The organism is Roseomonas gilardii (assembly GCF_001941945.1).
Taxonomy (GTDB): Bacteria; Pseudomonadota; Alphaproteobacteria; order Acetobacterales; family Acetobacteraceae; genus Roseomonas.
In genome coordinates, this window is sequence record NZ_CP015583.1 from 795196 (window position 1) to 908470 (window position 113275).

90 protein-coding genes, 1 tRNA gene and 1 pseudogene (1 of these 92 cut by a window edge) are annotated in these 113275 nt (G+C 70.6%); 46 read left to right on the forward strand and 46 right to left on the reverse strand.

What is annotated here, in order from left to right; translation table 11 throughout:
• Positions 1–135: 135 nt before the first annotated feature.
• Entirely contained in the window at positions 136–1194 is a 1059-nt protein-coding gene (locus RGI145_RS03515; RefSeq protein WP_075797256.1) for an alkene reductase, read from the reverse strand.
• A gap of 322 nt (positions 1195–1516) precedes the next feature.
• On the opposite strand from RGI145_RS03515, the gene RGI145_RS03520 reads away from it, so the two are divergent.
• The 6 genes from RGI145_RS03520 to RGI145_RS03545 all read left to right on the forward strand — a co-directional run bounded on the left by RGI145_RS03520 (position 1517) and on the right by RGI145_RS03545 (position 6720).
• On the forward strand, positions 1517–2449 hold the full coding sequence (locus tag RGI145_RS03520; RefSeq protein WP_027281105.1) for a ribose-phosphate pyrophosphokinase: 933 nt from the start codon (positions 1517–1519) through the stop codon (positions 2447–2449).
• A 239-nt stretch (positions 2450–2688) separates the two neighbouring features.
• Positions 2689–3600 (forward strand): retroviral-like aspartic protease family protein, encoded by a 912-nt coding sequence (locus RGI145_RS03525; RefSeq protein ID WP_075797257.1) that lies wholly within the window; start codon positions 2689–2691, stop codon positions 3598–3600.
• Positions 3601–3698: 98 nt separating this feature from the next.
• Positions 3699–4574: an SDR family oxidoreductase gene (locus RGI145_RS03530; RefSeq protein ID WP_075797258.1), complete on the forward strand. Its 876-nt coding sequence runs from the start codon at positions 3699–3701 to the stop codon at positions 4572–4574.
• 261 nt (positions 4575–4835) lie between these two features.
• Entirely contained in the window at positions 4836–5459 is a 624-nt protein-coding gene (locus RGI145_RS03535; RefSeq protein ID WP_075799798.1) for a glutathione S-transferase family protein, read from the forward strand.
• A gap of 32 nt (positions 5460–5491) precedes the next feature.
• Positions 5492–6121: a glutathione S-transferase family protein gene (locus RGI145_RS03540; protein WP_167668225.1), complete on the forward strand. Its 630-nt coding sequence runs from the start codon at positions 5492–5494 to the stop codon at positions 6119–6121.
• On the forward strand, positions 6118–6720 hold the full coding sequence (locus RGI145_RS03545; protein WP_075797260.1) for a histidine phosphatase family protein: 603 nt from the start codon (positions 6118–6120) through the stop codon (positions 6718–6720). Before RGI145_RS03540 ends, RGI145_RS03545 begins: the two co-directional genes overlap by 4 nt.
• A 49-nt stretch (positions 6721–6769) precedes the next feature.
• Here the strand turns inward: RGI145_RS03545 and RGI145_RS03550 are convergent, their stop codons facing one another.
• The 3 genes from RGI145_RS03550 to RGI145_RS03560 all read right to left on the reverse strand — a co-directional run bounded on the left by RGI145_RS03550 (position 6770) and on the right by RGI145_RS03560 (position 8383).
• On the reverse strand, positions 6770–7378 hold the full coding sequence (locus RGI145_RS03550) for a DNA-3-methyladenine glycosylase I (protein ID WP_075797261.1): 609 nt from the start codon (positions 7376–7378) through the stop codon (positions 6770–6772).
• A gap of 55 nt (positions 7379–7433) precedes the next feature.
• Positions 7434–7847, reverse strand: a complete 414-nt coding sequence (locus tag RGI145_RS03555) for a hypothetical protein (protein WP_156878421.1) — start codon at positions 7845–7847, stop codon at positions 7434–7436.
• A 113-nt stretch (positions 7848–7960) separates the two neighbouring features.
• Positions 7961–8383: an OsmC family protein gene (locus tag RGI145_RS03560; RefSeq protein ID WP_027281101.1), complete on the reverse strand. Its 423-nt coding sequence runs from the start codon at positions 8381–8383 to the stop codon at positions 7961–7963.
• A gap of 229 nt (positions 8384–8612) precedes the next feature.
• On the opposite strand from RGI145_RS03560, the gene RGI145_RS03565 reads away from it, so the two are divergent.
• The 4 genes from RGI145_RS03565 to arsC all read left to right on the forward strand — a co-directional run bounded on the left by RGI145_RS03565 (position 8613) and on the right by arsC (position 11669).
• Positions 8613–9248, forward strand: a complete 636-nt coding sequence (locus tag RGI145_RS03565) for a 50S ribosomal protein L25/general stress protein Ctc (RefSeq protein ID WP_075797263.1) — start codon at positions 8613–8615, stop codon at positions 9246–9248.
• Between the two features lie 12 nt (positions 9249–9260).
• A complete protein-coding gene (gene pth, locus RGI145_RS03570) occupies positions 9261–9845 on the forward strand; it encodes an aminoacyl-tRNA hydrolase (RefSeq protein ID WP_075797264.1) in 585 nt (194 codons plus the stop codon).
• A gap of 221 nt (positions 9846–10066) precedes the next feature.
• Positions 10067–11077, forward strand: coding sequence for a sterol desaturase family protein (locus RGI145_RS03575; protein WP_075797265.1), 1011 nt, complete (start codon positions 10067–10069; stop codon positions 11075–11077).
• A gap of 199 nt (positions 11078–11276) precedes the next feature.
• Positions 11277–11669, forward strand: coding sequence for an arsenate reductase (glutaredoxin) (gene arsC / locus RGI145_RS03580; RefSeq protein WP_037225139.1), 393 nt, complete (start codon positions 11277–11279; stop codon positions 11667–11669).
• A 145-nt stretch (positions 11670–11814) separates the two neighbouring features.
• On the opposite strand, the gene RGI145_RS03585 is transcribed toward arsC, so the two are convergent.
• Positions 11815–13020 (reverse strand): pyridoxal phosphate-dependent aminotransferase, encoded by a 1206-nt coding sequence (locus tag RGI145_RS03585; protein WP_075797266.1) that lies wholly within the window; start codon positions 13018–13020, stop codon positions 11815–11817.
• A 5-nt stretch (positions 13021–13025) separates the two neighbouring features.
• The gene (locus RGI145_RS03590; protein ID WP_167668227.1) at positions 13026–14615 is read right to left on the reverse strand and encodes a gamma-glutamyltransferase; all 1590 of its coding nucleotides are present in this window, start codon (positions 14613–14615) and stop codon (positions 13026–13028) included.
• 446 nt (positions 14616–15061) lie between these two features.
• Here RGI145_RS03590 and RGI145_RS03595 point away from each other — a divergent pair, with 446 nt between their 5' ends.
• Positions 15062–15847 carry a DsbA family protein gene (locus tag RGI145_RS03595; RefSeq protein ID WP_083670357.1) on the forward strand — a complete coding sequence of 262 codons (786 nt, stop codon included), beginning with the start codon at positions 15062–15064 and terminating at the stop codon, positions 15845–15847.
• A gap of 36 nt (positions 15848–15883) precedes the next feature.
• A complete protein-coding gene (locus RGI145_RS03600; protein ID WP_075797267.1) occupies positions 15884–16846 on the forward strand; it encodes a M14 family metallopeptidase in 963 nt (320 codons plus the stop codon).
• Positions 16847–16925: 79 nt separating this feature from the next.
• On the opposite strand, the gene RGI145_RS03605 is transcribed toward RGI145_RS03600, so the two are convergent.
• From RGI145_RS03605 to RGI145_RS03620, 4 genes are all read right to left on the reverse strand, one after another.
• Entirely contained in the window at positions 16926–17891 is a 966-nt protein-coding gene (locus RGI145_RS03605) for a tetratricopeptide repeat protein (protein WP_075797268.1), read from the reverse strand.
• A 281-nt stretch (positions 17892–18172) separates the two neighbouring features.
• Positions 18173–18934, reverse strand: a complete 762-nt coding sequence (locus RGI145_RS03610) for a competence/damage-inducible protein A (protein ID WP_075797269.1) — start codon at positions 18932–18934, stop codon at positions 18173–18175.
• Between the two features lie 142 nt (positions 18935–19076).
• Entirely contained in the window at positions 19077–20123 is a 1047-nt protein-coding gene (locus RGI145_RS26105) for a bifunctional GNAT family N-acetyltransferase/(deoxy)nucleoside triphosphate pyrophosphohydrolase (RefSeq protein ID WP_269466556.1), read from the reverse strand.
• On the reverse strand, positions 20120–23365 hold the full coding sequence (locus RGI145_RS03620; RefSeq protein WP_075797270.1) for an Rne/Rng family ribonuclease: 3246 nt from the start codon (positions 23363–23365) through the stop codon (positions 20120–20122). The genes RGI145_RS26105 and RGI145_RS03620 overlap by 4 nt, the downstream gene beginning before the upstream one ends.
• A 703-nt stretch (positions 23366–24068) precedes the next feature.
• On the opposite strand from RGI145_RS03620, the gene RGI145_RS03625 reads away from it, so the two are divergent.
• The 3 genes from RGI145_RS03625 (at position 24069) to RGI145_RS03635 (ending at position 26795) form a co-directional block, all read left to right on the forward strand.
• Positions 24069–25343 (forward strand): multidrug effflux MFS transporter, encoded by a 1275-nt coding sequence (locus RGI145_RS03625; protein WP_237183194.1) that lies wholly within the window; start codon positions 24069–24071, stop codon positions 25341–25343.
• A 34-nt stretch (positions 25344–25377) separates the two neighbouring features.
• Positions 25378–25617, forward strand: a complete 240-nt coding sequence (locus RGI145_RS03630; protein ID WP_075797271.1) for a DUF2171 domain-containing protein — start codon at positions 25378–25380, stop codon at positions 25615–25617.
• A 236-nt stretch (positions 25618–25853) separates the two neighbouring features.
• A complete protein-coding gene (locus RGI145_RS03635) occupies positions 25854–26795 on the forward strand; it encodes a YihY/virulence factor BrkB family protein (protein WP_156878422.1) in 942 nt (313 codons plus the stop codon).
• Here RGI145_RS03635 and RGI145_RS03640 read toward each other — a convergent pair.
• Entirely contained in the window at positions 26774–28621 is a 1848-nt protein-coding gene (locus RGI145_RS03640) for a carbohydrate-binding domain-containing protein (protein ID WP_075797273.1), read from the reverse strand. The genes RGI145_RS03635 and RGI145_RS03640 overlap by 22 nt on opposite strands.
• Before the next feature lie 351 nt (positions 28622–28972).
• Positions 28973–30616, reverse strand: coding sequence for a peptide chain release factor 3 (locus RGI145_RS03645; protein ID WP_083670359.1), 1644 nt, complete (start codon positions 30614–30616; stop codon positions 28973–28975).
• A gap of 125 nt (positions 30617–30741) precedes the next feature.
• Here RGI145_RS03645 and RGI145_RS03650 point away from each other — a divergent pair, with 125 nt between their 5' ends.
• Positions 30742–31650, forward strand: coding sequence for a hypothetical protein (locus RGI145_RS03650; RefSeq protein ID WP_075797274.1), 909 nt, complete (start codon positions 30742–30744; stop codon positions 31648–31650).
• A 79-nt stretch (positions 31651–31729) separates the two neighbouring features.
• Here the strand turns inward: RGI145_RS03650 and RGI145_RS03655 are convergent, their stop codons facing one another.
• Positions 31730–32971, reverse strand: a complete 1242-nt coding sequence (locus RGI145_RS03655) for an aminopeptidase (protein ID WP_075797275.1) — start codon at positions 32969–32971, stop codon at positions 31730–31732.
• A 609-nt stretch (positions 32972–33580) separates the two neighbouring features.
• On the opposite strand from RGI145_RS03655, the gene RGI145_RS03660 reads away from it, so the two are divergent.
• The 3 genes from RGI145_RS03660 to RGI145_RS03670 are packed head-to-tail and all read left to right on the forward strand — an operon-like array spanning position 33581 to position 38396.
• Positions 33581–35527, forward strand: a complete 1947-nt coding sequence (locus RGI145_RS03660; RefSeq protein WP_075797276.1) for a PrkA family serine protein kinase — start codon at positions 33581–33583, stop codon at positions 35525–35527.
• A gap of 26 nt (positions 35528–35553) precedes the next feature.
• Positions 35554–36852, forward strand: coding sequence for a YeaH/YhbH family protein (locus tag RGI145_RS03665; RefSeq protein ID WP_075797277.1), 1299 nt, complete (start codon positions 35554–35556; stop codon positions 36850–36852).
• A gap of 20 nt (positions 36853–36872) precedes the next feature.
• On the forward strand, positions 36873–38396 hold the full coding sequence (locus tag RGI145_RS03670; RefSeq protein ID WP_075797278.1) for a SpoVR family protein: 1524 nt from the start codon (positions 36873–36875) through the stop codon (positions 38394–38396).
• A 24-nt stretch (positions 38397–38420) separates the two neighbouring features.
• Here RGI145_RS03670 and RGI145_RS03675 read toward each other — a convergent pair whose 3' ends face one another.
• The 3 genes from RGI145_RS03675 to RGI145_RS03685 all read right to left on the reverse strand — a co-directional run bounded on the left by RGI145_RS03675 (position 38421) and on the right by RGI145_RS03685 (position 42733).
• Positions 38421–38624 (reverse strand): 4-oxalocrotonate tautomerase, encoded by a 204-nt coding sequence (locus RGI145_RS03675; protein WP_075797279.1) that lies wholly within the window; start codon positions 38622–38624, stop codon positions 38421–38423.
• A 112-nt stretch (positions 38625–38736) separates the two neighbouring features.
• Complete coding sequence (locus RGI145_RS03680; protein ID WP_075799804.1) at positions 38737–40566, reverse strand: ABC-F family ATP-binding cassette domain-containing protein; 1830 nt, start codon at positions 40564–40566, stop codon at positions 38737–38739.
• Between the two features lie 142 nt (positions 40567–40708).
• Positions 40709–42733, reverse strand: a complete 2025-nt coding sequence (locus tag RGI145_RS03685) for a putative bifunctional diguanylate cyclase/phosphodiesterase (RefSeq protein WP_208863922.1) — start codon at positions 42731–42733, stop codon at positions 40709–40711.
• 435 nt (positions 42734–43168) lie between these two features.
• Between RGI145_RS03685 and RGI145_RS03690 the strand changes: the two genes are divergently transcribed.
• The 3 genes from RGI145_RS03690 to RGI145_RS03705 all read left to right on the forward strand — a co-directional run bounded on the left by RGI145_RS03690 (position 43169) and on the right by RGI145_RS03705 (position 47253).
• Positions 43169–44905 carry a DEAD/DEAH box helicase gene (locus RGI145_RS03690; RefSeq protein WP_075797281.1) on the forward strand — a complete coding sequence of 579 codons (1737 nt, stop codon included), beginning with the start codon at positions 43169–43171 and terminating at the stop codon, positions 44903–44905.
• Between the two features lie 588 nt (positions 44906–45493).
• Entirely contained in the window at positions 45494–46192 is a 699-nt protein-coding gene (locus RGI145_RS03700) for a class I SAM-dependent methyltransferase (RefSeq protein WP_075797283.1), read from the forward strand.
• 179 nt (positions 46193–46371) lie between these two features.
• Positions 46372–47253: an alpha/beta fold hydrolase gene (locus tag RGI145_RS03705; RefSeq protein WP_075797284.1), complete on the forward strand. Its 882-nt coding sequence runs from the start codon at positions 46372–46374 to the stop codon at positions 47251–47253.
• 81 nt (positions 47254–47334) lie between these two features.
• Here RGI145_RS03705 and RGI145_RS03710 read toward each other — a convergent pair whose 3' ends face one another.
• Complete coding sequence (locus tag RGI145_RS03710) at positions 47335–48105, reverse strand: hypothetical protein (protein ID WP_237183195.1); 771 nt, start codon at positions 48103–48105, stop codon at positions 47335–47337.
• Positions 48106–48335: 230 nt separating this feature from the next.
• On the opposite strand from RGI145_RS03710, the gene pip reads away from it, so the two are divergent.
• The 3 genes from pip to RGI145_RS03725 all read left to right on the forward strand — a co-directional run bounded on the left by pip (position 48336) and on the right by RGI145_RS03725 (position 51119).
• Positions 48336–49310 (forward strand): prolyl aminopeptidase, encoded by a 975-nt coding sequence (gene pip, locus RGI145_RS03715; RefSeq protein WP_075799805.1) that lies wholly within the window; start codon positions 48336–48338, stop codon positions 49308–49310.
• 71 nt (positions 49311–49381) lie between these two features.
• Positions 49382–49455, forward strand: a tRNA-Arg gene (locus tag RGI145_RS03720).
• 731 nt (positions 49456–50186) lie between these two features.
• Complete coding sequence (locus RGI145_RS03725; protein WP_208863923.1) at positions 50187–51119, forward strand: glycosyltransferase; 933 nt, start codon at positions 50187–50189, stop codon at positions 51117–51119.
• A gap of 129 nt (positions 51120–51248) precedes the next feature.
• Here RGI145_RS03725 and RGI145_RS03730 read toward each other — a convergent pair whose 3' ends face one another.
• The gene (locus RGI145_RS03730) at positions 51249–51515 is read right to left on the reverse strand and encodes a hypothetical protein (protein ID WP_237183196.1); all 267 of its coding nucleotides are present in this window, start codon (positions 51513–51515) and stop codon (positions 51249–51251) included.
• Between the two features lie 65 nt (positions 51516–51580).
• A complete protein-coding gene (locus RGI145_RS03735; protein ID WP_083670361.1) occupies positions 51581–52708 on the reverse strand; it encodes an ROK family protein in 1128 nt (375 codons plus the stop codon).
• 290 nt (positions 52709–52998) lie between these two features.
• Between RGI145_RS03735 and RGI145_RS03740 the strand changes: the two genes are divergently transcribed.
• The 3 genes from RGI145_RS03740 to RGI145_RS03750 are packed head-to-tail and all read left to right on the forward strand — an operon-like array spanning position 52999 to position 56293.
• Positions 52999–54159: a glycosyltransferase family 4 protein gene (locus tag RGI145_RS03740; RefSeq protein WP_075797286.1), complete on the forward strand. Its 1161-nt coding sequence runs from the start codon at positions 52999–53001 to the stop codon at positions 54157–54159.
• Positions 54156–55250 (forward strand): glycosyltransferase family 2 protein, encoded by a 1095-nt coding sequence (locus tag RGI145_RS03745; protein ID WP_156878423.1) that lies wholly within the window; start codon positions 54156–54158, stop codon positions 55248–55250. The genes RGI145_RS03740 and RGI145_RS03745 overlap by 4 nt, the downstream gene beginning before the upstream one ends.
• On the forward strand, positions 55247–56293 hold the full coding sequence (locus RGI145_RS03750) for a glycosyltransferase (RefSeq protein WP_075797287.1): 1047 nt from the start codon (positions 55247–55249) through the stop codon (positions 56291–56293). The genes RGI145_RS03745 and RGI145_RS03750 overlap by 4 nt, the downstream gene beginning before the upstream one ends.
• On the opposite strand, the gene RGI145_RS03755 is transcribed toward RGI145_RS03750, so the two are convergent.
• On the reverse strand, positions 56284–58410 hold the full coding sequence (locus RGI145_RS03755; protein WP_083670363.1) for an FUSC family protein: 2127 nt from the start codon (positions 58408–58410) through the stop codon (positions 56284–56286). The genes RGI145_RS03750 and RGI145_RS03755 overlap by 10 nt on opposite strands.
• Before the next feature lie 442 nt (positions 58411–58852).
• Positions 58853–59947: an NAD(P)/FAD-dependent oxidoreductase gene (locus tag RGI145_RS03760; protein ID WP_418314505.1), complete on the reverse strand. Its 1095-nt coding sequence runs from the start codon at positions 59945–59947 to the stop codon at positions 58853–58855.
• Positions 59948–60098: 151 nt separating this feature from the next.
• Between RGI145_RS03760 and RGI145_RS03765 the strand changes: the two genes are divergently transcribed.
• On the forward strand, positions 60099–60380 hold the full coding sequence (locus RGI145_RS03765) for a hypothetical protein (RefSeq protein ID WP_075797289.1): 282 nt from the start codon (positions 60099–60101) through the stop codon (positions 60378–60380).
• A 58-nt stretch (positions 60381–60438) separates the two neighbouring features.
• Here the strand turns inward: RGI145_RS03765 and addA are convergent, their stop codons facing one another.
• From addA to RGI145_RS03780, 3 genes are all read right to left on the reverse strand, one after another.
• Positions 60439–63918: a double-strand break repair helicase AddA gene (gene addA / locus RGI145_RS03770; RefSeq protein ID WP_075797290.1), complete on the reverse strand. Its 3480-nt coding sequence runs from the start codon at positions 63916–63918 to the stop codon at positions 60439–60441.
• 385 nt (positions 63919–64303) lie between these two features.
• Positions 64304–67375: a double-strand break repair protein AddB gene (addB, locus tag RGI145_RS03775; protein ID WP_075797291.1), complete on the reverse strand. Its 3072-nt coding sequence runs from the start codon at positions 67373–67375 to the stop codon at positions 64304–64306.
• 78 nt (positions 67376–67453) lie between these two features.
• Positions 67454–67699: a DUF3297 family protein gene (locus RGI145_RS03780; protein WP_075797292.1), complete on the reverse strand. Its 246-nt coding sequence runs from the start codon at positions 67697–67699 to the stop codon at positions 67454–67456.
• A gap of 233 nt (positions 67700–67932) precedes the next feature.
• On the opposite strand from RGI145_RS03780, the gene RGI145_RS03785 reads away from it, so the two are divergent.
• On the forward strand, positions 67933–68928 hold the full coding sequence (locus tag RGI145_RS03785; protein WP_083670365.1) for a GGDEF domain-containing protein: 996 nt from the start codon (positions 67933–67935) through the stop codon (positions 68926–68928).
• A 77-nt stretch (positions 68929–69005) separates the two neighbouring features.
• Positions 69006–69644, forward strand: coding sequence for a NeuD/PglB/VioB family sugar acetyltransferase (locus tag RGI145_RS03790; protein ID WP_083670367.1), 639 nt, complete (start codon positions 69006–69008; stop codon positions 69642–69644).
• Positions 69645–69681: 37 nt separating this feature from the next.
• On the opposite strand, the gene RGI145_RS03795 is transcribed toward RGI145_RS03790, so the two are convergent.
• From RGI145_RS03795 to RGI145_RS24920, 4 genes are all read right to left on the reverse strand, one after another.
• A complete protein-coding gene (locus RGI145_RS03795) occupies positions 69682–71451 on the reverse strand; it encodes a DUF4214 domain-containing protein (protein WP_075797294.1) in 1770 nt (589 codons plus the stop codon).
• A gap of 383 nt (positions 71452–71834) precedes the next feature.
• Entirely contained in the window at positions 71835–73145 is a 1311-nt protein-coding gene (locus RGI145_RS03800; RefSeq protein WP_075797295.1) for an NtaA/DmoA family FMN-dependent monooxygenase, read from the reverse strand.
• 56 nt (positions 73146–73201) lie between these two features.
• The gene (locus RGI145_RS03805; RefSeq protein WP_075797296.1) at positions 73202–74359 is read right to left on the reverse strand and encodes a benzoate/H(+) symporter BenE family transporter; all 1158 of its coding nucleotides are present in this window, start codon (positions 74357–74359) and stop codon (positions 73202–73204) included.
• 425 nt (positions 74360–74784) lie between these two features.
• Positions 74785–74982, reverse strand: coding sequence for a hypothetical protein (locus RGI145_RS24920; RefSeq protein ID WP_156878424.1), 198 nt, complete (start codon positions 74980–74982; stop codon positions 74785–74787).
• A gap of 711 nt (positions 74983–75693) precedes the next feature.
• Here RGI145_RS24920 and RGI145_RS24925 point away from each other — a divergent pair.
• Entirely contained in the window at positions 75694–75894 is a 201-nt protein-coding gene (locus RGI145_RS24925; protein ID WP_156878425.1) for a hypothetical protein, read from the forward strand.
• A gap of 44 nt (positions 75895–75938) precedes the next feature.
• Here RGI145_RS24925 and RGI145_RS24930 read toward each other — a convergent pair whose 3' ends face one another.
• The 4 genes from RGI145_RS24930 to RGI145_RS03820 form a co-directional block, all read right to left on the reverse strand.
• Positions 75939–76184: a hypothetical protein gene (locus RGI145_RS24930; RefSeq protein WP_156878426.1), complete on the reverse strand. Its 246-nt coding sequence runs from the start codon at positions 76182–76184 to the stop codon at positions 75939–75941.
• Between the two features lie 467 nt (positions 76185–76651).
• A complete protein-coding gene (locus tag RGI145_RS03810) occupies positions 76652–78403 on the reverse strand; it encodes an FAD-binding protein (protein ID WP_075797297.1) in 1752 nt (583 codons plus the stop codon).
• On the reverse strand, positions 78393–80153 hold the full coding sequence (locus tag RGI145_RS03815) for an FAD-dependent oxidoreductase (protein ID WP_208863924.1): 1761 nt from the start codon (positions 80151–80153) through the stop codon (positions 78393–78395). Before RGI145_RS03815 ends, RGI145_RS03810 begins: the two co-directional genes overlap by 11 nt.
• Entirely contained in the window at positions 80153–81091 is a 939-nt protein-coding gene (locus tag RGI145_RS03820) for an IclR family transcriptional regulator (RefSeq protein WP_083670369.1), read from the reverse strand. Before RGI145_RS03820 ends, RGI145_RS03815 begins: the two co-directional genes overlap by 1 nt.
• A gap of 188 nt (positions 81092–81279) precedes the next feature.
• Between RGI145_RS03820 and RGI145_RS03825 the strand changes: the two genes are divergently transcribed.
• Positions 81280–82074, forward strand: coding sequence for a shikimate dehydrogenase family protein (locus RGI145_RS03825; protein WP_075799814.1), 795 nt, complete (start codon positions 81280–81282; stop codon positions 82072–82074).
• Between the two features lie 41 nt (positions 82075–82115).
• Positions 82116–83447, forward strand: a complete 1332-nt coding sequence (locus RGI145_RS03830; RefSeq protein ID WP_075797298.1) for an MFS transporter — start codon at positions 82116–82118, stop codon at positions 83445–83447.
• Positions 83448–83528: 81 nt separating this feature from the next.
• Here the strand turns inward: RGI145_RS03830 and phnD are convergent, their stop codons facing one another.
• Positions 83529–84533: a phosphate/phosphite/phosphonate ABC transporter substrate-binding protein gene (gene phnD, locus RGI145_RS03835; protein WP_075797299.1), complete on the reverse strand. Its 1005-nt coding sequence runs from the start codon at positions 84531–84533 to the stop codon at positions 83529–83531.
• Between the two features lie 173 nt (positions 84534–84706).
• Between phnD and RGI145_RS03840 the strand changes: the two genes are divergently transcribed.
• From RGI145_RS03840 to RGI145_RS03850, 3 genes are all read left to right on the forward strand, one after another.
• On the forward strand, positions 84707–85435 hold the full coding sequence (locus tag RGI145_RS03840) for a JAB domain-containing protein (RefSeq protein ID WP_075797300.1): 729 nt from the start codon (positions 84707–84709) through the stop codon (positions 85433–85435).
• Between the two features lie 158 nt (positions 85436–85593).
• Complete coding sequence (gene radC / locus RGI145_RS03845; protein WP_418314493.1) at positions 85594–86238, forward strand: RadC family protein; 645 nt, start codon at positions 85594–85596, stop codon at positions 86236–86238.
• 132 nt (positions 86239–86370) lie between these two features.
• A complete protein-coding gene (locus tag RGI145_RS03850; RefSeq protein ID WP_075797302.1) occupies positions 86371–87993 on the forward strand; it encodes an ABC-F family ATP-binding cassette domain-containing protein in 1623 nt (540 codons plus the stop codon).
• Between the two features lie 37 nt (positions 87994–88030).
• Here RGI145_RS03850 and rsmA read toward each other — a convergent pair whose 3' ends face one another.
• The 7 genes from rsmA to RGI145_RS03885 form a co-directional block, all read right to left on the reverse strand.
• Positions 88031–88906 (reverse strand): 16S rRNA (adenine(1518)-N(6)/adenine(1519)-N(6))-dimethyltransferase RsmA, encoded by an 876-nt coding sequence (gene rsmA / locus RGI145_RS03855; RefSeq protein ID WP_208863925.1) that lies wholly within the window; start codon positions 88904–88906, stop codon positions 88031–88033.
• A complete protein-coding gene (locus tag RGI145_RS03860; protein ID WP_083670371.1) occupies positions 88906–90300 on the reverse strand; it encodes a peptidylprolyl isomerase in 1395 nt (464 codons plus the stop codon). The genes rsmA and RGI145_RS03860 overlap by 1 nt, the downstream gene beginning before the upstream one ends.
• 125 nt (positions 90301–90425) lie before the next feature.
• On the reverse strand, positions 90426–92822 hold the full coding sequence (locus RGI145_RS03865) for an LPS-assembly protein LptD (RefSeq protein WP_237183197.1): 2397 nt from the start codon (positions 92820–92822) through the stop codon (positions 90426–90428).
• Complete coding sequence (lptG, locus tag RGI145_RS03870) at positions 92822–93958, reverse strand: LPS export ABC transporter permease LptG (RefSeq protein WP_075797303.1); 1137 nt, start codon at positions 93956–93958, stop codon at positions 92822–92824. Before lptG ends, RGI145_RS03865 begins: the two co-directional genes overlap by 1 nt.
• A complete protein-coding gene (lptF, locus tag RGI145_RS03875) occupies positions 93955–95109 on the reverse strand; it encodes an LPS export ABC transporter permease LptF (RefSeq protein WP_075797304.1) in 1155 nt (384 codons plus the stop codon). The genes lptG and lptF overlap by 4 nt, the downstream gene beginning before the upstream one ends.
• Before the next feature lie 170 nt (positions 95110–95279).
• The gene (locus RGI145_RS03880; protein ID WP_075797305.1) at positions 95280–96716 is read right to left on the reverse strand and encodes an FAD-binding oxidoreductase; all 1437 of its coding nucleotides are present in this window, start codon (positions 96714–96716) and stop codon (positions 95280–95282) included.
• A gap of 96 nt (positions 96717–96812) precedes the next feature.
• Complete coding sequence (locus RGI145_RS03885; protein ID WP_075797306.1) at positions 96813–97112, reverse strand: hypothetical protein; 300 nt, start codon at positions 97110–97112, stop codon at positions 96813–96815.
• Between the two features lie 172 nt (positions 97113–97284).
• Here RGI145_RS03885 and RGI145_RS03890 point away from each other — a divergent pair, with 172 nt between their 5' ends.
• A complete protein-coding gene (locus RGI145_RS03890) occupies positions 97285–97728 on the forward strand; it encodes a DUF3775 domain-containing protein (RefSeq protein WP_075797307.1) in 444 nt (147 codons plus the stop codon).
• 107 nt (positions 97729–97835) lie between these two features.
• Here RGI145_RS03890 and RGI145_RS03895 read toward each other — a convergent pair whose 3' ends face one another.
• Both RGI145_RS03895 and RGI145_RS03900 read right to left on the reverse strand, forming a co-directional pair.
• Positions 97836–98564, reverse strand: a complete 729-nt coding sequence (locus tag RGI145_RS03895; RefSeq protein ID WP_075797308.1) for a DUF1194 domain-containing protein — start codon at positions 98562–98564, stop codon at positions 97836–97838.
• A gap of 124 nt (positions 98565–98688) precedes the next feature.
• Complete coding sequence (locus tag RGI145_RS03900; protein ID WP_075797309.1) at positions 98689–99441, reverse strand: phosphoribosyltransferase; 753 nt, start codon at positions 99439–99441, stop codon at positions 98689–98691.
• Between the two features lie 119 nt (positions 99442–99560).
• On the opposite strand from RGI145_RS03900, the gene RGI145_RS03905 reads away from it, so the two are divergent.
• Positions 99561–101159 (forward strand): ABC transporter substrate-binding protein, encoded by a 1599-nt coding sequence (locus RGI145_RS03905; protein WP_083670373.1) that lies wholly within the window; start codon positions 99561–99563, stop codon positions 101157–101159.
• A 47-nt stretch (positions 101160–101206) separates the two neighbouring features.
• On the opposite strand, the gene RGI145_RS03910 is transcribed toward RGI145_RS03905, so the two are convergent.
• Positions 101207–102217 carry a calcium-binding protein gene (locus RGI145_RS03910; RefSeq protein WP_075797310.1) on the reverse strand — a complete coding sequence of 337 codons (1011 nt, stop codon included), beginning with the start codon at positions 102215–102217 and terminating at the stop codon, positions 101207–101209.
• Positions 102218–102477: 260 nt separating this feature from the next.
• Between RGI145_RS03910 and RGI145_RS03915 the strand changes: the two genes are divergently transcribed.
• From RGI145_RS03915 to RGI145_RS03925, 3 genes are read left to right on the forward strand one after another with little or no spacing between them, the layout of a single operon-like run.
• Positions 102478–104067 (forward strand): ABC transporter substrate-binding protein, encoded by a 1590-nt coding sequence (locus RGI145_RS03915; RefSeq protein ID WP_075797311.1) that lies wholly within the window; start codon positions 102478–102480, stop codon positions 104065–104067.
• Positions 104068–104098: 31 nt separating this feature from the next.
• The gene (locus RGI145_RS03920; protein ID WP_075797312.1) at positions 104099–105121 is read left to right on the forward strand and encodes an ABC transporter permease; all 1023 of its coding nucleotides are present in this window, start codon (positions 104099–104101) and stop codon (positions 105119–105121) included.
• Positions 105118–106023 (forward strand): ABC transporter permease, encoded by a 906-nt coding sequence (locus RGI145_RS03925; protein WP_027281042.1) that lies wholly within the window; start codon positions 105118–105120, stop codon positions 106021–106023. Before RGI145_RS03920 ends, RGI145_RS03925 begins: the two co-directional genes overlap by 4 nt.
• A 58-nt stretch (positions 106024–106081) precedes the next feature.
• On the opposite strand, the pseudogene RGI145_RS03935 reads toward RGI145_RS03925, so the two are convergent.
• A pseudogene (locus RGI145_RS03935) lies at positions 106082–107148 on the reverse strand (sensor domain-containing diguanylate cyclase).
• A 213-nt stretch (positions 107149–107361) separates the two neighbouring features.
• Between RGI145_RS03935 and RGI145_RS03940 the strand changes: the two are divergent.
• From RGI145_RS03940 to RGI145_RS03955, 4 genes are all read left to right on the forward strand, one after another.
• The gene (locus RGI145_RS03940) at positions 107362–109098 is read left to right on the forward strand and encodes an ABC transporter ATP-binding protein (RefSeq protein WP_075797315.1); all 1737 of its coding nucleotides are present in this window, start codon (positions 107362–107364) and stop codon (positions 109096–109098) included.
• A gap of 37 nt (positions 109099–109135) precedes the next feature.
• Positions 109136–110008 (forward strand): ABC transporter ATP-binding protein, encoded by an 873-nt coding sequence (locus tag RGI145_RS03945; RefSeq protein WP_075797316.1) that lies wholly within the window; start codon positions 109136–109138, stop codon positions 110006–110008.
• Entirely contained in the window at positions 110005–110742 is a 738-nt protein-coding gene (locus RGI145_RS03950; RefSeq protein ID WP_075797317.1) for an ABC transporter ATP-binding protein, read from the forward strand. The genes RGI145_RS03945 and RGI145_RS03950 overlap by 4 nt, the downstream gene beginning before the upstream one ends.
• Before the next feature lie 131 nt (positions 110743–110873).
• A complete protein-coding gene (locus tag RGI145_RS03955) occupies positions 110874–111743 on the forward strand; it encodes a GntR family transcriptional regulator (RefSeq protein WP_083670375.1) in 870 nt (289 codons plus the stop codon).
• Between the two features lie 26 nt (positions 111744–111769).
• Here the strand turns inward: RGI145_RS03955 and uvsE are convergent, their stop codons facing one another.
• Together uvsE and cysK are read right to left on the reverse strand one after the other, a co-directional pair.
• Positions 111770–112822 carry a UV DNA damage repair endonuclease UvsE gene (gene uvsE, locus RGI145_RS03960; protein WP_075797318.1) on the reverse strand — a complete coding sequence of 351 codons (1053 nt, stop codon included), beginning with the start codon at positions 112820–112822 and terminating at the stop codon, positions 111770–111772.
• Between the two features lie 91 nt (positions 112823–112913).
• On the reverse strand, positions 112914–113275 hold the final stretch of the coding sequence (gene cysK / locus RGI145_RS03965; protein WP_075797319.1) for a cysteine synthase A. Its footprint extends 640 nt past the window's final position; the window shows 362 of its 1002 coding nt (coding positions 641–1002); its start codon lies off the right edge, out of view; the stop codon is at positions 112914–112916.

The following is a 113275-nucleotide window of genomic DNA, read 5'->3' on the forward strand; positions in this document are numbered from 1 at the left end:
CGATCTCGGTCCAGATGGTGTGGCGGAGGTGCAGGGCGCGGTGAGGCATGGAGGCCAAGAAGCGATCACGGCGGCCCTGGCAGCAGGCCCGGGACACAGCCGGGAAAGGCGCGAGGCCTTTCCCGGTGGAGTGCTTCAGGCGGCCTCGGCCAAGGCCGGGTAGTCCGTGTAGCCGTGCGGGCCGGGGGCATAAAAGGTGGCCGGGTCCGGCGTGTTCAGCGGCAGGCTGCGGGCGAGGCGTTCCGGCAGGTCGGGGTTGGCGATGAAGAGCTTGCCGAAAGCCACGGCATCGGCGTCGCCGCTGGCGAGGATGGCCTCGGCGCTGTCCTTCGTGAATCCCTCGTTGGCGATGTAGGCACCGCCGAAGGCGCGCTTGAGCTGCGGGCCGAGGCTGTCGGGACCCTGGGATTCCCGGGCGCAGAGGAAGGCGATCCGGCGCTCGCCGAGGGCCTGGGCGACATGGGTGAAGAGGGCCGCCGGGTCGCTGTCGCCCATGTCGTGCGTGTCGCAGCGCGGGGCGAGGTGGACGCCGACGCGGCCCGGGCCGAAGACGGAGGCGGCGGCGTCGGTCGCCTCCAGCAGCAGGCGGGCGCGGTTCTCGATGGAGCCGCCGTAGCGGTCGGTGCGGCGGTTGGTGCTGTCCTGCAGGAACTGGTCGAGCAGGTAGCCGTTGGCGCCGTGCAACTCCACGCCGTCGAAGCCGGCGCGCTGGGCATTGGCGGCAGCCTGGCGGAACTGCTCGACGATGGAGGCGACCTCCTCCGTTTCCAGGGCGCGGGGCGTGACATAGGGACGCTGCGGGCGGAGCAGGCTGACATGGCCCTTCGCGGCGATGGCACTGGGGGCGACGGGCGTCTGGCCGCCGAGGAAGGACGGGTCGGAGATGCGGCCGACATGCCAGATCTGGGCGAGGATGCGGCCGCCGGCCTCGTGCACGGCGCGGGTGACGGGCTTCCAGCCCTCGACCTGCTCCTCGCTCCAGAGGCCGGGGACATCGGCATAGCCGACCGCCATGGGGGAGACGGGGATGCCCTCGCTGATGATCAGGCCGGCGGAGGCGCGCTGGCGGTAGTATTCGGCCACCAGGGGGCCGGGCACATGGCCGGGCGAGCGGGCGCGGGTGAGGGGCGCCATGATGACGCGGTTGGGCAGGGCGAGGTCGCCCAGGCGGATCGGGTCGAAGAGATTCGGCATCGGCCGGTTCCCATGCTGGCCCGTGGCGTGATTGCCGCGGACGTATGGGAATTGGGCTGTCTGCTGCGGCGCAAAAGGCGGCGGGACGGATGGGTGCCATGTGCAGCCCGCATACTCGCCCGTGGGTCCGGACATGGCGTCCGGCGCGAGGGTGGCGGGCGGGCCGTTGCCCTTGGGTTGCGGGTGCGGGCGAGAGCGTCCTCCATGCGGCTTTGCAGCATCACGGGGAGTCTAAATTTCCTGCCCTGCATCTCGTGCATGGACACGCTTCGGTGAGGTTGCTATCCCGCAGCGCGCCTCCCCCCTCCAAGGCTGCCCCCACATGAAGATCATCGCCTGCAACAGCAACCGCCCTCTCGCAGAGGCCGTTGCTGCATCCCTGAACCTGCCGCTGACCCAGGCCTCGGTCCGCCGCTTCGCCGACATGGAGATCTTCGTCGAGATCCATGAGAACGTGCGTGGCGAGGACGTGTTCGTGGTGCAGTCCACCTGCTTTCCCACGAACGACAACCTGATGGAGCTGCTGATCACGCTGGACGCGCTGCGGCGCGGCTCGGCGCGGCGCATCACGGCGGTGATCCCGTATTTCGGCTATGCCCGGCAGGACCGGAAGTCCGGCCCCCGCACGCCGATCTCGGCCAAGCTGGTGGCGAACCTGATCACCGAGGCGGGCGCCGACCGCGTGCTGACGCTGGACCTGCATGCCGGGCAGATCCAGGGCTTCTTCGACATCCCGGTGGACAACCTCTTCGCCGCGCCGCTCTTCGCCCGGGACATCCTGGAGCGCTACAAGGGCCGCGACCTGATGGTCGTTTCCCCCGATGTGGGCGGCGTGGTGCGCGCGCGGGCGATCGCGACGCGGCTGCACACGGACCTCGCCATCATCGACAAGCGCCGGCCGCAGGCGGGCGTGTCCGAGGTGATGAACGTGATCGGCGACGTGCAGGGCCGTGACTGCATCCTGGTGGACGACATCGTGGATTCCGGCGGGACGCTGTGCAACGCGGCCGAGGCGCTGCTGAAGAACGGTGCGAATTCGGCCAGCGTCTATGTGACGCATGGCGTGCTGTCCGGCGGGGCCGTGGCGCGCATCGGCGCGGCGCCGATCGAGAAGATGGTGATCACCGACAGCATCCAGGCCACCGAGGCGGTACGGGTGTCGAGCAACATCCGGCAACTGACCGTGGCGCCGCTGCTGGCCGAGGCGATGCGGCGGATCAGCGAGGAAAGCTCGGTTTCCACGCTGTTCAACTGAGGGCCGGACACGACTGCGACGGAATGGTCCGCGCCGGGTTCGGGCGCGGACCGACGGGCCGGGGGGCTGGCCTGATGGGGTATGGCGCGGGTTGCGGAACCCGAGGTGACGGTTCCGTAACCCGCGGTTTATAGGTTTCCGCAGCGATAACGCGCGGAAGGGGTTTTTCCCTGATTCTCCGAGGATGGACACCGGGTGGATTCCGCCCGGCGATATGGCTCCTTGGCCGGATATGGGCGTTGCTATGGCTCGCCCTGCTGGGCGCCTGTGCCGCCACGCCCTGCCAGCCGGAGGCCGGGGACGTGCTGCCGTTGGTGATGCGGAGCGGACATCCGCTGGTGCCGGTTGGGGTGAACGGGCGCGCGGTGCCGTTCCTTCTGGACACGGGGGCCTCGCATACGAGCCTGGTCTCCGCGGGCATGGCGGCGCTGGGGCTGCAACAGGACACGCTGCGCAAGAGCCGGGCCGTGGGCATTGGCGGGGAGAGCGAGGCGCAGAATGCGCTGATGGCGCGGTTCCAGGTCGGGCGGCGGGAGTTGCGCGGCCTGACGCTGCCGGTCACGCAACTGCGGGGGCGTGGATTTGCGGGCATCCTCGGCATGGATTTTCTGCGAGTGTCCGAAATCGAGCTCGATTTCCCGGCGCGCCGGATCGTGCTGCACGATGCCCGGGATTGCATCGGCCCTTCCATCGCCTGGACGGCAGAGTACGGGACATTGCCCCTGACGATGACGCCGCAGGGGCTGCTGGTGGTGCGGGTGGTGGCCAATGGGCAGCCGATGCGGGCGCTGTTCGACACGGGGGCTGGCATTTCGGTGATGCGGCAGGGGGTGGCGCCCCTGGCCGGGGTGTCGGAAGTGGTGCTGGCCCGGCCCGCGGATGGGCGGGTGGGCGGCATCGGTCCGGCGACGCCAGCGGTGAGGCGACATGTCCTGCCGGAACTGCGGATCGGCGAGGAGGTGTTGCGCGACGTGCCACTGGGCATCGCCGAGACCTCCTGGAGTCTGCCCTTCGATCTGGTGCTGGGCATGGACTACATGGCGCCGCGGCGCTTCTGGATTTCCTATGCCCGGCAGCGGATCCATGTGCAGCGGAGCGGGGCGGAGCCCTGGGTGCCGGTGATGGACATGGTGCCGGCCGCGCCGCCCTGAAGCAGGACGGCGCGCCGCTTCGTGATCCGCGCCTGTCCTGATCCGGGGGCCCGCCGCCGCCAACTGCCAGCCTGGTTCCGGATGGAAAGGGCGAGGGCATGACGATCCTGGTGACGGGCAGCACGGGCACGATCGGGGCGCGGATCGTGGAGGTCCTCCAGGGCGCGGGGGCCCCGGTGCGGGCCATGGCGCGCGATCCCGCCAAGGGGAAGTTCCCCGCCGGGGTGGAGACGGCGGCGGGGGACCTCGGCGATCCGGAGGCGGTGCGGGCGGCGCTGCGAGGGGTGCGGACGCTCTTCCTGCTGAACGCGGTGGTGCCGGACGAGCTGACCCAGGCGCTGATGGTGCTGGGGCTGGCGCGGGAGGCCGGGATCGGGCGGATCGTTTATTTCTCGGTGCTGAAGGCGGAAAGCAGCAGCGACGTGCCGCATTTCGCGGGCAAGTTCGCGGCGGAGCGGATGCTGGCCGAGTGCGACATGACGGCGACGATCCTGCGCCCGGCCTATTTCATGCAGAACGACGCGCATCTGCGGCAGCCGATCGCGGAGCAGGGGGTCTATCCCATGCCCGTGGGCGCGCGCGGGGTGGCGATGGTGGATGCGGAAGACATCGCGGGCGTCGCCGCCGCCGAGCTGCGCCGACGGGATGCGGCGGAGGAGCCGCTGCCGCGCGAGGTCGTGGAGATCCCGGGGCCGGAGGCGCTGACCGGGGCAGGGATCGCGGCGGTCTGGGCGGAGGCGCTGGGGCGAGAGGTGCGCTATGCGGGCGACGACCTCGATGCCTATGAGCGGAGTCTGGCGGGGCGGATGCCGGGCTGGATGGCCTATGACATGCGGCGGATGTTCGAGCGCTTCCAGGAGGACGGGATGACCGCGGCGGCGGGCGCCGGGGAGAAGGTGGAGGCGATCCTCGGGCGGAAGCGGCGGTCCTATCGCGACTTCGCGGCGGAGATGGCGGCGCGCTGGAAGGGGTGAGGGGCGGACGGCGTTCCCGGCCTGCCTCCTTCGCAGCCCCGGTTGCGGCTTCCTGCGCCCGGGTGTTGCGGGGGCGTGAAGGTGCGGTTTTCGTGCCGGCCGGGGCCTTGCGCGGGCTGGCGGCGGCGCCGATGCTCCGCGCCACGGGCCGTGGGGGCGGCCGGCGGGGCCTGGGGCCGCGCGGGTCCTCCCCGGCCGAAGGGGAGGTGGCCGTGGCGCGCCGCTGGCGCGTGAGGGCCGCCCGGGAAGATGGAGCCCGACATGAAGTTCTACTATTCGCCCGGCGCCTGCAGCCTCGGCATCCACGTGATCCTGGAAGAGATCGGCAAGCCCTATGAGGGCGTGGTGGTGTCGCTGAAGGAACAGGCGCAGATGAAGCCCGAGTTCCTGGCGGTGAACCCGAAGCACAAGGTGCCGACGCTGCAGCGGGACGACGGTTCCGTGCTGACGGAATGGCCGGCGATCGCGCTTTGGCTGGCCGGGTCCAACCCGGAAAAGGCGCTGTGGCCGACGGAGCTGGAGGCGCAGGTCCGGACGCTGGAGCTGGTGGACTATGTCTGCGGCACGGTGCATCCGCAGGCCTTCTCGCGCCTCTTCGGCCCGGCGCGCTTCGCGCCCAGCGAAGCGGACCACCCCAAGGTGCTGGAGACCGGCAAGGCGAATGCCGAGAAGTACTTCGCCACGCTGGAGAAGGGCTGGAAGGGCGGCGAGTGGGTGATGCCGTCGGGCTATTCCATCGCCGACGCGGCTCTGTTCTTCGTCGAGTACTGGTGGGCGAAGCGGGTGGGCGAGACGCTGCCGCCGAAGCTCGCCGCGCATCTGGAGCGGATGCTGGCGCGTCCTGCGGTGAAGCGGGCGCTGGAGGCCGAGGGCCTGTCGGCGTGATGCTGGCGGACAGCCGGAACGGAGCGGGCGTGGTGCCGCGGGTGGTCCTTTGGGGCTCCCGGGGGACCACCTCCACCATCCCGCATCTGCTGCTGGCGGAGGCGGGGGCGGCGTTCGAGGTCCGGTTCCTGAGCCTGAAGGACGGGGAGCAGCGGCGGCCGGAATACCTGGCGGTGAACCCCAAGGGGGAGGTGCCGGCCCTGGTGGTGGGGGGCAGGGTGGTGACGGAGATCCCGGCCATCTGCGTCTTCATCGCCGAGACGCATCCCGCCTCGGGATTGCTGCCGGCCGATCCGCTGGAGAAGGCGCTGGCGCTGTCCTGGCTGCAATGGTGCTCCTTCCGGCAGGCGCAGAGCTTCTTTCCCGGCTTCATGCCGCAGCGCTTCATCGAGGGCGAGGCCGAGGCGGCGAAGCTGCGGGCGGCTTCGGTCGGGCGCGTGGCGGAGGCGATGCGGCAGGCGGGGGAGGCGCTGTCGCGGAACGGCGGCTTCCTGGGCGGCGAGCGGCCGGGGCTGGCGGACTACTACCTGTTCATGCAGGAGCGCTGGGCGGCGAGGGCCTTCAGGCTGGAACTGCCGGAGGCCTGCGCGGCGCATCGCGCCCGGATGGCGGCGCGGCCGGCGGTGGCGCGGGTGATGGAGACGGAGGGGCTGGAGCCATGACGGAGGTGTCGGGTGCGGTGCCGGAGCGGCGGGTGCCCTTCTGGTTCCTGCGCCATGGCGAGACGGATTGGAACGCGCGCGGGCTGAGCCAGGGCAATGTGGACATCCCGCTGAACGCCGTGGGCGTGGAGCAGGCGCGGCGCGCGGCGCTGGCACTGACCGAGCCGGGCGAGGGGCGGCGGATCGTTTCCATCGTGGCCTCCCCGCTGGGGCGGGCGCAGCACACGGCGCGGGTCGTGGCCGAGGCGCTGGGGCTGGACTTCTCCACCGACGAGGAGCTGCGCGAGGTGGGCTTCGGCGTGCAGGAAGGCCAGCCCATGGCGGAGTGGTTCGACGACTGGGTCGAGGGGCGCTTCACCCCGGAAGGGGGCGAGAGTTTCGCGGCGCTGCGGACGCGCACGGTGCGGGCGATCGACCGGGCGCTGGCCCTGCCGGGGCCGGTGCTGGTCGTGGCGCATGGGGCGTTGTGGCGCGCCTTCCGCCAGTCGGCCGGGCTGCCGGCGAATGTGCGGACGCCGAATGCGCTGCCGCTCTGGGTGGAGCCGCCCTTGGGCGGGGGCGATGCCTGGCGGTTCACCCCGGCGGAGCTGGCTGGGTAGGGCACGGCGACCCCGGCCCGGTGGGCCGGGGGGCGCGCCACCGGCCGGATCAGGCGGATGGCGGGTGGAAGGCGGCCCGGGCGCGGGCGGCGCGTTCGCGAACCACGCAGCCTTCCGCATGGTCGTTGATCAGGCCCATGGCCTGAAGGAAGGCATGGATGGTGGTCGGGCCGACGAAGGTCCAGCCTCGTTTCCGGAGGTCCTTCGACAAGGCGATCGACGCGGCCGAGGTCGATTGCGCCTGTGGCGGCGGAAGGGTGCCCGGGTCCGGCTCGAAGCGCCAGACATAGGCGGCGAGCGAGGTTTCCCGCAGCATGTCGCGGGCCCGGCGGGCATTGTTGATCGTGGCCGCGATCTTGCCGCGATGGCGGACGATGCCGGGGTCTCGCAGCAGCCTGTCGGCATCGGTCTCGGTGAAGGCGGCGACCCGCTCGATGTCGAAGCCATGGAAGGCCGCGCGGAAATTCTCGCGCTTGGCCAGGATGGTCCGCCAGCTCAGGCCGGATTGGAAGCTCTCCAGGCAGAGCTTCTCGAAGAGCCGCCGGTCGTCGCCGACCGGAAAGCCCCATTCCGTATCGTGATAGGCAAGGTATTCCGGTGTCGCGCCGCACCAGTGACAGCGCGGCAGCCCGTCGGGGCCGGGAATCGTGGCGCTCATGGGACCAAGCCTCAGGCGAAGGGGTGTCGCGGAGATGTCCTGCCGACCTGGTGTGTCAGTCCAGCGAGATGGAGAGGCGGAAGGGCTCGGCATAGGCGCCGCGGGCGAGTTGCCCGACACGGATCTGGTAGGTGCGGCGCTCGGTGTGGAAGCTGATCTCGCGGCGGTCCTCGGCGATGCCGGGAATGTCCAGCACGATGTTCGGGGAGGCGGTGAGCCGGAGATTCGCCGTGCGGTTCGGGGCGGTGGTCAGGGTGTAGCAGAGCGTGTCGCGGGGTGGGGCCATGCCGGCGACCTCGGTGCCGTTCTGGCCACGCTCGAAGCGGACGACCTGACAGGAAGGGGCTGCCTGGGCGGAGTGCGGAGTGGCGAGAGGGAGCAGGGTCGCGGCGGCCAGGATGGCCATGACGGCGGCGGGCCGGCCGGAGTTGCGCTGAGGGGTCCGGACGGACGGGCTGGGGCGGAACAAGGGTGGGCGGCTCCCTCTGACGGTCTCCTGGGGTGGAGACAAAGAGAGCCACCCGGACCGGACGTCAACAGCCGGCGTGCCCTCGGGCGGCAGGGCCGGTCAGGCCCAACTGGTCAGGCCAAGCTGGCGTCGAGGCTGATCTCGGCCTTCAGCACCTTGGAAACGGGGCAGCCGGCCTTGGCCTTGGCGGCGAGTTCCTGGAACTTCGCCTCGTCGATGCCTGGGATCCTCGCCTTGAGGGTCAGGCGGATGGCGGTGATGGCGAAGCCGTCGGGCTGCTTGTCGAGCGTCACCTCGGCCTCGGTGGCGAGCTCGTCCGCCTTGAAGCCGGCCTCGCCCAGGATGTTGCTCAGCGCCATGGAGAAGCAGCCGGCATGGGCGGCGCCGATCAGCTCCTCCGGGTTGGTGCCGGGCGTGTCGCCGAAGCGGGTGTTGAAGCCGTAGGGCTGGTCCTTCAGCGCGCCGCTCTCGGTGGAGATGGTGCCCTTGCCGTCCTTGAGGCCGCCTTGCCAGACGGCGGAACCGTGCTTCTTCATGCGTCGCTCTCCTGTTCGGGGATCGGGCGGCCGGGCCGCCGCTGTCCTGGAAAGCGGGCCGGGGCGGGGGAGGTTTCCTTCCGGCGACAGGTCCTCCTGGTGCGGGGCGGCACCCATGCGGAGTGCGGCGTTGCGCGGGCGTGACGGCTGGGCTAGGAGGAGGCCGCACGCTGGCACCCCTGGAGGCCGGCGCGCGATCTGTTTTCACGACATTTTAAGGATTACGGCCATGGTCCAGACCATCCGGATCGAAGCCGAGGCGCGCGAGCAGGCAGGTAAGGGGGCGGCACGCGCGACCCGGCGGGCGGGACATGTTCCCGCGGTGATCTACGGCGCGAAGCAGGAGGCGACTCTGATCAGCCTCGACCCGCGCATCGTGGTGAAGGAGCTGCAGAAGGGCGGCTGGAAGTCGCACCTCTACGAGGTGGCGGTGGGCGGACAGACCGTTCGCACGCTGATGCGCGACGTGCAGTTCCATCCGGTGACGGACCAGCCGCTGCATGTGGACTTCCAGCGCCTCGCCCCGGGGCAGAAGATCCGCGTCATGGTGCCGGTGACCTTCCTCAACGAGGAGTCCGCGCCGGGCATCAAGGAAGGCGGCACGCTGAACGTCGTGCGCCGCGAACTCGAGGTGATGTCCGATCCGGACTCCGTGCCGGAGGCCTTCGAGATCGACGTGGCCGAGGGCACGATCGGTGACACCTTCCGCTGGTCCAACATCAAGGACAACTTCGGCATCGAGGCGGTGCTGGGCCGTGACTTCGTGGTGGCGACGCTCGCCCCGCCGACGGTCGAGGAAGAGGTGGTGATCGCGGCGCCCGCGCCGGCGGCCCCCGCCGCCCCGGCCAAGAAGGGCAAGAAGTAAGGAACCGTCGCGGTGCTGCTGTGGGTGGGCCTGGGCAATCCTGGCCGGGAACATGCGCGGCAGCGCCACAACATCGGTTTCATGGCGTTGGACGCCATCGCGCGCCGCCACGGCTTCGGGCCGTGGCGGAGCCGCTTCAAGGGCGAGATTGCCGAGGGCCATATCGCCGGGCAGCGGATCACGCTGCTGAAGCCGCAGACCTACATGAATGCGAGTGGCCAGTCGGTGCAGCCGGCGGCGGCCTTCCACAAGATCCCTCCTGCCGATGTCTGGGCCTTCCATGACGAGCTGGATCTCGCGCCGGGCAAGGTGCGGGTGAAGCGCGGCGGGGGTGCCGCCGGGCATAACGGGCTGCGCGACATGCAGCGGGCCTTCGGCAGCCCGGATTTCTGGCGGGTGCGGCTGGGCATCGGGCATCCGGGGATAAAGGAACGCGTGCACGGGCATGTGCTCGGCGATTTCGCCAAGGTCGATACCTGGGTGGAGCCGCTGCTGGACGCGGTGGCCGATGCGGCACCCCTGCTGGCGCAGGGCCGGCCCGAGGAGTTCATGACGAAGGTGGCGCTGCTGACCCAGGGGGCCGAGCAGAAGGGCTGACGGGGCGGGCTTCCGCCGGGAAGCGGGTCGCGAATGCCCGCTTTCCTCGTGCGGCCTTTTCGGTCCTGTCCCGGCTTGCCGGGCTCCCCATGCCGGGCGCGATAGCGGCAGCCTTGCTTCGTCTCAATAATGAAATGCAGTTTATTTCATCTCCCGCCTAGGCCGGTGCAATCAGCAATGCGCGACGGTGCGCCTTCGCAACTGCACAAAGGCCGCTGGCCATGGAGCCTGGGACGAACTGGCCGGCACTGGATTTCGTGCTGCGCCATGCGCTGACGGGCGGTGGGCTGCTGGTGCTGGTGAGCTGGGGCAGCATGGCCCTGGGGGCGGCGCTGGCCTATCTGTTCCAGACGCCCGGCGAGGCGCGGAAGTCGCCGCGGGGCTTCCTGCGCTTCTGCTTTCCGGCGGAGATGTTCCGGCACCGCTCGGTCCGCGTGGACGTGGTGTTCGTCGCCGTTGCCTGGGTGATCGACAAGCTGCTGATCGTGCCGGCGCTGCTGTCCAACGGCGCGGTGACCTTCGCCGTCTGGTCGGCGATGCAGAGCGTCTTCGGCGTGCGGGAGGGCGGGGCGCAGGGCTGGTGGAGCTGGGCGGCGCTGCTGGTGGGCTCGGTGGTGTTCCAGGACTTCGTGAACTTCTTCCGGCACTACCTGGAGCACAAGGTCCCGGCGCTCTGGGAATTCCACAAGGTGCACCACAGCGCCGAGTTCCTGGTGCCGTTGTCCAACCGGCGGCAGCATCCGGGCGAGCGCTTCATGGAGCTGATGAGCGGGGCCGTGGTGGTGGGCGCCTTTGTCGGCGTGGCCTGCTACCTGCTGGGCCTGCCGCCGACCGAGACGGTGCTGGTGGGGATGGACGCGTATTTCCTGTGCGACGTGCTGTCCTTCTACCAGCTCCGCCACTCGCATATCGCGCTCTCCTTCGGACGCTTCGAGCGGTTCGTGATGAGCCCGGCGCAGCATCACCTGCACCACAGCTGCGAGGTGCGGGACTGGGACGTCAATTTCGGCACCTTCCTGGCCGTCTGGGACCGGCTGTTCGGCACCTTCCGGCCGACCGACACGCAGTACTGCTTCCGCATGGGGCTGGGACCGGAGGAGCAGGGGCGGTACGACAGCGTGCCGAAGCTGCTGGCGGCGCCCTTCCTGGGGTTGTGGCGGATGTTCGGCGCGCGGAGACAGGCGGCGCCCGGGCTGGCGCCGATGGCCGGGCCCGCGGAGGGCGGGGACTGACCGGGGTGATTTGCCCTGGGACGGTTTGCCCTGGGGCGGTTTCCCCTGGGAACGGTTTTCCTGGGGGCGGTTCCGTGGGCGGGCGTTGCGGCCGGGCATCGCAAGGCTGCTCCATGGGGGCGTTCCGCCGGGGCGCGATCCGTCCTATCGGTGGGCGGGATGCCGGCCCGTCCGGCGATGTTTCCGGGAGAGACCTGCCTTGTCCGCCGCTGCCACCCCCGATGCCGTTACCATCTGGCACAACCCGGCCTGCGGCACCTCCCGCAAGGTGCTGGCGGCGATCCGCGCCGCCGGGGTGGAGCCGGTGGTGGTCGAGTACCTGAAGACGCCGCCTTCCGCCGCCGAGATCCGGGAGGCCTGCGCGCGGATGGGGATTTCCCCCCGCAGCCTGCTGCGCCGGAAGGCACCGGAATTCGCGATCCTGGAGCTGGACGATCCCGGGCTGTCGGCGAAGGTGGCGATCGAGGCCATGCTGAAGGCGCCGGGCCTGATCGAGCGGCCGGTGGTGCTGGCGCCGGGCGGGGCGAGGCTGTGCCGGCCGCCGGAGCTGGTGGCGGAGATCGTGCCGGGGGCGGTGGTGAAGCCGGGCTGAGGCGGAGGCGGCCTTTCCCGGCCGCCTTGCCGCCTGCCGCTCACCGCCATGCCGCCCGCCCGCCGTGGCGGGGCAGGCCCGTCCGGCGCCTGACGGAACGGATGCGGGAGGCGTTCCGGAGGCGGGGTGCCGCCGGAAGGGGGGATCAGCCGCCGCGCCCGAGCCAGCGGGCCAGGCGTTCCGGCGCCGCCGCCATGTCGGCTTCCGGCCCGCAATAGGAGAAGCGCAGGAAGCGGTGGCCGCGTGCCGGATCGAAATCCACGCCGGGCGTGGCGGCGATGCCGGCTTCCGCCAGCATGGCGGCACAGAAGGCCACGCTGTCGTTGGTCAGGTGGCCGATGTCGCACCAGAGGTAGAAGGCGCCGTCCGCCTGGGCGATGCGGTCGAAGCCGATGCCCGGCAGGGCGCGCAGCAGGATGTCGCGGCCGCGGGCATAGGTGGCACGGTTGGCCTCCAGCTCCTCCGTGCAGTCCAGCGCGGCCTGGGCGGCGAGCTGGGCGACGTGCGGGGCGGAGATGAACATGTTCTGCGCCAGGCATTCCACCGGGCGGAGCAGGTCCTCGGGCAGCACCATCCAGCCGATGCGCCAGCCGGTCATGGAGAAGTACTTGCTGAAGCTGTTCACCACCACGGCGCTGGGGCTGAAGGCCGCCGCCGTGGCTTCCTCCACCCCGTAGCTGAGGCCGTGGTAGATCTCGTCGGAGATCAGCCGCACGCCGTTGGCATGGCACCAGCGGGCGATGGCGGCGAGCTCGGCAGGGGCGAGCATCGTGCCGGCGGGGTTGCAGGGCGAGGCGACGATCAGCCCGGCGGGGCGCGGGTCCAGCTTCTCCAGCATCGCCACGGTGGGCTGGAAGCGGGTCGTGGCGTCGCAGGGCAGCGTCAGGGGCCGCATCCCCAGGGCCGTGAGGATATTGGCATAGGGCGGGTAGTAGGGCGCCGCCATGGCCACCGTGTCGCCCGGGTCGAAGGCGGCGAGGAAGGCCAGCGGAAAGGCGCCCGAGGCGCCCACCGTGACGGCGATGCGGTCCACCGGCACGGGCTGGCCGTAGTGGCGGGCGTAGCGGAGCGCGATGCCTTCGCGCAGGGGGCGGAGGCCGAAGGCCTCGGTGTAGCCCATGGGCTCGCCGGCCAGCAGGGCCTTCGCCGCCGCCTCGGCCGCGCCGCGCGGGGCACCGGTGCCGGGCTGGCCGACTTCCATGCGGAGCACGCCCGGGGCGCCCGGAGGCAGCGCGGCGGCGCGGGCATTGGCCGCCGCGATCACGTCCATCACCAGGAAGGGCGGCGCCTCGGCACCGCGCCCCACCTTGAGGCCGGGTCCCGGCCGTGGCTCCCGCCGCCCCTGGGCCATGGGGGTCAGTTCCCCCGGCCCATGAGGGCGAGGCCGCCGCCGCGCGGGTCCACCGCCGCCTGGCAGGTGGCGACATTGCCCGGCAGGTAGTCGGGGCAGCCGACCGCCGCGCCGCGCCCGGGTTCCGGCACCGATGCCAGGGCTTCGGCCAGGCTGACGCGGCGGGCGAGGGCCTGCGCCGCCGGCAGGGCGGCGGCCAGGGGCGCGCTGTCCTGTCCCGAGCCGGCGCCGGCATAGCGGAGGGCCTTGATGTTGACGTTGCTGACCAGCACGGGCGAGAGCAGCGGCGGCGTGATGCCGCCCGGCCTCGGCGCGGCGGCGAGCAGGAAGCCCAGGCCCGGCACCATGCGGCCGGTGCCGAAGAGGTTGTTCATGCTGAAGTTGCAGCTGACCGCGCCGCCGTCCCGGTCCACCACCACGAGCGAGGACGAGGCGGGCAGGGGCGCGGCGTTTCCGGCCAGGGGAGGCGGGTTGGCCAGAAGCGCGGCGGGGTCGGCGCCGCCGCGGGCTGCGCTGGCGGCGGCGAGGCCGCGGGCCTGGGCCGTGGCGGGCGCTTCCCCGTTCTGCAGGGCCTGGAAGGTGACGGCCGCCGCCACGCCGCCGGTGCTGGCGAGGGGGGCGAAGGCGGCGAGGTCGCTTCCGGTCCGCACCGTGAGCGGCTGTTGCAGGCGCGGGATGGCGTCGCGCAGGTCCTCCACGCGGAGGCCGCCGCCGGCGGGCCCGGAGCCGTCGGCGAGCTGGCGCGCCATGGCGCCGAGATAGAGGTCGCCGACGCCGGTGGTGCGGAGGCGGGACAGGGTGTTGGCCAGTTCCGGCTGCACGAGCTGCGAGCCCTCGGCGGTGACGCCCCGGAACACCGCGCCGGCACGGGGGTCGGCCAGCAGCGGAGCGCCCACCGTGGCGAAATCCGTGGCCAGCGGGCGGGAGACCTGGGCGCCGAAGCGGGCCAGGGTCTCGGCCGGGGCCACCAGCTCCTCGAAGGGGCGGCGGCCGGAGCGGGCCTGGAGCGCGTAGAGGCCGCGCGCCATCAGTGGCACCGCCGCCGGGCGGTCGGCGCCGGGGCTGGCATGGTTCGGCGCCTCGGCGGGGAAGGTGATGGCGTCGGTGGCGCCGCGGCGGGGGTCGAAGGACAGGCAGGCGCCGCCGCCACCGAGGCCGGCGCGGGAGGGCAGGGTGACGGTCATCACCAGCGCCGCCGCCGTGGCCGCGTCGGCGGCCGAGCCGCCGCGGGACAGGACGTCGCGCGCCACCAGCACCGCGCGCGGGTCGTCCGCCGCCGCGCCGCCGAGGAAGCCGGTGACGTAGCCCGGCTGCCCGGGCTGCACCCCGCCGGTCAGGCCCAGGCTCTGGCTGACCCGGTCGATGGTCGAGCAGCCGGACAGGGCCAGGCTGGCGGCGAGGCCCAGGCACAGCGCCCGGGCGGGGGAGGCGCCCCGTGGCGCATGGCTCCGGGGCCCGCCCGTGGAGCCCTGGCCCGGGCCGCGCATCCGCCGCGCGCCTTCCGGCCCGTGGGCCTGGACCCGGTGGGGCTGGGCATCGTCCGTCCGGCCCGTACCGGCCTCGTTCTGCACCGCCGTGACCATGCTGCTGTCCAATCTCCCTGACCGGTTCGGCCCGCCGGCTCGACGGGTGGCTGTGGCAATGGCGGAGGCCACCGGCATTCCCGCCTGGGAAAGCCGGTGGCCTCCTCCGGAAACCTTCTTCCGGGGAGCCCGCCGGACGATGCCGCCGGGGCCCCTTATGCCCGCGGAGGGCCGCCCTGCCCCTGGAACACGAATGGCGCCTTAAACGCCTTCCCATCCAGCGGCAACCGGGCAGGTCCCGTTGCGAAATCGACATGTCGCGCACGCGTGCGCTTGCCGTGCCCGCCGATTCCCCGGACGATGCGGCCGGGCCCGTGGGGCGAGCCACCGGGCTGGACCATCGGGCCGGGTGGCGGTCAGGGCCATGGGGCGGCGGGCCTGGCTTGCCGGGTGGGCCCCGGGGATGGCACCTGCCCGGATCGGAACCGCGCGACGCGCGTCTCGGAAGGACATGATTCATGCGGACACGGATCGCCGCCGGCCTGTTCCTGGCCCTTTCCGGCCTTGTGGCCGCGCCCCTGCCACCCTTTTTGCCCGGTGGGAGCGCACAGGGGAGCGCGCAGGCGGAGGAGGCGCCCTTCACCCCGGCGCAGCGCGAGGAGGTCGTGCGCATCCTGCGCGAGGCCCTGCGGACCGACCCGACCATCCTGCGCGATGCCGTTGCGGCCATGCAGCAGTCGCAGCAGGCGGAACAGGAGCAGGGCCGCCGCAACGCCATCCAGGCCCAGGCGGCGGCCCTGCTGCGCGATCCGGCCGATCCGGTGAAGGGCAACCCGGCCGGGGACCTGACGGTGGTGGAGTTCTTCGATCCCCGCTGCGGCTATTGCAAGGCGCTGGCGCCGACCATGCAGGAGCTGTTGTCGAAGGACGGCAAGCTGCGCGTGGTGATGAAGGCGATCCCGATCCTGGGGCCGAACAGCGTGCTCGCCTCCCGCGCCCTGCTGGCGGCGCAGAAGCAGGACAAGTTCGTGCCGCTCTATGACCGGCTGATGCAGCTTCGCGCCGAGCCGACCGAGGCGGTGCTGCAGTCGGAGGCGCAGAAGCTCGGCCTCGACTGGGCGCGGATGCGGCGCGACATGGACGATCCGGCGATCGAGGCGCGGCTGCAGCAGAATCTGCGGCTGGCCCAGGCCCTGTCGATCGAGGGCACGCCGGCGCTGGTGATCGGCGATACGCTGGTGCCGGGGGCAGTGGACCTGGCGACGCTGCAGCGCCTCGTGACGCAGGCGCGCGGACGGGGCTGAGGGAAGGGCCGGGGGGAAGGACGGGGGCGAGGGGGAATGCAGACCGGGCTGTCCAGCCTGCTTCCGCGTTTTCCGGTGCGGCTGCCGGTGCCGGACCTCGCCCCGTTCCTGGCGGGTAACCTGCTGCCGGGGGTCTGGTCCTTCCGGGCGGCGCGGCCGGGGCCGCATGTGGTGGTCACCGCCCTGGTCCATGGCAACGAGATCGCCGGGGCCATCGTGCTGGCGGACTGGCTGCGGCAGGGGCTGCGGCCCGAGGCCGGGCGGCTGAGCCTGGTCTTCGCCAATCTCGACGCCTTCGCCCGGTTCGATCCGGACGATCCCACCATGTCGCGCTTCGTGGAGGAGGACCTGAACCGGCTCTGGGCGCCGCATGTGCTGGACGGGCCGCGCTCCTCGCTGGAGCTCGCAAGGGCGCGGGAGCTACGGCCGCTGATGGAGGGCGCCGACGTGCTGCTCGACCTGCACTCGATGCTCTGGCCCTCCGATCCGCTGATGCTGGTGGGGCGTTCCGCACGGGCGCAGGCGCTGGCCCTGTCGCTGGGCACGCCGGCGGTGGTGGTGGCCGATGACGGTCATGCGGACGGGTTGCGGCTGATCGACTATCCGCGCTTCCGCGACGCTTCCTCCGCCGCCTGCGCGCTTCTGGTGGAAGGCGGTGCGCACTGGGAGCCTGGGACGCCGGAACTGCTGGACCGCTGCGGCCGCGCCCTGCTGCGGCACCTCGGCCTGCTGGGGCCGGCCATGCCCGGCACGGCGCTGCCCGGGCCGGCTCCGGGCGCCTCGCTCTGGCGCGTGACCCGCACGGTGACGGCGCGGCGGCACGGCTTCGCCTTCACCGAGAGCTTTCGTGGCGGCACGGTCATTCCGCGCCGGAACACGCTGATCGCCCTCGACGGGGAGGAGGAGATCCGCACCCCCCATGACGACTGCCTGCTGGTGATGCCCAGCCCCCGGGTGCTGCGGGGGCATACCGCCGTCAGGCTCGCGGCGCGGTGCTGACCTGAACGGCGAAGGGCGCCCGCGATGGGGCGCCCTTCCGGATCATGTCGGGTCGGGTGTGCGGGACCGCCCGTGCGCCTCAGCGGCGGCGCTTCTTCTTCTGATTCTGGTTCTGGGGCCGGGCCGGCTGCGGCACGGTGGGGGCCGGCGTGGGGGCGAGGGTTTCGGGTGCGAAGACCGCCTGCATCCGCGTCACCGCCTTCTGGGCGGCAGCGAAGTCCCGGCTGCGCAGGAGGATCTCCACCAGCCGCAGATGGGCGTTGGTGTCCTGTTCCGCCTGTTGCAGGACGCGTTCCATGTGGCTGCGGGCGGCGGCCATGTCGCCCTGGCGGATCGCGATGTCGCAGAGCCGGCGCAGGACGTTCAGGTCCTGCGGCGCCAGGGCCAGCGCCGCCTCGACCCGCTGCTTCGCGCCCTCCAGGTCCCCCTGCGCCTGCAGCACCTGGGCGAGCTTGAGGATCGTGCCGATATCCTCCGGCGCGGCGGCCACGGCGCGCTCCGCCCATTGCCGGGCCTCCGAGCGGCGGGACTGGCGCAGCGCCAGATCCGTGAGCTGGTGCAGGGCCGCGCGGTTGCCCGGCTCGCGGACCAGGATCTCCTCCAGCACCTGCTCGGCCTCGCCCGGGTCGTCCGCCTGGGTCGCGGCGCGGGCGAGGTTCAGGGCGGCGCCCAGATCCTGCGGCGCCAGGTCGCGGGCCTGGCGGGCGAGGCGATAGGCTTCCTCGACCCGGCCCTGCTGCATCAGCAACCCGCTGAGGCGCTGGGCGGGGGCCGGGTGCTTCGGATGGTGCGGCAGGAGAGCGCGGAAGACGGATTCGGCACCCGCCAGATCCTGCTGCCGGTGCATCACGGCGGCGAGGTGCAGGGAGGTGTGCAGGTCATGCTCGGGCGCCGCGGCGCGGGCCTGCTCGGCCCATTGCCGGGCCTCCTCCAGCCGGCCCGCCGTCAGGGCCTGCTGGCTCAGGGTGCGCAGGGCCTGCGGGTCCTGTGCGGGCTCCGTTGCGGCGGTATCCCCGTCGGTGTGGTGCAGGACGGCTTCTTGCATCGCGGCTTATCCCCTTCTGGAAGCCCTGCCTGCCCCGGAGGGCAGGCCCCGGCCCGGGCGCGCATCCCGCGGGAAGGACAGGTTCCGGCCGGTATCCCGGCTCCGGACAGGCCGGTGGGCTCCGTTCTCAGCCATGGGCCATTCCTCGTGGGTTCCACACGCGCGCGGGCTGGTGTGGTGGTGGTGACGAAGCATATGCAACGCAAAGTCGCCGGAACACAAGAAATACTCTCTTGGGTTGTTAATCTTCGCCTATGATCGAGGCATCGCTCACGGTTGCCTCAGCCGGGCTCCCCTTCGGCCGGCTCCTTCCCGACCTGCCGGATCAGGGCCGCCATCTCCGCTGCGGCGGCGGTGACCTCGGCCTCCTCCACCCCCTTGGCCACCAGGGCCACGCCGCTCCGGTCCGGGCGGTAATAGGGGTAGGAGCCGATATCCAGCGCGGGATGGCGCGCCTGGATGGCGCCCAGCCCCTCCGCGATCTGCCCTTCGTAGATCCCGTCCGCATGCACGCTGCGCGAGAGGACGGGGCGGCCGCCGGCCAGGCCGGGCGCCAGGGCCTCGAACATCGCCTGCATGATCCGGGGCACGCCGGCCATGACATGCACGTTGCCGATGGTGAAGCCCGGCGCCACGGAAACGGGGTTGGGAATCAGCGTGGCGCCGCGCGGGACGGTCGCCATGCGCTGCCGGGCCGCGTTGAACTCGGTGCCCTGCTTCTCGTAATGGGCGGTGAGCAGGGCCATGGCTTCCGGATGCTTCTCCCACGGCACGCCGAAGGCGCGGGCGATGCATTCGGCGGTGATGTCGTCATGGGTCGGCCCGATGCCGCCGGTGGTGAAGACATGGTCGAAGCGCGGGCGCACCGCGTTCACCGTCTCGACGATGACCTCCGGCACGTCGGGGATCACCCGCACCTCGCGCAGCGGGATGCCGATCTCCCCCAGCCGGGTGGCGAGGAACTGCAGGTTGGCGTCCCGGGTGCGGCCCGAAAGCACCTCGTTGCCGATGATCAGGAGGCAGGCGGTGGGGTTGGCGGACAAGGCGGGGCCCTCCGGGCGGCGGTTCGGGGACGCCAGAGTGCCAGCTTCCGCGCCGAGGGAAAGTGCCATGCGTGGAGGCGTGGTGCGCCCCGGGGGAGAGGGCCCTGCCTTCTCCCCCGGGGCGCACCACGGTGGACGGCAGTCAGAGGAAGTCGCGGAGCAGCGCGACCAGGGGCTTGTCCGCCGGGGGCATGGGATAGTCGGCCAGCTTCTGCGGCCGCACCCAGGCCAGGGCCTGACCCTCGCGGGATTCCGGCGTGCCCTCCCAGCGGCGGCACAGGTAGAGCGGCATCAGCAGGTGGAAGCCGTCATAGGCGTGGCTGGCGAAGGCAAAGGGGGCCAGGCAGGTTTCCGCGACGTCGATGCCCAGCTCCTCCCGCAACTCGCGGATCAGGGCCGCCTCCGGCGTTTCACCAGGGTCCACCTTGCCGCCGGGGAACTCCCAGAGCCCGGCCAGGGCCTTGCCCTCCGGGCGCCGGGCCAGCAGCACCCGCCCGTCCGGGTCGATCAGGGCACAGGCGGAGACCAGCAGCAGGCGCGAGCCACCGGGTGGGACGGGCTGTTCCGCCGGGGCCGGAGTGGGGGCGGGTTCGGCCGGCGTCGAAAGCTCTGCCCGGCCGGCGCGGAAAAGGCGGACGGGCAGGCGGGCGTTGCGGGCGGAGAATTCCTGCTCCCCGGTGCCCGTCTCGACGAAGCCGATCCGGCGCAGCACGGCGGCGGAGCGCTCGTTCTCCACCAGCGCACTGGCCTGCAGCGTGTCCAGTTCCAGGTTGGCCAGGGCCCAGCGGGCGAGGCGGCCGGCCGCCTCGCTGGCGATGCCTCGCCCCCAGTATCGCCGCCCGACCCAGTAGCCGAGGGCGGCGCCGCGCGGGGCGGCGGCATCGGGGCGGGTCAGGGCGACGCAGCCGACGAGCTGCTCGCGCCCCTGAAGTTCCTCCACGATGGCGAGGTGCCAGGCCTTTCCGGCGGCGATCTGCGACCGGGTGGAGCCGATCCAGTCATCCGCCAACTCGCGCGGATAGGGGAAGGGGACGCGCGCCAGCATGCGCGCGACCTCCCAGTCGTTCACCAGCCGGTGCAGGTCGGCGGCATCCGTGGGGCGCAGGGGCCGCAGCAGCAGCCTTTCCGTCCGCAGCGGCGGGAAGAGGGACGCATCCTCCTCCGCCGCCGCGGCCGAGGCCTCGCTCAACGCCGCCACCATCCCGCGCGGCGCGCCTGGGACGGCGAGGTCCCATCCAGGACCACGGGCTTCACCGGCTCACCCACCTGGGGTTCGGCCGTGTCCGGCGTGGCACCGCCGGCCTCCGGCTCCACCCCGGCAGGCTCGGTGGCCGGGGTTTCGGGGGTGGTTGCCACGGCCGGCATTGCCTCGGGCACCGTCACTTCGGGGGCCGTCGCTTCAGGGGCCGTCGCTTCAGGGGCCGTTGCTTCCGGGGTGGGTGCTTCCACGGGAGCGGGGGCTTCCACGACGGGTTCCGCAAGGTTTGCGACGACCACGGCCTCCACATCGGTCACCACCGCTGCCTCGGGGGCGGGCGGGAACTCGGAAGGCTGCGCCGGAGCGTCCTCGCCGCTCAGCACGGCCGGGACTTCCGGCGGCGGCCCGGCGGTGATCGACACGGAAAGCGGTGGCAACTCGCCGCTGGTCAGGCGGCGGGCGGCAGCCTCCGCGGCGGCCTCGGCGGCGGCCAGGGCATCCATCACCGGGTCATAGGCCCCGCCGAAGGGATCGGCCGGGGTCGGGCCGGTGTAGCGGCTGGCGACACGCTCGCCACGGCGCGGCGCGGCGGCCTCGGAGGATTCCTCCGTCTGCTCGCTGCCTTCCTCCTGGCGGCGGCGACCGCCGCGGCGGCCACGACGGCGGCCACGGTTTTCCTCGCCACGCTCGCCCGCCTGGGCCTCCGGGGACTTCTCACCGTCCGTGGCGGCGGTTTCCGCCTCGGCGGGGATGGACGGAGCCTCGTCGGAGGGCTGGTCGGGCGGGCCGGCCTCGTCCGCCGGGACCGGCTGCTCCTCGCCGGTGTCGCCTTCGCCCGCGGCCTCGGCCTCGGCCTCCGGGCGCTCGCCACCTTCGCGGCGGCCGCCACGGCGGCGGCGGCGGCGGCGGCGGCCGTTCTCGCCCTTCTCCTCCGCCTTGCCCTCGGACCGATCCTCGGCCTTGTCGTCGCCGGCCGGGGCGGCCTCGGCCTCCAGCTCTTCCTCGGCCTCCTCCGGCTCCTCGGCCACCGCCTCGGGCAGGTAGTCCATGCGCAGGGCGGGGGCGCGGTTCACCGGCTGCGGCGCCGGCATGGTCTGGGCCTTCAGGCGCTCGATGCGGAACTGGGCCTCGGACATCTCATGCTCGCCCGCCAGCATGACATGCATGTTGAAGCGCGACTCGATGTTGGCGAGCCATTCGCGCTTGTTGTTCAGGATGTGCATGGCCACCGGCTCGGCGGCATGGACCAGGATCTCGGAGGCGCGGCGCTTGGCGCCTTCCTCCTCGATCGCGCGGAGGACGTGCAGGGCGCTGCTTTCCAGCGAGCGCACGATGCCCCGGCCCTGGCAGTGCGGGCAGGTCATGAAGGCGTGCTCGGTCAGGCTGGGACGGAGCCGCTGGCGGCTCATCTCCAGCAGGCCGAAATGGCTGATGCGGCCGACCTGGATGCGGGCGCGGTCGGTGCGCAGCGATTCCTTCAGGCGGCGCTCGACCTGGGCGTCGTGCTTGCTCGACTCCATGTCGATGAAGTCGATGACGATGAGGCCGGCGAGGTCGCGCAGGCGGAGCTGCCGCGCGATCTCCTCCGACGCCTCCATGTTGGTGCGGAGGGCGGTATCCTCGATGTGCCGGTCGCGTGTGTTGCGGCCGGAGTTCACGTCGATGGCGACCAGCGCCTCGGTCTGGTTGATGACGATGTAGCCGCCCGAGCGGAGCTGGACGACGGGCGACATCATGGCGTCGAGCTGCTGCTCCACCCCCGCCTTGACGAAGAGGGGCACCACCGGGTCGCGGTAGAGGCGCACGCGCCGCTCATGCTGCGGCATGATCATGCGCATGAAGTCGCGGGCCTGCTTCCAGGCGGCCTCGCCCTCGACCTCCACGTCGTCGATGTCGCGGCCGTAGCTGTCGCGCAGCGACCGCTTGATGAGGTCCGCCTCCTCGTAGATCAGGGCCGGGGCGGTGGAGCCCATGGTCCGCTCGCGGATGTCGTCCCAGAGGCGGAGCAGGTACTCGCCGTCGCGCCGGATCTCGGGCTTGGGGCGCTGGGCGCCGGCGGTGCGGACGATGATGCTCATGCCCTTGGGCAGGCTCATCTCCTCCACCGCCTCGCGCAGGCGCTTGCGGTCGGCGACCTGGGTGATCTTGCGGGAAACGCCGCCGCCGCGCGGCGAGTTCGGCATCAGGACCGAGAAGCGGCCGGCCAGCGAGATGTAGGTGGTCAGCGCCGCGCCCTTGTTGCCGCGCTCCTCCTTCACGACCTGCACCAGCATGATCTGCCGGCGGCGGATCACCTCCTGGATCTTGTAGTGGCGCAGGAAGCGGGGGGGGATGCGGCGCTCGCGGCTGCGGTCCTCCTCGCCGTTGCCCTCGGCATCGCCGCCCAGGGTCTCGGGGGGGATCTCAGGCGCGTCGTCGAGCACCAGGGCATCGCCCGCCTCGCGCACCGGGTCGCCCTCGGAGACCTGGTCCACATGCATGGACATGGGCTGGGCGCGGCCGGGGCGGGGGGCGTCGTCGGAGTCGTTTTCGGCGCCATCCCGGGCCTCGGCGGATTGGGGCGGTTCGGGGAGCGTGGCGTCGGCGGGGGCGGTTTGCGCGGCCTCCGGGGCGGCGGGGAGGGGGGCGGTTTCCTCGCCCGCCTCGCGCGGCGCCTCGGGGATGGCTTCGCCGAAGACCTGGTGCGGGCCTTGGTTCGCGGCCCCGGTCTCCGTGGTCACGGCCTCCGGGACGGTGTCCTCCGGCGCGGCGGGGGCGTCCCCGGCGGGCGGGGCGGTGTCCACCGCCGGTTCCTCCTGGGTGGAGGGGCTGGCGGAACGCTGGCGTCCGGAGCGGGAGCCACGGGACTCCCGGGCTTCCCGGCGGCGCAGGTCGCGGTCGTCCTCGGGGGCGGGGCGCTCGGCGGCGGTGTCGAGCTCCGCCTCGTCCTCGTCCTCCTCCTCGGCCTCCTGCGCCTGCATCTCCAGCAGGCGCTGCCGGTCGGCGACGGGGATCTGGTAGTAGTCGGGGTGGATCTCGCTGAAAGCCAGGAAGCCGTGGCGGTTGCCGCCATACTCGACGAAGGCCGCCTGGAGGCTCGGCTCCACGCGGACCACCTTCGCCAGGTAGATGTTGCCCTTGAGGGGGAGGCGGTCAGCCGCCTCGACGTCGAAGTCCTCGATCCGGTTGCCATCCATCACCACCAGCCGGGTCTCTTCCGGGTGGGAGGCGTCGATCAGCATGCGCTTGGTCATGGAAGCGTGTGCTCCGCGACAGCCGCCTGCCTCTGGGGGCGGCGGCGTCGGCTCGGTTGTGGGATGCGGAGCGGAAGCCGGCGCAAGGCGACGTGGCGATTCGCGATAGGCGCGTCGTCGCGGCCATGCCGGTCCCGTCCTCACTCTCGCAGGGCGCGGCCCGGGAAAGGGCCGGCCCGATGGTTGGGCGCACCGCGCGCAGGCCCCGCGCGCATCGCGGAATCGCGGCGCAAGCGGGCCGGCGGCAGGCGCGCGGAGGGCTGACAGGTTCCAGGGTTGCCTGGCAAAGAGCGCCCATGCGCGCCGCGGGACGCACCGGCCGGGGGATCGGGACCCGTACCTTCCCGGAGGAACGGCCGCCTGTCATGGCGGGCGCGATCGGCCAGCCACCGGCGCCAGTCCGGGCGCACGGGTCGTCGCGTCAGGGCCGATCCATCCAGGCCGGCCGAGGCGCATCGTCCCCCCACCGGCGACTTGCCGCCGGGGCAAGCCACCATAGGCAGGGCGGGAGTCCACCACAAGGCTGCTTTTTTCAGGACATTGGGGTGGGCCTGGCACGGTTCGTTGCGCCGGGGGCGGGCCCGGAGGCAGGCAGGGTGTGGCGCCGGATGCGGCAGGGCGGCGGGCTGGCCCGCGGCATGGCGCGGGAAAGGGCGGCCGGGCCGGGGTGACAGGCGGGGGCGCCGGGGACATGCTCGGGGGCATGGTATCCCTGACGAAGGCGGCGGAGAACCGCCCCCCTTTGCCTGCCGCCGTGCCGCTGGAGCCGGGGGAGGCGATCCCAAGGCCGCATCCTCCGCTCTGGCTGCTGGCGCTGGTGACGTTTTCCGGCACGCTGGCCATGCACATCTTCGTGCCGGCCCTGCCGAGCGCGGCCCGCAGCCTCGGGGTCAGCGCCGGGGCCATGCAGGGGGCGATCACCTTCTACCTGATCGGGCTGGCCTGTGGGCAGCTCTTCTACGGCCCGCTCGCCGACCGCTTCGGGCGGCGGCCGGTGCTGATCTCGGGGCTGATCCTCTATACCGCCGCGGGGCTGGTGGCACTTTTCGCCCCGGGGATCGGCAGCCTGTCCGTGGCGCGCTTCTTCCAGGCGCTGGGCGGCTGTGCCGGGCTCGCCCTGGGGCGGGCCATGGTGCGCGACACGGCGGAGCCGCAGACCGCGGCCTCCCGGCTGGCGCTGCTGAACCTGATGGTTTCCGCCGGGCCGGGCCTGGCGCCGGCGGTGGGCGGTGCGCTGGTGGCGCTGTTCGACTGGCGCGCGATCTTCGGCCTGCTGGCCGCCGTCGGGCTGGGACTGCTGCTGCTGTGCTGGCGGCGCCTGCCGGAGACGGGGCAGATGCGGGCCGGCATCCGGGCGGGCCATGTGGCGCGCGACTACCTGCGGCTGCTGCGCTCGCCTGCCTTCCTGGGCTACACGCTGGGCGGGGCCTGCACCACGACCAGCATGTACGGCTTCATCTCCGCCTCGCCCTTCATCTTCGTGAACGAGCTGCACCGGCCTGTGCAGGAGGTGGGCCTCTACCTCGCGGTCATGGTGCTGGGCCTGTCCGCCGGCAGCCTGGTGGCCAGTCGGCTGGTGCGGCGCTCGGGGATCGACCGGGTGATGCTGGGCTCCAGCCTGGCGGGGCTGCTCGGCGCCTGCCTGTTCCTCGCCGTGGTGCTGTCGGGGCGGATGAGCGTCGCGCTGATCATGCCGCCGCTGATCCTCTTCACCTTCGGCAGCGGCATGGCGAGCCCCATGGCGCTGACCCGGGCCATCAGCGTGAACCCGGCCGTGATCGGATCGGCGGCCGGGCTCTATGGCTGCGCGCAGATGGGCTGGGGAGCGCTGTGTTCCGCCCTGGTCGCCATCGGCGGCGATCCGGCGCTGGGCGCGGCGCTGGTGCTGGTGGGCGGCTGCGCCATCGGGCAGTTCGGGTTCTGGATCGCCGGACGCTCGCGACGGGCCGCCGCATCCCGGGAGGCGGATGCGCGTTAAGCCGGTGCCTTTGTCAGCAAGAGGAGCACGGACCATGGCGGATGTGAGCGCGATCAAGGAGCACATGGAGATCATCGGCGCGGATGGCGGCCATATCGGTACGGTCGATCACGTCATCGGCGGCCGCATCAAGCTCACCAAGTCCGACCGTGGCGCGGCCGGGAAGCACCATTACCTGCCGCTCGGCCTGATCGAGGACGTGGATGGCGGCAAGGCCCGTGCCTCCTTCAAGGCAGAGCTGGTGGAAGATTTCTGGGAGACCGAGGACGCCTGAGCGGCGCGCGCCCCGGCTTTCCGGGGCGTTTCCGGCCTGATGTCAGGCCGCCTGCCGCCGGTTGATGCGGGCTCGCGGGTGCGAAGCGGCTGGCCTTACGAGGCCAGCCGATGCTGGCGGGTGGCCCACCGCCGTTCATGGCGGAATTGCCACAGGGTCCGACGCTGATGTGACTTTCGTGCCATCGGCTTTGCCGCCAAGAGTGTTGGCTCCCGACAGTGCAAGGAACGGGCGGATTGCGGCGTTTGTGGCGAGTGCTGAAGGAGAGCGTCCTTCTTTTCTTCGAGGACGACGCGATGACGCGGGGTGCCGCCATCGCTTATTATGCGATCTTCTCGGTGGCGCCGATCCTGGTGATCGCGGTGGCGATCGCGGGCTATGTCTTCGGCGCCGAGGCGGCGCAGAAGGCCGTCGAGGTGCAGCTGAACGAGATCGTGGGGCCGCAGGCGACGGAATTCGTGCTGTCCCTGCTGCGCAGCGCCAGCCATTTCGGCTCCGGCCTGACTGCCACGCTGATCAGCCTCGTCGGCATCCTGGTCACCGCCAGCGGGCTGTTCAGCGCTCTCGAAGCCTCGCTGAACGCCATCCTGGACGTGCCGCCGCCCCGTTCCACGGTCTGGGCGCTGGTGCGCACGCGGCTGCTCGGCGTGGGGCTGGTGATCAGCGTCGGCTTCATGCTGATCGTACTGCTGCTGGCCAATACGGTCGTGTCCGCCTTCCAGGTCTATCTGAACCTGCTGCCCTGGACGCAGATCCTGCTGCAGCTGCTGAACACCGCCGTGTCCTTCCTGCTGCTGAGTCTGGCCATCGGCGTCCTGTACCGGACCCTGCCGAACCGCTGGCTGACCTGGCGCGAGGTGATGGTCGGGGCGGTGGTGACCGCCGTGCTGCTGCTGTTCGGCCGCTTCGGGATCAGCCTGTATCTGAGCCAGGCCAGCGTCGCCTCCACCTATGGCGCGGCGGGTACGCTCTTCGTGATGCTGCTCTGGATCTACTATTCCACGCTGATCTTCCTGTTCGGCGCGGAATGCGTGAAGTGCTATGCCCGCCATTACGGCAACAGCCGTATCCGGCGGAAGGAGAAGGGCGACGAGGCTTCGCTCACCGCCCATCCCGCGGAGGGGGCCGGGATGATCCCGGCCCGCCCCATCCCGCCTCAGGCGAAGGCCAGGTCGTAGCTGACCGAGTGGTTCCAGGTGAGGCTGGCGGCCGCCTCGGCATGGAAGGTGCCGTTCACGTCGATGCCCTGCAGGTACAGGTTGCGGTCGGCGCTGGCGCTGCCGTCATAGAGGTCGTTGATGAAGGCCACCTCGACCTTGTGGGTGCCGGTGGTGAAGTCGCCGGTCAGGGTGATGTCCTGCGTCTTCCCGGCGGCATGCGAGGCGGTGACCGTATAGGCCGAGTCGCCCACCTGCTTCCCGTCCACCTTCACCACCATCTGGGCATCGCCCTTGTAGGCATCCTCCGACACCCGCAGCGTGATGGTGTCCGTGCTGCTGGCGTTGGCCGTGCTGACGTTGCTGGTGGAGGAGGACGTGGCGGTGCTGGCCGTCGAGCTGGAGGTGCTGCTGCTCGACGAGGCGGTGCTGGAGGCGTTGAAGTTCAGGTTGAAGTCGGCCGTGTAGTTGTAGGTCATGTTGGCCTTGGCGCTGGAATACAACGTGCCGTCCACCGTGATGCCGTTCACGTAGAGGTTCCGGTCGCCGGCGGAGCCGCCGTTGAGGTCGTTCAGGTAGGTGACCGAGACCTTGTGAGTGCCGCTGCCGAAGTCGCCGGTGACGGTGATGTCCTGGGTCTGGCCGGCGGCGTGGGAGGCCGTGGCGGTCAGCACGTCGCTCGCCACCTTGTCGTCCACGCGGACGACGAACTGCGCGTCGCCCTGGTAGGCGTCCTCGGAGACATGCAGGACGATCTTGTTCGTCCCGGTGGTGGTGGTGTCCGTGGTCACCGTGGTGGTCGCGGCGGTGCCGACCTCGACCACCAGCGGGTGGTCGGACAGCGCGACCTGGACGCTCTTGGCGTTGGAGAAGGTGGCGATCGCCGTGCTGCCCAGGAGCGGGTCGTAGACCGTGCCGGACTGGGCACTGTCGAAGGTGATGGTGACCGTCTGGCTGGCGATGGAATAGGCGCTGTGGGTGGTCGTGTTCCAGATGGTCGGCTCGTTCCACAGCACCAGGTCGTAGTTGCCCGAGCTCTTCTGCAGCAGCATGTCCTGACCCTCGGTCGGCATGCCCTGGAGGGTGTAGCCGAGATTGGTCAGCGAGACGCCCTTCGTGTCCGCGGCCGGGTCGGACAGGATGCTGTTCAGGTTGTGCAGGGCGGTGGCGGCCTGCTTGGGCGTGCCATCGGCGTTGAACAGCCCGAAGCCGGTCTGCAGGTTGGTCGAGGAATAGGTGCCGGAGTTCACCAGCTCGTAGATATAGGTGCGGTCCACCCCGTCCTTGTACTGGTCCAGCAGCATGTTGAGGGTCAGGACCGCCTGGGTCCGCTCGTTCACGCCGTAGCCGTCGCTGGAATAGGTGGCGGTGGACCAGCCGCCCTCGGTGGCGATGGTGTCCTTGCCCGGGGAGACGGTCTGCGCCTCGGCGACCCGCTCCAGGACCTGGTCGGCCACGCTGCGGGTGAAGCCCCAGCCGAAATAGTAGCTGTGGATGTTGGAGTAGTCTGCGGAGGACGAGAGATTGCCGAGCTGGCTGTAAGAGGCGCCGTCGCCCAGGCTGGTCTGGATGACCGGCGTGCTGGCCAGGGTGCCGTTGCTGTGCACCGCCGAGTAGAGGGCGGCCTGGAAGGCCCGGGTCGCGGCGAAGCCGCTCAGCCCGTTATAGCTGATAGGGAAGTAGTCCGTCTCGTTAGGACCTTCGACGTAGTCAATCGCGTTGTAAAGGCTTTCCAGCTTCGCGATGGCCGCCACTTGGCTGCTGATGCTGGCGCCATTGCTGCCGCTGGTCAGCAGCGAGAAGGTAATATCGTGGTTGGCCAGGACCTCGAAAAGCTCGGTGGACAAAGAACCGCTGAGTCCATCGCGGACATGCGAGACGCCGATATAGTCGAGATCAGCAATAACCTTGCTGATGTTCCCGTATCCGCCACTGGTGTCGTTGATATGGGTATTGACCCCGATCGAATCGAGAAAGCTTTCCGTTGAACCAATGGGACGAATGCTCACAGATCAACCCCTCGACTAATGATGCCGATCGGGTGGCACAGCCGGGGAATGTGAACAAGAACTCCATCACAACCCCGCTACTGATCGCAACATTCCGCACCCGCGAAGAGCAGTTTATGGGCTAATATTCCTAATAATTAACAAACCTTGTGCGCGAGTGAATTAATCCTTACTCGCGCAGAAGGCGATTCACCCCGCCTTGGTCATGAGGCTGTGCTGCTCGCGGACCTCCAGGAAACGCAGCTCGGGGAAGTCCTCCGCCGCCCTGTTGCGGCGCCAGTCGCTGCTGAAGAAGGCCACCAGCGCGCCGTCATGGTCCTCGGCCACGTCATGGGGGATCGTGCGGCGGAAGCGTTCGAGCGCCGCCGAGTCCTCCGAGGCGACCCAGCGCATCAGGCTCCAGGGCGTGTTCTCGTAGCGGCTGGGGACGCCGTACTCGGCCTTCAGCCGCTCGGCCAGCACGTCGAGCTGCAGGGCGCCGACCACGCCCACCACGGGGGGCGTACCGTCCAGGGGGCGGAAGAGCTGCACCACGCCTTCCTCGGCGAGCTGCTCCAGCGCGGTGCGGAGCTTCTTGCCGACCATGGCGTCCTCGATCATCACCCGGCGCAGGATCTCGGGGGCGAAGCTGGGGACGCCGGAGAAGTTCAGCGCCTCCCGCTCGGTCAGGGTGTCACCGATTCGCAGGATGCCGTGGTTGGCGATGCCGACCACGTCGCCGGGCCAGGCCTCCTCGGCCACCTGCCGGTCCTGGGCGAAGAAGAAGAGGGGGGCGTTGACGGGGACCTGCTTGCCGGTGCGGGTCTGGCGCAGGCGCATGCCCTTCTGCAGCCGGCCGGAGCAGATGCGCAGGAAGGCGACGCGGTCCCGGTGGTTGGGGTCCATGTTCGCCTGGATCTTGAAGACGAAGCCGGTCAGCTCGGGCTCGGAGGCCGTGACGGTGCGGCTGTCGGCGGCGCGGTCGCGCGGCGGGGGGGCGAAGCGGGCCAGGCCCTCCAGCAGATGGCCGATGCCGAAGTCGCGCAGGGCGGAGCCGAAATAGACCGGTGTCATCGTGCCCTCCAGGAAGCGGGCCGGGTCGAAATCCGGATAGGCACCGGCCAGTTCGGCGCCGTCGCGGAGCTCCTGGGCCAGGTCGGGCCTGACCAGCGTGTCGAGCTTCGGGTCGCCGAGGCCGGCGAGCTTCACCGGGCCGGAGCCCTCCGCCATCAGGTGCAGGGCCGGGTCGAGCAGGTCGTAGGTGCCGACGAAGGAGCGGCCGGCGCCGACCGGCCAGGCGACCGGAGCGACGTCGAGGGCGAGCGTCTTCTCGATCTCGTCCAGCAGCTCGAAGATATCCTTCGATTCCCGGTCCATCTTGTTGATGAAGGTGATGATCGGGATGTCGCGCAGGCGGCAGACCTCGAAGAGCTTGCGGGTCTGGGCCTCGATGCCCTTGGCGGCGTCGATCACCATCACCGCGGCGTCCACGGCGGTGAGGGTGCGGTAGGTATCCTCGGAGAAGTCCTCGTGGCCCGGCGTGTCGAGCAGGTTGAAGACCACGCCGTCGCGCTCGAAGGTCATGACCGAGGTGGCGACCGAGATGCCGCGGTCCTGCTCGATCTTCATCCAGTCCGAGCGGGTGCGGCGGCGGTCGCCCTTGGCGCGGACCTGGCCGGCGAGCTGGATGGCACCGCCGCGCAGCAGCAGCTTCTCGGTCAGGGTGGTCTTGCCGGCGTCGGGGTGGGCGATGATGGCGAAGGCGCGGCGCCGCGCGGCCTCGCGTGCCACCGCGGTCTCGGCGGCGGGATGGGTTTCCGGACCAGTCGGCCGGGAAAGGACGGGCTGGTCCATCGGCATCTTCCCTATCAGCATGTTCAGAGGTTCAGCGGGCCTTCTAGCCCGTCTGGACGCCAGATGGGGAGGCCGGGTGCCGCGTGCCAGCGCGGCGCTGCCGGCAGGCCAGGAGGAGGCGGGGAATGGGTCCGGAACAGGTGGGGGATCGGCTGGGGGCACGCTGGCGGGGGGCGGCGGCCCTGGCGCTCGTTCTCCTGCCCATGCTGGGCGCTCCGGCCGTGGCGCTGGAGATTCCGGTGGCGTCGCGCGAGTACAAGCAGGGCATCGAGATCGCCGCCCTCGGGGTGCAGGAGATTTCCGGTGCGGCGGCGCTGGCCGGGCGGCTGCGGGGGATGCTGGACCGGGCCAGGACGGGGGATGGGACGGCACCGGGGTTCGGGCCTGGCCGTCGGCGGATGGTGCGGTTCCTGGACACGGACGATTGCCGCCTCTGGCGGGCGGGGCTGCTGCTGCGCCTGCGCGGTGGGGAGGAGGGAGGGGCGGCGGAGAAGGTCACGCTGAAGGCGCGCAGCCAGGACCTGTTCCGGATCGCCGGCCTGTCGCTGGAGGCCCGGGGGGAAGGGAAGGGCGGCGGGCGGAGCTGGCAGGACGACTTCCATCTCTCGGCAGCGGGGGATGGAGGGCTCGTGCCGGTGAGCGACTATGCCCTTTCCGTCACCTGGGACGGCGCCGCGCCCACCGGGCTCGGCGCCCTGCGGGAGCGGGTCGCGAACCTGTCCGAGGCTTTGCCGGAAGCCGGGGAGGCGCCGCTGCGCCCGGGGCCCGCCATCACCGAGGTCGCGCTGCGTTCAGGGCCGCTGCGGATCGCCGGGCGCAAGACCCGGCTGGAGCTGTCGCTGTGGTACCGGCAGGCGGATGGGCGGCTGCTGGCGGGGGACCTGTCCTTCACCCTGAAGCTGCCCGTGGCGCCCGGGGAGGCGCGGCAGGCGGGCGATGCCCTGGCCGGGCTCCGCGCCGCCCTGGGCAGCGCGGCGGGCGGGGAGGCGGAGAAATCCCTCCGCGCCCTGCCGGAGGGGTGCGGGAAGGGCTGAACCCGCCCGGGCGGGCGGGGCCGGCCCTTTCCGGTCGATTCCTGTCCGGTCGATTCCTGTCCGGTCGGTTCCTGTCCGGTCAGGCCCACTCGCCCCGGCGCATCACCGGCTCGGACTCGCCGGAGGCGGTGATGCCGTCCACATCCACCTCGCCGGATCCGATCATCCAGTCGATATGGATCAGGCTCTTGTTGCCGCCCTGGGCCTGGAAGGCCTCGTCGGTCAGGGTGGCGCTGTTCTCGAAGCAGGTCTTGTAGGCCTGTCCGAGGGCGATGTGGCAGGCGGCGTTCTCGTCGAAGAGGGTGTTGAAGAAGAGCAGGCCGCTGGCCGAGATGGGCGAGGAATGGGGCACCAGCGCCACCTCGCCGAGGCGGCGGGCGCCCTCGTCCGTGTCGAGCACCTTCTGCAGCACCTCCAGCCCGGTGCTGGCCTGGGCCTCCACGATCCGGCCGCCCTCGAAGCGCACGGCGATGTCGCGGATCAGCGTGCCGCCATAGGAGAGCGGCTTGGTGGAGCGGACATGGCCCTCCACCCGCGCCGCATGGGGGGTGGTGAAGACCTCCTCGGAGGGAATGTTCGGGTTGCAGGTGATGCCGTTCTTGGCGACCTCGGCACCCCCCAGCCAGGCATGGCCGTCGGCCAGCCCGACGGTCAGGTCGGTGCCGGGGCCGCGGAAGCGGAGCGCGCCGTAGCGCTTGCCGTTCAGCAGGCGGGTGCGGGCATGGAGGCTGGCATTGTGCCCGGCCCAGGCGGCGACCGGATCGGCGGCATCGACGCGGGAGGCGGCGAAGATGGCGTCCCAGAGCTTCGCCACTCCGGCCTCCGGCGTCTCTTCCGGGAACATGGCCCGGGCCCATGAGGGGGTGGCGAAGGCGGCGATGGTCCAGTTGATGTCGAAGTTCACGATCCGCTCCAGCGCCGGGAGATAGGCCTTCGAGCGGGCGCGGTTGGCGCGGGAGACCTTCTCCGGGTCCTGGGCGGAGAGGAGGTTCGGGTCCTCCCCGGTGATGGCGAGGCGGGCGGCGTTGCCGGCGAAGGCCCGGCCCATGCCCTCGAAGAGCCAGCCGGGGGCGGTATCGAAGGCGCTGTCGGGCGCGTGGCGGAAGCGGGCGAGGGTCATTTCCTCGTCGCTCAGCAGCGTGGTCACGAGCGAGGCGCCTGCCTTGTAGGCATGTTCGGTGATCCGCCGCACCAGGGGCAGGGCGTCGAGCGGCGCGGTCATCACCAGCTCCTGCCCTTCCCGCAGGCCGAGACCCACGCGGACGGCGACCTCGGCGAGCCGGTCGATGCGCTGGTCGAGCGGAAGGGACGTCTGGGTCATCGGGAGCCTCCGGATCAGAATGCGGCCCCGATCAAGAGGCCCGTTCGCGCCGGCCATCAAGGCCCCCGGGCCTTGCGGAGGCGCCGGAAGTGGCGGCGTCCCCGCCATGGGCCGGCCATCCGCCCTGGTTGGCACGGCGCCGCGGCAAGCGAATTGCATGGGCATCCCCAGGGCAGGAAGGGGGCGTCCGATGTCGCCGGGTCATCCAAAAAAAGAAGCGAATCCGGCAGTGGCATGGCATGCTGTCGCGGCAATGCAGCAGGATCGGAAAAGCACAGTGCAACTCTCTTCCCACAATCATTGAGGAATGGAGTTGAAGCTATTGGCAGGACTGCCCTACGCTTCCATATCCAAGCAAGGTGAAGCCCGCGGGATTGTAACGTCCCGCCACGGGCCGGGGCAACCGAAGTTGATCCCGTGTGTCCGCCCCAGTCCAGGGGGACGCGTTTCTTTGAAACCGTTGTGTATCGCTCTCTTGCCGTTGCCCGAGCCGTGCCCAGAATTTTCCTATGGCATCGGCGCGCGGCGCGGAATTCAGACCGCTGTTTCGTATCGCAAGGACTGACCAGAGCACCGCCCGTCGCCAACATCTCTTTTCCGGAGGGTTCCATGGCTCCGCTCGATGACATCTTCTCCCTGCACTCCTCGCTGCGCGAGCAGCGGCGCGAGTCCGAGATGAGCCTGTCCGAATACCTCGAAGCCTGCCGCGACGACCCGGGCTGCTATGCCTCCCCGGCAGAGCGCATGCTCAAGGCGATCGGCGAGCCTGAGACGATCGACACGGCCAAGGATGCGCGGCTCGGCCGCATCTTCCTGAACCGCACCATCCGGGTCTATCCGGCCTTTGCCGAGTTCTACGGCATGGAGGAGACGATCGAGCGCATCGTCGCCTTCTTCCGGCACGCGGCGCAGGGGCTGGAGGAGCGCAAGCAGATCCTCTACCTGCTCGGCCCCGTCGGCGGCGGCAAGTCCTCGCTTGGCGAGCGGCTGAAGGCGCTGATGGAGCAGGAGCCCATCTATGTGCTCAAGGCCGGGCGCGACCTCAGCCCGGTCTTCGAGAGCCCGCTCGGCCTCTTCGAGCCGGAGCGGATGGCGCCGGTCCTGGAAAAGCAGTTCGGCATCCCGCGCCGCTACCTCAACGGCCTGGCGAGCCCCTGGGCGCTGAAGCGGCTGGAGGAGTTCGGCGGCGACCTGCAGAAGTTCCGGGTGGTGAAGCTGCACCCCTCCCGCCTGAAGCAGATCGCCGTCGCCAAGACCGAGCCGGGCGACGACAACAACCAGGACATCTCCGCCCTGGTCGGCAAGGTCGATATCCGCAAGCTGGAGATGTATTCGCAGAACGACCCGGACGCCTACGGCTTCTCGGGCGGGCTGAACCGCGCCAACCAGGGGCTCCTCGAATTCGTCGAGATGTTCAAGGCGCCGATCAAGATGTTGCACCCGCTGCTGACGGCGACGCAGGAGAGCAACTATCTCGGCACGGAGAATATCGGCGCGATCCCCTTCAACGGGATCATCCTGGCCCATTCCAACGAGGCGGAGTGGCAGAGCTTCCGCAACAACCGGACCAACGAGGCCTTCCTCGACCGCGTGAACGTGGTGAAGGTGCCCTACTGCCTGCGGGTCACCGAGGAGACGAAGATCTACGAGAAGCTGATCTCCTCCTCCGCCCTGGCCGAGGCGCCCTGCGCCCCGCACACGCTGGAGATGCTGGCCCGCTTCGCCGTGCTGTCGCGGCTGAAGCCACATGCCAATTCCCGGCCCTTCACCAAGATGCGGGTCTATGACGGGGAGAACCTCCGCGAGACCGATCCCAAGGTGAAGACCATGCAGGAGTACAAGGACTCCGCAGGGGTGGACGAGGGGATGGAGGGGATTTCCACCCGCTTCGCCTACAAGGTGCTCTCGGCCACCTTCAACCATGACCCGACCGAGGTCGCGGCCGATCCGGTGCACCTGATGTACGTGCTGGAGAACACCGTGAAGCGGGAGCAGTTCCCCGCCGAGGTCGAGCAGAACTACCTGACCAGCATCAAGTCCGAGCTCGCCTCCCGTTATGCCGAGTTCATCGGCAACGAGATCCAGAAGGCCTATCTGGAGAGCTACCACGACTATGGGCAGAACCTGTTCGACCGCTATCTCGACTATGCGGATGCCTGGATCGAGGACCAGGACTTCAAGGACCCCGATACCGGGCAGATGCTGAACCGGGAGCTGCTGAACGGGGAGCTGACCAAGATCGAGAAGCCGGCGGGCATCGCGAACCCGAAGGATTTCCGCAACGAGGTGGTCAAGTTCGCGTTGAGGACTCGGGCCAACAATGGCGGGCGCAACCCGTCCTGGACCTCCTATGAGAAGATCCGCGACGTGATCGAGAAGCGGATGTTCAGCCAGGTCGAGGACCTGCTTCCCGTCATCAGCTTCGGCTCGAAGAAGGATGGCGACACGGAGAAGAAGCACAACGACTTCGTCGAGCGCATGGTCTCGCGCGGCTATACCGAGCGGCAGGTCCGCCGGCTGGTCGAGTGGTACATGCGCGTGAAGCAGTCCGCCTGAAGGTTCCGGGGAGCGAGGCACACCGCTTGGACATTATCGACCGACGTCCGAACCCGCACGGGAAGAACCTGGAGAACCGCCGGCGCGTGCTGGCCCGCGCACGGTCCGCCGTGACGCGGGCGGTGCGGGAGGCGGTGGACAGCGGGACGCTGCGCGAGGTCGGCAAGGGCGGGGAAGCGGTCACCATCCCCGCCGACAGCCTGCACGAGCCCTTCTTCCACACCGTCTTCACCAGCGGCCAGCGCGACATCGTGCTGGGCGGCAACAAGGAGTTCTCGGTCGGCGACCGCATCAAGCGGCCGCCCGGGGGCGGTGGCGGCGACGGTGGTGGGGGACAGGGCGCGGGCAATGCTCAGGGGCAGTCGGAGGACAACTTCCGCTTCGTGCTGACCCGGGACGAGTTCCTGGACCTGTTCTTCGAGGACCTGGAACTGCCGGACCTGGTGAAGGCCCAGGTCGTGGACGTGGAGAATGTCGCCCCCTCCCGCGCCGGGATCAGCACGGACGGGTCGCCCTCGCAACTCGACATGGCGCGCACCATGCGCCAGTCCATGGCCCGCCGGATCGGGCTGCGGCGCCCCAAGACGGACGAGATCCAGGCGCTGGAGGCCGAGATCGCGGGCCTGGAGGAAAGCGGCGAGGCGCCGGAGCGCCTGCCGGTGCTGCGCGAGGAACTGGCGACGGCGCTGCGGCGGCTGGGGCGGATCGCCTGGGTGGACCCGGTGGACCTGCGCTACCGCCGCTTCACCCCGACGCCGCGACCGACCGCGCGGGCGGTGATGTTCTGCCTGATGGACGTTTCCGGCTCCATGACCGAGAGCATGAAGGATCTCGCCAAGCGGTTCTTCCTGTTGCTGCATGTCTTCCTGGAGCGGCGCTACAAGCGGGTGGACCTGGTCTTCATCCGGCACACCGAGGCGGCGGAGGAGGTGGACGAGAAGACCTTCTTCACCGATCCGCGCACCGGCGGCACGGTGGTGTCCTCGGCGCTGGAAGAATTGCTCCGCATCCAGAAGGAACGCTACCCGGCGGATTCCTGGAACATCTATGCCGCCCAGGCCTCGGACGGCGACAACTACAGCGGCGACACGCCAAAGACCGTATCGCTGCTGGAGAAGGACATCCTGCCGATCGTGCAGTACTTCGCCTATATCGAGGTCGGCGTCTCCGGAGCCGTGATCCGGGGCGAGAGCGACCTGTGGCGGGGCTATGCCCCGGTCGCCGGACGGGCGGAGAACCTCGCCCTGCGGCGGGTCGGGGAGCGGAAGGATATCTTCCCCGTTTTCCGTGACCTGTTCGGCAAGCGCACGGCGCCGGCCGGCTGAGCCGCGGGGAGGGCACGACGATGGGAGCCGAGCTTCTCTATACCGGCACGGACTGGGATTTCCCGACGCTGCGGCGTTCCTATGACGCGATCGAGGAGATCGCCGAGAAGGAGCTGGGGCTGGAGGTCTATCCCAATCGGATCGAGATCATCACGCCCGAGCAGATGCTCGACATCTACACCTCGCACGGGATGCCGCTGACCTACCGGCACTGGTCCTATGGCAAGCGGTTCCTGCAGCACGAGGTCAGCTACCGGAAGGGCTATACCAGCCTCGCCTACGAGGTGGTGATCAACTCCAACCCCTGCATCTCCTATCTGATGGAGGGGAACACGGCGACGATGCAGGCGCTGGTGATCGCCCATGCCGCCTTCGGCCACAACCATTTCTTCCGCAACAACTACCTGTTCCGGCAATGGACCGAGGCGTCCTCGATCCTCGACTACCTGGAATTCGCCCGGTCCTATGTGGCACGCTGCGAGGACCGGTTCGGGGTGGCGGCGGTGGAGCGGGTGCTCGATGCCGCCCATGCGCTGTCGCATCATGGGGTGCACCGCCATGCTGGCACCCGGCAACTCAATCTGCAGACCGAGGAGCGGCGGCAGCGCGAACGGCGCGAGTATGATGAGAAGGTCTATAACGACCTGTGGCGGACCGTGCCGACCGGCAAGGCCGCGCCGGGCGTGGACCTGGTGGCGGAGCGGCGGCGGCGGCTCGGCCTGCCGGAGGAGAACCTCCTCTATTTCCTGGAAAAGACCTCGCCCCGGTTGCAGAGTTGGGAGCGGGAGATCATCCGTATCGTCCGGCTGATCGCCCAGTATTTCTACCCGCAGCCCCAGGGCAAGGTGATGAACGAGGGCTGCGCCACCTGGGTGCACCAGCGGATCATGACGCGCCTGCACGAGAAGGGGCTGATCGACGACGCGGCCTTCCTGGAGGTGCTGCATTCGACCAGCAACGTCATCACCCAGCCTGGCTTCGACCATCCGGCGGGAGGGGACTTCAACCCCTATGCGCTGGGCTATGCGATGATGTCGGATATCGAGCGCATCTGCCGCGAGCCGACCGCCGAGGACCGGCGGTGGTTCCCCGATTTCGCCGGCAATGGCGACCCGATGGGCACGCTGCGGGATGCCTGGGCGAACTACCGCGACGAGAGCTTCATCCAGCAGTTCCTGTCCCCGGCGGTGATGCGGAAGTTCCACATGTTCCGCCTGCATGACGACACGCGGGAGCCCTATCTGCTGGTGGATGCCATCCATGACGAGGATGGCTATCGCGAGATCCGCCGCTCCCTGGCCCGCGTCTATGACCCCGGCGCGAACACGGCGGATGTGCAGGTGGTGGATGTGGACCTGGCGGGCGACCGGCGGCTGATGTTGCAGCACCGGACCACGCCGGGGCGGCTGTTGCAGGCCAAGGATGCCGAGACCACGCTGCGCTACCTTGCCAGCCTCTGGGGCTATGAGGTGAAGCTGGTGGAGGTGGATGCCATGACGGATGCGGTGCTGGCGACCCACAGCGCGGGGCCGCTGCGGGTCTGAGCCGTGCTTCCGGGAAGGGGCGGCTCAGCCTTTCTTCCCGGCCTCTTGGTCCGAGGCCAGGATGCCCGCCACGGCCATGTCGGTCCTCGGCGTGTCGTGGATCACGATCTGCACCACTTCCGGTGGGCAGGCATAGGCCTCCACCGTGGCGCGGGTGATGCCTTCCACCAGCCGCCGCTTCTGCTCGACCGTGCGGCCCTCGAAGGCATGGATATGGATGATGGGCATGGCTCTCCTGTCCGGGCGGGCCTGATCCCGCCCGGCGGCGTCAGGTGACACTGCTTCCCGGCTGCCAGCCAGCCCTGGACCACCGTTTTTCTGACGCGCGGCGGGCGGGTCGTCAGCCCCCTTCGGCGGCCTCGCGCAGCATCTCCAGCTCCAGCCATTCCTCCTCGGCCTTCGCCAGATCCGCCTGCCGTTCCGCCAGCATGGCGCTGGCCTTGTCGAAGCGCGGCTTGTCACGGGCGTAGAGGCCGGGATCGGCCAGGATCTCGCCGAGCTTGCGGATCTCGACATGCAGCTTGTCCATGCGGGCGGGCAGGGTCTTCAGCGCCTCCCGCTCCCGCATGTTCAGCCTGCGCGGGCCGGTGGAGGCTTCCTCCGCCCGGGGGGCGGATGACCCGGCGGTGGCGCTTCGCGCCGGTGACGGGGCCGTGGCCTGCCCGCGCGCCTGCACGCCATGGCCCCGCTGGGCGACCATGTCGGAATAGCCGCCCGCATATTCCTGCCAGCGCCCCTCGCCCTCATAGGCGATGACCGAGGTGGTGCAGCGGTCGAGGAAGTCGCGGTCGTGGCTGACCAGCAGGACCGTGCCCGCATACTCGGCGATCAGCTCCTGGAGCAGGTCCAGGGTTTCCAGGTCCAGGTCGTTGGTCGGCTCGTCCAGAACCAGGAGGTTGCTGGGGCGGGCCATGGCACGGGCGAGCATGACGCGGCCCCGCTCGCCGCCCGACAGCACGCCCAGGGGGGTGCGCGCCTGTTCCGGCGGGAAGAGGAAGTCCTTCATGTAGCCGATGACGTGCCGGGCCGCGCCGCCGACATGGACGAGGTCGCTGTCGTCGCCGGTCAGCGCCTTCTGCAAGGTCATGGCGGGATCGAGGCTGGCGCGGCGCTGGTCCAGGCTCACCATCTCCAGCCCGGTGCCGAGGCGGATCTCGCCGCTGTCCGGCGAAAGGTTGCCGGTGAGCATGTTGAGCAGCGTGGTCTTGCCGGCGCCGTTGGGGCCGACGATGCCCACCCGGTCGCCGCGCAGCACGCGGGTGGAGAAGGGGGCGACCACGGTGCGGCCGTCATAGCTCTTGGTGATCTCCTCCGCCGAGACGACCAGGGAGCCCGATCCGCCCGCCTCGGCGGCGGCCATGCTGACCTTGCCCAGGGCGCCCACCCGCTCGCGCCGCTTCTTGCGGAGGTCGTGCAGCTCGCCGAGGCGGCGGACATTGCGCTTGCGCCGGGCGGTGACGCCGTAGCGGAGCCAGTCCTCCTCCCGCGCGATCTTGCGGGTCAGCTTGTGCGCCTCGCGCTCCTCGTCCTCCAGCACCTGGTCGCGCCAGGCCTCGAAATGGGCGAAGCCCTGGTCCAGCCGCCGGGTCACGCCACGGTCCAGCCAGACCATGGCGCGGGACAGGTTCTCCAGGAAGCGGCGGTCGTGCGAGATCAGCACCAGGGCCGAGCGCATGGAGCGCAGCTCGCCCTCCAGCCATTCGATGGCGGGGAGGTCGAGGTGGTTGGTCGGCTCGTCCAACAGCAGGATGTCCGGCTGCGGCGCCAGGACGCGGGCCAGGGCGGCGCGGCGGGCCTCGCCGCCGGAGAGAACGGCGGGGGTTTCCTCACCCGAGAGGCCGAGCTGCTCCAGCAGGTAGCGGGCGCGGTAGGGGTCGTCCCCCGGGCCGAGCCCGGCCTCCACATAGGCCAGGGTGGTGGCGAAGCCGGAAAGGTCGGGCTCCTGCGGCAGGTAGCGCACGGTGGCGCCGGGCTGCACGAAGCGGGTGCCGCCATCGGGCTCCACCAGTCCGGCGGCGATCTTCAGCAGCGTGGACTTCCCCGAGCCGTTGCGCCCGACCAGGGCCAGCCTTTCGCCGGCCCCGACGCCGAGGGAGGCGCCCGCCAGCAGCGGGGTGGTGCCGAAATTCTGCCGGATGTCGGTCAGGAGGAGCAGGGGAGGAGGAGCCATGTCGCCCCGCATGTAGAGCGGATCGGCCAGGAAGGGGAGGCCGCGCGGTGCCGTACCGGTCCCGTCCGCGATGCCCGCCGGGGCGGCGGTCACGGGCGGGGCGGTGTCATGCTCCGGGGGGCCATGGCCGGATGGGACGCCGTCAGGGCAGGGCGCGCGTGGCGAGGCGGGCGGCATCCCACTGGCGGACCCGGTCGAGCAGCGCGGCCGGCGGCAGGGGCTGGGAAAGGTGGTAGCCCTGCACGATGGGGCATCCGAAGCGGTCGAGCATCTGCAGCGTCTCCTCGTTCTCGACGCCCTCGGCCACGACTTCGATCTCCAGCGAGCGGGCCAGGCTCAGCACCGCCTGCACCAGCACCTGGTCGCTGCGCGTCCCGACCATGCCCGAGATGAAGCTGCGGTCGATCTTGATCCGGTCCACCTCCAGCTTCTGCAGGGAGCCGAGGGAGGCGAAGCCCACGCCGAAATCGTCGATGGCGATCCGCACCCCCGCGCGGCCGAGCGTGTCCAGCCCCGCCTGGGCGATGCGCAGGTCCATCATCGCCTCCTCGGTCAGCTCGATCTCCAGCATCCCGGGCGGCAGGCCGAATTCCGCCAGGGCGGACATGACCAGACGGGCCACGCCGAACTGGGTCATCTCGCGCGGCGAGACGTTCATGCTCACCACCGCATCCGCATGCCCCATCTGGCGCAGCGTGGCGATCATGCCGCAGACATCCCGCAGGATGAAGCGCAGCAGCGGCTCCGCCTGCCCGGCGCTGGCGGCCGCCAGGATGATGGCGGGCGGGTCGATCGGCCCGTGACGGGGGTGGTTCCAGCGGATCAGCGCCTCCGCCCCGGCCAGGGTGCCGCAGGGACGGCGGAGCAGCGGCTGGTAGTGGACCTGCAGCGCGCCCTCGGCCAGGGCGCGGGGCAGGTCGCGCTCGATGTCGCGCGTCACCTCCCGCTGGTGCCGGAGGGCATCGTCGAAGAGGCAGAAGCGGTTCCGGCCGCTGCGCTTGGCGGCATAGAGGGCGGCGTCGGCGCAGGAGAGCATCTCCCCGCCATTCGTTGCCGTGCCGGGGGGCTGCTCGCAGAAGACGCCGATGCTCACCCCGACCCGCCCGGCATCGCAGACCGTGAAGGGGATCGCCACCGCCGCCGTGAGCCGCGTGGCCAGCTCCGCCGCCTCCCGTTCCGGGACCAGGGTGTCGGGGGACAGGCGGCCCAGCACGGCGAACTCGTCACCGCCGAGCCGGCCGAGCACATAGCCCCGGGGCAGGGCGCGCCGCAGCCGCTGCGCGACCTCGGCCAGCAGCAGGTCGCCCGCCTTGTGGCCGAAGAGGTCGTTGACCGACTTGAAGCCGTCGAGGTCGAGAAGCATCAGGCAGTGCGGCCCGTCTTCCGGCGCCGGCGCGTTGCGGCTGGCGGCCGTCCTGGCCAGGCTGTCGTCGAGCGCCTGCAGGAAACCGGCGCGGTTCAGCACCTGGGTCAGCATGTCGTGCGTGGCGCGGTGGCGCAGGTCCTCGGCGATGTCGAGGGTCTGGCGGTGGGCCTCGTGGAGGGAGGCGGCCAGGGCCCGGGCCTCCTGCTTGCTGCGGCTGGCCTGGAGGAAGGTGCGCTCGCCCTCCCAGGCGTTGCGGACCAGGGCGGCCGTATAGAGCGCGACGGTGGCGGCCAGCATCCGCTGCTCGAAGCTCCCGGCCCAGGCGAGGCAGACGATCACCGAGAAGAGAGCGGGGGTGATGAAGCAGACCGGCACGCGGGCATAGGCGGTGCCGTGCACCACGGCGCCCGCGGTGATGCCGCAGACCACCACAAGGAAGAAGGGGGCCTGGGGCGTCGTGTAGCCGTCGCAGAGCAGGGGCACCGCCGCCCAGACCATGCCGGAGCACCAGGCCAACAGGCACATGGCGCGGAACCAGCGGCGGATGGCGGGGGTTTCGCGCCCGTCCAGCAGCATCGCGCGGGGCGGGAAGCCGCAAAGCAGGCTGCGCATCAGGTTGACCGCGATGCTGGTCCAGAACCAGACGAAGCCCGCCCTGCCCTGGCCGCCATAGCTCGCCATCGCCAGGTTGGAGAAGCTGAGCAGGATTGTGACGGGAAGCGAGATGAGCACGCTGCGCCGGACGGCCCGGAGCTGGTCGAGACGGATCAGGCCCTCCAGGGGAGGCTGCCCGGTATCCAAGGGGGCTGGTGCTTCGTCGGGGCGTGCAGGCATTGTAACTTCAGGTTGGTTTTGCTCTGGATCGTGCCGAATCCAGCTTAAAATGCCATGAAATGCAATCAATGGTTGTGGGTTGGCACGGATTTCGCCTCAGCCGTGCCGTTGGGCAGCCCTGTTCCAAATTCGCTGGACTCGGCGGAGGCAATTCGGTAGTTGCCGCCCTCCTGATCCCTTTCCGCGCGCGTCCCCGACGCTTGGCCGGAGCCTGAAAGGCGGGGCAGCCTCCAGCATGGCCGGTGCCGTATGCATCCGGCCAGTCCGTGGACGGTGCCTCCGCCCTGCCGTGTCTGCTCAACGCCTCCGGGCGCGGTGCCCTGCGGCGGTCCTGTCGGCCCTGGTGAAAATTCGACCCCGACCGCATCGCCGCCCGGCGCGCCGCGTTCAGCAAAGCACGACATGCCCTTCCCTTCCGACCTTCCCGCCCCCCTTCTCCTGGCCCTGGCCGAACGCGGCTATGCCGAGCCGACGCCGGTGCAGGCCGCCGTCCTTGCCGCCGACACGGCGGGCCGCGACCTGCTGGTCTCCGCCCAGACGGGCTCCGGCAAGACCGTGGCCTATGGCCTGGCCATGGCCAGCAACCTGCTCGGCACCGCCGAGCGCCTTCCCCCCGCCGGCACGCCGCTCGCTCTGGTGATCGCCCCGACGCGCGAGCTGGCGCTGCAGGTCAAGACCGAGCTGGCCTGGCTCTATGGCAGCGCCGGCGGCCGGGTCGTCTCCTGCGTCGGCGGCATGGACCCGGTGGCGGAGCGGCGCGAGCTGTCGCGCGGCGCCCATGTGGTGGTCGGCACGCCGGGGCGTCTGCGCGACCACCTGGACCGCGGCAACCTGCGCCCCGACACGCTGCAGGTCGTGGTGATGGACGAGGCGGACGAGATGCTCGACCTCGGCTTCCGCGAGGAGTTGGAGGCCATCCTCGACACCCTGCCGGACCCCCACCGGACCCTGCTCTTCTCGGCCACCGTGCCGCCCGAGATCGCCACGCTGGCGCGTTCCTACCAGAAGGACGCGCAGCGCATCGAGGTGAAGAGCGACGGCGCCGGGCATGGCGACATCGAGCATCGCGCCATCACCATCGCCCCGCATGAGATCGAGCGCGCGGTGGTGAACATCCTGCGCTTCGAGGACCCGCGCCTCGCCATGGTGTTCTGCGCCACCCGCGCCATGGTGGCGCGGCTGCATGGCAACCTGACCGAGCGCGGCTTCTCCACCGTGGCGCTGTCCGGGGAGCTGTCGCAGTCGGAGCGCACGCGGGCACTGCAGTCGCTGCGCGACGGGCGGGCCCGGGTCTGCGTCGCCACCGACGTGGCGGCACGCGGCATCGACCTGCCCGACCTGGGGCTGGTGATCCATGCCGAGCTGCCGCGCGACCCCGAGACCCTGACCCACCGTTCCGGTCGCACCGGCCGGGCCGGGCGGAAGGGCATCAGCGTGCTGCTGGTGCCCTATAACCGCCGCCGCACCGGAGAGCGTCTGCTGACGGCCGCCCGGGTGCAGGCCCAGTGGGGGCCGCCGCCTTCCGCCGAGACGATCCGCGCCAAGGACAATGAGCGCCTGGCCGTCCAGGCCAACGAGCTGGTGGCCGAGGAGGCGGCGGACGACGATCTGGCGCTGGCCCGCAGCATGCTGGAGAAGAATTCGCCGGAAGCGGTCGCCGCCGCCCTGATCCGCACCCTTCGCGGTCCCCTGCCGGCGCCGGAGGAACTGTCGGACACGAACGACCGTACCCCGCGCGAGCGGCCGGAGCGCCAGGGCGGGCCGGAGGGCGTCTGGTTCCGGGCGAGCGTCGGGCGCAACGAGAATGCCGACCCCCGCTGGCTGCTGCCCTTCCTGTGCCGGCGCGGCCATGTGACGCGCGGCGAGATCGGCCGCATCCGCATCCTGGGCCGCGAGACGCAGTTCGAGGTGGCCGCCGCCGCCGCCAGCCGCTTCGCCGCCGCCGCGCGCCGGGCGGAGGGCGAGGATGCCCATATCCAGGTCGAGCCGCTGGGGCATGGCAGCCCGGTGCGCCCGCCGTCCTTCAGCGGGCCGCGCGAGGGCCAGGGCCGGGATCGCCCGCGTGGCGGTCCCGGGGGTGGGCACGGACGTCCCCAGTCCTTCCGCCATGCCGGGCCGCCGCGGCATTCGCGGGGCTGAATTGCCGCTCCGGTAGGGGCCTTCCTTCGGACGGCTGGTGACCGGCGCAGTGGGAGAGGCGCTGCCTCTCCCACACCCTCTCCGCCGGGGACCGGAGCCGGTCCCCGGACCCCGGGCTGGAGTTGGCTCCCATGGCAGCCGTCAGCTTGCGGCCTGATCCCGGGGAAGCAGGGACGCGCAAGGTCCGGCAGGCCAGCAGGGCATTCCTTTATGTTCCTGAAAAGGAACGTTCTTTCCTGTATGCCAGGGAGGAAACCCGGCCTTTGGCGCTGCGTTGGGCGGCCGTCATGCATATGTACCCGATCCGTCTTGCCCTGGTGGCCAGCATCCTTGGCACGCCGCTTCCCACCCGGGCGATACCCGGTTCCACCCAGGGGGGAACGACCCGGGAGGAGGCCGCCATGCCCGTGGGCGGCGAGGCGTCCCTGCAACGGAGCAGCGAGGCCGCGCCCTCTCCTGTGGCGAGACCCTGAGGACACATCTGTGTGGTGCGCGCGGGAGAGGCGCGTGCAGTTGCGTTGCCTATGGCTTGCGCAGCGCCCCCCGGTGGTCTAGCGCATCCCTTCCTGAAGCAGTCTTGGGGCCAGAATGTCGTCGGCGGTGGATCGCAGCAGTGTGGGCCGGGACCATCCGCGCGCAGCGTTGGATGCTTCGTCGGTCAGGGATGCCTATCGGCGCTGGGCAGGTGTCTATGACGCGCTTTTCGGCGGAGTCTCGGCTTTCGGGCGCAAGCGCGCGGTGGCGGCGGTCAACCGCCTGCCTGGCGCACGGGTGCTGGAGGTCGGCGTCGGGACCGGGCTGGCCCTGCCACTCTACCGGCGCGACCTGCGCGTGACCGGCATCGACCTGTCGCGGGAAATGCTGGAGAAGGCCGCCGAGCGCGTGACCAACGAGCGCCTGCCCAATGTGGACGGGCTGCTGGAGATGGACGCGGAGGCGATGGCCTTCCAGGACGGTGCCTTCGACATGGCGGTGGCCATGTTCACCGCCTCCGTGGTGCCGAATGCGCGGCAGCTTTATGCGGAGATGAGCCGCGTCGTCCGCCCCGGCGGCCGCCTGCTCTTCGTGAACCATTTCGCGGCCGAGGCCGGGCCCCGCTGGTGGGTCGAGCGGGCCATGGCCCCGCTGTCGCGCGTCCTCGGCTGGCATCCGGATTTCGAGCTTTCCGCCCTGCTGGACCGTGAGACCGCGGAGATCGAGGCAATCGAGCCCTGTCCGCCCGCGGGGCTCTTCACGCTGGTCCAGCTCCGCAACGGCGACACGGTACGGCGCGCCCTGGCGGCCTGATCCCCTCCGCCCCGGGATCAGCCCTGCTTCACGGAACAGGCCCCTCCGGCATCGTCGGAGGGGCCTGTTCCGTTCCTGGGGGTTGTGATGCCGCTCGGGCCGGGGATTCCCGCATGGGCCGAACGAGGGCTAAGCTCGTGTCAGGTAGGGGCGGCCGGCCGCCCGGGCGAGGAGGCCGCATGCGCGCCAGCATCCGTGGAACCGAGATCTATTTCGACGTGGAAGGCATGGGACTGGTGCCCGATGGCAACACGATGCGCGAGCGCCCCGTCGCGATGGTGATCCATGGCGGCCCGGGCGGGGACCATAGCGGCTTCAAGCCCGGCTACACGCCGCTCTCGGAGCGGATGCAGCTCGTCTATTTCGACCATCGCGGCCAGGGGCGTTCCAGCAAGAAGGACCCGGAGAGCTGGAACCTCGACGAGAATGTCGAGGACATGGAGGCGCTGCGGCGGCATCTCGGCCTGGGGCCGGTCGTGTCCATCGGCACCAGCTATGGCGGCATGGTCGCCCAGGCGCATGCGGCGCGCTATCCGGAGGCGGTGTCGCATCTGGTGCTGGTGGTCACCGCCTCCCATGGCGGTTTCGTCCCCCGGGCGCAGCGGATCATCGAGGAGACCGGCACGCCGGAGCAGCGCCGCGTCTGCGATATGCTCTGGGACGGCGCCTTCCGTACGGTGGAGGAGGTCCGGCACTACTACGAGGTGATGGGGCCGCGCTATTCGCGCCGCTACGATCCCGCCGCCGGGGCCGCCGGCCGGATGCGGACGTTGCACGAGCCCGAGGCGTTGAACCGGGCCTTCCGGCCGGGCGGCTTCCTGCGCAGCTTCGACCTGCGGCCCGAGCTCGCCCGCATCACCGCCCCCACGCTGATCCTGGCCGGGCGGCACGACTGGATCTGCGCGCCGGAATTCTCGGAGGAGATCCACCGGCTGATCCCCGGCTCCGACCTGCGGATCTTCGAGAACAGCAGCCATTCGATCCGCGCCGACGAGCCCGAGGCGCTGGTGGATGCCATCCGCGGCTTCGTGGTCCACAACCGCGGCCGCCGCGCCGGCTGACCGGCGAGGCATCCGGCCCCTGGAGGGGCGTGATCTCCCGCCGGGACCGGGTTTGCAGGCCTCACGGCGGGGAGGGGCGGGTCAGCGGCCGCTGAAGAAGCGCCTCATCCGGCTCCACCATCCGGTCGTCCGGTCGATGGCGGTGGAGGGGCCGTTCTGGGTGATATGGGGGCGGCGCGCGGGGGGCGGCAGGGCGGAGGCCAGGGTGTGACGCCCGCCATCCTCGGCGGCGATCAGCCGCGTTTCCAGGGCCAGGACCTCGTCCGTGGTCTCGGTGGCTGCTGCGATGGCGAGGCGGCAGGCATGGGCGGCGTCCTGCCAGGCGCCGGCCCGGCGCAGGGCGTCCACCACGCGCACCGCCTGCTCCGGCGCCAAAGGCGGGCCGCTGCGCCAGAGCGCCACCGCCTCCAGCCGCCAGGCGCGGGAGAGTTCGGGCAGACCCTCATCATCCGCCACCCAGGCGGCCTGCAGTGTTGCCTCGGCGGCGGCGTGCAGGGCGCCGCTTTCCTCCAGCACATGCGCCCAGCCCAGGAAGCGGCGGGCGAGGGGGGGATGCGCCGTCTCGTTCACCAGCGCGCGGAAGGGGGCGGCGGCGACGGCCTGGGCCACGGCCGGATGGGCCCGCGTGATGTCGGGCGCCGCATAGCCGCAATGGGGGCATTGCTGCAGCCAGAAGCGCATGGTGGAGCGCAGCGGTTCCCCGGGGCGCAGATCCAGGTCCGGGGCCTGTTCCGGTGGCGGTGCCGCGGCGCGGGGCTGGCGGCTTTCCGTGCCGCAGACCGCGCAGCGCACCGTGCCGGGCTTGCCGCCGGAGCGTCCCGCGCCGGGCTGGAAGGGGCCGTCCTTTCCCATGCGACCGGGCCCCGGGCGCCCGGGGCCCGTGGGGCCAGGGGCGGGGCGCTGCGGGTCGCCGCCCGGATCGTTGTCCGGGTTGCCGCCTCGGGGGTCGCGGGTGGGGAATGAACTCGCCATGACGGACCAAGTTAGGCGCAGGAGGCGCGTGGGCGAAGGGGGCAGATGGCGGGAGCGCACCATCTTGTGCATGATGGCCTCCCCTGATGTTTCCGGTGACCGAAGGCGCGATGCCCCGCGGCGATCTTTTCCCCGATATCTCCCCCTACGAGACCGGCCTGCTGCCGCTCTCCCCCTCGGGCGCCGCGGCGGACGGGGTCAACCACGTGATGTACTGGGAGCAGGTGGGCAATCCCCGGGGCCAGCCGGTGCTGTTCCTGCATGGCGGGCCGGGGGCGGGGGCAGGGGCGGTGCACCGGCGCTTCTTCGACCCCGGGCACTGGCGCGTGGTGATCTTCGACCAGCGCGGCGCCGGGCGGTCCCGCCCGCTGGGGGAACTGCGCGAGAACACCACGCCGCATCTGGTGCGCGACATCGAGACGCTGCGGCGCTTCCTGGGCATCGAGCGCTGGCTGCTGTTCGGCGGGTCCTGGGGTTCGACCCTGGCGCTCGCCTATGCCCAGGCGCATCCGGACCGGGTGCTGGGCTGCGTGCTGCGCGGGGTCTTCCTGGGCCGGAGGGAGGAGGTGGACTGGTTCCTCTACGGGCTGCGCCGGATCTTCCCGGATGCCTGGGCAGCCTTTGCCGAGCATGTCCCGCCCGAGGAGCGGGACGACCTGCTGTCCGCCTATCTGCGCCGGCTGACCGATCCGGACCCGGTGGTGCATCTGTCCGCCGCGCGGTCCTGGAGCAATTTCGAGGGAATGTGCAGCACGCTGCTGCCCTCGCCGGAGCTGGTCGCGAGCTTCGCGCAGGACCGTTCCGCCCTGGGCCTGGCGCGGATCGAGGCGCATTACTTCGCCCATGACCTGTTCCTGCCGCCCGAGGGCCTGCTGGGGCGGATGGACCGCATCGCCTCGATCCCGGCCGAGATCGTGCAGGGGCGCTATGACATGGTCTGCCCGCCCGCCACGGCCTTCGCCCTGACCGAGGCCTGGCCCCGCGCGCGCCTGACCCTGGTGCCGGATGCCGGGCATTCCGCGCTGGAGCCGGGGGTGCGGACGGCCCTGGTCTCGGCGGTGGAGCGTTTCCGCCGGCGTTCCTGAGCAGGGGTGTGCCCCCTGCGGTGCAGGCAGGCGGTTCCCGGCGGGTGCCGGCCGTGCTAAGCGGCCTGTGCGTCTCCGTAGCTCAGCAGGATAGAGCACCAGATTCCTAATCTGGGGGCCGTGGGTTCGAATCCCGCCGGGGACATAACCCCTTTCGCTAACATATTGAAAAACAGCGCTTTTGTGCGGGTGTCGGATGCGGGTTTGCCAAGCGGCGACCTGGCTCCTCGTCCACACTCCGGCTTCCTCCTGCATGAGCGTGCATCCGGCGCTTTCCGGACCAGCGGCTTTCGCGGTGGATGTCCCGCCCATTCGCTGGTGGGCCGGTTCCAGGGCTTTGAAATGTGTCTGCCCCAAGGCGTTCCGCCATCCGGCGATCTGCCTGGAGGCTGGGCATTTAGTTTCGATTTCAAATCAAGAAACTACTGAGACCAAAAATCAACCTATTGGTGTTCGTATCGGCCATCAAAGGAGAAATGGCGTTTCATAAAGCAATATTGTATCATTTTTTATATGTTCTGCCTCGAAATTTTGGTTGTGTCGCTGGAATGGTTCCGCTAGAAAACTCTTGTGACTGTGGCGGCGTGGAAAGCAGACACGCTAGGGGGCCGAAACCCTGAATGACGCTGCCCCCATGGTTCGGCATGGGGACATAAGACGGCGGATGAACCGTTCCTCCGTCAGCCGGTGTAGCGGCCGGCCCACAGTCTCTACCCGCCAGCAATGGCGGGCCGACGGATCGCCCGATGGCCAGGGGTCGAACCCGGTGCCATCGGGCGATCTCCGTTTCCGGGCGGCAGGAAACGGGGCGTGGGTTTGTCAGGTGGGGGCAGGCCCTCTATCTGCTCCGCAGGTCAGATTCTCCCCCGGATAGACATGCCCCATCCCGACCCGCGGTCCCTTCCGTCGGGCCCAGCGCCCTCGACCGTTTCCCCGGCCGCGCCACAGGGAGGCGGGGTCAGCGTCCTCACCCTGGCGAAAGGGCGCCGGACCCATCTGCGGAACCTGCTGGAAGGCCTGGCGCGCGGCACCCGCCTGCCGGAGGAATGCATCCTCGTGGACATGGACGCGGCGCCGGCGCCCTTGCCGCCCTTTCCCTTTCCCCTGCGCCATCTCCACCATCCGTCCCGGGGGCTGCCTCTGGCCGAGGCCAGGAACCGCGCCGCGCGGGCGGCGAGCCAGCCCGTGCTGGTGTTCCTCGACGTGGACTGCATTCCGGCCGCCGGGCTGGTGGAGGCCCTGGCCCGCGACGCCCTGGCGCATGACGCGCTGATCTGCTGCGAGATCCGCTATTTGCCCACGGATGCGACTCCTGGCGATACCGGGTGGGAGGAGCGCAGTCTCCTCGTCCGTGGCCTCCGCCACACGGTCCGGCATTTCCCCGAGGGCGGCATCCGGCCCGAGCCTAATATCGGCCTGTTCTGGTCGCTCTGCTTCGCGGTACGGCGCGACACCTTCCTGCGGCTCGGCGGCTTCGACGAGGCCTATGCGGGCTATGGGGCGGAGGACACGGATTTCGCCTTCCGGGCGCGGGAGGCCGGGGTGGGGCTTCTCTTCACCGCCTCGACCCTGGCCTTCCACCAGCACCACACGGTCTATGATCCGCCGTTGCAGCATTTCGGCGATATCCTGCGCAACGCGTCGCTCTTCCGGGTGCGCCACGGCTTCTGGCCGATGGACGGGTGGCTGGCCGATTTCGCGCGGCTCGGCCTGATCGAGCCACCCGGCGAAGGGCCGTTGCGCGTCCTGCGCCATCCGACGGAGGAGGAGATCGCCCGGGCCGCCTGCGGTCCCGATCGGGCCTACTGAGGCGCCGGTCATCTCCGCTGCGCGAGGAAGGGGAGCCGGAGGCGGCCTGTCCTGGCCGTTCCGCTTCGCGTCGGGTCGCTGGGGGAGGGCTCCGCCTCGCCCGGCGAGGGTCACAGGAGGCCGGAAGCCTCAGTCCGAGGCCTTCTTCAGATCCTTGAGGCCCACGGAACCCTTCTGGCTGGAGAAGGTCAGGGCATCCTCGCCGCCCTGGCTCTGCGACACGCCGTGGATCTCGTGATCCCCGCTGTCGTAGAGGGTGACATCGCCGTCCTTCTCCACGGCCAGGCGGTGCGCCTTGGGAAAGAAGGCGTAGCGCAGGCCGTTCTGCCCGCCGCTGGAGGAAGGCTGGCCGAGCTTCTCCGGCCACCATGGCTTCGTGGCCTCCATGGGCTTCATGGGTTCCATCGGTTTCATGGGCTTCATCGGTTCCATGCGGTCCTGTCCTTCCAGGGTGGCGGCGGTCATTCCGCCTGAGAACCCGCGGGGTCCCGGTCGGTTTCGGCGGAATGGTTGCGGAAGCTCGCATTGCCGAGGCCGGTGCCGATGGTAAGCACCCCCCAGCATGCGACGCCGCGCATCGCCGGGGCGTCGCTCATCCCTTGTGCCACCGCGTCGTTGTGCATCAGGAAGCGGGCCTCGCCGCCGCCGATCCGGGGCACCAGCTTCGCCAGGGCGGCGGGCAGGCTGAAGCCGCGATCCTCCTCCCAGTCGCCGCCAGGCAGGTTCTGGCCGCCGCGCTCGATATGCCCTTCCTCGTCGATCAGGCCGGGGCAGCTGATCCCCACCACCGGGACGAGGCGCAGCCCGGCATGGATCGCCGCATGGGAAAGGTCGTGCAGCATGGTCGCGAGGCCGCGCACGGCGTCGTCGCGGTCCGGCTTGTCCTCGGCATGCTTCCACAGGCGGGAGGCCCAGACCTGGTCCCGGGCCGGGTCACGGGGCGCGCATCCGGCCAGGCGCACCACCCCCGCGCGCAGGTTCGTCCCGCCGATATCCACCGCCAGGAAGGCGTCGCGCCCTTCCAGGGCCTCAGCGGGCAGCATGTGGCGCCAGCCGAGCAGCCCGGCCTCGTCCGGATCATGCTGGATCGGGTGCAGGGAGACCTCGTGCCCCGCCTCCAGCAGCCGCACCGCTGCCCGGCCGATGGCGAGGCGCCCCAGCAGGCCGGCGCTGAAGCCACCACCGATCACCAGGGCTTCCACGCCCTTCCAGTCCGGCAGGGCGAGGAAGCGGCCGATGACCTCCGCGAGCTCGGCCGAGAAATCCTCGATGGCGGCGAGCAGGATGCCCATCTCCAGCGGGCTGCCTCCTTCCAGGGCCTGTTCCAGCCGCTCCTTGCCCAGCTCGGCGAGGCTCTGGCCGGGCCAGGGGTCCGCCGCGCGATGGCGCCAGTCCTCCAGCCGCTCCAGGAAGGCGTCGCGACGGGCACGGTCGCCGACGAAGCCGTCGCCCTCCTTCAGCTCGGCGTTGTAGTCCCTGACGGAAACCCCCGGCAGCTCGCGTGCGCCGTGGCGGAGGGCGGGGGCGGGCGGGCCGTCCGGGGCGTCGTCACCCGTCCCGGAGGGGGCGCTGGGAGTGGCATGGAACATCGTTCATCCGGCGGAGGTGTTCCCCGTAACGCCCCTGACCGCACGGCTGTTGCCGTGACCGCCGCGCGCGGCCATGCCCCTTGTTGCGGGATGGCCGCAATGACACGGGGAGAACGCATGGCCGGGGCCGGGCGCAGGGAACCATCCAGGGTCCGTATCGTTGATGCGATCGGGCCGCGATATTCCTGGCCTTCCGCGACGCCGCGGCAGATCGGGGCATGTCCGGCCAGCGGCGCGACGGCCCTGTTTCCTGCCCAGGCACGCGGTGCCCGAGGCGGAGAGGGTGCCATATGAAGATTGCGATCATTTCGCATCTGAAGTTTCCGATCGCCGAACCGTTCTCAGGGGGGCTGGAGATGCACACGCATCTGCTGGCCCGGCATCTGCAACGCCGTGGACACGAAGTGACGCTGCTGGCCGCGGAAGGCTCCGACGCCAGGCTGGGGCTGGAGGCGGTCTGCCCGCCCACCGGCGTGCCGGGCCCCAGTCCGGTGGAGGTCGAGCAGGTGGCGTTGGCCGAGCACACCGCCTATCGCCGCATCGTGGAACGCCTGCAGGGCGGCGGCTTCGACATCATCCACAACAACTCGCTGCACTACCTGCCGCTGACCATGTCGGGCCGTTTCGGCGCGCCGGTGGTCACCAGCCTGCATACGCCGCCCTTTCTGGAACTGGAGAACGGGGTTCTGGACCGGGAGGACCGGGACATGCCCTTCATCGCGGTCTCCGAGGCCGTGCGGAAGATGTGGGAATCCGTGCTGCCCGGCGCCTCGGTGATCGGCAACGGCATAGACCTGGATCTCTTCACCCCCGTCATGACCCCGGCCGAGCCGCCGCACGCCATCTGGTTCGGCCGGCTGGTACCGGAGAAGGGGCCGCACCTCGCCATCCGGGCGGCGCGGCTGGCGGGCATGCCACTGCGCTTTGCCGGCCCCATCAGCGACCTCGACTACTGGCGGGATTGCATCCAGCCGCTGCTGGGGGAGGGAGTGACCTATCTCGGCCATCTGGACCACAGGCGGCTGGCGCATGCCGTGGGCCAGGCGGCGGTGGCGCTCTGCACCCCGCGCTGGGAGGAGCCTTATGGCCTCGTGGTCGCCGAGGCGCTGGCCTGCGGCACGCCCGTGGCGGGTTTCGCGCGCGGGGCCCTGCCGGACATCACCGACCCGCGTTCCGGCCGCCTGGCCCCGGCCGACGACGTGGAAGCGCTGGCCCGCATCATCCCCGAGGCTGGCCGCCTGTCCCGCACCGATTGCCGCCACCGCGCGGAGGCCTTCTGCGACGCGCGGGTGATGGTGGACCGCTATGAGGCCCTGTACCGTGACACCATCCTGCGCCACCGGCGGGCGGCCATGGCGGGACGCTCCGCCGCGACAGGCAGGCGGATGAGGGCCGTGGATCGCCGCGACGGCTCGCCCGACGAAGGCATCGCGAGCAGCCAGGCCACGTGATCCGGATCCCCGACACGCTTTCCCTCGACCGCTGCGTCGTCTGCGTTCCCGCCCGCAACGAGGCGGTGGCGCTGCCCCGGCTGGTGGCCGCGCTGGCGCGGCAGGACCTGTGCCGCGACGGTGGCCGGCTGCGGCTGGTGGTGGCCGCCAACAACTGCACGGACGGGACGGTGCCGGTGCTGCGGGGGCTGGCGACGCGCCATCCGGCGCTGCGCCTGCATGTGCTGGAGCTTTCGCTGCCGCCGGAACAGGCCAATGTCGGCGTGGCGCGGGCCCGCGCCATGGCGGAGGGCACGGCTTGGCTGCGCGAGGAAGGCGTCGCGGACGGTATCCTGCTGGGCACCGATGCCGATGCCCGGCCGCCACCGCACTGGGTGGCGGCCAACCTGGCCGCGCTGGCCTCGGCGGACTGCGTCGGGGGGCGGATCGTCATCGAGGACAGTGAGGAGGACCCGGCGCCCGGCTGGCTGCGGATGATGCGGGACCGGGTGGATGCCTACTGGTCGGCGGTGCGCGACCTGGCGCATGCGGTCGATCCCCTGCCGTACGACCCGCCGCCGCGCCATGGCGACCATACCGGGGCCAGCCTCGCCCTGCCGGTGCGCTGGTACGAGGCGGCCGGCGGGGTGCCGCCCCTGCCGGTGGGGGAGGACAACGCGCTGGTCGCGGCGGTGGAGCGCGCGGGCGGGCGGCTGCGCCACGCGCCGGATGCCTGGGTCGAGGTTTCCGCGCGGCAGGAGGGGCGCGCCAGCGGCGGCATGGCGGGCGAGATGCGCCGCTGGCGCCTGCTGGCCGAGAGCGGCTCGCCGCATCTCCTGCCGGGGGCGGGCTTCTGGCGGCGGGCCTTCGAGCGCCGCCGCATCCTGCGCGAGAGTTTCCACCGGGGCGGCCGGGCGGAGGATGCGGCACGGCTGGACCTGCCGGCGGAGGTGCTGTCGCGCCTGGCGCTGGAAAGCCCCAACGACATCGCCTTCGTGGCGCGGGCCGAGCCGTTGTTGCCGCCGCTGCCGGGCGAGGAGGCGGAGATCCGCGCCGCCACCGAGGCGCTGCGGGTCATGAGCCGGGCTCTCCCTGCGGTGGAGGCGGTTTGAGGCCCATCGGCTACTACGTCCATCACCAGGGGCAGGGGCACTGGCAGCGCGCCAGCGCCCTGGCCCGGCGACTGCGGCATCCTTGCACCCTGATCGGCACGGTGCCGCCGGAGCGGACCGCCGCCGCGCCCTGTCCGGTCCTGGCCCTGCCCGACGATGCGCCGGAGCCCGGCATGGCCGCCGATCCGGGCGGCGTCGCGTTGCTGCACTACGCCCCGCGCGGCCATGCCGGGCTGCGCGCGCGTTCCGCCGCCATCGCCGGCTGGGTCGCGGCGCAGCGGCCGGCGCTGATGGTGGTGGACGTGTCCGTGGAAACGGTGCTGCTGGCCCGGCTCTGCGCCACGCCGGTGCTGTCCTTCCGCCTCGCCGGGCGACGCGACGACCTGCCGCACCGGATGGGCTTCGAGGCGAGCGAGGCGCTGATCGCCCCCTTTCCCGCCGCGCTGGAAGGGCCGGACACGCCGGACTGGGTGCTGGAGAAGAGCTTCCATGCCGGCTTCCTCGCCCCTCCGCCCGAAACCGGCGCGGAGCCGGAGGATGGCTCGGTGCTGGTGGTCTTCGGGCGCGGCGGGGCGGGCGGCTGCCGCCGCGCGCTGGCCGCGGCCGCGCGGGCCGTGCCGGAACGGCGCTGGCGGGTACTGGGGCCGGTCTCCGGTGGGGAGGGGGAGGCGTTGCCGCCGAACCTGGAGATCCTGGGCTGGTCCGACCGGCTCGGGGCGCTGATGGCCCGGGCCTCGCTGGTGGTGGGCGGCGGCGGCGACGGGGTGCTGGCGGAGGTCGCGGCGCTGGGCCGGCGCTTCCTCTGCCTGCCGGAGCCCCGGCCCTTCGATGAGCAGCTGGTAAAGGCGCGGCGCCTCGCCGGACTCGGCGCGGCGGTGGTGCGGGAGGGCTGGCCGGAGGACGGGGCCTGGCCCGGGCTGCTGCGGGAGGCCATGGCGCTGGACCCGTCGCGGCTGGGCGGGCTGTTCGACCCTTCCGCCCTGGATCGCACGGCGGCCTTCATCGACGAGCAGGCGGAGCGGGCGCTGCGCCTCTACGGTTGAGCCGGGGCCGGTTGTTCGGGGACCTGTTGCAGGCGCCCGATCGGCCCCCGCAGCAGCTCCACCTGCCGCACGATGCGGGCCAGGGGTTCCAGGGTGGGGCCCTCCGCGATCAGGGCGGGGCGGGGCGGTGGGGCGAGGCGGAATTCGGCGAGGGCGGTCAGGGAGGCATGGATCCATTCCGCCCAGGCCTGCCAGGTGGCGTCGTCCAGCGCATCGCGCAGGCCGGGGTCGTGGCGCAGGGCGGAAAGGCGGCCGGCGATGCGGCGCAGGGTGGCGTCCACCACCAACCCGGCCTCGATGCGCGCCCGGTCCTGCCCCGGTTCCTGCATGGCGCGCGACAGGGAGGATTCCAGGTTGTTCGTGGACACGCCGGCGGCCCGCCGGCTGGCCTCGGTTCGGGGCTCCGGCTGGTTGCCGGAGAGCACGGCCCGGGCATAGTCCGCATGGGCGGCGAGCGCGGCCTGGACCTCTCGCCGCATGCGGTCGGGCTCCCAGCTCGGCCAGAGCAGCAGCCAGCCCGTCACCGCCAGCAGGCCGCCCGCCACGGTGAAGAGGGCGCGCAGGCCCGCCACCTCCCAGGAGGAATGGGTGGGGTGGAGCAGTTCCGTCAGCACCACGACGATGGTGGTGACCCCCGCCATCCAGGCGGAGAAGCTCACCTGCCGCCCGGCGAAGGCCAGGACGCAGAGCGGGAAGAGCAGGACGGCATGGGTCAGCCCGTCATGCACGCCCGAGGCGAGGGCGGCGCCCAGCAGGCCGCCCAGCACCGTGCCGCCGGCCCGTTCCAGCGCCCGCTGCCAGGTGGTGGCGTAGAAGGGCTGCAGCGTCACCACCACGGTGATGGGCAGCCAGTGGGCGAACTCGTTGCCGGCGAAGGCGAGCGTCACCGCCAGCGCCGGGGCGGCGATGACCGCCGTGCGCAGGGAGTGGCGCAGCACCGCCGAGTTCCAGGTCAGGTTGGCGCGCACGGGCAGCAGCATCTGCTCGCGCCAGGGCAGGGCGGGGGTGGTGCCGGAGGCGCCGCCGGGCTGGTAGCCGCCGGGCGTGCTCAGCTTGGCCGCGACGCGCAGGCGCTCGGCGATGCTGGTGGCGATGCGGTGCAGGGCCGGGTCGGCCTCCGTGGCGCGCAGGGCGGTGGCGAGGGCGCGCTCGATCCGGCCGGGCGGCAGGGCGGTGTCGTCGAGGATCGCCCCGGACAGCACCACCAGGATCGGCCGCAGCACGCGCAGCAGCACGCCCGCCGCCGCCCTGCGCTCCGGGTCGCGGGCGGTCTCGATCAGCTCCGACAGGGCGATCAGCGCGCCGAAGAGCTGTTCGCCGGCCTCCAGCCGCAGCAGGGCCTGGGCGCCGCGCAGCGACAGGCGGCCGCGCATGCCGACGAGGTCCATGACGATGCCGCGGGCGAACTCGATCTCCTCCCGCACCGCGCGGCGATGGGCGCGGGCATGGGCCTCCCAGTCCTCGCCGCTCGCATCCGGGCGACCGGTCAGGTGTCGCAGATCCTCGGTCAGCTCCGCCAGCCGGTGCCAGACCTGCGACACCGCCGCCCGGGCGGGGCGGTAGGGGTGCAGGCGCCAGACCACCATGGTCAGCAGCGTCGCCCAAAGGCCGCCGAGCAGGAACAGGCCGGCGATCTCGCCCGCCGTGGCGAGGTCGAGCGGCTGGTCCAGGGACAGGATCAGCACCACCGAGAGCAGGTTGCCCACCGCCGTCGCCGCCGCGCCCCAGACGCGCACGAAGCTGGTGCAGAGCACGCCGAGGCAGGCCAGCGGGATCACCAGCGGCAGGTCGAGGTTCCGCAACAGGCCGAAGCCGCTCCAGATCAGCGCCCCGGCGATGGTGAAGGAGACCAGCGCCGGGACGCGGGTGCGGATCGGGCCGCCAATGTCGCAGAGGCAGGTAAAGAAGGCGGCCATCGCCATGTAGATCAGCGCGGGCTTTCCCAGCCATTCGCTGAGCAGGATCACCACGGCGCAGGCCAGGGCGGCGCGCACGCCCTCGGCCACCCGGATGGCGCGGATGTCGAAGCCCATCGGCAGGCGCGACAGGTCGGCGCCCGGGTTCCGTTCCGTCGCGCGCCAGGGGGAATGGAGGCGGGAGATGTCGGCGATGCGCATCACCCGCTTTCTGGCGCAGCCCGGAGGCTGGCAAAACCCCCGCCGCACCGTCTTTTCCGCGAAAGGAGAGGGGGCATCGGGGCTGGGGCGGTTCGCTGGCCGGATGGCCCTGGGGGAGAGGCGCTGCCTCTCGCCCCGGACCCCCTCACCGCCGGGGACCGAAGCCGGTCCCCGGACCCCGGGCTTTCGTTGGTTCCTTTGGTGACCGTCAGCCTGCCGCTCCATCCCTGGACGCAGGTGGATCAGCGGGGCTCCCAAAAAGAAGAGGAAAACCCTGTCTGCGCTGGCGGCGCCGGCAGTCGCCGGAGAGCGATGCTCTCCGGCGTGATCCGACGTCAGCGAGGGCCAACGAATGGGGTCCAGGGCGCGCAGCGTCCTGGTGGATAGGGGGTCCGGGGGAAAGGCGAAGCCTTTCCCTCCGGGACAGAGCGACGGATCGGCGTCAGCCTTGCAGGGTGTCGCGGACGGCTTCGGCGAGGGAGAGGGAGGCGGTGAGGCCCGGGCTTTCGATGCCGTAGAGGTTCACCAGGCCGGGGACGCCATGCACGGTGGGCCCCTGGATCACGAAGTCCTGTCCCGGGGCGCCCTTGGGCACGATCTTGGGGCGGATGCCGGAATAGCCGGGCTGGAGCGCCCCGTCGGGCAAGGCGGGCCAGTAGCGGCGGATGGCCTCGTAGAAGCTGTCGCCACGGCGTGGGTCCACCACGTAGTCGATGTGGTCCACCCATTCGACATCGGGGCCGAAGCGCGCCTGGCCGCCGAGGTCGATGGTCAGGTGGGTGCCGAGGCCGCCGGGGACGGGGACGGGGTAGATCAGGCGTGAGAAGGGGGAACGGCCGGCTAGGGTGAAGTAGTTGCCCTTGGCGTAGTATTCCCGGGGCACGGTATCCGGCGGCAGGCCGTCGATGGCGCGGCCGAGCCCCGGGGCGCCGAGGCCCGCGGCATTGACCAGGCTGCGGCAGAGCAGGGTCATCGGCTCGGCGCCGCCGACCTCCAGTACGATGCCGTCCGGCGTCACCCGCCCGGCCAGAACGGGACTGTGGAAGGCCAGCACCGCCCCGGCATTCTCGGCGTCGCCCTGCAGGGCCAGCATATAGGCGTGGCTGTCGATGATGCCGGTGGAGGGCGAGAGCAGGGCGCCGTGGCAGGACAGGGCGGGCTCCAGCGCCAGGGCCTCGTCGCGGGACAGGACGCGCATGTCCTCCACCCCATTGGCGGCGGCACGGGCGCGGATGCCGTCGAGGCGCGTGGCCTCATCCTCCGAGGTCGCTACGATCAGCTTGCCGCAGCGGGCATGGGGCACGCCGCGTTCCGCGCAGAAGGCATAGAGCATACACCGCCCGGCCACGCAGTGGCGCGCCATCAGGCTGCCGGCGGGATAGTAGATGCCGGCATGGATGACCTCGCTGTTGCGGGAGGATGTGCCCGTGCCGATCGCCTCCGCGCCCTCCAGCAGCAGGACGTCCCGCCCGGTCAGCGCCAGGCTCCGGGCGACGGCGAGGCCCACCACCCCGGCGCCGACCACCACGCAGTCCACTGACTCCAAGTCCCGCCTCCTTCAAGAAATCCCATAAATTTTACGCTTGGGGAACGCCTGTGGCTCTACCCTTGGTTGCGATCTTTATGTGATATATGGGCATCAACTGGTGTTGCGTGCAGGCAACATGCGAGTCGGGCCAGGAAAAGCCATGCTGACCATCGGAAGCATCGAGCGGATGTCGTCGCGGCTGTTCAAGGCCGCCTATGCTGGCGTGTATCCGCAGCGCGAGCCAGCGGTCGACGTGAACGGGCTGGAGTTTTTCTCGGATCACGAGGAGGCGCGCCGGTGGATCATCGAGCAGATCGGCTGCGAGCCCGATCTGTGGGATCTGCACGATCTGGAAGGGGAGGAGGCGCCCGGCGAGGAGCCCCGCCCCGCCGCGCGTTGCGGGTCCCATGATCCGTTCGGCACGGGACGGCCGGCAGGCTGAACGGTGCGTTCCGGCGCGGGCCGCCGGGCATGACGGAGCCGGTGGCTTCCGTGCCGCCTCACGCCCGGTCCGGAGACGAGGGCGTCCGGGATGCGTCCTGGATGGGCGAAAGGGCCTGCGGGAGGTTACGGTCCAGCAGCGCCTCCGGCAGCGGCATCACGGCGCCGGACCAGGTCCAGACCAGCACGCATTCGATCCGCCGCCCCGGCCAGGCGGCCCGCAGCACGGCGCGGTAGGCCGCCATCTGCCGCAGATAGGCGGGCGACACGTCCTCCACCCGGTCGGGCGGTGGGCGGTTGGTCTTGTAGTCCGCCACCACGATCCGGTCGTCCCCGATCCAGAGCCGGTCCACCTGCCCCGCCACCGTCACGCCGCCGATGCGGCCGGCGAGGGGCGCTTCCGCCAGGCTGCCGGGGCCGAAGGCGTCCGCCAGGGCGGGGTGGCGCAGCACCCGCATCACCTCGTCGCGGGTCGCTCCCTGCTCCTCCGGTGAAAGCCCGTGCCCGGGCCGCGCGAGATGGCGTTGCGCCACCGCCTCGCGATCGGCCTCGGCATGCTCCGGCAGGTGTTGCAGCAGGGCATGGATCAGCGTGCCGCGCCGGAAGCGGCGGCCGGAGGGGTCCCGCTGCCCGTGCGGCGCGGCGGCGGGCGGCTCGGTCTCCTCGCCCGCGAGGCGCGACGGCGCCACCGGGTCCTCCGAGGCCTCGGATGGGGCGGGATGATGCGCCCAGGCCGGCAGCGCGGCGGGCAGCACCCGGCCTGCGCCTTCGCGGTCCGGGCGGGGTTCGGCGGTCTGGGCGGAGGTGAGGCGGTAGAGCGGGCCGGAGAAGCCCGTCCCGGCCGGCCCGCCGAAGGCCGCGGGGTCGAACTCCTCCTCCGCCACGCCGTCGCAGCGGGCGATGCCCTGGCGCACCAGCGCGTGCCAGCTCGTCTCCACCGCCTTCTTCGGCTCCAGCCCGCAGAGCAGCAGCCGGTCCTCGGCGCGGGTAAGCGCCACGTAGAGCAGGCGGTTCTCCTCCTCGGCATCGGCCTCGGCGCGGCGGCGCTCGGCCTCCTGCCAGGCGCGGGCCTGGAACTCCTTGCGCGGCGCCCAAAGGGGAAGGGAGCCATGGGGGAGGGAGCTGTCCTCCTCCCAGCGCAGCGGCGAGTTGCGGCCGCCGCGCCCGACATCGGGGATGATCACCACCGGCGCCTGGAGGCCCTTGGCGCCATGCGCGGTGAGGATGCGCACGGCGTCGCCGGCATTCTCCGCCTCGCGCTTCACCTCCGCGCCGCCGCGGCGCAGCCAGTGGGTGAAGCCCTGAAGAGAGGGCGGGTGGCGGCTCTCGTAGCGCAGCGCGGCGTTCAGCAACTCGTCCAGCGCATCCGCCGCGTCGCCGCCCAGGCGTTCCAGCAGCTTCGCGCGGCCGCCATGCTCGCCCAGCACCTCGCTCAGCAGCGCATGCGGCGTGACCAGATCGGCGCGGTCGGCCAGGGTGGCGATCCAGTCGGCAGCCCGGCCCTCCGCCGTCAGTGCGCCCCGGTGCTGGAGCAGGCGGTGCCAGAGCGGGCCGTCGCGGTCATGGGCGAGGGCGAAGAGCGCGTCCTCCTCCAGCCCGACCAGCGGCGATTTCAGCAGCGCCGCCAGTTGCAGGTCGTCCTCCGGCAGCAGCAGCACGTCGCAGAGCGCCAGCATGTCCTGCACCGCGATCTGTTCCACCAGCGCGATGCGGTCCACGCCGCCCACCGTCACGCCGCGCCGCTTGAGCTGGCGCACCAGCAACTCCGTCAGCCGGGTGCGGCGGCGGACCAGGATCATGATGTCGCCGGGGCGGATCGGGCGGTCGCCGCGCGCCGGCAGGGTCTCGTGACGCACCATGTGGTCGATGCGCGCCGCGAGGGTCTCGGCCAGCAGCGCGTCGGCATCCTGCGCCACCACCGGCTGGCTGGGCACGAACCAGGGCTCCGGGTCCTCGGTGGCGCCGCGCGCGAGCAGGGGCCAGACCTCGACGCTGCCGGCATGGCCGGCGCGGTCGGGGAAGTGGTGCAGCGGCTCGCCATCCGGACGCACCACGCCAGCCCGCGCGGCGCCTTCGTGGAAGACGGAATCGACGAGTTGCAGCACGGGCGCGCAGGAGCGGAAGCTCACATCCAGCGCCACCGGCTGGAAGTTGCCGCCGGCCTGCCGCACCTGCTGGGAAAAGCGCGCCTCCCAGGTGGCGAAGCCCTGCGCGTCGGCACCCTGGAAGCCGTAGATCGACTGCTTCTCGTCGCCCACCACGAAGAGCGTGCGCTCCCCGGCCTCGCGCGCGCCGTCGCCGGCGAAGAATTCCTCGGCCAGCGCCTCGGCGATGCCCCATTGTGCCGGGTTGGTGTCCTGCGCCTCGTCGAGCAGGATGTGGTCGAGGCCGCCATCCAGCTTGAACAGCACCCAGGCCGAGCCGGGATCGCGCAGCAGGCGCTGCGCGTGATGGATCAGGTCGTCGAAGTCCAGCGCGCCCATGCGGCGCTTGCGGGCGGCGTAGTCGGACAGCACCGGCCCGGCGGCGACCAGCAGCGCGCTGGTGGCGGCCAGCAGGCGGTGCGCGTTGGCGCGTTCCTGGAAGGATTTCAGCCGCGCGGATTCCGCCGCCAGCACGTCGAAGGGCTCCAGCGCCTTGCGCAACTCGCCCTTGCCGGTGTGCAGGCAGTCCCACCATTCCGCCTGCCGCGCCGCGCGTTCCTCCGGCGGCAGGGCGAGGAGATCGAGCATCCTCTGCCCGAGGTCGCGCGCCGTCTTGGTCTTGTAGGCGAGCAGCGCCTTGGCCTGTTCCGCGACCGCCGGCGGGATGTCGCAGATCAGCGCCGCCAGGTCCTCCTCGCGCTCCCCATCCGGCAGGCCGAGGCGCTGGCCCAGCCTCCGCCCCAGCGCCAGCGCGCCGCCGGGCGTCTCGAACAGCGCGGCCAGCTTCTCCCGCCGCCCCGCCATCTCGCGCAGCGCCTCGGCGATCCGGTCGGCGGTGACGAGGCGGGCCAGGGCGGCCAGGGTTTCCGGCGGCACGCGGCCGCCGGACAGCGCGGCCTCCCGCGCCTCCGCCAGCAGGGTAGCGGAATCCGCGTCCTCCAGCATGGCGAATTGCGGCGGCAGGTCGGCTTCGAGCGGGAAGGAGCGCAGCAGCGACTGGCAGAAGGCGTGGATCGTGGCGATCCGCATCCCGCCGGGCTGTTCCAGCACGCGGCAGAACAGCTTGCGCGCGGTGGCGAGCTGCGCGGGCGGCACGGGCTCGCCGGTCAGCGCCTCGATCTCCCCGCGCAGGTCGGCGTCGTCGGTGACGGCCCAGCGGCCCAGGCGCCGGTTGAGGCGGATCGCCATCTCCGCCGCCGCCGCCTTGGTGAAGGTGAGGCAGAGGATGCGGCCGGGCTCCGTGCCCTCCCGCAGCAGGAGGCGCAGCACGCGGTCGGTGAGCACCTTGGTCTTGCCGGAACCGGCCGAGGCGCCCACCCAGGCGGACAGGCGCGGATCGGAGGCAAGACGCTGTGCGTTCTGGGCGCGTTCGCGCGCGGAGAGGGGGATGTTCAAGCGGGTCTCGGGGCAGAGGGGATTTCGGTATGGGCGTTGCGCTGTCCGCGGGGGACAAGGCTCCGCCTTTTCCCCCGCACCCCTTTATCCGCCAGGACTCTTCGAGCCCTGGACCCTTTGAGTTGGCTCTTCCTGCGGCCGGATCGCGCCGGAGAGCCTGGCTCTCCGGCGACGGCGGGTGCCGCCAGCGTGGTGACGATGTTTTCTTTCTTTTCCGGCGCCCGCTGTCTCCGCCAGCCCTGCCGGATCGATCCGCGGGCCGTCGGCTGCCAGCAGAGCCAACGCCATGGGTCCAGGGCTCGAAGAGTCCTGGCGGTGAGGGGGCCGGGGGAGAGGCGGCGCCTCTCCCCCGGGGGCGGACACGGGCGTGGCGCGGACATGGGGTTCACTCCGCGCCGGCTTCCTCGGCGCCGCCCCATTCGCGCTGGCGGGACAGGTGCTCGTAATCCGTGTTGCGGGGCGCGCGGCCGGGATGCGGGCGGGCCAGGAAGGGGCGATCGCCCAGCAGGAAGTCCCGTGCCAGCGCGTCCACCTGCCGCCATGCCGCCTCGGCCACTTCCGTCACCGTCACGTCGCCCTTCGGTTTGAAGACGAGTCGCTCGCCCTCCTCGATGGTACCCGAGAGCTTCCAGTGCTCCAGCGCCGAAACCGTGGCGGGGGCGATGCCGGGGAAGCCGCCCTTGAGCGCCATGGCGGCCTCCAGCGGCAGTTGCGGGGCGCGGCCGTCCTGGATGGCGATCTGGGCCGGGGGGGCGCCGGTCTTGAAGTCGAGGATGGCGAGGCTGCCATCGGCCAGGATGTCCAGCCGGTCGGCGCGGCCTTCCAGCCGCACGCCGCAGGGCAGCTCGATCTGGCCGGACTGCTCGGGGTGGCGTTCACGCACCTCGGGGCGCTCCCGCTCGGTGGCCAGCAGGAACTCGCCGATGCGGCGCAGGCGCGGGCGCCAGAAGGCGGCGAGGCCGGGGCGCGGGGCGTGCCGGCGGATCGCCTCCTCCACCGCCTCCTCGAACCATTCCAGGGCCTTGTCGCCATAGGCGCCGGCACAGCGGCGCGTCCAGGCCGCCACCGCGTCATGCACCACCGAGCCGAAGGCGGCGCCGTCGGCCTCGGCATCCAGGGGGTCGAGGGCGCGCAGCCGCAGCACGCGCTTGGCGTACCAGGCATAGGGATCGGCCTTCAGGTCCCAAACATCGGTGACGGTCAGGCGGCGCGGGCGCAGCAGCATGGGCGGGGCCGGGGCCGGACGGGGGCAGGGGAGGACGACCTCCGGCATGTCCAGGCGCTCCGCCCAGCCGGTGGCGGGCGAGGCCTCGATCCGCAGGCCCTGGCCGTGCAGGAAGATCTGGAGCCGGGTCAGCCAGCGCGCCTGCACGGACGGGCTGCCGCCGCGCTTGCGGGCATGGCTCAGCACCACGTCCGGGGCGGAGAGGGCGCTCATCATGAAATCGGCGGCGACGCGGCCGATGCGGGCCTCCGGCGCCGGCAGGCCGAATTCCCGGCGCATCGGGCGGCTCATCCAGGCGCCGGGATCGGTGGCGATGGGCCAGACGGTTTCCTCCAGCGCACCCAGCACCACGCGGTCGAAGGATTGCAGCCGCGCTTCCAGCAGGCCCAGGACCTGCACCCGCGGATGGCTGCCGCCCTGGCGGCCGCGCATGTTCCGCACGCCCGGGGCCAGCGGCCCTTCCAGCAGCGCGTCGAAGAGCGCGGGCCAGGCGGCGGCCGAGACGGGCGGCAGGCATTCCATGGCCGGGCCGAGCGAGGCGAGATGCACGGCCAGGGGCTCGCCTTCCTCCCCGGCATAGAGGCGCAGGCCGCCGGGCTCGCTGCCGGTGGCGGCCAGGGCCTCGGCGGCGTCGAGCAGGCCCTCCAGCATCGCCGCGGGCGGGCGGGCGATCTCGGGCAGGGCGGTGAAGCTCCCCAAGGCACGTTCCAGCGCGTCGAGCAGGGCGGTGACGCGGGCCTGGCGCTCCAGGCGCGACTGCCGCCGCGCCTCGCTCTCGGCCGGGGCCCCGGCGTCCGGCTCCGCGAAGGCGCTTGCCGTGGCGGTGCGGAGCCCAGCGAGGCCGGGGGCGGGGCGAGGGCCGCGCAGCGCGTGGCGTTCCAGGTCGCGCAGCGCGCGCAGCCAGTCGGCACGGGCCATGCCGCCGGCGCAGGCGGGGTGCTTCAGGCAGGCGAGCAGGGCGACGGGGGCGAATTCCTCCGCCACCATGCGCGCGATCAGGCGCAGGAAGGCGCCGGTCGGGGTCTGGGCCAGGGGCTGGCCGGCGGAATCATCGGCCAGCACGCCATGGCGGGCGAGTTCCACGCAGACGCGGCGGGCGAGGTCGCGGTCCGGCGTCACCAGGGCGGCGCGGCTGCCGGGGGTTTCCAGGGCCTCGCGCAGCAGCAGGGCGATGGCGGCGGCCTCGCCCGCCTCGTCCGGGGCGGTGAGGAGGGAAAGGTTGTCGAGGGCCGGGGCCCAGCGTTCCGGCGCCTTCTCCTGCCAGCAGGCGATGTCGCCGGGCGGGCGCAGGGCGCGGGCGAGCAGGGCGCCGCGCGCCTCGCCGGCCGGATCGGGCGGCAGGTCGCGAGGCTCCAGATGAGGCCAGGGCCGCAGGTCGCCGGGCGTGGCGCCCATGGCCTGGAGCAGCCGCACCTGACCACAGAGCGGATGGGTGTGGCTGGCGCAGAGCTCGTCCCAGGGCTGCGGCGGCAGCGGCTCGCCGGCGCCGTGCAGGACCACATGGCCGTTGGGGCAATGCGCCAGGACCTTCAGCAGCTCGGCTGCGGCGGGGATGGTGCCGCCCAGGCCGATGCCGGCGGCGATCACCAGATCCGCCGGCGGGTTCGCCTTCCACAGCGCGGTCTGCGCGCGGATGCTGGCAACGCGCCGGGTGCCGATGTCGGAGAGGCCCTGTTCCGCCAGCCAAGCCTGCCATTCCCGGATCACGGCGTCGAGGAAGACATGGGTGATCTGCCAGTGCCGGGCCAGGCGGTCCGGCACCAGGGAGGGCAGGCGGGCGGGATCGCAATCCTCCAGCGCCATCTCGTCCAGCAGGGTCGCCAGTTCCTGCGCCAGCCGCCAGGCCTGATCGGGGTGCGAGGGGCCGCCGAAATTCGGCGGCAGGCGCATCACCAGCGCGGTCAGCACCGCGAGCCGGCGCGCCGGGTCCACCGCCGGGGGCTGGTCCATCAGGGCGGGGAGGGAGAGTTCCTCCGCATCCTCCACCGAAAGGCCGGCCAGGGGGCGCAGGCGCGGCAGCAGCAGGGCCTGCCGGCCATTCACCTGCCCGGCGGCGCGCAGGAAGCTCTCGCGCAGGCTGCGGGCGGCGCGCCGGGTGGGCAGCAGGATCGTGGCGCGGGCCAGGATGGTGGGGTCCGCGGCGGCCGGATCCTCCGCCCCGGCGAGGCGCACCACCCCCTGGGCCAGGGCATCCAGAAAGGGGAGGTGGGCCGGGATCTCGTGAAGGTTCATGGATTCCCGATGGTTAGCCGATTTCCCTGCCACCCCGCCACCACCGTCTGCCGCGCCGCGCGGCGATCGGGGCCGCTCTCAGTCCTCGGGCGTGCGGAAATAGGGCTCCACCGTGCCCTGGAGCTTGATGGTCATGGGGTTGCCCTTGCGGTCGAGCGTATTGCCCACGGTCAGGCGGACCCAGCCCTCGCTGACGCAGTATTCCTCGACATTGTTGCGGTCCACGCCCTTGAAGCGGACGCCGACGCCGCGTTCCAGCAGGGCCTTGTCGAAATGCGGGCTCTTCGGGTTGACGGAAAGGCGGTCGGGCGGCGTGTCGGTCATGCGTGGGTGCTCCGGAACCTGGGACGGGCGACCTGATAGAACAGGCGTGGCAGCGGAGCCACCCATCCCACGAGAAGCGCAGCCGTGATGCGGGCATGGCGGCGGGAAGGATTTCCAGATCGGGTGAAACAACCGATAGTTGTGTTTATCCTGGTGAATGGCGTCCAGCCTCCCCGCCCCGGTCCCCTGGCCCGGCGGGATGGCCGCCTGAGATCCCGCTGGAGGTCGCCGCGATGCTTCCCCCCCTGATGCCGCTGTCCGAGGACGACCGTCTCGCGGCCCTGCGGTCCTATGACGTGCTGGACACGGCCTGCGAGGCCAGTTTCGACAACATCGCCCGGCTCGCCGCGGATCTGACGGAGAGCCCCATTTCCATGGTCTCGCTGGTGGATGCCGAGCGCGCCTGGTTCAAGGCACGTCATGGGCTGGAAGCGGTGGAGGCGCCGCGGGAGCATGCCTTCTGCGCGCATGCCATCCTGGAGCCCGGCGTGCCGCTGGTGATCCCCGATACCAGCCGGGACCCGCGCTTCGCCGGCAATCCGCTGGTGACGGGGGACCCGGACATCCGCTTCTACGCCGGCGTGCCGCTGGTCAATCCGGAGGGGGCGGTGCTGGGCACGCTCTGCGTGCTGGACCGCAAGCCGCGGCGGATCAGCGCCGAGCGGCAGCGCATCCTGGTCCGGCTGGCCGAGGCGGTGATGACCACGCTGGAGCTCCGCCGCGCCATGAACCGGGTGCACCGGCTCTCGATGACCGATGCCCTGACCGGGCTGCTCAACCGGTCCGCCCTGATGGATGCGCTGGACAAGGCAATCGCCAGGCTGAACCGGCATGGCGAGGGCTTCGCGCTGCTCTACCTCGACCTGGACGGGTTCAAGCAGGTGAACGACAGTGAGGGCCACGCGACCGGCGACGAGGTGCTGCGGGAACTGGCGGCGGTGCTGTGGGACAACCTGCGGCGGGAGGACATGGCGGCGCGGCTGGGTGGGGACGAGTTCGCCGTGCTGCTCACGGGCCGCGAGCCGGATGCCGCGATCGTGGCGGAGCGCCTGCAGAGGATGCTGGAGGCGGCGATGCGGGCGAAGGGCTGGGCGGTGACGGCCTCGATCGGGGCGGTGAGCTTCCACAACGCGCCGGGGGATGTCGATGCGGCGCTGTCCCTGGCCGATTCGCTGATGTACGGCGCCAAGGCCGCTGGCAAGAACCGGGTCCTGCACCGCGACCACTGAGGCGGGGAGTGCGGCGCCCATCCTTCAGCCCTTCAACGGGCGGGCGGACTGGGCTAGCGGGAGGCGTGACCCAGACCATGCCCCCTTCCCGTGTCGTGCTGATCGGTGCCGGCGGCCATGCCGCGGCGCTGATCGAAAGCATCCGTGCCGCCCATGGGGCGGCCGGCGGGATGGAGATCGCCGGCTGCCTCGACCGGAGCGCGCGGGTGCCGGTGCTGGGCGTGCCGGTGCTGGGCGACGAGACGCTGCTGGAGCGGCTGCGCGGCGAGGGGATCGGGGCGGTGGTGGTCGCCATCGGGCACAACGCCACCCGCCTGGGCTGGCTGCGGCAGGCGCGTGCGCTGGGCTTCGCCCTGCCGGTGGTCGCGCATCCTTCCGCCATCCTGTCCCCCAGCGCGCGGATCGGCGCCGGCAGCGTCGTGCTGCCCCGGGTGGTGCTGGGCGCGCGGGCCGTGGTGGGGGAGGGCGCGATCCTGAACAGCGGCGCCATCGTCGAGCATGACGGCGTTCTGGGCGATGGCGTGCATGTCGCCTGCGGCGCGGCGCTCGGCGGCGGGGTACGCGTCGGGGAGGAGGCGCTGATCGGCCTGAACGCGGCACTGCGGCCCCTGGTGCGGGTGGGGGCGCGGGCCGTGGTCGGCGCCGGAGCGGCGGTGGTGTCGGATGTGCCGGACGGGACCAGCGTATCCGGCGTGCCGGCGCGGGCAACAGGGTGAAACCTGGATCGGGCGTGATCCAGGTTTCACCTTCGTATCAGACCAGCGCCCAGTGCTGATGTGCCTCGGACGACTGGGCAATGTTCTGGGTGATCTGGGCCCGGTCCATGCTGCCGCTGTCGAGCAGATGCGTCCAGAAGGCCAGGCCCTCGGCTTCCGCCTGCCGTCCGAGACCGCCCTGGTAGAGGGCCTCGACGAATTCGCCGCTGGACTGGTTCGCGTGGAGGGACGCGAATTCGTCCGAGTTGGCGAAGGTCTGGGCGAGATTGCTTCCTCCCTGCTCGATCACCGACTGATAGAACTTGATCTCGCCGGCATCGGGATCGCGCCCGAGGGCCGTGCCATAGAGGGCCCGGATCAGGCTGGCCTGTTCGCCCCGCGTGTCGGCGTCGGTGCGGGAGAGGGCCTGCCAATGGTCTAGCGTCTCCGCCGCGCCGGCGAAGCCGCTCAGCACATCGGCCCGGCTGGCGCCATGTTGCAGGACGTCCAGCCAGGAGGCGATTTCGTTGTCGGCGGCCGTGCGGCCGAGCATGCTGCCGTACAGGCCTTCGATGAAGGCGGTGTCGGTCTGGCCCGCCTGCTGCGCGATCGCCTCGTCGCTGGACAACAGGACTCGCGCCATGTCCGTCCGGCTCAGCCCGTCGGCCATTCCCTGTGTCCAGAAGGTGAGGCCTTCGGTATCGGCCGCGCGGCCGAGATAGCCTTCGTAGAGGATCGCCAGATAGGTGGATCCGGTGTGGCTCAGGTCATAGCCCGCGCCGCTGGCATCATTCGCCAGGGCATTGCCCGCGGCATCGGCGATGCCGCTGCCATCGGCGCGAAGCTGCAATGACAGGCTGCCGATGCCGAGCGGTGCGTCGATCGATACGACATAGGTGCTGTCATCCTGCGCGGTGACCGACTTGATGGCCGCCTCGGGCAGGCCGGTGCTCAGCAACTGGAAGTCGGACGCGTCCACGCCGGTGACGGCTTCCGAGAAATGGACTTCGTAGCGCACGCTGTCGGCGGTGCCGGCACCCGCATCCATCTGCGTCAGGGTTGCCACGGGTAGGATGCCATCGACGCCCAGCGCGCTGTCCTGGTCAAGAACCAGGCCCGAGAGGTCGGCGGCGACATAGGATGCGGAAAGGATCGAGCCGCCATGCAGATCGATACCCAGCACGTTGAGATGTGCGGTCTGCTCGCCGGCGCCGACCGTGAAGCGGAAGACGAGATGGGTGCTGTCGGAGGCCGTGGGATCGTAGGTGGCGGTCCCGCCAGTGTCGAGGGACAGGGTGGGCGTGCCCGTGACGAGCACGTCGGCGGACAGGGCGACGATCAGGGACGCTTCCTGGCCAAGATGCAGCGTGGTGTCCGTCGTGTCGACCTGCACCGAGGAGACGGTCGGCGCCGGATTGGGAGCGAGGGAGCCGGAGGCGAGAACGTAATTGCCAGTGCGGCTGTTATACCCATCAAGTTCGATATAGTAGGTGAGGCCCTGCGTGGCCGTGAAATTGACCTCGGATGCCGGGCTGTAGGGACTGTCGTCGTTCTCCGTGACCAGCGCCAGCGACCCGAAAGCATTGTCGCCCGTGGTGCTCCAGACGGTCAGGGTGGTGTCGAAGTCCGAACCGTTGGTGTTGAACGCGACGTTGCCCGTCGCGGTCGGCTGGTAGACGAACCAGAGGCTGTGGTTCATGAACCCGCTCCAGGTCGTGTTGGGCTCCCCGCTCTGCTGGGTTGCCTCGACATTGGAGCCTGTCAGGAAGACGGGCAGCGAGCTGATCACTGTGGCGCTGGCGATGTCGTCGTTGGCCGGGGCAGCCATGGTAGTTGTTTCCTCGTCGTTATCCGCCGATGAGGCCGGGCGGAGCGCGCGAGAAATACCACCTATGGTTTATAATCCTAGATTGTTAACAACCTATTTACGAATGTCGGGCCATTTCGGCTGCGGAAAATCCGGAATGCCGGCGGGCTGTGACCGCGCGGCCACGCCCTGGGCGCGAATGGTGGGGACGTAGGGGGTGAGATGCCGCCTGCGTGGGTGGGGCGGTGCAAACGCAGACGAGCGTGGCGGGGGCGTCTCCGCCCCGGCTGGGTCGCGCCTAGCTGGGTCGCGATGGCTCTGCGTTGCGCATTCGGCCGGGGAAAGGGCTCGCCTCCCCCCCCAGGCACAGACGAAACGCCAGGTTGGCCCTCCGCCCTCCCGCGTCAGAAGGCCAGCAGGTTCTCGCGGAACTGGGCGTGCGTGTACTCGGTGCGCATCAGGCCGCGCTTCTGCAGCGCCGGGACGAGCCCGTCCGTGATCTCGGCCACGCAGCGGCGGCTGACATCGGGGAGCGAGAAGAGGAAGCCGTCGCCGCCGACCTCCTCCATCGCCTCGCCCATGCGCTCCGCGATCTGGTCGGGCGTGCCGACGAGCTCCACCGAGCCGTTCCTGTTGTAGTCCACCAGCAGCTCGCGCAGCGTGCGGCCGCCCGCCTTGCGCTGGAACTGTTCCAGGCTCTGCTGGTGGCCGTTGGTGGTAAGGCTGGGCAGCGGCTTGTCCAGGTCGAACTGGGCGAAGTCGATATTGGTGATCTTGCTCAGATGGGCGAGGCGGATCTGCGGGTTCTCGGCATAGTACTCGGCCCGCCGTGCCTCGCGGGCCTTCGCCTCCGCCTCGGTCTCGCCGAGGATGGGGGAGATGAGGAAGAGGACCTTGCAGGAATCCGGGTCGCGGCCCGCGGCCTCCATGCGGCGGCGGATGTCGTCGCGATAGGCCTTCATCCCCGCCGTGCCCTTGATCGAGGCGACGATCGTGTCGGCGTGCTCGGCGGCGAACTGGCGGCCGCGCGGGGAGCCGCCGGCCTGGGCGATCACCGGCTGGCCCTGCGGGCAGGGGCCGGAATTCAGCGGGCCGCGGGAGCGGAAGTACTTTCCCTCATGGTGGATGGCATGGACCTTGGTGGGGTCGATGAGCTGCCCGCTTTCCCGGTTCGCCATGATCGCGCCCGGCTCCCAGGAGCCCCAGAGGCCGCGCACCACCTGCATGTACTCGTCGGCCATGTCGTAGCGGTTGTCATGTTCCGGCAACCGGTCGAGGCCGAAATTCTGCGCGGCGAAGTCGGAGGAGCCGGTGACCGCGTTCCAGCCGATGCGCCCGGCGGAGACCTGGTCCAGCGTCGCGACGAGGCGGGCCAGAAGGTAGGGCGGGTAGGCGAAGGTGGCGAGGGTGGTCACGATGCCGATGCGCGAGGTCTCCCGCGCCATCAGCGCCGCCACCACCGAGGGGTCCTGCCGCGGCACGGCGATGCCGTATTTCAGGTAGACGTCGCGGTTCCCGCCATAGCTCTCGCCGATATAGGAACTGTCCTCCAGCAGCACATAATCGAAGCAGGCGCGCTCCAGATTGCGTGTCATCTCCAGGAAGAATTCCGGCATCATCCAGCCGTCGGCGGGGTTGCCGGTCCAGGGCTCGCCCCAGGCCTGGATGCTGGAACCCTGGAGGAACCAGCCGAGATGGAAGGGGCGTGCCGTCATCGCTCAACTCCTGATGCGCCGCTCTCCCCGGATCTCCGCGTGGGGGATCTCCGTGTTCAGGGCAGCGGCCTGCGCAGGCGGGACAGTGCAAGCATCGCGCCACCGGCCAGCAAGCCCCAGAAGGCGCCGCTGATCCCGGCGAAGGCGGTGCCGGAGGCGGTGACGAGGAGGGTGACGATGGCGGCCTCGCGCTGTTCCGGCACGGCCATGGCGCCTTGCAGGGAGCCGCCCAGAGCGCCCAGCAAAGCGAGGCCCGCCACCGCCTCCACCAGCACGGGCGCCGCGGCGACGAAGGCCGTGACGAAGCCGGCGAGCAGGCCGAAGAGGATATAGCCCACGCCGTTCACCACGGCGGCCTTCCACCGCTGTGCCGGGTCGGGATGCGCGTCCTCGTTGGCGCAGAGGGCGGCGGTGATGGCGGCGAGGTTCACCGCATGGCCGCCGAGGAAGGCGGCGGCGATGGAGAAGAGGCCGGTGGCGCGGAACAGCGGCCCGGGCGCGGGGCGGTAGCCGTAGAGGCCGAGCGTGGCCAAGCCGGGAATATTCTGCGAGGCCATGGTGACCAGGAAAAGCGGGATGGCGGTGCCGATCAGCGCCTGAACGGTGAATTGCGGCATCACCGGCATGGGAACGGGCCAGCCCGCCATGATCGGGGCGCCCGGCATCGCCATGATGAGCCCGAAGGCCACGATCACCGCCGCCGGCACGGCGAGCAGCCGGTGCAGCCGCCCGGCGATGGCCCAGGCGGCGATCACCGCGAGGGCCGGGCCCGGCATCTGCGCCACGGCCCGCACCGGGGCGAGGCAGAGGCCGAAAAGCACCCCGGCCAGCATGGCGCTGGCCAGCGAGGCGGGGATGGCGGCGACCCAGCGGCCCAGCGGCTTCCACCAGCCCGCCAGGACCACCAGCAGCGCCGAGACCAGGAAGGCGCCGACGGCCACGGGGAAGCCTCCGGCGACGGCGCCGGAACTGGCGAGCAGGGCGGCGCCCGGCGTGCTCCAGGCGACGCTGACGGGCATGCGGCTGCGCAGGCTGAGCAGGATGCCGCAGAGGCCCATGGCGACGGCCAGCGCCATCAGCCCGGAGGCCGCCTGGGCCGGGCTGGCCCCGGCGACGGTCAGGCCGCGCAGCACCACGGCGAAGGAACTGGCGAAGCCGACGAAGGCGGCGAGCAGGCCGGCGGCCAGGGTCTGGGGCGGCAGGAGGTCTCGCATCGGGAGGAAATGCTTTCAGGCGGCGCTGGGTTCTGGTGAAGGCGTAAGCAGTACAAATCGTCGAATGAATAACCAAAGCCCAGAGCAGCCGGAAGAGTCGTTCATGGCCCTCCTACAGTCTTCCCGTTCAGTCTTCGAGAAATCATGACAACATCCGGAGGTTGGTCGCGAAACCACCTGTGGCGCTTGTCATAGTCCTATGTCGTCGTGAGGTTTCGGTGCCTTGTGGATGCATCAGGGGGGGGTGTCATGTGTGTCGATGGTGGGGAAAATCACTACGCAATGTCTCGCCTGACCTGTGCGAGATGTAAAATTTTGCCAGATAAAAGAAATTATGATGTCTGCGAAGACCGAGACTGCTCCATTATTTCTTGCGGTTTGATGCGGATCTATCGGCGTAATGAATGTCTGGTTCTGCTTGTGGATTATTTTTCTTGGTTTGAATTCTCCATGGTGCGAAGTAAGTTCACCATGCAGAATAGAATATTTGCGACACGATCTTTCCTGGCTTCGTAAGCAGCCACGGCAATCAGCTCAACACCTCTGATGTAATCTTTTTCATTTGTCATCCCTGGCACGACAAATGGCTGGGCCAGCGTATCAATCGAAGCATCTTCGATCATAGATCATAATCTCTTTTTGAGATGTTTCAGCAGTTGATAGTCTCGGTTGGTTTGATTCGGAAATCAATAGACAACCTTGGGTTGTGATTGGTGACCTTGAACAAGTCGCTGCGTGTTGCTAAAATGCAACATGCAGTGTTGATCGCGGGGCACACATCATACTTGTGCACCATCTATGAAATCACCTTTGACGCGCCATTAACATATTGTTTTTGCGAGTTTTTTTTGAAGTTGACCACAAATTGGGAGGCTGGATGCGCCTGATCTCTCAAGATGGATAAGGGCGTGTCCAGGCTCCATCGATTTGTTCGCGTTCATCAGTAGAGCCCTGCTGAGGTACTCTTCTATATTTTCAATTTGTCGCAGAGCATAAAGTGAATAACCGCACCCATAAGGCGGCGCAAATTTCCGATAAAATTTAAAAATGCCATGTAATTTTTCAAATTTTACTTGAAAATATGCTGAATTCCTTATGGATTTATTATTGAGGCAGAATATAGAGACGTGAAGTTCGTGGCTGAAAGGTGAGCCGATTTTTCCTGACGACCGTATCTATAACTAGAGACGCACCAAAAAATATACTTCGATTATCTTTTAGACTTTTGAGGCTTGCAAGTGGTTGTGACAGATAAGAATTTACGTATAACTGTGGAGGTGTAAACCTTGAATCTCTACCATGAGTAGAGGTTTGGCAGAGGAGTTACGAATTTGGTGCAAGATTTTCCTGGCAGACACTTAGAGCGCCAGTTTCTCATCGATGAACATCTGCGAGCAGCGACTGCGGCGCTCGAAGCGGCGCTTGTGGCCCCGCAGCGTTCAGTCAAAGCTCGTCAGATGAGCAAGGCACTTGCCGAGTTGGCTATGGCAAAGAAAATTCAAAATGAAATAGAAATACTGGAGCAGAAAAAATAAACAATGATGCTATCTTGCCAATCCCAGTATATGCCGATCCGGCATTAAGCTGTTCTGGAAAATTCCTGAATGAGAAGGTCTATTCCGTTGCTAACGGAGGCGGCCATAATTGCGCGCACGGAGATGTCATCGACGGTGCCGAGCATTTCGCATTCGATGTTTTCAAGCAGTGAGGATATTTCAGTTTTCACTTCCTCGAGGTATTTCAAAGGGTCTGGAGATGCCTCGGCTTTCTTTCTGAGCACGACGACGATCAGCGATCGAAAATTTTTTTCAAAATCACCACTCATTCGGGACTCCTGTTGATGGAGCTTAAATACAACTCATGATTGTTGTACATTGCCTAATCTAATACGTCCAGTAGCATATTGATCGGCATTAATCGCGAAATGTGCGTGTAACAGAAAGAGCAACCTGTGCGGGTGAGGGCTCAGGATTTTCCTGACATTCCATGGTGGTCCTACGGCCAACTGGAGCTCGGAAAGCGCGGTCGTTCCCAGGTAGCACTCAGTTGAGGACTGACAGCCATAGCGGCATATTTCAGTTCGTTTATGGAATGATCTGTGCCCGCGGTCACAGAGACAAAGAGAAGTGTCTCTCTGTACCTTGTCATCTGGGGTTGTGGGCCTGACCCAGGAGGCACGAGGCATGCCCACCACCGCCATCAGGAAGGCGGTGGAAGGGTCCTTTCCAGAGGATGTGTCTCCGCCATGAGGGTTGGCGGCGAGAGGAACAGGCGCCCTCCCGCCGCCGCCTCTCAGGCGGCGTGGCGCGCCGGTTCCGGCTGTGCCGCGGCGCCGTGGCCGGCGGCGTGCTTGGCGATACGCCAGCCGAAGACCATGGCCGGGCCGAGCGTGGTGCCGGGGCCCGGATAGGTGCCGCGGAAGATCGAGCTGAGGTCGTTGCCGCAGGCATAGAGGCCGGGGATGGGCTGGCCTTGGCCATCCAGCACGCGGCCGTCACCATCGCCCTGGAGCCCGCCGCTGCAGGCGAGGTCGGCGGGCCAGACCGCCATGGCGTAGAAGGGGCCCTGGCCGATCGGGCGCATGCAGGGGTTGGGCTTGTTCGACGGATCGCCGTTGAAGCGGTTGACCGTGCTGCTGCCACGGCCGAAGGCCTCGTCCACGCCGGTCGCGGCATAGCGGTTGTGCTCGGCGACGGTCTGCTCGAAGCCGTCGGCGTCGAAGCCGGCCTTCTGCGCCAGGTCGCGCAGCGAACTGCCCTCGATGAGGTAGCTGGCCTTCAGGAAGGGTTCCAGCCGCTTCGTGCCGGGGAAGACCATGCCCAGGCCGTACTGCTTCAGGAAGCCCGCGTCGCAGATCAGCCAGGCAGGCAGCGTCGGCACGGTCTCGTTCGAGCGGAGCATGCCCATGACGAAGTCGTGGTAGGAATCGGACTCGTTCACGAAGCGCCGCCCGGCCTTGTTCACCGCGATCAGCCCCGGCTTGGCGCGGTCGAGGATGATGTGCGGCCAGACGGATTCCCGCCCGTCCGGATGCTTCAGGATGGAGCAGGGCATCCAGAGGCCGGGGCTGTCGAGCCCTTCGGCCAGCGCGGCGCCGTTGCGCAGCGCGAGGGAGACGCCGTCGCCCGTATTGGTCTCGGGGGCGAGGGAGCGCTGCTTCGTGCCCTCCGGGAAGAGCTGCGCGCGCAGGGCCTTGTTGTGTGCGATGCCGCCGGTGGCGAGCACCACGCCGCGCCGCGCGCGGATCGCCCGGCGCCCGTCCTTGCCGGCGACGATGGCGCCCAGTACCGCGCCGTCGCGCTTCACCAGCTCCATCAGCGGCGTCTCGAAGCGGACGGGCACCTTGCGCTGGCGCAGGCTGTAGAGCAGGCGGCCGACCAGGGCGTTGCCCATCACCAGCCGCGTGCCGCGCCGGTGGCGGAGGCGGTCGCGGACATGGCGCAGCAGCAGGCCGGTGGCGGTGCGGAAATGGGCGACGGAGCCGAAGGGCTTGAGCAGCGGCTCGATCTCCGTCCGCTGCACCATCATGCCGCCCAGCACCATGAAGACATCGCGCGGCGGCCGCACGCGGCGGAAATCCTCGCCGAGCAGGCGGCCGTCGAAGGGGGCAGGGGACAGGGCGCGGCCGCCATAGGCCTCGCCGGGATGGTTGCCGAGATAGTCCGGATGCGCCTTGGCCGGGATCAGGTGGACCTCGGTCTTCGTTTCCAGCTCGTCCACCGCCTTGGGCCCGGCCTCCAGGAAGGCGGCGCGCGCCGCGTCGCCGCCGCGCAGGCCGATCACCGATTGCAGGTAGCGCGCCGCGTCCTCCACGGAATCGGGCACGCCCGCCTTGACGCTCAGGCTGGTGCCGGGGATCCAGATCGTGCCGCCGGAGGTGGCGGTGATGCCGCCGGCCATGCCGGTCTTCTCGCAGAGCAGGACGTCGAGCCCTTCCAGCGATCCCACCAGCGCGGCGGTCATGCCCCCCGCGCCGGCGCCGATCACCAGGAGATCGACCTCCTCATCCCAGTGCGGGGCAGCATGAGGGGCTTCAGACGGCATGTTCGTTTCTCCCAACCTGTGGCGTGTCGTGATCCGTGGAGCGGCCGGCCATGTGGCGCGCCGCGATCCAGCCGAAGGTCATGGCGGGGCCGAGGGTGATGCCGCCGCTCGGATACTGGCCGCCCATCACGCTCGACAGGTCGTTGCCCGCTGCGTAGAGGCCGGGGATCGGCTGGCCCCGCGCATCCAGCACGCGCGCCTCGGCATCGGTGACGAGGCCGGCGAAGGTGCCGAGGCTGCCGGGCACGATCCGCACGGCGTAGAAGGGGCCCTGCTCGATCGGCGCGATGCAGGGGTTGGGGCCGTCGTGATGCGCGTCGCCCTGGCCGCGCTGGAACGGCGTGCTGCCGCGCCCGAACAGCGTGTCCAGGCCCTGCCGCGCATCGTTGTTGTAGGCGGCGAGGCTGTCGCGCAGCCCGGCGGCGCCGATGCCGCAGGCGGCAGCCAGTTCCTCGATCGTGCCGCCGCGCTTCAGATAGCCGTTGCGCAGCCAGGGGGAGAGCGGCAGCGGCGCCGGCTTCACCGCGCCCAGGCCGTAGCGGCGCAGGAAGCGGTGGTCGCAGACGAGCCAGCATTCCGCCGTCTCGCCCGGCCGCAGCGCCTGGAAGAGGCCTCGCATGAAGTCGTGGTAGGGACCGGATTCGTTGACGAAGCGCTGGCCCTGCCGCGTCACCGCGATGATGCCGGGCTTGCCGCGCTCGATCAGGTGCGGGAAGCGGCCGGTCGTGCCATCGGCGCGCGGCACCAGCGAGACGGGCGCCCAGGCGCCGGAATCCGCCAGCCCGCCATCGACCTGCCCGCCCACCGCTTCCGCGAGGCGCATGCCGTCGCCCGTGTTTGTGGCGGGCGCGGCGGAATGGTGCGGCGTGCCCTCGCGCACATGCGGGAACAGGTCCCGCTGCCGCGCCGGATCGTGCGGGAAGCCGCCGGTGGCGAGCACGACGCCGCACCGCGCGGTGACGGCGAGGCGGCCTTCCGGCCCTTCCAGGATGGCACCCGTGACGGCATCGCCGGCGCGGAGGATCTGGCGCGCGGCGGTGGAGTGCCACAGCGTCACGCCGCGATCGGCGGCGGAGCGCAGCAGGCGCGCAGCGAGGGCGTTGCCGTTGACGAGCTGCATCGAGCGGCGGTGGCGCGCGAGGTCGAGGGCGTGGCGGGCGAGGCGTTTCGCGACATGCGCGAAGGAAGCGGCCGAGCGTGTGGCGCGCAGGAAATGGCCGAGATCGGCGCCCGAGGCGATGGCCATGCCGGCCAGGGTGGTCTCGGGGATGGGCCGGCGCAGGCGCGCGATCAGCGGGCCAAGTTCGCGCCCGTCATAGGGCGCGGCGACGACGGAGCGCCCGCCCGTGACGGCGCCGGGGACGTTGCCGTGGAAGTCGGGCACGGCGCTGCCGGGCAGGAAGCGCACGGCGGTCTCGCGCTCGAAGAAGTCGATCATGCGTGGCCCGGCCTCCAGGAAGGCCTCCATGCGGGCGGCGTCGTAGCGATTGCCGAGGATGTGCCGGAGGTAGGTGCGGGGGGCTTCGGCATCCTCCTCGATCCCGGCGCGGACCACGACCGGATTGCGCGGCACCCAGAGCCAGCCGCCGGACCAGGCGGTGGTGCCGCCGAAGACGGGCTCCTTCTCCGCCACGATGACCTCCAGCCCCAGTGCCGCCGCGGTCACCGCCGTGGCAAGGCCGCCGGCGCCGGAGCCGATCACCAGCACGTCGCAGCTCCGGCCGCGCGTGGGCCCCGTCATCCCGTCCATCAGCGCGGCATCCCCGCGGCGTTCCGGATGCCGTGCAGGGCGCGGTTCAGCAGGGGGGAGCCGAGGCTCGCCTGGGTCATCTCCGCCGCCGCCTCCAGCATCAGCGGGGCGAGCTCGTGCAGCTTCTCCTCCGGCAGGCGCATGATCGGCCCGGCGATGCTGATCGTGGCGCAGACCGTGCCGTCCGTTGCGCGCACCGGTGCCGCCATGGCCGACATCCAGGGCGTGAAGGTCTGCATCGTCACGGCATAGCCGCGCTTGCGCGTCTGGCGCAGCGCCTGGAGCAGCGCCTTCGCGTTGCGCGGAGCGCGGGGGCCGAATTCCTCCGGCGCGCCGAAGCCCTGGCGTTCCACCAGCGACAGGGCTTCCTCGTCGCCGAGGGTGGAAAGCCAGGCCCAGCCGCTGGCGCTGCAGGACAGGGTGGCGACCTGGCCCATCTCCGGGTCGTAGCGCAGGCCGGTCTGGGCGCCCTGCGCCCTGGCGACCCAGGTCAGGTTCCGGTCGGCGCCCTCCCCATCCATCACCGCGAGGCGCACCAGTTCGCCGCTCTGCGCCGCCAGCCGGTCCAGCACCGGCTGGGCGATGTCGGTGACGCCGCTGCGGGCGAGGTAGGTGAAGGCCAGCGTCACCAGCCGCATGGTCAGCCGGTAGTCGCCATGGAGGCGTTCCTGCTGCACGAAGCCGTGCTCCGCGAGTTCGGAGAGCAGGCGGTGCGAGGCGCTGAGGGGGATGCCCAGGCGGTCGGCCACGGCCGAGATCGGCAGGCCGTTCGCGTTCTCGGCCAGGAGCTGCAGCACGGCGAAGGTGCGGTCCATGACGCCGCTGGGTGCTGCCGAGGCGCCGCGGCGCCCGTGGCTGTTCAGGGACGTTCCTCTGGTGCGCCCATCGGCGGCCACGGGGCCGTGCGTCGGTCCGGCCTCGGGTGGCGTCGCGTTCATGCTGGGTACTCCGGATGCTCCGTTCCCGCCCTGCGAGGCCCGGTCATGGCCAGGCCCGGCGGGAGCCCGGTTGATACTGGAAAAACTTTCCGATCTCAAGAAAAAATTCTGGAAAACCTTTCCAGAAATCGATAGGCCTCTGGTCAACCACCCGCATGGCGGTTCCGCGCCGCACGATGGAGGAAGACATGTCCGAGAGCCTGAACGGCGCCACGCGCCTCTACCCGATCGTGGGCGACCCGATCGCGCAGGTGAAGTCGCCCTCCGGCGTCACCCGCACGCTCGCCGAGCGCGGGCACAACGCGATCTGCGTTCCCGCCCATGTGGCGCCGGGCGACCTCGCCGATTTCTTCGGCACCATGGCGCGCGTGCGGAACGTGGATGGGGTGATCGTCACCGTGCCGCACAAGTTCGCCAGCTTCGCCTTCTGCGCCAGCACCACGCCGCGCGCGAAGGTGCTGCGCGCGGTGAATTCCATCCGCCGCAACCCGGACGGAAGCTGGCACGGCGACATGTCGGACGGGCAGGCCTTCGTGCAGGCGCAGATCGGCGCCGGGGCGACGCCGCAGGGCGCGCGTGCCCTGCTGGTCGGCGCGGGCGGCGCCGGCAGCGCCATCGGGCTGGCGCTGCTGGAGGCCGGGGTGCGCGAGCTGGTCGTGCATGACAGCGACGCCGCGCGGGTGGACCGGCTGGTCGGCGTGCTGCGCGAGCAGGGAAAGGGCGAGGTGCGCGCCGGAACGGCCGACCCGACCGGCTTCGACATGGTGTGCAACGCCACGCCCTCGGGCATGCGGGAGGGCGATCCGTTGCCGGTGGCGGCGGATCTGCTGCGCCCCGCCATGTCCGTGGGCGACGTGATCACCGCGCCGGAGGTGACGCCGCTGTTGCAGGCGGCGCGTGCCATCGGCTGCCGCACGGCGACCGGCGTGGACATGTTCCGCGTCGTGCAGGGCCTCATCGTCGATTTCCTGCTCGACCGCTGAGCGCCGCCGGAGGGGGAACAAGGATAGGGGGAACAAGGATCATGTCCGACACGCAGGCCGTTGCCGGCGCGCCCGTTGCGCTGGCGCCACGGCGCAGCACCGGCGAGATCATCCGCCATGCCTGGGCCGTGGGCCGGGTGCGCTGGGGGATGCTGGCACTCGTCTTCTTCGCGACGGTGCTGAACTACACCGACCGCGCGACGCTCGGCATCCTGCAACCGGTCCTGTCGCTGGAGCTGAACTGGACGGCGCAGGACTACGCCAACATCAACTTCTGGTTCCAGGCGGGCTATGCGCTCGGCTACGTGCTGCAAGGGCGCATCATCGACCTGGTCGGGGTGCGGCGCTCCTTCGCCATGGCGGTGCTGGTCTGGAGCCTGGCGGCCGCCTCGCACGGGCTCGTTTCCTCGGTCGGCGGCTTCATGATCTGCCGCTTCGTGCTGGGGCTGGCCGAGGCGGGCAACTACCCGTCCTGCGTGAAGACGACACGGCTCTGGTTCCCGGCCGGGGAGCGCGGCATCGCCGCCGGCTTCTTCAACGCGGGCACCAATGTCGGCGCCATGCTGACGCCGATGATGATCCCCTTCATCGTCTCCGCCTGGCATTGGCAGGGCGCCTTCTACATCCTGGGTGGGCTCGGCTTCGTCTGGCTGTTCTTCTGGCTGCGCCACTATCGCGACCCGGAGCGGCATCCCACCGTCACGCGGCGGGAGCTGGAGCACGTCCATGCCGGGCGCGAGCCGGAGGTGGCGCAGAAGATGCCCTATTCGCGGGTGCTGCGGCTGCGGGCCACCTGGGCCTATGCCGTCGGCAACCTCTCGGCGATGGTGTTCTGGTTCTATCTCTACTGGCTGCCGCCCTACCTGAACCAGCATTTCCACCTGGGCATCAGCGTGAGCGAGCTGGGCCTGCCGCTGATCGTCATCTACCTCGCCGCCGATGCGGGCTCGATGATCGGCGGCATCCTGTCCTCCGTCATGATCAGCCGCGGCATGAAGCCGGTCACGGCGCGCATCCTGGCCATGCTGATCTGCGCCATCTGCATCGTGCCGATCATCTTCGTGAACACGGCATCGAGCCTGTGGGTGGCGGTGGGCTACATCTCGCTCGCCATCGCGGCGCATCAGGCCTGGACGGCGAATATCTGGAGCCTGGCGATGGACATGACGCAGAAGAGCGCCGTCAGCTCCGTCTTCGGCTTCGGCGGCATGGTCTCGGCGCTCGGCGGCATGTTCATGACGCAGATCGTGGGCTACGTGCTGACCGCCTCGAACAACAACTACGGCCTTCTCTTCACCATCATCCCGGCCGTCTATGGCGCCTGCCTGCTCTGGGTCTTCCTGGTGGCGCCGCGCCGGCCGGAGCCGGTCTGAGGCTGCGCTTCCGGCCCGGGGGAAAGGCGGCGCCCTTCCCCCCGATAACCCCCTGGACCTCCCTTTACCGGGGGTTCCGCTTCAGCGCCGGCGCCGGTCGGCGGCTTCCGCCTTCCGCATGTCGACGAAGACGGCGTAATCGGCATGGCTCGTCGTGGTCCAGCCGATGGCGGAGCCGCGTTCCACGGCGCGGTGGATGTCGGGATGCGCCGTCGGCAGGGCGAGGTGGAAGGCGATCATGTCCTGCTTGAATTCGGCCGGCAGGTCGGTGCGCACCACGATCGGCCCGTTCTGGATGGGGCGGGAGGTCCAGATGATGCGCAGGTCCTCCATCTTCAGCATGCCCTTGTCCACCGCCGCGCGCAGCGTGCCGCGGGTATAGGGCGGGTCGCCCTGGCCGGAGACCCAGGTGACGCCGGCGTCGTACTGCTTCTGCAGCACGGCCACGAGCGCCTGGTCGTGGCCGCCCGCGAAGCCGGTGCGGCCGAAGAACCTCCCGGGCTCCGGATCGATGCCGGCCGCGCGCAACTCGGCGCGCGGGATCAGGTAGCCGGAGGCGCTGTTCGGGTCGGCCCAGGCGATGGACCTGCCCTTGAGGTCCTCGATCCTCGTGATGCCGGAATCGCTGCGGACATACATGACGGCGACATAGGATGTGCTGCCATCGGCTTCCCTGGTGACGAGGATCGGCTCCACGCCGCCATTGGTGTCCATCCAGGTCGCCGCATAGGCGGCGGGTGCCATGTTGGCGATCTCCAGTTGCTTCGCGGCGAAGGCCTGCTGCACCCCGGCATAGTCCGAGGCGAAGTAGAGCCGCGCGGGCACCTGGAAGGTCTCCTCGAACAGCTTGCGGTAGCCGTCGTAGCGGCCGAGCCGGTCGCTTTCCGTCTCCCCGCCCAGCACGCCGATGCGGATCTCCGGCACCTGCGCGGCCCAGGGGCGCTTGCCGGGCGCGGGCATGGCGGGGGGTGTCGGGGCCTGGGTCGATGCCCCGGTCGATGCCTGGGTCTGGGCCCAGGCAGGGACGGCGAGGGGCAGGAGAGCGGGCAGGCCGGCGAGTGCCAGGAGGCGGCGGCGCAGGAGCATGGCGTGCTTCCGGAAAGATGGTTCCGGCGCCATCGGAACATGGCGGCGGCGGTGCTCCAAGCGTTTCGAGAGGCCTGTTCGCCTCCTGGTGATGGAAGTTGCCGATGGAGCCGATCCATGCAACTTTCGGTTGATTGACCCGCCCGAAAGGGGGGCGCCTGAAGGACGCGTCGATGCCGAGGGAAGATCCCGGGCTCCACGGAAACCGGGCCGGAGCCGGCGGCGGGCCGGTCTTCGCCGGCACCGGTCCCCAGGGCCACCGCAGCCGGATGCGGGAAAGGCTGCTGCAGGGCGGCCCGGCGGCGCTGCCGGATTACGAGATCCTGGAGATGCTGCTCTTCCTGGGCATCCCGCGCCGGGACACCAAGCCGCTGGCGAAGGGGCTGATCAACCAGTTCGGCAGCCTCGCGGCGGTGCTGGGGGCGGACCCGCGCTGGCTGCGCCGGACCACGGCGCTCGGCATGGACAGCATCGCCGCGCTGAACCTCGTCTCGGCCGCCGCCACGCGCCTCGCCCGGGCGGAGGAGACGGAACGGCCCGTGCTGAAGAGCTGGGACCGGCTGATGGCCTATCTGGCGGCGGCGCCCCTGGAGGCGGCGCCCGGCGCCAGCCTGCCGCATGGGCGGGTCCTGTTTCTGGACAACCGGAACCGGCTGCTCGCCGACGAGAGCCAGGACGGCGTGCAGGAGCCCCGCGCCACCATGCGCCGCGCGCTGGAGCTGCATGCCACGGCCCTGATCCTGCTGACCTGGAGGCCGGACGGACAGCCGCGCGAGGAGGATGTGGCGCGCACGGAGCAGATGCAGAAGGCGGGCACGCTGCTGGCCATCACCCTGCACGACCACCTGATCGCGAGCGGAAGGGCGGAGCCGCTGAGCCTGCGGCGGGAGGGGCTGATCTGACGATGGCGGACGGTTTCTCGGATGCCGCCGGCTTCCTGACGCGCGACCCGGCCCCGGTGCCTGCCCCGGCGAGCCGCCCGGTTCCTGCCCCTGGGACTTCCACCGCCGGGATTTCGGTCCCAGGGGTCCCGGTCCCCGCGGCGCGGCCCGGATCGCCCGTGGATCTGCGCCGCCGCCTGCTCAACGAGGGCGAGGCTGCGCTGTCGGAGGAGGACATGACCGCGCTGCTGCTGGGCTTCGTCCTGCCCGCCGATCCTCGTGCCCTGGCGCAGGCGGCGCTGCGGCGCTTCGGCAGTTTCGCCGCCCTGCTGTCGGCCAGCCAGCGGGAGCTGCGCGGCGTGCCCGGCTTCGGGACGCAGAGCATCGCAGCGCTCAAGCTGGTGCAGGAGGCGGCGCTGCGGCTGGCCCGGGCGGAGGTCATGGCGGTGCCGGTGCTGGACAACTGGGACCGTCTGCTCGCCTATCTCACCGCCTCCCTGGCGCGGGAGCGGATCGAGCAGTTCCGGGTCCTGTTCCTGGATGCGGAGGAACGGCTGCTGGCCGACGAGGCGCAGGCGCGGGGCACGGTGAACCACACGGCGGTCTATCCGCGCGAGGTGGTCAAGCGCGCGCTGGAGCTGGACGCCGCGCGGCTGATCCTGGTGCACAACCATCCGAGCGGCGATCCCACGCCGTCCCGCGACGACCTGCTGATGACCGAGCGGGTCCGGCAGGCGGCGGAATGCCTGGGCATCGTGCTGCAGGACCATGTGATCGTGGGCAATGGGCGGCACACCAGCTTCCGGCGGGAAGGATTGCTGTAGGGGGAACGGGGGGCGGAAAGGCGCGCGCCGCGCCCCGCCATTCCGGCGGCGGTTGACGGCCGGTCTCCGGATGTGGTCTCGGACGGCTCCTCCCGGCGTCGGCGCCGCTCCCACCCCAGGCCGAGAGTATCCATGATCCGCCTTGACTCCATCAGCAAGCAGAACGGCCAGCAGCTTGTCTTCATCGAGGCCTCGGCGGCGCTCCAGCGCGGCGAGAAGGCCGGGCTGGTCGGCCCCAACGGCGCGGGCAAGACCACCCTCTTCCGCATGATCACCGGGCAGGAGCAGCCGGATGACGGCCAGGTGCTGGTGGATCGCGGCGTCAGCATCGGCTTCTTCAGCCAGGATGTGGGGGAGATGTCCGGCCGCACCCCGGTGGCGGAGGTGATGGACGGCGCCGGCGATGTCAGCACCGTGGCGGCCGAGCTGGCGGTGCTGGAAGCCGCGATGGCGGACCCCGCGCAGGCGGAGGACCTCGACGCCATCATCGAGCGCTTCGGCGAGGTGCAGGCGCGCTTCGAGGAGCTGGGCGGCTACGCGCTGGAAGGCCGCGCGCGGGAGGTGCTGGCGGGCCTCGGCTTCAGCCAGGAGATGATGGAGGGCGATGTCGGCAAGCTGTCCGGCGGCTGGAAGATGCGCGTGGCTTTGGCGCGCATCCTGTTGATGCGCCCGGACGTGATGCTGCTGGACGAGCCCAGCAACCACCTGGACCTGGAAAGCCTGATCTGGCTGGAGCAGTTCCTGAAGGGCTATGACGGCGCGCTGCTGATGACCTCGCACGACCGCGAGTTCATGAACCGCATCATCAACAAGGTGCTGGAGATCGACGGCGGGGCGCTGAGTTCCTATTCCGGCGACTACGCCTTCTATGAGCAGCAGCGCGCCATGAACGAGCGGCAGCAGCAGGCGCAGTTCGAGCGCCAGCAGGCGATGCTGGCCAAGGAGATCGCCTTCATCGAGCGTTTCAAGGCCCGTGCCTCCCATGCCGCGCAGGTGCAGAGCCGCGTGAAGAAGCTGGAGAAGATCGATCGCGTCGAGCCGCCGAAGCGCCGCCAGACCGTGGTCTTCGAGTTCGGCCAGGCGCCGCGTTCGGGCGACGACGTGGCGAACCTGAGGGGCGTGCACAAGCGCTACGGCAGCAAGGTGATCTACGAGGGGCTGGACTTCCTCCTGCGCCGCAAGGAACGCTGCTGCGTGCTGGGCATCAACGGCGCCGGCAAGTCCACGCTGCTGAAGCTGGTGGCGGGCGCCACCGAGCCGGACCAGGGCAGCGTGTCGCTCGGCGGCAGCGTGAAGATGGGCTATTTCGCGCAGCACGCCATGGAGCTGCTGGACGGCGATCGCAGCGTGTTCCAGTCGCTGGAGGACGCCTTCCCGCAGGCGGCGCAGGGCTCGCTGCGGGCGCTGGCCGGCTGCTTCGGCTTCTCGGGCGACGAGGTGGAGAAGAAGTGCCGCGTGCTCTCGGGCGGGGAGAAGGCGCGGCTGGTGATGGCACGCATGCTCTACGACCCGCCGAACTTCCTGGTGCTGGACGAGCCGACCAACCACCTGGACATGGCGACCAAGGAGATGCTGATCGCGGCCCTGTCGGAATACGAGGGCACCATGCTGTTCGTCTCGCACGACCGGCACTTCCTGGCCGCCCTGTCCAACCGGGTGCTGGAGCTGACGCCGGAGGGCATCCACCGGTACGACGGCGGCTACACCGAATACGTGGCGCGCACCGGGCAGGAGGCGCCGGGGCTGCACGGCTGAGCCGGGCGGGCCCCGGAGGCCCGCGCCGGGACCGGCCTCAGCCGGCCCCGCGTGCCAGCAGGGCCCGCGCCAGGGCCTCGAACTCGGCGATGTCCAGCGTTTCCGCACGGCGCGTCGGCTCGATGCCGCAGCCCGACAGCAGCGCCTCGGCCTGGCCCAGCGATTTCAGCGAGCCGCGCAGCATCTTGCGGCGCTGGCCGAAGGCGGCGGCGGTGACGCGTTCCATGGCGCGGGCCAGGGCCGGTTCCGGCTGCACCGGGCGCGGCACGAGATGCACCACGGCGGACCAGACCTTGGGCGGCGGCGAGAAGGCGCCGGGCGGCAGGCGCAGCACCATGCCGGCCGCGCAGCGCCACTGCGCGAGGACCGCGAGGCGGCCGTAATGCTCCGTGTCCGGGGCAGCGACGATCCGCTCGGCCACTTCGAGCTGGAACATCAGGGTGAGCGATTCCCAGAGCCCGGCCTGGGACAGCCAGTTCACCAGCAGCGGCGTGCCGACATTGTAGGGCAGGTTGGCCACGACCTTGCGTGGCGCGCCGGTGATGGCCGCCGCGTCCACCGACAGGGCATCCGCCTCCATCACCGTCAGCCGGCCGGGAAAGGCGTCGGAGAGCTCCGCCAGGGCGGCGATGGCGCGGCGGTCCAGCTCGATGGCGGTGACATGCGCCGCGGGGCTGGCCAGCAGGGCACGGGTCAGCCCGCCGGGGCCCGGCCCGACCTCCACCACATGGCGGCCGACGAGGTCGCCCGCCTGCCGCGCCACGCGCTCGCAGACCGCGGGGTCCAGCAGGAAGTGCTGGCCGAGCGACTTGCGCGCGTCCAGCCCATGGCGGGCCACCGTGTCCCGGAGGGAGGGCAGGGCGCCGGGGGAGGCGGGCTCCGATGCCGGGTCGGGGGTGGGTGCGTCGGACATCAGCCGTCCCGGGTGGCGCTGGGCTGGATACGCATGTCGATCTGCGCCTGGCGGCGCAGGTTGCGCTGCTGCTGCTGCGAGACCAGCTCGACGCGCTCGCGCAGGATCTGCGCCTTGGCCATCTCCGGCGTGTACTGGGCGAGGTTGCGGCTTTCGCGCGAGCAGACGGCGATCACCAGGATGCCGTCCGGCGTCACGATCGGCTGGCTGGCGCGGCCGGGCGAGAGGCTGGCGACGAGCTGGCGGAGCTGCGGCGGCTCCAGCGTTTCCTGCCGCACCTGACCGGGATCGGCGGGGCGGACGTTGCCGGCGGCACGGTTCGCCGCCTCCACTGCGTCGCAGCCGCCGGTCACGCGCTGCGCCTTCTCCAGCTGGCCGCGCTGCTGCTCGGTCGGGTTCTGCGGGTCGAGCTGGCTGGTGAAGGGCAGGAAGGCCTGGCGCAGCGTGACCAGCGTGGCGATGTCGCGGCCCGTCTCGCGCTTCTGCCGCAGGGCGATGATGCGGTAGCCGCCCGGCACGCGCACGGCGTTGCTGATGGCGCCGACCGGCATCTGCGTGACGAGGCGGGCGATCTCGGGCTCCAGCTCCTCGGGGCGGACCCAGCCGAGATCGCCGCCCTGCAGGGCGGTCTGGCTTTGCGAGAACTGGGTCGCGGCCACGGGGAAGGGCATGCCGGTGCGCAGGCGCCCGACCACGTCGTTGACGAAGCGCTGCACCGCCCCGGCGCGGGCCGGGTCGTCCACGGGCACGAAGATCTCGGAGACCTGGTATTCCGGCTGGCCGACCCGTGCCTCGTGCGATTCCACGCGCTCGCGGACCTCGGCCTCGGTGGGCTCGGCCTGCTGGCCCAGGGCCTGGCGGATCAGGCGCGACCAGCCGATCTGCACGCGGATCTGGTCGAACAGGACCCGCGTATCCACGCCGCCGGCGCGGAGCTGAGCCACCAGCCCACCCTTGGGCAGGTTGTTGCGGCTCTCGATGTCGGAGAGGGCGGCCGCCACCTCCTCGTCGCTCACCACGATGCGGCGGCGGCGCATCTCCTGGAGGCGCAGCCGGTCGTCGATCACGAGGCGGACGATCTGCGGCTCCAGCCGCGTGATCAGGTCGCTGGAGGCGCCGAGGCCCGTGGTCATGGCGAAGAGCCTGGCGCGGCTCGCCACCTCGGACTGGGTGACCACGTCGCCGTTCACCACGGCGACGATGCGGTTCATGTTCTGGGGCGCCGGAGCGGCCTGCCCCTGGGTGCGCGCGGGGGGGCGGGGCTGGGCCTGGGCCGCCACCGGAAGGCTGGCGGGGAGCGCCAGCGCCACGGCCAGCGGCAGCGCGAGCGGCGCCAGGCGGATCGCCCGGCGGGGAGCGGGAAGGGAGCGGGGGGAGAGAAGGGAGCGTCGCATGGGCTGGTTCCGGGATCAGGTCCGCCCGCCGGCTGCATGGCCCGGGATCACGGGGCCGGTTCCGCGGGGCGGGAAGGGCAGGGGGAGGGCGGGTGTCACAGGCGGGGAATTGCGGAGGCGGGGCATCACAGGGCGCGGAAGCCGAAATCACCCAGCGTCTTGAAGCCGAGCCGGATGAGCACCGTCGTGGAGGAAGGGTAGAGCGCGCCGGAGGTCTGCTCGGCATAGGACTTGTAGAAGCGGGTATCGAGGATCAGGCACTCGTCCTCGTAGGTGAGGTTCGCGCCGACCGAGACGCCGCGCTTGAGCTCCAGGTCGTAGCGGCCGAAGGCGCCCGTGGACCAGTGCTGGCCGACCTTCACGTTGGCCGAGCCATAGACCTCCCGCCGGTAGGTGGCGGGCGTCAGGTAGTCCTTCGGCACGGAGTAGAAGTACCCGGCCGTGGTGCTGACTGGCACGCCCGTCAGCGGGCCGAAGTCGAGCCGCGAGGAGACGTCGATCATCTGGCGGTCGAGGTTGCTCTTGTCGAAGCGGCCTCGGCCGATCACGCTCAGCCAGGGCGTGGGCGAGACGCGCACGCGCGCGACCACGTCCGAGACCTCGTCGCGCAGGCCGGAGCGTGCCGCGAAGACCTCCTCCTTGGAGGCGCGATAGGACTGGCCGACCAGCCCCTCGACCTGGCCGCCATTGGGGAAGAACCAGGCGGAGCGCAGCGCCGCGTCGATGCGCGAGCCGCCTTCCTGCCGGTCGCGGCCGGTGAAGCGGTTCAGCGAGAAGAGGTTGGCGTCGCTGAACTCGAAGTCGAGGCTGTCCTCGTTCGGGATCAGCGTCTGGCGGCCGGTGGCGGGGCCGGTCACCATCTGCACATGCGGCTCGATGAGCTGGCTGCCATAGGCGCCGGCGGAGCGGATGAAGGGCATGCGCCAGTCGATGGCGGCGCGGACGTTGCCGGTCGCCATCTCGCGGCTGCTCACCGAGGCGTAGAAGGGCGCGTCGTCGAAGTCGTTGACGGAATAGCCCATGGCGTCGCCCTGGAACTTGAAGGTCCAGAGATCGCCCAGCAGCCCGTAGCGCGGCAGGTCGTAGGTCAGGCGCGAGGAAAGGCGGCGTGTGTCCGCGCCCTCGGTGCGGAACAGGAAGAAGTCGGAGGTGTCGATCGTCGCCAGCCCGCCCAGGCTGTCGGGGCGGAAGGCGTGCTCGACGAAGATGTTCGGCAGGACATAGGGGATCTTGCCCACGTCATCGACGTCGCGCAGCCCCTGGTAGGCGCGGCTGTCGATCTTGGCGTAGGTGTCGGTGCCCCAGAAGCCCTCGGCGTAGATGTTGCTCGTCAGCACCCGCTGGGTGGGAAAGCGGAAGGCGCGCAGATAGGTCTCGGAGGTGGCGCGGTTGACGTTGAAGCCGACGCGCCAGTTCTCGTCGATGCTGAAGCTGCCCTTGCTGAAGATATGGCTGCCGACGCCCTTCTCACCATTGGTCTGGTTGCCGTCCAGCTCGCCGATCGAGCCCTGGATGTCGATCTGGCCGAAGTTGAAGCGCTGGCGGTAGCGGGCCGCCAGCGAGGGCAGCACGCGGGTCGAGATGGTGGGCGTGAGCGTCAGGTCGGAGCTGCCGTCGATGGCCCAGTAGTAGGGCAGCTCGACGAAGCCGCCGAGATAGCGCGTCTGTCCGAAGGAGGGCGAGAGGAAGCCCGAGGAGCGCGGCGCCGAGGGGTCGGGCATGGAGAGGTAGGGCGAGTAGAAGACCGGCCAGCCGTCGAGGCGCACCTGCGCGTCGCGGAAGCGGATGCGCTGGGCTTCCTCGTCGCGGGTGGCGAGGCGGGACTGGATCTGCCAGAGCGGCGGGCGCGTCGGGTCCTCGGCGCAGAGGTTGCAGGCCGAATAGACCGGCCGCGTCATGTCGGTGATGGCGCCGCCGGGGCGGTCTGTGCGGCGGGCGCCGTTGGCCACCAGCTTGCCGTTCTGGGCGAGCAGGGCGCTCATCCCTTCCAGCACGCCGTCCTTCATGTTGCCCGTCAGCTCGGCGCGGTCGGCGAAGAGCACCTGCCCGTCCGGCTGGAGGAGCTGGACGTTGCCCTCCGCCGTGGCGACGCCGGTGTCGCGGTTATAGGTGAACTTGTCGGCGCGCAGGATCTGCTCGTTCTGCCAGGCCTCGACATGGCCGGTGGCGGTCACGACCTTGCTGTTGTCGTCGTAGTCCACCTGGTCGGCGGTGAAGGTGACCGGGGCGTTGCGGTCGGCAGGGCTGCCCATCAGGTTGCCGAAGGCGTTGCCGGCGCTGGGCGCGGCCGAGGGCTGGGCGCTGGCCCCGGGCGGGGCGCCGGCGGGGAGCTCGGCGGTGCCGGCCGCGGGCAGGGTGTCGCCCATCTCCTGCGCAGCCAGCGGCCCCGCCAGCAGCAGGCAGAGGGCCGTGCCGCCCAGCAGCGCCGGACGCCGTGCCCTTCCGGGATGGAGGGCGGCCCGGAATGCGGTGGGGAAGGCTCCGCGGGACGTCGTCCCCTGGGGCGAGGCCTGTCGGCGCATCAGCCGTCCTCCAGATGCAGCAAAAGGGTCAGGGCCAGCAGCAGGCCGGCCAGGGCGGGTGCCCAGGCGGCCAGGGCGACGGGGAGGGTGCCGGTCTCGCCGAACTCCCCCGCCACCCGGTCCAGAACGAAGAGGGCGAAGCCGGCTGCCACGCCGAGGCCCAGCATCTGCGCCACGCCGCCGCGCCGGGCCTGCCGCATGGAGAAGCCGGCCGAGAGCAGCGCCATGGCCAGGGCCAGCACCGGCAGGGCCAGCAGCGACTGGTAGTGCAGGCGGTGCCGGACCGCCGAGAAGCCGGCCGATTCCAGCACCCGGATGAAGCCCGGCAGCGCCCAGAAGGAGAGGGTGTCGGGACTGGCGAAGCTGTCCTCGATGCGGTCCGGGGTCAGGTCCGTGGGCAAGGCGATCCGTCCGGGGTCGGAGGCGCGGCGGTCCTGCCCGAAGGTCACGGCGTTCTCCAGAACCCATTCGCCGACGCCGCCATGGCTCTGCAGCTCCGCATGCGGCGCCTCGACGCGGGCCAGCGGCTTGTCGTCGCCGGACAGGCGCCAGACGCTGACATCGTCGAGCTTCAGGGCGGCGCGCTCGATCCGGTTGCTGTTCACCGCCGGCCGCCCGGCCAGGATGGCGACGCCCTGCGGGTCCAGGGCCCGGTCCGCCTGCCGCAGCCAGAGCCGGCCGCCGGCCAGGGCGGTGATGCCGGAAGCGTTGCGCAGGTAGATGCCGTCCAGCCGTTCCGCCCGGGCCAGCATGGCGGAGGAGAGGGGCGAGATGCCGGAGGTGGCGATGACGCCGATCAGCAGGGCCACCACCGCGGGGCCGGTCAGGAAGCCCCAGGCGGAGATGCCGGCGGCGCGGGCCACCACCAGCTCCGAGGAGCGGGACAGGCGCCAGAAGGCGATGATGCCGCCCAGCAGCACGGCGAAGGGGAGGATCTGCATGGCCATGAAGGGCAGGCGCAGCGCGCCGATCGTGGCCACGATGCCGAAGCTGGCCTCCGCCCGGGTGGCGGCGCGGCGCAGCAGCTCGATGAAGTCGAACAGCGAGACCAGCCCGGTGAGCGCCAGCAGCATGGCCAGGACCATGCCCGTGAAGCGCCGGGCCACATAGAGCGTGAAGGTGAGGGGCAGGCTCATGCGGCGGCGAGCCGCCGGCGCCGCGGCCAGCCGGGCATGCCCGACAGGACCCAGGCGGAGACCAGGCCGGGGCCGACCGCGTGCAGCCAGATCAGCGGCACCAGGGCGTTGTTGCGGGCGGCGAGGTTGCCCACGGCGAGGCCCAGCGCCAGCAGCCCGACCACGGTGCCGACGCCGACGCCGATGGCGAAGCCGCCGCCATGGCGGCGGAAGCCGCTGGCCAGGGCGGTGGCCAGGCCGACCAGGGCGAAGGACAGGGTGGTCAGGGGATTCGAGAGGCGCTGGTGTGCCTCGGCGTAGAATTTGCGGATGTCGCGCTCCGGCAGGTTCTCGGCGGGGTCGGGGTGCAACAGCTCGCTCACCGAACGTTCCCGCGAATCGCGGTTGCGGGAATCATCGTCGCTCCGGCCGGTGCGGGCCAGATCCACGCTGTTCTCGCCGAAGGTCAGCACGGCGAGGCGCAGGGTCTGCGGGGTGCCGGGCGGGCTGCCGGCGGGCGGGGCCACGCGCTCGACCTGCTGGCGCTGGCCGTTGAGCAGGATCACCCGGGGGCCGCTCGGCGTCTGGGTGATGCGCCCTTCCTCCGCCAGGATGGTCACCGGGGCGCCGGCGTCGCGGCTGTCCTGCACCAGGATCCCCCGCAGCGTGCCATCGCGCTCCCGCAGCCGGGCATAGACGGTCAGGTCGTCGCCGACGCTGCTGAAGACCCCCTCCTGCACCAGGATCGCGGCCATCTGGTTGCGGATCTCGAACTGCCAGGTGCGGAAGGCGGTGTGGCTCATCGGCACCAGCCAGAGCTGGAGCATGAAGCACAGGCCGGTGGCGATCACTGCCAGATACAGGGCGGGGCGGGAAAGCTGCCACTGCGACAGGCCGGCGGCGCGCATCACCACCAGTTCCCGGTCCGTGGACAGGCGCACATAGGAGAAAAGCGTCACCACGAAGGTTGCGATCGGCAGGATCACCGCGAAGAAGGAGGGCATCAGCAGCCCGGTGAGTTCCAGGAAGACGGCAAAGGACAGGCCCCGGTCGAGCACGAGCTCGATGAAGCGGAGGCTCTGGGTCAGCCAGATGAGCAGCGCCAGCCCCACCGTGACCGCGATGAGGGCGACGGCGAGCTGGCGGAAGATGTAACGATCCAGCCGTGACATGGCGGAGGCAACCTATCCAGCCGAGGGGGCGCCGGCAAATCGGCGCCCGGGAACCGCCAGCCTCTACAGCCTTTCCGTGGCCTTTCCGAGACTTGTCATGGCTTCTTCGCGAGGGCCGGAAACCCGCTGTTGCAAACGGGTGCCAGGCCTGGGGGCAGGGCCAAGCGGGTTCAGCCGGGGAAGACCTTGCCCGGGTTCATCAGCCCCTGCGGGTCCAGCGCCGCCTTGATCCGGCGCATCGCCTCGTATTCCGCCCCCCCGCGCCAGTCGGCCAGCATGTCGGTCTTGAGGCGCCCGACGCCGTGCTCGGCGGAGAAGGAGCCGTCCAGATCGCGGACCACGGCGTTCACCGCGTCCATCAGGTCATGGGCGCGGGCCATGAAGGCGGCGGGGTCCATCCCCTCGGGCTGGACCACGTTCATGTGGATATTGCCGTCGCCCATATGGCCGAAGGGCACCGGGCGGCAGCCGGGGATCAGGGCCCGCATGGCCTCGGCCGAACGGCGGATCATCTCCGGCACCCGGGAGACCGGGACGGAGACATCATTCTTCACATTTCCGCCGGCGCGCTTCTGGGCCTCGGCATGTTCCTCCCGCAGCCGCCAGAGATTGGCGGCCTGGGCCTCGCTCTCCGGCAGGGCGGCGTCGAGCACCTCGCCGGCCTCCAGCGCCTCCTCCAGCACCGCCTCCATCAGCCCGCGCAGGTCGGCATCGGGGCGGGAGGAGGCAAGGTCCACCAGCACATAGTGGTCGGCGCGTTCGGCGAGGGGCAGGGTCGCGCCCTCGATCAGGCTCGTCACGAAGTCCATCCCGGCGCCGGACATGTATTCGAAGGAGCGGACGCTGCTCTCGTCCCGGTCGCGGAAGCGGCGGAACAGGGCCAGGGCCGCGTCCTCGTCCGCCATGGCGCAGAGGGCCAGGGCGGTGGTGCGGGGTCGGGGGAAAAGGCGCAGCACGGCGGCGGTGATGATGCCCAGCGTGCCTTCGGAACCGGCGAAGAGCTGGCGCAGGGCGAAGCCCGTGTTGTCCTTGCGGAGGCGCCGCAGGCCCTCGACCACGCTGCCATCGGGCAGGACGACCTCGATGCCCATCAGCAGGTCGCGGGCATTGCCGTAGCGGACGGTGTTGTTGCCGCCCGCATTGGTGGCCAGCACGCCGCCGATGGTGGCGGAGCCCTCGGCGCTGAGCGAGAGGGGGAAGAGGCAGCCCGCCTCGGCGACCGCGTCCTGAGCCGTTTTCAGGATCACCCCGGCCTCGACGACCATGGTCATGTCCACCGGATCGATGTCGCGGATACGGTTCATCCGGGCCAGCGAGAGCACCACCTGCCGTCCGCTCTCGTCCGGCATGGCGCCGCCGACCATGGAGGTGTTTCCACCCTGGGGCACCACGGCCACACCGGCCTCGCTCAGCAGCCGCATCGCCGCCGCGAGCTCCGCCGTGCTGGCCGGGCGCAGCAGGGCGGGCGAAGCGCCATGGTAGAGGCCGCGCCAGTCGGACAGGAAGGGCGCCATGTCCACCGGGTCGGTGATGAGCCCGCGCGGGCCCAGCAGGGTGGAGAGCGCATCCAGCAAAGCCGGGGGCAAGGCGGTCGGGGCGTCATTCATGGTGCCCCAAGGGATGCCAGGACAGGTCCCTTGGTCAAGAGACCGTGTCGAAGAGGCGCGTGCCGCCTTCGCGCGGTCGGGCCGGGCGCCGGGGCGTCAGGTGCGGTGGATGACCTTGCGCGGGCCTTCCTGCCCGACCGCACAGAGGTGGAAGGCCGGGCGCAGGGTGGCCTCGGGCTCGTCATCCTCGACGGGCGGCAGCGGGCGGAGGGAGGATTTGGGGGTGCGGCGCGCGGCGACTTCCTGCGGCAGGCCGAAGACGGTCCCCCGGGCGCCGAAGCCGCTGTCGCAGGACATGGCGGGCTGGGGCGGAATCGGAGTGTCCGTGGAGCCTGCGGGGGCCGCCATCGCCGCGCCCGACACCATCAGGAAGAAGCCCGCCATCACCATCCGCATCCCGTCTGCCCTCCTCTGTTGCAGATATACAACTCCGCGCGTCTGAGATGGTAATTTAGCCACATATCCTATTGACTGTGGCCAATTTCCAATCGGCGCTTCCAACGCGAAGCCGAAGGCCGGGTTTCGGCGTTGGGCGGGCACAGCAACCCGAGCGGCAGAGGTAGGCCCGATGAGCGACCGCCCAGACCCCACCGGCACCGGCCCCGCCGGCAGCCCCGACGACGACGACGTGGATCTCGGGATCGCAATCCCGACCGTCGTGAGCATCATCGACACCGCCCGGCAGGTGGATGAACTGGTGGAGGACGAGGAGAACGAGGATTTCCAGGACGAGGAGGGGCTCGACGATTCCGATCCGGAAGGCCTCGCCGAGATGCTGGAGGAGCAGATCACCGCGCTGAACGAGGACGAACAGGCGGCGCTGATCGCCCTCGCCTGGATCGGGCGCGGCGACTACGAGGCCGAGGACTGGGAGGAGGCGCTGCGCTTGGCGCGGGAGCGCAACGAGCGGGGCGACGCGGCCAACTACCTCACGGGCATGGAGATGCTGGGCGACCTGCTTTCCGAGGGGCTGGAGGCGTTCGGGATCTCTCCGGAGGAAACCGCGCGCTGAAAGGCCGGGCACCCTGGCCGGGCCCCAGGCTCGGGAGCTGGCCGGCCGGAGGTCGCACTGTGCCGGAGAGAGCGCGGCCGGAGAGGGCGCGGGCGTCCCCCGCGCTCTCAGCCGCGCATCACGCGGGGGCCGTCCAGCCCCGCCACCTCCCGGACCAGCTTGCGGCGCACGGCATTCTCGAAGGCATCGAAATCGGCCGCCGAGATGAGAAAGGCACCCGGGCCGCCGATCACGTTCTGGCCATAATACTGGTCGAGCGGCAGGGGCGGCATGCGGCCATAGGCGGGACGGTCGTTCATGATGGGCAGGCCGTTGATCACGATCCCGTCCGCCACGGCCCGGTCGCGCGCCTCCTCGGCGGGCGGGCCGCTGTTGTTCACCCCGTCCCCGGACACGTCGATCACCCGGCGCATCGCCTCGTAGGGCAGGTCGGACAGCAGCTTGTGCGAGAAGTCGATGCCGCCCGAGATCGAGGTCCAGGACAGGGACTGCCGGGGCGCGCGGTCCAGGGCATCGGCCCAGGCATCCGCATCGGACTGGCTGGCGATCTGAGTCCAGGGGATCACCAGCCGCTGGTACTCGGCGCCCGCCCATTCGACATAGGCCAGGGCGATGCTGCCGATCATGCCGCCCCGGACCGCGGCCACCACGCGGGGGTCGGTCACCGCCTTGCGGTAGCCTTCGCGTTGCAACCGGGCCTCGTCTTCGTCGATGGAGCGCGATACGTCCACGGCGAGCACGAGGGCGACATCGACGGGTTCCGCGGCACGGGCCAGCCCAGGGTGGGCCAGGAGGCCCGCGGCCCCACCAGCGATCAACAGGGATCGACGGCGCATCAGCACACTCCCGAATGACCAAGGGGGAGTCAGTGCATCAGGATCGCAATGTGCATCGCAACAGAATTCGGACCGAAGCGGTCACGAATGCGGGAAAGCCTTCGCGCTCACAGGTTTCGGGTGGTCAGGCCGGATTGCGGGGAGGCGGCAGCAGGAGATCGGGCAGGGTGGCCGCATCCGGCACCCAGCCGGGCGTCGCTTCCGGCGCCGGGCGCAGCAGCGGCGTGGCGAAGCCCGCCGCCACCGGCACATCCGCCGGCCAGGAGGCGCGCCAGCGGTCGCCCTGCGCCATGCCCACGCAAAGGCCCACCGGCCTGACCCCCGCCGCCGCCAGCAGGGCCAGCCCGGCCAGGGCAGAGCTGCCGGTGCTGATTACGTCGTCCACCAGCAGCACGCGGCGCCCCGCGAGGCGGTGCAGCACGCGCGGGTCCAGCCAGATGCGGCGTTCGTCCGTCGCGGTGGAGGAGGAGACAGGTACCGAGGGGGCGTCCGCCCCGTACCAGCGCTTGCGCGAATAGCCGGCGGCGACCCAGTTGGAATGGCCCAGCGCCTCGGCCAACGGGGCGGCCAGGACATGGCCCAGGGTCGGCAGGCCGCAGACCACCTCCACGCCCAGGGGCCGTGCCGCCTCGGCCATCCAGCCGGCCAGGGCGCGCACCACGGCGAAGGAGGCCTGGTTGGCGATGAAGCCCGTCACCGCGATCGCTCCATAGTCGCGCAACGGCAGCCAGAGGCGCGAGCCGTCGGGCATCGGCGCGGGGAAGCGTTGCCCATAGGGCGGGCCGGGGTCCTCGGACGCGGCCGAGAAGGATTGCCAGAACTCCATGCCGCCGCCGGTGCCATGGCGCGCGGCACGGGTCCAGTGGCAAGGCCGCATGCCCGTCCTCCATGCCCGTCCTCCATACCCCGGGGCAGGCCCCCGAAGGGGCCATGGCGGGGCGGCGGCGAGCGGTCTATCCTGGAGCGGTCTTCACGATTTGGATAACGGATCGCAACATGATGGCCTCCCGCCGCGCGCTGCTGGCCGGCTCCGCCGCCGCTGCCTTCGCCATGACCCATTCGCGCTGGGCCGAGGCCCAGTCGCCGTCCGGGGTCATCGTCTTCGCCAAGCAGATCGACGACCTGATCAGCCTCGATCCGGGCGAGTGCTTCGAGTACACGGGCTCGGAGATCTGCGGCAACGTGTACCAGAAGCTCGTGACCACGCCGAACAGCAACCCCTCCCAGTTGGTGGGCGAGCTGGCGGAGAAGTGGGAGGCGTCGGAGGACGGCAAGACCTTCACCTTCACGCTGCGGGAGGGGCCGAAATTCGCTTCCGGCAAGCCGGTGACGGCGGAGGACGCGGCCTGGTCGCTGCAGCGGGCGGTGATCCTGAACAAGACCCCGGCCTTCATCATCAACCAGTTCGGCTACACCAAGGACAACGTGGCGCAGATGATCCGCGCCACCGGGCCGCGCACGCTGGTGATGCAGACGGCGCAGGAGACGGCGCCGACCTTCCTGCTCTACTGCCTCTCCGCCGTGGTGGGGAACGTGGTGGAGAAGGCCGTGGTGATGTCGCACGAGCAGAACGGCGACCTCGGCAATGCCTGGCTGAAGCAGAACTCCGCCGGCTCCGGCCCCTATGCGGTGCGCGCCTGGCGGGCCAGCGACAGCGTGACGCTGGAGGCCAACCCGAACAGCACCGTGGCGCCGAAGACGAAGCGCGTGATCCTGCGCCACATGCCCGACCCCTCGGCGCAGATGCTCGGCCTGCAACGCGGCGACATCGACATCGCGCGCAACCTGAGCTCCGACCAGATCCGGCAGGCCAAGGCCGACGGCAACTTCAAGGTCCAGTCGCAGCGCAAGGCCAGCCTGCTCTACATCGCGATGAACCAGAAGCATTCGATCCTGAGCAAGCCGGAGGTGCGGCAGGCGATCAAGATGGCGATCGACTATGACGGCATCCAGAAGAACATCGTGCCCGACCTCTATGCGGTGCATCAGGCCTTCCTGCCGGAAGGGCTGCCGGGCGCGCTGACCGACAAGCCTTTCCGCCACCAGATCGCCGAGGCCAAGGCGCTGCTGGCCAAGGCGGGGCATGCGGACGGGTTCGAGGTCACCTTCGACTACGCCTCGGTATCGCCCATCAGCGACATGGCGCAGGCGATCCAGGCCAACCTCGCCGAGATCGGCATCCGCGTGCGGATGCTGCCGGCCGAGCAGCGGCAGGTGCTCACCCGGGTCCGCGCCCGGCAGCACGAGATTTCCATGAGCCGCTGGGGCAGCGACTACTTCGACCCGAACTCGAATGCCGAGACTTTCGCGGTCAACACGGACAACAGCGACGACGCGCGCAACCGCACCTCCGCCTGGCGCTCCTCCTGGCTGATCCCGGAATACTCCGCCCAGGTGGTGGCCGCGGCGAAGGAGCGGGATGCGGCGAAGCGGACGGAGATCTACCTGAAGCTCCAGAAGGAACTGCAGGAGCATGGCCCCTTCGCCTTCCTGCTACAGGAGATCGAGGTCTCGGTCAGCCGCAAGGGCGTGACCGGCTTCGACATGGGCCCGATGAATGACCGCCACCGCTATGTGGAGATCGTGAAGGCCTGAGACGGGCTCCGGCGCGCGGGGCCGGGAGCCGCGCGCGCCGGAGGCGATCAGGCGAAGATGAAGTCGCTGCCGGCGGGATGCTCGACGCCGACGAGGGCGATATAGCTGTCGGTGCCGAACCCGATCAGACTGCCGGTATAGCTCGTCCCGCCCGGCAGGGTGATGTTGCCGGAGCGGATGTTCAGGTCACCCAGATCGTGCACGCCCTGCGCGGCGAAGGCGGTCAGGTCGATGTGATCCTTGCCCTGCTCGAAATCCATGATCCGGTTCTGCGCGATGCCGGGCGCGAAGACGAAGGTGTCGCTGCCGCCCACCGTGTCGCTGCCGGTCCGCTCGCCATCGCCCCAGATCTGGTTGTTGGAATGCGCGCCGGCGACGATGACATCGTCGCCGCCCACGGCGTTGTCGCTCATGCGCCCGTCGCCCCGGATGACGCAGGAGGCGGAGTCGTCGGGGCCGATGATCCGGTCGTTGCCGCCCCTGGCGAAGCCCGACAAGGCGCCATCGCCGAAGATCTGGACGAGCGATGTCCCGGCGGTCACCCAGATCAGGTCATTGCCGCCCTGCGCATGGTCCTTCAGGGCTGAGGCATCGCCGTAGAGGCTCGTATCCGTGGAACTGCCCATGATGCAGTCATTGCCGCCGATGGTGCCGCCATCCATCGTGAAGGCGTCGCCATAGACATTGGCATCGTTGCCGACGATCCAGTCACCGCCAGCCTTGGCATTATCGTGCATCTCGAAGGCATCGCCATAGACCACGGGATGGTTGTAGCCATGGGTCCTGCCGCCGAAGATGGAATCGTTGCCGCCCTGCGACAAGCCGCTCATCACATAGGCGTCGCCATAGATTTGCTCCGACAGGTTCGTGGCGCTGCCGCCGATGATGAAGTCGTTCCCGCCGCGCGCGAAGTCCTGCATGGCCTGGGCATCGCCGTAGATCTGGGTGACCACGGTTTCGTAGATGGATGTCGCGCTTGGACCAATCAGGGTCTGGTCGCCGCCAACCTGTTCGCAGAACAGGGTGCCGCTGGTATCGCCGTAGATGATGTTCGTCATCGGATGCTCCCCGGCTGCCGGAACGGGCTCCGGCAGCGGACGCCTCGCGCCCACCCCATGATGGGCTCCATCTGGCGTCCCTTGCGTGAAATCTGGATCAGGCGCCGCGGCGGTCCGCGCCATGCCCCGTTCCGCCGGCCTGGCTATAGCCCTGCCCGGGGCGCCCCGGGCAGGGGCCGGCCTCCGTGAAAGCACAGGCTTGGCAGCCCCGCACCGCGCGCTAGGCTCAGGCTTCTCCGCGAGGCCCGAGGCAAGAAACGATGACCACCCGACGCGCCCTGCTGGCCGGTTCCGCCGGCGCCCTGACCCTTCCGGTCCTGCCCGCCCTGGCCCAGTCGCCGCCCGGCGTGGCGGTGATCGCCAAGCAGATCGACGACATCATCAGCCTGGACCCGGCCGAGAGCTTCGAGTTCTCGGGCAACGAGCTCTGCGGCAACATGTACCAGAAGCTGGTCCGGAACGAGGAGAAGGACCCGACCAGGCTGACCGGCGACCTCGCCGAGCACTGGGAGGCCTCCTCGGACGGCAAGAGCTTCACCTTCCGGCTGCGGAAGGGGGCGAGCTTCTCCTCCGGCAAGCCGGTGACGGCGGAGGACGTGGCCTGGTCGCTCCAGCGCGTGGTGGCGCTGAACAAGAGCCCGGCCTTCATCATCAACCAGTTCGGCTATACCAAGGACAACGTGGCGGGGATGATCCGCGCCACGGCGCCGGACACGGTGGTGCTGGCCACGGCCGAGCCCGCCTCGCTGAGCTTCCTGCTCTATTGCCTCTCGGCCAATGTCGGCGCGGTGGTGGAGAAGGCGGTGGTTGCCTCCCACGAGGCCAATGGCGATTTCGGCAATGCCTGGCTGAAGCAGAACTCCGCGGGCTCGGGGCCCTTCATGCTGCGCGCCTGGCGGGCCAGTGACAGCGTGACGCTGGAGGCCAACCCGCACAGCGAGACGCCGCCGAAGACGAAGCGGCTGGTGATCCGCCACGTGGCCGACCCCTCGGCACAGCTCCTCGGGCTGCAGCAGGGGGATTACGACGTGGCCCGCAACCTGCAGGCCGACCAGATCAAGGGGCTGCAGGGCAATGACCGCTTCCGCATCCTGGACCAGCGGCGGGCGCAGGTGATGTTCCTGTCGCTGAACCAGAAGAATCCCTATCTGGCCAAGCCCCAGGTGCGGCAGGCGATCAAGTGGGCGATCGACTACGCCGGCATCCAGAAGAACATCGTCCCCTCCACCTATGCGGTGCACCAGGCCTTCCTGCCCGAGGGCCTGCCCGGCGCGCTGACCGAGAAGCCCTTCCAGGCCGATGTGGCGAAGGCGAAGGCGCTGCTGGCCGAGGCGGGGCATCCGGACGGGTTCGAGATCGGCTTCGACTATTTCTCGGTGGCGCCCTTCTCCGACATCGCCCAGGCGATCCAGGCCAACCTCGCCGCCATCGGCATCCGCGCCCGGATGCTGCCGGCCGAGACGCGGCAGGTGATCACCCGGACCCGCGCCCGGCAGCACGACATCGCCCTGGTCTACTGGGGCAGCGACTATTTCGACCCGCACAGCAATGCCGAGGCCTTCAGCATCAACACGGACAATGGCGACGACGCCCGTAACCGCACCCTGGCCTGGCGGGCCTCCTGGTATATCCCCGACCTGTCGAAGCGGACGGTCGAGGCGCTGCGCGAGAGCGACGGCGAGAAGCGGGCCGCGCTCTACGAGGCGTTGCAGCGGGACCACCAGCAGTCCAGCCCCTTCGTCATCCTGCTCCAGGCGATCGAAGTGGCCGTGACGCGGGCCGGGGTTTCGGGCATGAGGCTCGGCGTGATGAGCGACCAGACCTCCTACGCCGGTATCAGCAAATCGTGACACCCCATTCCTCGCGCGGAGGAGGGCTCCGTTGAGCCCCGGCCGCGCACGCCTGAAGGCGCTGGCGGCCACCCTCGCCAGCGTCCCGATCACCCTGTTCGGCCTCACCCTGGTGACCTTCTTCATCGGGCGGGTCATGCCGATCGACCCCGTCATCGCCATCGTGGGCGACCGCGCGCCGCAGGACGTGGTGGAGCGGACCCGGCTGGAGCTGGGCCTCGATCAGCCCCTGCCGGTGCAGTTCGTCCGCTACCTGGGCCAGTTGCTGCATGGCGACCTGGGCCGGTCGGTGATGACCTCCAACACCGTGACGCGGGACATCGCCAACTTCTTCCCGGCGACCTTCGAACTGGCCACGGTGGCGATCATCCTGGCGGTGCTGATCGGCGTGCCGCTCGGCGTCTGGGCCGCCAGCCGGCAGGGCAGGGCGGTGGACCAGGCGGTGCGGCTCTTCAGCCTGTCGGGGCATTCCATCCCCGTCTTCGTGCTGGGGCTGGTCAGCCTGCTGGTCTTCTATGCGAAGCTGGGCTGGCTGCCGGGGCCGGGGCGGCAGAACGTCGCCTATCAGGACATGATCGACGTCCATACGGGGATGCTGACCATCGACGCGGCGCTGGCCGGGGAGTGGGACGTGTTCTGGGATGCCGTGGCGCATCTGGCGCAGCCGGCCGGGGTGCTGGCCTTCTTCTCGCTCGCCTATATCGCACGCATGACGCGGGCCTTCATGCTGGCGGAGCTGCGTTCGGAATACGTGACCACCGCCCGGGCCAAGGGCCTGTCCGGCTTCCGCATCGTCTGGGGGCATGCCTTCCCCAACGTGGCGGTGCCGCTGGTGACGGTGATCTTCCTCACCTATGCCGGGCTGCTGGAAGGGGCGGTGCTGACCGAGACGATCTTCTCCTGGCCGGGGCTCGGCCAGTACCTGACCGTTTCCCTGATGAATGCCGACATGAACGCGGTGCTGGGCGCGACGCTGGTGGTGGGGCTGATCTACGTGGCCCTGAACCTGCTCTCCGACCTGCTCTACCGCCTGCTGGACCCGCGCGTGCGATGACCGCCAAGACCTTCTCCCGCGCCTGGCTGCTTTCGCCGGCCCCGGAATCCCGCCGTCAGGCCGCCTGGGGGCAGCGCTACCAGGCCTGGCTGGCCTTCCGCCGCAACCCGCTGGCCATGGCCGGGCTGATCGTGGTGGTTCTGCTGCTCGCGCTCTCGCTGCTGGCGCCGGTGCTGGCGACGCACGACCCGAACATCCAGGACCTGGCGAACCGGCTGCAGCCCTGGTCGGCGCAGCACTGGCTAGGCACGGACGAGCTGGGGCGCGACGTCTATTCGCGCCTGCTCTATGGCGGGCGGATCACGCTCGGCATGGTGGTCGCGGTGGTGGTGCTGGTGGCGCCGCTCGGCCTCGTGGTGGGCTGCATCGCGGGCTATGCCGGGGGGATCTGGGACCGCATCCTGATGCGCGTCACCGACGTCTTCCTGGCCTTTCCCCGGCTGATCCTGGCGCTGGCCTTCGTGGCGGCGCTGCGTCCGGGGGTGGAGAGCGCGGTGATCGCCATCGCGCTCACCGCCTGGCCGCCCTATGCCCGCCTCGCCCGGGCGGAAACGCTGACCATCCGCCGCACCGACTACATCGCCGCGGTGCGCCTGTCCGGCGCCTCGCCGATCCGGGTGGTGCTGCGGCACGTGGCGCCCATGTGCATCCCCTCCCTGACGGTGCGGGTGACGCTGGACATGGCCTCGATCATCCTGACCGCCGCCGGTCTGGGCTTCCTGGGCCTGGGAGCGCAGCCGCCGCTGCCGGAATGGGGCACGATGATCGCGACGGCGCGCCGCTTCGTGCTGGAGCAGTGGTGGGTGCCGGTGATCCCGGGCATCGCCATCTTCGTGGCCAGCCTCGCCTTCAACCTGCTGGGGGACGGGCTGCGCGACGTGCTGGACCCGAAGCAGCGCTGAGGCGGCATGGGTTTCTCCGGCGCCCGGCCGCCCCGCCAATCCCGCGCGTGATCCGGTATCAGGCGGGGACGGAGACCACCCGGTTCCGGCCCGCCCGCTTGGCGAGGTAGAGGCCCTGGTCGGCCCGCATCAGCGCCTCCTCGAAGCCCTCGCCCGCCTGCCAGACGGTGACGCCGATCGAGGCGGTGACGCCGAGCGTGGCGGTGGGCAGGGCCACGGGAGTATGGGCAAGCGCCGCGCGCAGCCGCTCCGCGATCTCGCGCCCCCGGGCCGCGCCGGCGCCCGGCGCCAGGGCGACCAACTCCTCCCGCCATGCCGGGCGAGGTGGTCCCCCTCCCGCAGCGCGCCGCGCAGCGTGGCCGCCGCCGCCTTCAGCACGAGGTCCCCGCCGGCATGACCGTGCCGGTCGTTGATCGCCTTGAAATGATCCAGGTCGAGCAGCATCAGCGCGCAGGACCCGCCTTCCCGGCCCAGGCGCGCCGCCTCCGCCATGGCGAGGCGGATGAGGCCCCGGCGATTGGCGATGCCGAGGAGCGGGTCGGTGGTGGCCAGCCGGTCCAGCTCCCGGTTGGCGGCCCGCAGGGCCTCCAGCTCCTTCCGCAGAGCCAGGGCGTCCGGTGACTGCCGCTGCCCCGAAATGTCGGTCAGCAGGGTGAGGTAGCCGCCCCCCGGCATCGGGCAGCCGGCCACCAGCAGATGCGCCCCGCCGGGGCGCTGCCGTTCGAGCTGGAAGCGGCGGCCGCTGCGGATCGCCTCCTTGCGGAAGGCGGCGTGGTGCATCGAGGGCCCGGGGCCGTATTCGCCCGAGGCGGCGATGCGCTCGATAGCGGGCTGGACGGGGGCGAGGGGCCGCATCTCCGCCTCCGCCATGGGGAAGGCGTCCTGCCAGGCGCGGTTGGTGAAGGCCAGACGCATCTCCGGATCGGTCACCATCAGCGGCTGCGGCAGGAGCATCAGCGCATCCCGGAGGAGGGGAATGCTTTCCAGCGAGAAATCGTGGCCGGACCACCCGTTGCCCGCCGGCCCGCCGTTCAGCCGCTGGACCAGCCGTGGGCCCGATGGGGCGATCTCCGGGGCCGTGGTGACCTGGAGCGGGATCGTGCGTTCTGGCGTGGCGACCGGCATGGCATCCCGGACAGCAGGGGGGGCGGCGGAAGAGGTGATGGATCAGGGAATATCCGCAATCGGAGCGTGTATAACAGCTCCGTGATCCGGAAGCGATATAAACACCTGTCCTGCCGCCGCGATGGCCCGTCGGTGACGGGACGGGCTTGACGCTGCCCCCGCAACGGGGTTCTGCACCCCTGTCCCCGCCGCGCCGCCGTGAGTCCCCGCCCCATGCTCCGTCGCTTCTTCGCCTACTATCGCCCCTGGCGCCGGCTCTTCCTGCTGGATTTCGGCTGCGCGGTGCTGTCGGGCCTGCTGGAACTGGGCTTTCCCATCGCGGTGCGGGCCTTCGTGGACCATCTCCTGCCGCAGCAGGACTGGCCGCTGATCCTGCTGGCCTCGGCGGGGCTGATCTTCATCTACCTCGCCAATACCGGGCTGATGGCCATCGTGAACTACTGGGGCCACATGCTCGGGATCAATATCGAGACGGAGATGCGGCGGCGGGCCTTCGACCACCTGCAGAAGCTCTCCTTCCGCTTCTACGACAACCAGAAGACCGGGCATCTCGTGGGGCGGCTGACCAAGGACCTGGAGGAGATCGGCGAGGTCGCGCATCACGGGCCGGAGGACCTGTTCATCGCGGTGATGACCTTCCTCGGCGCCTTCGGGCTGATGCTCTGGGTCAACATGCCGCTGGCGCTGATGACGGCGGTGATCGTGCCGCTGACGAGCTGGGTCTCCACCCATTACGGCAGCCGCATGACCCGCACCTGGCGCGCCATCTATGGCCGCGTCGGCGCCTTCAATGCGCGGATCGAGGAGAATGTCGGCGGCATCCGCGTGGTGCAGGCCTTCGCCAACGAGGATCACGAGAGGGCCCTCTTCGCCCGGGACAACACGGGCTACCGCGACACCAAGCTGCAGGCCTACCGCATCATGGCGGCCAGCCTGTCCATCTCCTATCTCGGCATGCGGCTGACCCAGATGGTGGTGATGGTCGCCGGCGCCTATTTCGTGATCCGGGGCGAGCTCACGGCCGGCGGCTTCGTCGGCTTCCTGCTGCTGGTCGGCGTCTTCTTCCGGCCGGTGGAGAAGATCAACGCGGTGCTGGAGACCTATCCCAAGGGCATCGCCGGCTTCCGCCGCTATGTCGAGCTGCTGGAAACGCAGCCCGACGTGGCGGACGCGCCCGATGCCGTGCCGGCGCCGCCGCTGCGCGGCGACATCCGCTACGAGCATGTCACCTTCGGCTATGCGCCCGGCAAGCCGGTGCTGCGCGACATCGGGCTGGAGATCGGGGCCGGGGAGACGGTGGCCTTCGTCGGCCCCTCCGGCGCCGGCAAGACCACGCTCTGCTCCCTGCTGCCACGCTTCTACGAGCTGGATTCCGGGCGCATCACCATCGACGGGATGGATATCCGCCGCATGACCCTGTCCTCGCTGCGGGCGCAGATCGGCATCGTGCAGCAGGACGCCTTCCTCTTCTCCGGCACGCTGCGGGAGAACATCGCCTATGGCCGCCTCGGTGCCAGCGAGGCGGACATCCTGGAGGCCGCCCGCCGCGCGCGGCTGGAGGCGATGATCGCCGCCCTGCCGGACGGGCTGGACACGGTGGTGGGCGAGCGCGGGGTGAAGCTGTCCGGCGGGCAGAAGCAGCGCATCGCCATCGCCCGGATCTTCCTGAAGAACCCGCCGATCCTGATCCTCGACGAGGCGACCTCCGCCCTCGACACGGAGACGGAGCGGGCCATCCAGGCTTCTCTGGCCGAGCTTTCCGAGGGGCGCACCACGCTGGTCATCGCCCATCGCCTCGCCACCATCCGCAACGCCGACCGCATCGTGGTGGTGGATGCCTCCGGCATCGCCGAGCAGGGCCGCCATGCCGATCTGGTGGCGCGCGAGGGGATCTACCGCCGCCTGCACGAGGCGCAGCACGGGCCGGGGGCCCTTCCGGCGGGGGCCTGAATTCCCCTCCGCGCGGGGCTGTTCTAAAAGGACGGGGATGGCCGAACCCCTCGTCGAGATCCGCAACCTGCGGGTCGCCTTTGCCTCCGCCACCGGCGTCACGCCCGCCGTGCGCGGCCTGTCCCTGACCCTGGGCCGGGAGAAGCTCGGCATCGTGGGGGAGAGTGGCTCCGGCAAGTCCGTGACCGGCCGCGCGCTGATGCGCCTGCTGCCCGCCACGGCCGATGTGCGGGCCGATGCGCTGCGCTTCGACCGCACCGACATCCTGAACGCACCGGAGCGGCAGATGCGGCGCCTGCGCGGCGGCCGCATCGGGCTGATCCTGCAGGACCCGAAATACAGCCTGAACCCGGTGATCACCATCGGCCGCCAGATCACCGAGGCGCTGCGCCAGCACAAGCGCGTCGGCCGGGGCGAGGCGCGGGACCGGACGCTGGCGCTGCTGGAGAGCGTGCGCATCCGCGACCCGGGGCGTGTGATGGAGGCCTATCCGCACGAGGTCTCGGGCGGCATGGGGCAGCGCGTGATGATCGCCATGATGCTGGCCCCCGAGCCCGACATGCTGATCGCCGACGAACCCACCAGCGCTCTGGATTCCTCCGTGCAGGCGGAGATCCTGCGCCTGATCGGCGATCTGGTGGACAGCCGCGGCATGGCGCTGATGCTGATCAGCCACGACCTGCCGCTGGTCAGCCATTTCTGCGACCGCATCCTGGTGATGTATGCGGGGCAGGTGATGGAGGAGCTGAAGGCCTCCGAGCTGCACAGGGCGGAGCATCCCTATACGCGCGGGCTGCTGGCCTGCCTGCCCTCGCTGGCGAAGCCGCGCGGGCGCCTGCCGGTGCTGACGCGCGATCCGGCCTGGCTGGAGCCGCAGAGACCTGTCCATCAGGGCGGAGCCGCGTCGTGATCGAGGTCGGCGACCTGCATGTCCGCTTCGGCAGCACCCATGCGGTGAAAGGCGTCTCCTTCTCCGTCGGCCAGGGCGAGAGCTTCGGCCTTGTCGGGGAAAGCGGCTCCGGCAAGTCCACCGTGCTGCGCACCCTGGCGGGGCTGAACGAGGACTGGTCCGGCACGGTCGTGGTGAACGGCAAGCCGCTGGGGCGCCGCCGCGACCGGGCGTTCCACCGCCGCGTCCAGATGGTCTTCCAGGATCCCTACGGCTCCCTGCATCCGCGCCAGACGGTGGACCGCCTGCTGTCCGAGCCGCTGCTGATCCACGGCATCGGCGAGGTGGACCAGCGCATCCTTCGCGCGCTGGACGAGGTCGCGCTGCCACGCGCGGCGCGCTTCCGCTTCCCGCACCAGCTTTCCGGCGGCCAGCGCCAGCGCGTGGCCATCGCCCGCGCGCTGATCGCGGAACCGTCCGTGCTGCTGCTCGACGAGCCCACCAGCGCACTCGACGTCTCGGTGCAGGCGGAGGTGCTGAACCTCCTCGCCGACCTGCGCGCCGCACGTGGTCTGACCTTTCTGCTCGTCAGCCACAATCTCGCCGTGGTGGCGCAGATCTGTGAAAGGCTGGCGGTGATGCAGAACGGCGAGATCGTCGACCTGCTCACGGAATCGGACCTGCGCAACGGCGAGGCGCACCACGCGCATTCGCGGGACCTGCTGCGACTTTCGCGGGAGCTGGAGGAGGGCTGAGAGGCCATCGCGTCGCGCCGCTTGCGGGCGACAACCGCACGGTGCGCGATCTCATCACAGTGTGAGCGGAGAGGGGGCGGGACGGGGGGCTGGAACGGTCGCCTTCCGGAACGGAACCGGCTATTCCGCTGATGATGGCTGAACCCGATGCAAGCGCGTCTCCATTCCACCGCGATCTCGCCCGGGACATTCTGCTACGACTGCGCGCGCGCGGCGCCCGGCCCGGCGACCGCCTTTCGCGCCTCGGCCTCGCGCGGGAATTCGGCGTCAGCCGCACGCCCGTCCTGGCCGCGCTCGCCCTGCTGGAGCGTCTCGGCGTCGTGGCCACCGAGGGGCGCTCGGTCAGGATCATCGACCCCGACTACGATCCGGCGCGCCTCGACGTCGCCGACGAGACCGCCCGCCTGGTGCTGCGGATCGCGCGCGCGCGGCGCGACGGGAATCTGCCGGCGGAGGTGTCGGAGCGGATGCTGCGGCAGAGCACCGGGGCCGGACGCGTGGCGCTGCAGGAGGCCCTGCACCATCTGGAGGCGGTGGGGATCGCCACGCGCAACCGGGGCCATGGCTGGCGCCTCGGCATGGGTTACGCGAACGAGGAGGACCGCGTGGCGGCCTATCGCTTCCGCCTGATGCTGGAACCGGCCGCGTTGCTGGAGCCACGGTTCAGCCTGCCCAAGGACCGGATGGCCGCCCTGCGCGAAAGCCAGGAAGCGGCCCTGCGGCGGCAATGGCGGGAAGAGGACGTGCCGCGCTTCTACGAAGGCGCCGCGGCCTTCCACCTCGCGCTGGCGCAGGGCTGCGGCAACCGCTTCGTCATCCAGGCGGTGGAGATGCAGAACCGGCTGCGCCATCTCCACGGGCTGCACCTGCTGAACCGGGCGCGCGCGCATGACGCGGCGCGCGAGCATCTCGGCATCCTCGATGCGCTGGAACTGGGCGACCGCGTCCTGGCGGCGGAGCGGATGCGCGCGCACCTGCAGGGCGGCATCGTCACGCGGTAGCGCATCCGCCGGAAGGCCGGGCCCCGTCAGGCCCCGGCCGGGATCTCCTCCTCCAGCAGCGCCGCTTCCTCGGCATCCAGGCGGCCCGTTTCCTCGGGGTGGAGGCCGAAGCGCAGCGCGACATCCGGGGCGTAGCGCAGCAGGTCCGGCCGCAGCCGGATCAGCGCCAGGTCCTTGGCTTTGGCTTCCAGCATCACGTCGAATTCCAGCCCTTCGGCGAGCCGCATGAAGGTGATGAACTCGAAGGGATTGCAGTAATCGGCATGACCCGTCCAGACGGGCGGCACGAGCACGGTCTTGTTCTTTCCGGTCTTGCGGTCCTTTCGCTGCATCTCCCGCAGCTCCGTGCGCGGCGAGGAGAAGTGGCATTTCGGGCGCACCCCCTCGGGCCAGGAGCGCAGGAAGCGTTCCAGCACCGGGCGCATCGCCAGCCCCTCCGGGTTCAGGCACCAGAAATGCTGGTGGTCGAAGATCAGCCGCACGCCGGTCCGCTCATGAATCCACAGCACGTCGGCGGCGGAGAAGCGCAGGTCGTCATTCTCCAGCACCAGGCGGCGCCGCACGGGCTCGGGCAGCCGCTCCTCCCAGCAACGCACCCAGCGTTCCCGGCTGGCCGGCACGTCGCCATAGGTACCGCCGACATGCACCACCAGCACGGCCTCCGGGCCGAGCCCCATGCGGTCCAGCATCTCCGCCTGGGCGGCGAGGTCGCGGATGCTCTTCTCCACCAGCACCGGATCGGGGCTGTTGAGCACGATGAACTGCGAGGGGTGGAAGGAGAGCCGGATGTCCAGCGCCCGCGCCCTGGCGCCGAAGGCGCGCAGCTCCGCGTCGCTTTCCGCGATCATGCCGTGGAACTGCGGCATGTCCGGATGCGTGGCATAGGGCGCGAGGTCGGAGGACATCCGGTACATGCGGATGCCGTGCCGGGCGAGATAGTCCAGCGCCTGGTGCATGTATTCCAGCGAGACGCGGAGATGCGGCGCGCTCTGCCAGCGCCGCGTGTCGTTGCTCCGGATCTCCGGCGCGCCCATCAGCTTGACGGGAAAGCCGAGGCGCAGCGGTTCCTGTGCGGCCATGCCGTCCGTCTCCCCCTGGATGTCACCCGTCGCCAACGCGGGATGGCGGGCGGGGTTCGGGGGGCTCGCCGAAGCGTGCGGCGGGGTTGCCCTAAAGGCCCTGGAACAGCGCCGTGGAGAGGTAGCGTTCCGCGAAGGAGGCGGCGATGCCGACGACCAGCCGCCCCTCCATCGCCGGGTCCCGCGCCACCTCCACCATCGCATGCAGCACGGCGCCGGAGGAGATGCCGACCGGCAGGCCCTCCAGCCGCGCGCAGCGCCGGGCCATGGCCATGGCGTCGGATTCGCCGACGGCGCGGATCTGGTCCACCCGTTCCAGCTCCAGCACCCCCGGCTTGAAACCGGCGCCGATGCCCTGGATGTCGTGCGGTCCCGGATCGTCCCCGGCGGAAAGCACGGCGCTCTCGCGCGGCTCCACCCCGATGATGCGCAGGCCGGGCCGGCGCGGCTTCA

What these genes read in the sequence shown, in the direction of transcription:
- RGI145_RS03655 (WP_075797275.1), bottom strand. Translation starts at nt 32,971, where the DNA reads ATGACCCAGACGTCCCTTCCGCTCGACCAGCGCATCGACCGGCTCGCC.
- RGI145_RS03865 (WP_237183197.1), bottom strand. Translation starts at nt 92,822, where the DNA reads ATGCGCCGACAGGCCTCGCCCCAGGGGACGACGTCCCGCGGAGCCTTC.
- lptF (WP_075797304.1), bottom strand. Translation starts at nt 95,109, where the DNA reads ATGTCACGGCTGGATCGTTACATCTTCCGCCAGCTCGCCGTCGCCCTC.
- RGI145_RS03675 (WP_075797279.1), bottom strand. Translation starts at nt 38,624, where the DNA reads ATGCCCATCATCCATATCCATGCCTTCGAGGGCCGCACGGTCGAGCAG.
- RGI145_RS24930 (WP_156878426.1), bottom strand. Translation starts at nt 76,184, where the DNA reads ATGAGTGGTGATTTTGAAAAAAATTTTCGATCGCTGATCGTCGTCGTG.
- RGI145_RS03795 (WP_075797294.1), bottom strand. Translation starts at nt 71,451, where the DNA reads ATGGCTGCCCCGGCCAACGACGACATCGCCAGCGCCACAGTGATCAGC.
- RGI145_RS03840 (WP_075797300.1), top strand. Translation starts at nt 84,707, where the DNA reads ATGCCGAGGGAAGATCCCGGGCTCCACGGAAACCGGGCCGGAGCCGGC.
- RGI145_RS03915 (WP_075797311.1), top strand. Translation starts at nt 102,478, where the DNA reads ATGACCACCCGACGCGCCCTGCTGGCCGGTTCCGCCGGCGCCCTGACC.
- RGI145_RS03810 (WP_075797297.1), bottom strand. Translation starts at nt 78,403, where the DNA reads ATGCCGTCTGAAGCCCCTCATGCTGCCCCGCACTGGGATGAGGAGGTC.
- RGI145_RS03645 (WP_083670359.1), bottom strand. Translation starts at nt 30,616, where the DNA reads ATGGACCAGCCCGTCCTTTCCCGGCCGACTGGTCCGGAAACCCATCCC.
- RGI145_RS03515 (WP_075797256.1), bottom strand. Translation starts at nt 1,194, where the DNA reads ATGCCGAATCTCTTCGACCCGATCCGCCTGGGCGACCTCGCCCTGCCC.
- RGI145_RS03830 (WP_075797298.1), top strand. Translation starts at nt 82,116, where the DNA reads ATGTCCGACACGCAGGCCGTTGCCGGCGCGCCCGTTGCGCTGGCGCCA.
- RGI145_RS03630 (WP_075797271.1), top strand. Translation starts at nt 25,378, where the DNA reads ATGGCGGATGTGAGCGCGATCAAGGAGCACATGGAGATCATCGGCGCG.
- rsmA (WP_208863925.1), bottom strand. Translation starts at nt 88,906, where the DNA reads ATGTCCGACGCACCCACCCCCGACCCGGCATCGGAGCCCGCCTCCCCC.
- RGI145_RS03535 (WP_075799798.1), top strand. Translation starts at nt 4,836, where the DNA reads ATGAAGTTCTACTATTCGCCCGGCGCCTGCAGCCTCGGCATCCACGTG.
- RGI145_RS03820 (WP_083670369.1), bottom strand. Translation starts at nt 81,091, where the DNA reads ATGAACGCGACGCCACCCGAGGCCGGACCGACGCACGGCCCCGTGGCC.
- RGI145_RS03885 (WP_075797306.1), bottom strand. Translation starts at nt 97,112, where the DNA reads ATGCGGATGGTGATGGCGGGCTTCTTCCTGATGGTGTCGGGCGCGGCG.
- RGI145_RS03565 (WP_075797263.1), top strand. Translation starts at nt 8,613, where the DNA reads ATGGTCCAGACCATCCGGATCGAAGCCGAGGCGCGCGAGCAGGCAGGT.
- RGI145_RS03605 (WP_075797268.1), bottom strand. Translation starts at nt 17,891, where the DNA reads ATGCAAGAAGCCGTCCTGCACCACACCGACGGGGATACCGCCGCAACG.
- RGI145_RS24920 (WP_156878424.1), bottom strand. Translation starts at nt 74,982, where the DNA reads ATGATCGAAGATGCTTCGATTGATACGCTGGCCCAGCCATTTGTCGTG.
- RGI145_RS03890 (WP_075797307.1), top strand. Translation starts at nt 97,285, where the DNA reads ATGAGCGACCGCCCAGACCCCACCGGCACCGGCCCCGCCGGCAGCCCC.
- RGI145_RS03520 (WP_027281105.1), top strand. Translation starts at nt 1,517, where the DNA reads ATGAAGATCATCGCCTGCAACAGCAACCGCCCTCTCGCAGAGGCCGTT.
- RGI145_RS03690 (WP_075797281.1), top strand. Translation starts at nt 43,169, where the DNA reads ATGCCCTTCCCTTCCGACCTTCCCGCCCCCCTTCTCCTGGCCCTGGCC.
- RGI145_RS03800 (WP_075797295.1), bottom strand. Translation starts at nt 73,145, where the DNA reads ATGACGGCACGCCCCTTCCATCTCGGCTGGTTCCTCCAGGGTTCCAGC.
- RGI145_RS03575 (WP_075797265.1), top strand. Translation starts at nt 10,067, where the DNA reads ATGGAGCCTGGGACGAACTGGCCGGCACTGGATTTCGTGCTGCGCCAT.
- RGI145_RS03785 (WP_083670365.1), top strand. Translation starts at nt 67,933, where the DNA reads ATGCTTCCCCCCCTGATGCCGCTGTCCGAGGACGACCGTCTCGCGGCC.
- RGI145_RS03625 (WP_237183194.1), top strand. Translation starts at nt 24,069, where the DNA reads ATGGTATCCCTGACGAAGGCGGCGGAGAACCGCCCCCCTTTGCCTGCC.
- RGI145_RS03620 (WP_075797270.1), bottom strand. Translation starts at nt 23,365, where the DNA reads ATGACCAAGCGCATGCTGATCGACGCCTCCCACCCGGAAGAGACCCGG.
- RGI145_RS03805 (WP_075797296.1), bottom strand. Translation starts at nt 74,359, where the DNA reads ATGCGAGACCTCCTGCCGCCCCAGACCCTGGCCGCCGGCCTGCTCGCC.
- RGI145_RS03850 (WP_075797302.1), top strand. Translation starts at nt 86,371, where the DNA reads ATGATCCGCCTTGACTCCATCAGCAAGCAGAACGGCCAGCAGCTTGTC.
- RGI145_RS03650 (WP_075797274.1), top strand. Translation starts at nt 30,742, where the DNA reads ATGGGTCCGGAACAGGTGGGGGATCGGCTGGGGGCACGCTGGCGGGGG.
- RGI145_RS03895 (WP_075797308.1), bottom strand. Translation starts at nt 98,564, where the DNA reads ATGCGCCGTCGATCCCTGTTGATCGCTGGTGGGGCCGCGGGCCTCCTG.
- RGI145_RS03900 (WP_075797309.1), bottom strand. Translation starts at nt 99,441, where the DNA reads ATGCGGCCTTGCCACTGGACCCGTGCCGCGCGCCATGGCACCGGCGGC.
- RGI145_RS03735 (WP_083670361.1), bottom strand. Translation starts at nt 52,708, where the DNA reads ATGTTCCATGCCACTCCCAGCGCCCCCTCCGGGACGGGTGACGACGCC.
- RGI145_RS03585 (WP_075797266.1), bottom strand. Translation starts at nt 13,020, where the DNA reads ATGGCCCAGGGGCGGCGGGAGCCACGGCCGGGACCCGGCCTCAAGGTG.
- RGI145_RS03545 (WP_075797260.1), top strand. Translation starts at nt 6,118, where the DNA reads ATGACGGAGGTGTCGGGTGCGGTGCCGGAGCGGCGGGTGCCCTTCTGG.
- RGI145_RS03945 (WP_075797316.1), top strand. Translation starts at nt 109,136, where the DNA reads ATGGCCGAACCCCTCGTCGAGATCCGCAACCTGCGGGTCGCCTTTGCC.
- RGI145_RS03710 (WP_237183195.1), bottom strand. Translation starts at nt 48,105, where the DNA reads ATGGGAAAGGACGGCCCCTTCCAGCCCGGCGCGGGACGCTCCGGCGGC.
- RGI145_RS03660 (WP_075797276.1), top strand. Translation starts at nt 33,581, where the DNA reads ATGGCTCCGCTCGATGACATCTTCTCCCTGCACTCCTCGCTGCGCGAG.
- RGI145_RS03910 (WP_075797310.1), bottom strand. Translation starts at nt 102,217, where the DNA reads ATGACGAACATCATCTACGGCGATACCAGCGGCACCCTGTTCTGCGAA.
- RGI145_RS03880 (WP_075797305.1), bottom strand. Translation starts at nt 96,716, where the DNA reads ATGAATGACGCCCCGACCGCCTTGCCCCCGGCTTTGCTGGATGCGCTC.
- RGI145_RS03940 (WP_075797315.1), top strand. Translation starts at nt 107,362, where the DNA reads ATGCTCCGTCGCTTCTTCGCCTACTATCGCCCCTGGCGCCGGCTCTTC.
- RGI145_RS03560 (WP_027281101.1), bottom strand. Translation starts at nt 8,383, where the DNA reads ATGAAGAAGCACGGTTCCGCCGTCTGGCAAGGCGGCCTCAAGGACGGC.
- RGI145_RS03680 (WP_075799804.1), bottom strand. Translation starts at nt 40,566, where the DNA reads ATGGCTCCTCCTCCCCTGCTCCTCCTGACCGACATCCGGCAGAATTTC.
- RGI145_RS03860 (WP_083670371.1), bottom strand. Translation starts at nt 90,300, where the DNA reads ATGCGACGCTCCCTTCTCTCCCCCCGCTCCCTTCCCGCTCCCCGCCGG.
- RGI145_RS03765 (WP_075797289.1), top strand. Translation starts at nt 60,099, where the DNA reads ATGCTGACCATCGGAAGCATCGAGCGGATGTCGTCGCGGCTGTTCAAG.
- RGI145_RS03530 (WP_075797258.1), top strand. Translation starts at nt 3,699, where the DNA reads ATGACGATCCTGGTGACGGGCAGCACGGGCACGATCGGGGCGCGGATC.
- RGI145_RS03780 (WP_075797292.1), bottom strand. Translation starts at nt 67,699, where the DNA reads ATGACCGACACGCCGCCCGACCGCCTTTCCGTCAACCCGAAGAGCCCG.
- RGI145_RS03790 (WP_083670367.1), top strand. Translation starts at nt 69,006, where the DNA reads ATGCCCCCTTCCCGTGTCGTGCTGATCGGTGCCGGCGGCCATGCCGCG.
- RGI145_RS03955 (WP_083670375.1), top strand. Translation starts at nt 110,874, where the DNA reads ATGATGGCTGAACCCGATGCAAGCGCGTCTCCATTCCACCGCGATCTC.
- uvsE (WP_075797318.1), bottom strand. Translation starts at nt 112,822, where the DNA reads ATGGCCGCACAGGAACCGCTGCGCCTCGGCTTTCCCGTCAAGCTGATG.
- lptG (WP_075797303.1), bottom strand. Translation starts at nt 93,958, where the DNA reads ATGAGCCTGCCCCTCACCTTCACGCTCTATGTGGCCCGGCGCTTCACG.
- RGI145_RS03825 (WP_075799814.1), top strand. Translation starts at nt 81,280, where the DNA reads ATGTCCGAGAGCCTGAACGGCGCCACGCGCCTCTACCCGATCGTGGGC.
- RGI145_RS03725 (WP_208863923.1), top strand. Translation starts at nt 50,187, where the DNA reads ATGCCCCATCCCGACCCGCGGTCCCTTCCGTCGGGCCCAGCGCCCTCG.
- RGI145_RS03740 (WP_075797286.1), top strand. Translation starts at nt 52,999, where the DNA reads ATGAAGATTGCGATCATTTCGCATCTGAAGTTTCCGATCGCCGAACCG.
- RGI145_RS03755 (WP_083670363.1), bottom strand. Translation starts at nt 58,410, where the DNA reads ATGCGCATCGCCGACATCTCCCGCCTCCATTCCCCCTGGCGCGCGACG.
- addB (WP_075797291.1), bottom strand. Translation starts at nt 67,375, where the DNA reads ATGAACCTTCACGAGATCCCGGCCCACCTCCCCTTTCTGGATGCCCTG.
- phnD (WP_075797299.1), bottom strand. Translation starts at nt 84,533, where the DNA reads ATGCTCCTGCGCCGCCGCCTCCTGGCACTCGCCGGCCTGCCCGCTCTC.
- RGI145_RS03905 (WP_083670373.1), top strand. Translation starts at nt 99,561, where the DNA reads ATGATGGCCTCCCGCCGCGCGCTGCTGGCCGGCTCCGCCGCCGCTGCC.
- RGI145_RS03595 (WP_083670357.1), top strand. Translation starts at nt 15,062, where the DNA reads ATGCGGACACGGATCGCCGCCGGCCTGTTCCTGGCCCTTTCCGGCCTT.
- RGI145_RS03925 (WP_027281042.1), top strand. Translation starts at nt 105,118, where the DNA reads ATGACCGCCAAGACCTTCTCCCGCGCCTGGCTGCTTTCGCCGGCCCCG.
- RGI145_RS03670 (WP_075797278.1), top strand. Translation starts at nt 36,873, where the DNA reads ATGGGAGCCGAGCTTCTCTATACCGGCACGGACTGGGATTTCCCGACG.
- pip (WP_075799805.1), top strand. Translation starts at nt 48,336, where the DNA reads ATGCCCCGCGGCGATCTTTTCCCCGATATCTCCCCCTACGAGACCGGC.
- RGI145_RS03700 (WP_075797283.1), top strand. Translation starts at nt 45,494, where the DNA reads ATGTCGTCGGCGGTGGATCGCAGCAGTGTGGGCCGGGACCATCCGCGC.
- RGI145_RS03730 (WP_237183196.1), bottom strand. Translation starts at nt 51,515, where the DNA reads ATGAAGCCCATGGAGGCCACGAAGCCATGGTGGCCGGAGAAGCTCGGC.
- RGI145_RS03600 (WP_075797267.1), top strand. Translation starts at nt 15,884, where the DNA reads ATGCAGACCGGGCTGTCCAGCCTGCTTCCGCGTTTTCCGGTGCGGCTG.
- RGI145_RS03815 (WP_208863924.1), bottom strand. Translation starts at nt 80,153, where the DNA reads ATGGACGGGATGACGGGGCCCACGCGCGGCCGGAGCTGCGACGTGCTG.
- RGI145_RS03550 (WP_075797261.1), bottom strand. Translation starts at nt 7,378, where the DNA reads ATGAGCGCCACGATTCCCGGCCCCGACGGGCTGCCGCGCTGTCACTGG.
- RGI145_RS03705 (WP_075797284.1), top strand. Translation starts at nt 46,372, where the DNA reads ATGCGCGCCAGCATCCGTGGAACCGAGATCTATTTCGACGTGGAAGGC.